This window comes from Flavobacterium sp. (genome assembly GCF_052437795.1).
Lineage (GTDB): Bacteria > Bacteroidota > Bacteroidia > Flavobacteriales > Flavobacteriaceae > Flavobacterium.
On the sequence record NZ_JBQVPA010000002.1, the window covers coordinates 57,672 to 173,014 of the forward strand.

General features: G+C 46.5%; 94 protein-coding genes, 4 tRNA genes, 1 pseudogene and 1 riboswitch (1 of these 100 only partly in view). Of the genes and pseudogenes, 53 read left to right on the forward strand and 46 right to left on the reverse strand.

Going from position 1 to position 115,343, the window contains the following annotated elements:
• The 3 genes from ACT6R0_RS06945 to ACT6R0_RS06955 all read right to left on the reverse strand — a co-directional run.
• On the reverse strand, window positions 1–2,804 hold the 5' portion of the coding sequence (locus ACT6R0_RS06945; RefSeq protein ID WP_444653092.1) for a glycosyltransferase family 117 protein. It extends 478 nt beyond the left edge of the window; only the first 2,804 of its 3,282 coding nucleotides appear in the window; the start codon lies at window positions 2,802–2,804; its stop codon lies beyond the left edge, outside the window.
• Window positions 2,805–2,993: 189 nt separating this feature from the next.
• The gene (locus tag ACT6R0_RS06950; protein WP_444653091.1) at window positions 2,994–4,787 is read right to left on the reverse strand and encodes a serine hydrolase; all 1,794 of its coding nucleotides are present in this window, start codon (window positions 4,785–4,787) and stop codon (window positions 2,994–2,996) included.
• Window positions 4,788–4,942: 155 nt separating this feature from the next.
• Window positions 4,943–8,230, reverse strand: coding sequence for a protein O-mannosyl-transferase family (locus tag ACT6R0_RS06955; RefSeq protein ID WP_444653090.1), 3,288 nt, complete (start codon window positions 8,228–8,230; stop codon window positions 4,943–4,945).
• A gap of 193 nt (window positions 8,231–8,423) precedes the next feature.
• Between ACT6R0_RS06955 and ACT6R0_RS06960 the strand changes: the two genes are divergently transcribed.
• Window positions 8,424–8,494 (forward strand) — tRNA-Gln (locus ACT6R0_RS06960).
• 110 nt (window positions 8,495–8,604) lie between these two features.
• Here ACT6R0_RS06960 and ACT6R0_RS06965 read toward each other — a convergent pair.
• Window positions 8,605–9,450, reverse strand: a complete 846-nt coding sequence (locus ACT6R0_RS06965) for a universal stress protein (protein WP_444653089.1) — start codon at window positions 9,448–9,450, stop codon at window positions 8,605–8,607.
• 200 nt (window positions 9,451–9,650) lie between these two features.
• Between ACT6R0_RS06965 and rimP the strand changes: the two genes are divergently transcribed.
• The 3 genes from rimP to infB all read left to right on the forward strand — a co-directional run bounded on the left by rimP (window position 9,651) and on the right by infB (window position 14,284).
• Window positions 9,651–10,115 (forward strand): ribosome assembly cofactor RimP, encoded by a 465-nt coding sequence (gene rimP, locus ACT6R0_RS06970; RefSeq protein WP_444653088.1) that lies wholly within the window; start codon window positions 9,651–9,653, stop codon window positions 10,113–10,115.
• 17 nt (window positions 10,116–10,132) lie between these two features.
• Window positions 10,133–11,374 carry a transcription termination factor NusA gene (gene nusA / locus ACT6R0_RS06975; protein ID WP_444653086.1) on the forward strand — a complete coding sequence of 414 codons (1,242 nt, stop codon included), beginning with the start codon at window positions 10,133–10,135 and terminating at the stop codon, window positions 11,372–11,374.
• A 63-nt stretch (window positions 11,375–11,437) separates the two neighbouring features.
• Window positions 11,438–14,284, forward strand: coding sequence for a translation initiation factor IF-2 (gene infB / locus ACT6R0_RS06980; protein WP_444653084.1), 2,847 nt, complete (start codon window positions 11,438–11,440; stop codon window positions 14,282–14,284).
• A 244-nt stretch (window positions 14,285–14,528) separates the two neighbouring features.
• On the opposite strand, the gene metK is transcribed toward infB, so the two are convergent.
• The gene (gene metK / locus ACT6R0_RS06985) at window positions 14,529–15,779 is read right to left on the reverse strand and encodes a methionine adenosyltransferase (protein WP_444653083.1); all 1,251 of its coding nucleotides are present in this window, start codon (window positions 15,777–15,779) and stop codon (window positions 14,529–14,531) included.
• A gap of 705 nt (window positions 15,780–16,484) precedes the next feature.
• Between metK and ACT6R0_RS06990 the strand changes: the two genes are divergently transcribed.
• Window positions 16,485–16,916, forward strand: a complete 432-nt coding sequence (locus tag ACT6R0_RS06990) for an OsmC family protein (protein WP_444653081.1) — start codon at window positions 16,485–16,487, stop codon at window positions 16,914–16,916.
• Window positions 16,917–17,055: 139 nt separating this feature from the next.
• Window positions 17,056–17,577, forward strand: a complete 522-nt coding sequence (locus ACT6R0_RS06995; RefSeq protein WP_444653080.1) for a hypothetical protein — start codon at window positions 17,056–17,058, stop codon at window positions 17,575–17,577.
• A 61-nt stretch (window positions 17,578–17,638) separates the two neighbouring features.
• Here ACT6R0_RS06995 and ACT6R0_RS07000 read toward each other — a convergent pair whose 3' ends face one another.
• Window positions 17,639–18,517, reverse strand: coding sequence for a hypothetical protein (locus ACT6R0_RS07000; protein WP_444653079.1), 879 nt, complete (start codon window positions 18,515–18,517; stop codon window positions 17,639–17,641).
• Between the two features lie 51 nt (window positions 18,518–18,568).
• Complete coding sequence (locus tag ACT6R0_RS07005; protein WP_444653077.1) at window positions 18,569–19,021, reverse strand: DUF6367 family protein; 453 nt, start codon at window positions 19,019–19,021, stop codon at window positions 18,569–18,571.
• 134 nt (window positions 19,022–19,155) lie between these two features.
• Window positions 19,156–19,262, forward strand: a riboswitch (SAM riboswitch).
• Window positions 19,263–19,455: 193 nt separating this feature from the next.
• On the opposite strand from ACT6R0_RS07005, the gene ACT6R0_RS07010 reads away from it, so the two are divergent.
• The 7 genes from ACT6R0_RS07010 (at window position 19,456) to ACT6R0_RS07040 (ending at window position 28,801) form a co-directional block, all read left to right on the forward strand.
• Window positions 19,456–20,445 (forward strand): homocysteine S-methyltransferase family protein, encoded by a 990-nt coding sequence (locus tag ACT6R0_RS07010; RefSeq protein ID WP_444653076.1) that lies wholly within the window; start codon window positions 19,456–19,458, stop codon window positions 20,443–20,445.
• Window positions 20,445–23,090 (forward strand): methionine synthase, encoded by a 2,646-nt coding sequence (gene metH, locus ACT6R0_RS07015; RefSeq protein WP_444653075.1) that lies wholly within the window; start codon window positions 20,445–20,447, stop codon window positions 23,088–23,090. The genes ACT6R0_RS07010 and metH overlap by 1 nt, the downstream gene beginning before the upstream one ends.
• A 128-nt stretch (window positions 23,091–23,218) precedes the next feature.
• Window positions 23,219–24,175 carry a methylenetetrahydrofolate reductase [NAD(P)H] gene (metF, locus tag ACT6R0_RS07020; RefSeq protein WP_444653074.1) on the forward strand — a complete coding sequence of 319 codons (957 nt, stop codon included), beginning with the start codon at window positions 23,219–23,221 and terminating at the stop codon, window positions 24,173–24,175.
• Window positions 24,176–24,300: 125 nt separating this feature from the next.
• Window positions 24,301–25,158, forward strand: a complete 858-nt coding sequence (locus tag ACT6R0_RS07025; RefSeq protein ID WP_444653072.1) for a peroxiredoxin family protein — start codon at window positions 24,301–24,303, stop codon at window positions 25,156–25,158.
• 72 nt (window positions 25,159–25,230) lie between these two features.
• The gene (locus ACT6R0_RS07030; protein ID WP_444653071.1) at window positions 25,231–26,943 is read left to right on the forward strand and encodes an RDD family protein; all 1,713 of its coding nucleotides are present in this window, start codon (window positions 25,231–25,233) and stop codon (window positions 26,941–26,943) included.
• 29 nt (window positions 26,944–26,972) lie between these two features.
• Window positions 26,973–28,043: an acyloxyacyl hydrolase gene (locus ACT6R0_RS07035; protein ID WP_444653070.1), complete on the forward strand. Its 1,071-nt coding sequence runs from the start codon at window positions 26,973–26,975 to the stop codon at window positions 28,041–28,043.
• Between the two features lie 5 nt (window positions 28,044–28,048).
• On the forward strand, window positions 28,049–28,801 hold the full coding sequence (locus ACT6R0_RS07040) for a head GIN domain-containing protein (RefSeq protein ID WP_444653068.1): 753 nt from the start codon (window positions 28,049–28,051) through the stop codon (window positions 28,799–28,801).
• 249 nt (window positions 28,802–29,050) lie between these two features.
• On the opposite strand, the gene ACT6R0_RS07045 is transcribed toward ACT6R0_RS07040, so the two are convergent.
• Both ACT6R0_RS07045 and sppA read right to left on the reverse strand, forming a co-directional pair.
• On the reverse strand, window positions 29,051–31,723 hold the full coding sequence (locus tag ACT6R0_RS07045) for an AsmA family protein (RefSeq protein WP_444653067.1): 2,673 nt from the start codon (window positions 31,721–31,723) through the stop codon (window positions 29,051–29,053).
• Between the two features lie 235 nt (window positions 31,724–31,958).
• Complete coding sequence (gene sppA / locus ACT6R0_RS07050; protein WP_444653065.1) at window positions 31,959–33,731, reverse strand: signal peptide peptidase SppA; 1,773 nt, start codon at window positions 33,729–33,731, stop codon at window positions 31,959–31,961.
• A 246-nt stretch (window positions 33,732–33,977) separates the two neighbouring features.
• Between sppA and folK the strand changes: the two genes are divergently transcribed.
• The 3 genes from folK (at window position 33,978) to ACT6R0_RS07065 (ending at window position 36,830) form a co-directional block, all read left to right on the forward strand.
• Complete coding sequence (folK, locus tag ACT6R0_RS07055) at window positions 33,978–35,114, forward strand: 2-amino-4-hydroxy-6-hydroxymethyldihydropteridine diphosphokinase (RefSeq protein ID WP_444653064.1); 1,137 nt, start codon at window positions 33,978–33,980, stop codon at window positions 35,112–35,114.
• A gap of 283 nt (window positions 35,115–35,397) precedes the next feature.
• The gene (locus tag ACT6R0_RS07060; protein WP_444653063.1) at window positions 35,398–36,132 is read left to right on the forward strand and encodes a suppressor of fused domain protein; all 735 of its coding nucleotides are present in this window, start codon (window positions 35,398–35,400) and stop codon (window positions 36,130–36,132) included.
• A gap of 68 nt (window positions 36,133–36,200) precedes the next feature.
• Window positions 36,201–36,830: an HAD-IA family hydrolase gene (locus tag ACT6R0_RS07065; RefSeq protein ID WP_444653062.1), complete on the forward strand. Its 630-nt coding sequence runs from the start codon at window positions 36,201–36,203 to the stop codon at window positions 36,828–36,830.
• Window positions 36,831–36,876: 46 nt separating this feature from the next.
• Here the strand turns inward: ACT6R0_RS07065 and ACT6R0_RS07070 are convergent, their stop codons facing one another.
• The 9 genes from ACT6R0_RS07070 to ACT6R0_RS07110 all read right to left on the reverse strand — a co-directional run bounded on the left by ACT6R0_RS07070 (window position 36,877) and on the right by ACT6R0_RS07110 (window position 46,750).
• The gene (locus tag ACT6R0_RS07070) at window positions 36,877–40,467 is read right to left on the reverse strand and encodes an Ig-like domain-containing protein (RefSeq protein ID WP_444653061.1); all 3,591 of its coding nucleotides are present in this window, start codon (window positions 40,465–40,467) and stop codon (window positions 36,877–36,879) included.
• A 22-nt stretch (window positions 40,468–40,489) separates the two neighbouring features.
• Window positions 40,490–41,032, reverse strand: a complete 543-nt coding sequence (locus ACT6R0_RS07075) for an RNA methyltransferase (protein ID WP_444653060.1) — start codon at window positions 41,030–41,032, stop codon at window positions 40,490–40,492.
• Between the two features lie 112 nt (window positions 41,033–41,144).
• Complete coding sequence (locus tag ACT6R0_RS07080) at window positions 41,145–41,633, reverse strand: hypothetical protein (protein ID WP_444653059.1); 489 nt, start codon at window positions 41,631–41,633, stop codon at window positions 41,145–41,147.
• Window positions 41,634–41,718: 85 nt separating this feature from the next.
• The gene (locus ACT6R0_RS07085; protein ID WP_444653057.1) at window positions 41,719–42,153 is read right to left on the reverse strand and encodes a carboxymuconolactone decarboxylase family protein; all 435 of its coding nucleotides are present in this window, start codon (window positions 42,151–42,153) and stop codon (window positions 41,719–41,721) included.
• A gap of 94 nt (window positions 42,154–42,247) precedes the next feature.
• On the reverse strand, window positions 42,248–42,817 hold the full coding sequence (locus tag ACT6R0_RS07090; RefSeq protein ID WP_444653055.1) for a Crp/Fnr family transcriptional regulator: 570 nt from the start codon (window positions 42,815–42,817) through the stop codon (window positions 42,248–42,250).
• Window positions 42,818–42,910: 93 nt separating this feature from the next.
• On the reverse strand, window positions 42,911–43,831 hold the full coding sequence (locus tag ACT6R0_RS07095; protein ID WP_444656201.1) for a bestrophin family protein: 921 nt from the start codon (window positions 43,829–43,831) through the stop codon (window positions 42,911–42,913).
• A 51-nt stretch (window positions 43,832–43,882) separates the two neighbouring features.
• The gene (locus ACT6R0_RS07100; RefSeq protein WP_444653053.1) at window positions 43,883–44,602 is read right to left on the reverse strand and encodes a hypothetical protein; all 720 of its coding nucleotides are present in this window, start codon (window positions 44,600–44,602) and stop codon (window positions 43,883–43,885) included.
• 77 nt (window positions 44,603–44,679) lie between these two features.
• Window positions 44,680–46,074, reverse strand: coding sequence for a sensor histidine kinase (locus ACT6R0_RS07105; protein ID WP_444653051.1), 1,395 nt, complete (start codon window positions 46,072–46,074; stop codon window positions 44,680–44,682).
• A gap of 1 nt (window position 46,075) precedes the next feature.
• Window positions 46,076–46,750 (reverse strand): response regulator transcription factor, encoded by a 675-nt coding sequence (locus ACT6R0_RS07110; protein ID WP_444653050.1) that lies wholly within the window; start codon window positions 46,748–46,750, stop codon window positions 46,076–46,078.
• A gap of 194 nt (window positions 46,751–46,944) precedes the next feature.
• Between ACT6R0_RS07110 and ACT6R0_RS07115 the strand changes: the two genes are divergently transcribed.
• From ACT6R0_RS07115 to ACT6R0_RS07130, 4 genes and pseudogenes are all read left to right on the forward strand, one after another.
• Window positions 46,945–49,089 (forward strand): S46 family peptidase, encoded by a 2,145-nt coding sequence (locus tag ACT6R0_RS07115; RefSeq protein WP_444653048.1) that lies wholly within the window; start codon window positions 46,945–46,947, stop codon window positions 49,087–49,089.
• 230 nt (window positions 49,090–49,319) lie between these two features.
• Entirely contained in the window at window positions 49,320–49,535 is a 216-nt protein-coding gene (locus tag ACT6R0_RS07120) for a hypothetical protein (RefSeq protein WP_444653047.1), read from the forward strand.
• Between the two features lie 86 nt (window positions 49,536–49,621).
• Window positions 49,622–49,816, forward strand: a pseudogene (locus ACT6R0_RS07125) (RHS repeat domain-containing protein); the annotation flags it as partial.
• Between the two features lie 749 nt (window positions 49,817–50,565).
• Window positions 50,566–51,375, forward strand: a complete 810-nt coding sequence (locus ACT6R0_RS07130) for a hypothetical protein (protein ID WP_444653046.1) — start codon at window positions 50,566–50,568, stop codon at window positions 51,373–51,375.
• Between the two features lie 320 nt (window positions 51,376–51,695).
• Here the strand turns inward: ACT6R0_RS07130 and ACT6R0_RS07135 are convergent.
• From ACT6R0_RS07135 to ACT6R0_RS07155, 5 genes are all read right to left on the reverse strand, one after another.
• Window positions 51,696–51,781 (reverse strand) — tRNA-Leu (locus tag ACT6R0_RS07135).
• Window positions 51,782–51,792: 11 nt separating this feature from the next.
• Window positions 51,793–51,865: transfer RNA gene (locus tag ACT6R0_RS07140), tRNA-Gly, on the reverse strand.
• Between the two features lie 221 nt (window positions 51,866–52,086).
• Window positions 52,087–54,654: a DNA mismatch repair protein MutS gene (mutS, locus tag ACT6R0_RS07145; RefSeq protein WP_444653192.1), complete on the reverse strand. Its 2,568-nt coding sequence runs from the start codon at window positions 54,652–54,654 to the stop codon at window positions 52,087–52,089.
• Between the two features lie 215 nt (window positions 54,655–54,869).
• The gene (locus ACT6R0_RS07150; protein WP_444653044.1) at window positions 54,870–55,316 is read right to left on the reverse strand and encodes a GNAT family N-acetyltransferase; all 447 of its coding nucleotides are present in this window, start codon (window positions 55,314–55,316) and stop codon (window positions 54,870–54,872) included.
• Window positions 55,300–56,535 carry a 3-deoxy-D-manno-octulosonic acid transferase gene (locus ACT6R0_RS07155; protein WP_444653043.1) on the reverse strand — a complete coding sequence of 412 codons (1,236 nt, stop codon included), beginning with the start codon at window positions 56,533–56,535 and terminating at the stop codon, window positions 55,300–55,302. The genes ACT6R0_RS07150 and ACT6R0_RS07155 overlap by 17 nt, the downstream gene beginning before the upstream one ends.
• A 91-nt stretch (window positions 56,536–56,626) precedes the next feature.
• On the opposite strand from ACT6R0_RS07155, the gene ACT6R0_RS07160 reads away from it, so the two are divergent.
• Both ACT6R0_RS07160 and galE read left to right on the forward strand, forming a co-directional pair.
• Complete coding sequence (locus ACT6R0_RS07160; RefSeq protein WP_444653042.1) at window positions 56,627–57,757, forward strand: DegT/DnrJ/EryC1/StrS family aminotransferase; 1,131 nt, start codon at window positions 56,627–56,629, stop codon at window positions 57,755–57,757.
• A gap of 72 nt (window positions 57,758–57,829) precedes the next feature.
• Window positions 57,830–58,846 (forward strand): UDP-glucose 4-epimerase GalE, encoded by a 1,017-nt coding sequence (gene galE, locus ACT6R0_RS07165; RefSeq protein ID WP_444653040.1) that lies wholly within the window; start codon window positions 57,830–57,832, stop codon window positions 58,844–58,846.
• A 139-nt stretch (window positions 58,847–58,985) separates the two neighbouring features.
• Here the strand turns inward: galE and ACT6R0_RS07170 are convergent, their stop codons facing one another.
• Window positions 58,986–59,960 carry a hypothetical protein gene (locus tag ACT6R0_RS07170; protein ID WP_444653039.1) on the reverse strand — a complete coding sequence of 325 codons (975 nt, stop codon included), beginning with the start codon at window positions 59,958–59,960 and terminating at the stop codon, window positions 58,986–58,988.
• A gap of 123 nt (window positions 59,961–60,083) precedes the next feature.
• Window positions 60,084–60,959 carry an ACP S-malonyltransferase gene (gene fabD, locus ACT6R0_RS07175; RefSeq protein WP_444653037.1) on the reverse strand — a complete coding sequence of 292 codons (876 nt, stop codon included), beginning with the start codon at window positions 60,957–60,959 and terminating at the stop codon, window positions 60,084–60,086.
• A 93-nt stretch (window positions 60,960–61,052) separates the two neighbouring features.
• Here fabD and ACT6R0_RS07180 point away from each other — a divergent pair, with 93 nt between their 5' ends.
• Window positions 61,053–62,678 carry a hypothetical protein gene (locus ACT6R0_RS07180; protein ID WP_444653035.1) on the forward strand — a complete coding sequence of 542 codons (1,626 nt, stop codon included), beginning with the start codon at window positions 61,053–61,055 and terminating at the stop codon, window positions 62,676–62,678.
• A 52-nt stretch (window positions 62,679–62,730) separates the two neighbouring features.
• Here ACT6R0_RS07180 and ACT6R0_RS07185 read toward each other — a convergent pair whose 3' ends face one another.
• The 5 genes from ACT6R0_RS07185 to ACT6R0_RS07205 all read right to left on the reverse strand — a co-directional run bounded on the left by ACT6R0_RS07185 (window position 62,731) and on the right by ACT6R0_RS07205 (window position 67,420).
• A complete protein-coding gene (locus tag ACT6R0_RS07185; RefSeq protein ID WP_444653034.1) occupies window positions 62,731–63,402 on the reverse strand; it encodes a YiiX/YebB-like N1pC/P60 family cysteine hydrolase in 672 nt (223 codons plus the stop codon).
• A 47-nt stretch (window positions 63,403–63,449) separates the two neighbouring features.
• Window positions 63,450–63,833, reverse strand: a complete 384-nt coding sequence (locus tag ACT6R0_RS07190) for a DUF4878 domain-containing protein (RefSeq protein WP_444653033.1) — start codon at window positions 63,831–63,833, stop codon at window positions 63,450–63,452.
• 64 nt (window positions 63,834–63,897) lie between these two features.
• Entirely contained in the window at window positions 63,898–65,064 is a 1,167-nt protein-coding gene (gene purT, locus ACT6R0_RS07195; RefSeq protein WP_444653031.1) for a formate-dependent phosphoribosylglycinamide formyltransferase, read from the reverse strand.
• 51 nt (window positions 65,065–65,115) lie between these two features.
• Window positions 65,116–66,300 carry a pyridoxal phosphate-dependent aminotransferase gene (locus ACT6R0_RS07200; protein ID WP_444653030.1) on the reverse strand — a complete coding sequence of 395 codons (1,185 nt, stop codon included), beginning with the start codon at window positions 66,298–66,300 and terminating at the stop codon, window positions 65,116–65,118.
• Between the two features lie 25 nt (window positions 66,301–66,325).
• Window positions 66,326–67,420 carry a fatty acid desaturase family protein gene (locus ACT6R0_RS07205; RefSeq protein ID WP_444653029.1) on the reverse strand — a complete coding sequence of 365 codons (1,095 nt, stop codon included), beginning with the start codon at window positions 67,418–67,420 and terminating at the stop codon, window positions 66,326–66,328.
• A gap of 107 nt (window positions 67,421–67,527) precedes the next feature.
• On the opposite strand from ACT6R0_RS07205, the gene rsmG reads away from it, so the two are divergent.
• Complete coding sequence (rsmG, locus tag ACT6R0_RS07210; protein ID WP_444653027.1) at window positions 67,528–68,157, forward strand: 16S rRNA (guanine(527)-N(7))-methyltransferase RsmG; 630 nt, start codon at window positions 67,528–67,530, stop codon at window positions 68,155–68,157.
• 50 nt (window positions 68,158–68,207) lie between these two features.
• Here rsmG and ACT6R0_RS07215 read toward each other — a convergent pair whose 3' ends face one another.
• The 3 genes from ACT6R0_RS07215 to ACT6R0_RS07225 form a co-directional block, all read right to left on the reverse strand.
• Window positions 68,208–69,254, reverse strand: coding sequence for an Omp28-related outer membrane protein (locus ACT6R0_RS07215; RefSeq protein ID WP_444653026.1), 1,047 nt, complete (start codon window positions 69,252–69,254; stop codon window positions 68,208–68,210).
• A gap of 44 nt (window positions 69,255–69,298) precedes the next feature.
• A complete protein-coding gene (locus ACT6R0_RS07220) occupies window positions 69,299–70,039 on the reverse strand; it encodes a T9SS type A sorting domain-containing protein (protein WP_444653025.1) in 741 nt (246 codons plus the stop codon).
• Between the two features lie 98 nt (window positions 70,040–70,137).
• Window positions 70,138–71,583, reverse strand: a complete 1,446-nt coding sequence (locus tag ACT6R0_RS07225) for a T9SS type A sorting domain-containing protein (protein ID WP_444653024.1) — start codon at window positions 71,581–71,583, stop codon at window positions 70,138–70,140.
• Between the two features lie 284 nt (window positions 71,584–71,867).
• Here ACT6R0_RS07225 and ACT6R0_RS07230 point away from each other — a divergent pair, with 284 nt between their 5' ends.
• Together ACT6R0_RS07230 and ACT6R0_RS07235 are read left to right on the forward strand one after the other, a co-directional pair.
• A complete protein-coding gene (locus tag ACT6R0_RS07230) occupies window positions 71,868–72,344 on the forward strand; it encodes a TlpA family protein disulfide reductase (protein WP_444653022.1) in 477 nt (158 codons plus the stop codon).
• 4 nt (window positions 72,345–72,348) lie between these two features.
• Complete coding sequence (locus ACT6R0_RS07235; protein WP_444653021.1) at window positions 72,349–74,046, forward strand: DUF6029 family protein; 1,698 nt, start codon at window positions 72,349–72,351, stop codon at window positions 74,044–74,046.
• 92 nt (window positions 74,047–74,138) lie between these two features.
• Here the strand turns inward: ACT6R0_RS07235 and pruA are convergent, their stop codons facing one another.
• The 3 genes from pruA to ACT6R0_RS07250 form a co-directional block, all read right to left on the reverse strand.
• Complete coding sequence (pruA, locus tag ACT6R0_RS07240) at window positions 74,139–75,764, reverse strand: L-glutamate gamma-semialdehyde dehydrogenase (RefSeq protein WP_444653019.1); 1,626 nt, start codon at window positions 75,762–75,764, stop codon at window positions 74,139–74,141.
• A gap of 110 nt (window positions 75,765–75,874) precedes the next feature.
• Entirely contained in the window at window positions 75,875–76,261 is a 387-nt protein-coding gene (gene apaG, locus ACT6R0_RS07245) for a Co2+/Mg2+ efflux protein ApaG (protein ID WP_444653018.1), read from the reverse strand.
• Between the two features lie 104 nt (window positions 76,262–76,365).
• On the reverse strand, window positions 76,366–77,628 hold the full coding sequence (locus tag ACT6R0_RS07250) for a type IX secretion system plug protein (RefSeq protein WP_444653017.1): 1,263 nt from the start codon (window positions 77,626–77,628) through the stop codon (window positions 76,366–76,368).
• Between the two features lie 173 nt (window positions 77,629–77,801).
• Between ACT6R0_RS07250 and ACT6R0_RS07255 the strand changes: the two genes are divergently transcribed.
• The 3 genes from ACT6R0_RS07255 (at window position 77,802) to ACT6R0_RS07265 (ending at window position 82,484) form a co-directional block, all read left to right on the forward strand.
• Window positions 77,802–80,603: a M16 family metallopeptidase gene (locus ACT6R0_RS07255; protein ID WP_444653015.1), complete on the forward strand. Its 2,802-nt coding sequence runs from the start codon at window positions 77,802–77,804 to the stop codon at window positions 80,601–80,603.
• A gap of 145 nt (window positions 80,604–80,748) precedes the next feature.
• Window positions 80,749–81,567 (forward strand): type I methionyl aminopeptidase, encoded by an 819-nt coding sequence (map, locus tag ACT6R0_RS07260; RefSeq protein ID WP_444653014.1) that lies wholly within the window; start codon window positions 80,749–80,751, stop codon window positions 81,565–81,567.
• 149 nt (window positions 81,568–81,716) lie between these two features.
• Window positions 81,717–82,484, forward strand: coding sequence for a class I SAM-dependent methyltransferase (locus ACT6R0_RS07265; protein WP_444653013.1), 768 nt, complete (start codon window positions 81,717–81,719; stop codon window positions 82,482–82,484).
• Window positions 82,485–82,577: 93 nt separating this feature from the next.
• Here the strand turns inward: ACT6R0_RS07265 and gpmI are convergent, their stop codons facing one another.
• Complete coding sequence (gene gpmI, locus ACT6R0_RS07270; RefSeq protein ID WP_444653011.1) at window positions 82,578–84,098, reverse strand: 2,3-bisphosphoglycerate-independent phosphoglycerate mutase; 1,521 nt, start codon at window positions 84,096–84,098, stop codon at window positions 82,578–82,580.
• Window positions 84,099–84,432: 334 nt separating this feature from the next.
• On the opposite strand from gpmI, the gene ACT6R0_RS07275 reads away from it, so the two are divergent.
• Window positions 84,433–85,134 (forward strand): murein L,D-transpeptidase catalytic domain family protein, encoded by a 702-nt coding sequence (locus tag ACT6R0_RS07275; protein ID WP_444653010.1) that lies wholly within the window; start codon window positions 84,433–84,435, stop codon window positions 85,132–85,134.
• On the opposite strand, the gene ACT6R0_RS07280 is transcribed toward ACT6R0_RS07275, so the two are convergent.
• Window positions 85,123–86,694, reverse strand: coding sequence for a L,D-transpeptidase family protein (locus tag ACT6R0_RS07280; protein WP_444653009.1), 1,572 nt, complete (start codon window positions 86,692–86,694; stop codon window positions 85,123–85,125). The genes ACT6R0_RS07275 and ACT6R0_RS07280 overlap by 12 nt on opposite strands.
• Before the next feature lie 270 nt (window positions 86,695–86,964).
• Between ACT6R0_RS07280 and ACT6R0_RS07285 the strand changes: the two genes are divergently transcribed.
• Window positions 86,965–87,037 (forward strand) — tRNA-Gly (locus ACT6R0_RS07285).
• A 109-nt stretch (window positions 87,038–87,146) separates the two neighbouring features.
• On the opposite strand, the gene pepE is transcribed toward ACT6R0_RS07285, so the two are convergent.
• The gene (gene pepE, locus ACT6R0_RS07290; protein WP_444653007.1) at window positions 87,147–87,854 is read right to left on the reverse strand and encodes a dipeptidase PepE; all 708 of its coding nucleotides are present in this window, start codon (window positions 87,852–87,854) and stop codon (window positions 87,147–87,149) included.
• Window positions 87,855–87,959: 105 nt separating this feature from the next.
• Here pepE and ACT6R0_RS07295 point away from each other — a divergent pair, with 105 nt between their 5' ends.
• From ACT6R0_RS07295 to ACT6R0_RS07340, 10 genes are all read left to right on the forward strand, one after another.
• Complete coding sequence (locus ACT6R0_RS07295) at window positions 87,960–88,688, forward strand: hypothetical protein (RefSeq protein ID WP_444653005.1); 729 nt, start codon at window positions 87,960–87,962, stop codon at window positions 88,686–88,688.
• Complete coding sequence (locus ACT6R0_RS07300) at window positions 88,678–89,385, forward strand: hypothetical protein (RefSeq protein ID WP_444653004.1); 708 nt, start codon at window positions 88,678–88,680, stop codon at window positions 89,383–89,385. Before ACT6R0_RS07295 ends, ACT6R0_RS07300 begins: the two co-directional genes overlap by 11 nt.
• Window positions 89,375–90,118 (forward strand): hypothetical protein, encoded by a 744-nt coding sequence (locus tag ACT6R0_RS07305; RefSeq protein ID WP_444653003.1) that lies wholly within the window; start codon window positions 89,375–89,377, stop codon window positions 90,116–90,118. The genes ACT6R0_RS07300 and ACT6R0_RS07305 overlap by 11 nt, the downstream gene beginning before the upstream one ends.
• Entirely contained in the window at window positions 90,115–90,861 is a 747-nt protein-coding gene (locus ACT6R0_RS07310; protein ID WP_444653001.1) for a hypothetical protein, read from the forward strand. Before ACT6R0_RS07305 ends, ACT6R0_RS07310 begins: the two co-directional genes overlap by 4 nt.
• The gene (locus ACT6R0_RS07315) at window positions 90,858–91,607 is read left to right on the forward strand and encodes a hypothetical protein (RefSeq protein WP_444653000.1); all 750 of its coding nucleotides are present in this window, start codon (window positions 90,858–90,860) and stop codon (window positions 91,605–91,607) included. The genes ACT6R0_RS07310 and ACT6R0_RS07315 overlap by 4 nt, the downstream gene beginning before the upstream one ends.
• 47 nt (window positions 91,608–91,654) lie before the next feature.
• Window positions 91,655–92,158, forward strand: a complete 504-nt coding sequence (locus ACT6R0_RS07320) for a DUF6702 family protein (RefSeq protein WP_444652999.1) — start codon at window positions 91,655–91,657, stop codon at window positions 92,156–92,158.
• Between the two features lie 9 nt (window positions 92,159–92,167).
• The gene (locus ACT6R0_RS07325; RefSeq protein ID WP_444652997.1) at window positions 92,168–94,426 is read left to right on the forward strand and encodes a M1 family metallopeptidase; all 2,259 of its coding nucleotides are present in this window, start codon (window positions 92,168–92,170) and stop codon (window positions 94,424–94,426) included.
• 42 nt (window positions 94,427–94,468) lie between these two features.
• Window positions 94,469–95,482: a T9SS type A sorting domain-containing protein gene (locus tag ACT6R0_RS07330; RefSeq protein ID WP_444652995.1), complete on the forward strand. Its 1,014-nt coding sequence runs from the start codon at window positions 94,469–94,471 to the stop codon at window positions 95,480–95,482.
• Between the two features lie 80 nt (window positions 95,483–95,562).
• A complete protein-coding gene (locus ACT6R0_RS07335) occupies window positions 95,563–95,880 on the forward strand; it encodes a Sec-independent protein translocase subunit TatA/TatB (protein WP_444652994.1) in 318 nt (105 codons plus the stop codon).
• A complete protein-coding gene (locus tag ACT6R0_RS07340; protein WP_444652993.1) occupies window positions 95,880–96,491 on the forward strand; it encodes a phosphatase PAP2 family protein in 612 nt (203 codons plus the stop codon). Before ACT6R0_RS07335 ends, ACT6R0_RS07340 begins: the two co-directional genes overlap by 1 nt.
• Here ACT6R0_RS07340 and ACT6R0_RS07345 read toward each other — a convergent pair.
• Window positions 96,450–97,091 (reverse strand): O-methyltransferase, encoded by a 642-nt coding sequence (locus ACT6R0_RS07345; protein WP_444652991.1) that lies wholly within the window; start codon window positions 97,089–97,091, stop codon window positions 96,450–96,452. The genes ACT6R0_RS07340 and ACT6R0_RS07345 overlap by 42 nt on opposite strands.
• Window positions 97,092–97,202: 111 nt before the next feature.
• Between ACT6R0_RS07345 and ACT6R0_RS07350 the strand changes: the two genes are divergently transcribed.
• The 10 genes from ACT6R0_RS07350 to dnaG all read left to right on the forward strand — a co-directional run bounded on the left by ACT6R0_RS07350 (window position 97,203) and on the right by dnaG (window position 109,730).
• Window positions 97,203–99,461 carry a T9SS type A sorting domain-containing protein gene (locus tag ACT6R0_RS07350; RefSeq protein ID WP_444652990.1) on the forward strand — a complete coding sequence of 753 codons (2,259 nt, stop codon included), beginning with the start codon at window positions 97,203–97,205 and terminating at the stop codon, window positions 99,459–99,461.
• Between the two features lie 139 nt (window positions 99,462–99,600).
• Complete coding sequence (gene rlmN, locus ACT6R0_RS07355; RefSeq protein WP_444652988.1) at window positions 99,601–100,656, forward strand: 23S rRNA (adenine(2503)-C(2))-methyltransferase RlmN; 1,056 nt, start codon at window positions 99,601–99,603, stop codon at window positions 100,654–100,656.
• Window positions 100,657–100,708: 52 nt separating this feature from the next.
• Window positions 100,709–101,686: a polyprenyl synthetase family protein gene (locus ACT6R0_RS07360; protein ID WP_444652987.1), complete on the forward strand. Its 978-nt coding sequence runs from the start codon at window positions 100,709–100,711 to the stop codon at window positions 101,684–101,686.
• Between the two features lie 290 nt (window positions 101,687–101,976).
• The gene (locus tag ACT6R0_RS07365; RefSeq protein WP_444652986.1) at window positions 101,977–102,819 is read left to right on the forward strand and encodes a T9SS type A sorting domain-containing protein; all 843 of its coding nucleotides are present in this window, start codon (window positions 101,977–101,979) and stop codon (window positions 102,817–102,819) included.
• 108 nt (window positions 102,820–102,927) lie between these two features.
• A complete protein-coding gene (locus tag ACT6R0_RS07370; protein ID WP_444652985.1) occupies window positions 102,928–104,133 on the forward strand; it encodes an aspartyl protease family protein in 1,206 nt (401 codons plus the stop codon).
• 206 nt (window positions 104,134–104,339) lie between these two features.
• Window positions 104,340–104,900, forward strand: a complete 561-nt coding sequence (locus ACT6R0_RS07375) for an RNA polymerase sigma factor (protein ID WP_444652984.1) — start codon at window positions 104,340–104,342, stop codon at window positions 104,898–104,900.
• Window positions 104,887–105,615, forward strand: coding sequence for a hypothetical protein (locus ACT6R0_RS07380; RefSeq protein ID WP_444652982.1), 729 nt, complete (start codon window positions 104,887–104,889; stop codon window positions 105,613–105,615). The genes ACT6R0_RS07375 and ACT6R0_RS07380 overlap by 14 nt, the downstream gene beginning before the upstream one ends.
• Before the next feature lie 35 nt (window positions 105,616–105,650).
• Window positions 105,651–106,670, forward strand: coding sequence for a hypothetical protein (locus tag ACT6R0_RS07385; protein ID WP_444652981.1), 1,020 nt, complete (start codon window positions 105,651–105,653; stop codon window positions 106,668–106,670).
• A 119-nt stretch (window positions 106,671–106,789) separates the two neighbouring features.
• Window positions 106,790–107,698 (forward strand): cation diffusion facilitator family transporter, encoded by a 909-nt coding sequence (locus ACT6R0_RS07390; RefSeq protein WP_444652979.1) that lies wholly within the window; start codon window positions 106,790–106,792, stop codon window positions 107,696–107,698.
• Window positions 107,699–107,747: 49 nt separating this feature from the next.
• Window positions 107,748–109,730 carry a DNA primase gene (gene dnaG / locus ACT6R0_RS07395; RefSeq protein ID WP_444652978.1) on the forward strand — a complete coding sequence of 661 codons (1,983 nt, stop codon included), beginning with the start codon at window positions 107,748–107,750 and terminating at the stop codon, window positions 109,728–109,730.
• Between the two features lie 160 nt (window positions 109,731–109,890).
• On the opposite strand, the gene ACT6R0_RS07400 is transcribed toward dnaG, so the two are convergent.
• A complete protein-coding gene (locus ACT6R0_RS07400) occupies window positions 109,891–110,520 on the reverse strand; it encodes a LuxR C-terminal-related transcriptional regulator (RefSeq protein WP_444652976.1) in 630 nt (209 codons plus the stop codon).
• A gap of 143 nt (window positions 110,521–110,663) precedes the next feature.
• On the reverse strand, window positions 110,664–111,470 hold the full coding sequence (nadE, locus tag ACT6R0_RS07405; RefSeq protein WP_444652974.1) for an NAD(+) synthase: 807 nt from the start codon (window positions 111,468–111,470) through the stop codon (window positions 110,664–110,666).
• A gap of 86 nt (window positions 111,471–111,556) precedes the next feature.
• Between nadE and gldB the strand changes: the two genes are divergently transcribed.
• Window positions 111,557–112,528, forward strand: coding sequence for a gliding motility lipoprotein GldB (gene gldB / locus ACT6R0_RS07410; protein WP_444652973.1), 972 nt, complete (start codon window positions 111,557–111,559; stop codon window positions 112,526–112,528).
• On the forward strand, window positions 112,518–112,856 hold the full coding sequence (gene gldC / locus ACT6R0_RS07415; protein WP_444652972.1) for a gliding motility protein GldC: 339 nt from the start codon (window positions 112,518–112,520) through the stop codon (window positions 112,854–112,856). Before gldB ends, gldC begins: the two co-directional genes overlap by 11 nt.
• 9 nt (window positions 112,857–112,865) lie before the next feature.
• On the opposite strand, the gene yihA is transcribed toward gldC, so the two are convergent.
• From yihA to ACT6R0_RS07435, 4 genes are all read right to left on the reverse strand, one after another.
• The gene (gene yihA, locus ACT6R0_RS07420; protein ID WP_444652970.1) at window positions 112,866–113,486 is read right to left on the reverse strand and encodes a ribosome biogenesis GTP-binding protein YihA/YsxC; all 621 of its coding nucleotides are present in this window, start codon (window positions 113,484–113,486) and stop codon (window positions 112,866–112,868) included.
• A 63-nt stretch (window positions 113,487–113,549) separates the two neighbouring features.
• Window positions 113,550–113,771 (reverse strand): hypothetical protein, encoded by a 222-nt coding sequence (locus ACT6R0_RS07425; RefSeq protein ID WP_444652969.1) that lies wholly within the window; start codon window positions 113,769–113,771, stop codon window positions 113,550–113,552.
• A gap of 84 nt (window positions 113,772–113,855) precedes the next feature.
• A complete protein-coding gene (locus tag ACT6R0_RS07430) occupies window positions 113,856–114,221 on the reverse strand; it encodes a hypothetical protein (RefSeq protein WP_444652968.1) in 366 nt (121 codons plus the stop codon).
• 51 nt (window positions 114,222–114,272) lie between these two features.
• Window positions 114,273–115,061, reverse strand: a complete 789-nt coding sequence (locus tag ACT6R0_RS07435) for an alpha/beta fold hydrolase (protein ID WP_444652967.1) — start codon at window positions 115,059–115,061, stop codon at window positions 114,273–114,275.
• Between the last annotated feature and the right edge of the window lie 282 nt (window positions 115,062–115,343).

Below are 115,343 nucleotides of genomic sequence, written 5' to 3' on the forward strand. Positions count from 1 at the left end.
TCCCACGACATTACGATGTTGTACATCTTATCGGCATCAATATGCCCCATATCCAGCGGGCTGCCGTCTTTAGGTATCGGTGTTTTTACAGGTACGAGCTTGTACACCATGCCGTCAAGTTGCAGGTAGTCCTTCATCCACAGGTAATCATCATCGCCAAAGCTGCCCCCGGTAAAGTACATTGGCCTTTTCCAGTTGTTCTTATGGAAAATATCGAGCATGATCATGCGGTTCTTGTACAGTGCTTCGCCCTTAATGTCAATGTCGATGTACGGCACTATCGAGTCGAATAGTTTTGGAGAAACCACTTTGTTCTTAATGATCTCTTCTTTGTTTATGTTCAGGCGGATCTTGTTGGTAGGGTAGTAGTTAACCATGTGGCCGTTGCTCATTTCCCTTTGCGCGCGCGGGTCGTCCATGGCGAGCCATTTTAGGAAGTCACCCAGCTGCCAGCGTGCATCGGTACCTTTGTCAAAGAACATGTAGTCGCGTGTTCCCGGCTTGTACTGTTCGTTGGTAAACGATATTGGCATCGGATCAGACTCGTATGCCTTAGCCTTCATCTGATCAATGTACCAGTCGGTCATCAGGAGGCTGGTGTTCACAATGCGCACATCGGTACGGTAACCTTCGATCTCCTGTGCATACCAAAGCGGGAAGGTGTCGTTATCGCCAATGGTAAAGAGTATCGCATCCTTATCGCATGACGAAAGGTAAGCCTTCGCCATGGCCAGTGCTGTATAACGGCCGGAACGGTCGTGATCATCCCAGTTTTGGGCTGCCATGAGCACCGGCGCGGCAAGCATAGTTACGGCCAGCACTACAGGTCCGGCCACTTTTGGCTGCAGGTATTTTTTAATGCCGTCGTATATGGCATACACGCCAAGTCCTATCCACATGGCAAATACGTAGAATGAGCCTACCAGTGCATAGTCGCGCTCACGCGGTTCGAAAGGCCTTTCGTTAAGGTATATCTTCAGCGCAAGCCCTGTGAAGAGGAACAGCGCCAACAGTACGTAAAAGCTCTTGGCATCTTTCCTGGCGTGGAAAATAAAGCCTATCACACCAAGTATGAACGGCAGCAGGAAGTACACATTGCGGGCCTTGTTATTCGCCTGGTCAGACGGCAGGTTGTCCTGCGGGCCATACATCATGGCATCGATAGGTCTTATGCCGCTTATCCAGTTGCCGTCTATCCTGTCCCATCGGCCCTGGATGTCATTCTGCCTTCCGGCGAAATTCCACATCAGGTAGCGCCAGTACATGTAGCCGAACTGGTATTGGAACATATACTGCATGTTCGCCCCAAAAGAAGGTTTGTCTACCAGCAGGTACCTGCTGTATCTTTTCAGGAATTTATCGTAATCTTCCAGGTCGGCATTGCCTTTTTTAAACTCGGCCCTGAATTCAGAGATCGCTCCTTCTACCTGTGCGCGCGCTTCGGCCATGGCCATGCCCAGGTCTTCGTCGGTCATCTGGTCTACAGGCAGCCCGTAGCGCATCAGGTCTTCAGTAAAATCGTATGATGGGTCTATCCTGAACTCAAGGGGTTCGGTAAACCTCATGTAGTTGGCAGCATGCTCGGTGCTCCACATCCGCGGCATGAAGCCTTTGTGGTTGTCGTCGGTATTTTGTTTGGCGTTCTTGTAATCGTTTACAATTACATACTTGCCGGTTTTGTGATCCCTTTGATAGTTGGGTTTTTCATCTTCATACGGGTTAACTTTGTCAAGGCCGGCGTAGGTGTCCGAGAACATAGGGCCGTAAAACAGCTTCTGTTCGCCATACTGCTCCCTGTTATAGTAGGCGAGTACCTCGGCAGCATCCGATGGCCTGTTCTCATTAATTACAACGTTGGCATTGGCACGTATCGGCAGCATCATCCAGGTAGAAAAGCCTATCAGTATGAACAATACGCAAAGCAGCAACGTGTTGTACAGCGCATAGCCTTTTTTGCGGGTATAGCTAAGCCCGAAGTAAAACCCGGCAATGATAAGCAGTGTAATGAATATGGTGCCCGAGTTGAACGGCATGCCCAACGAATTGACCATGAATATTTCGGTCTTCCCGAAAAGGGCCATGGTGTAGGGCAATAGCAATTTGAAGATGAATAGGAGTATCGCTATGATCACCACATTGGCAATGATGAAGCTTTTAACGGTAACTGTCTTGTAATTTTTAAAGAAGTAAATGAAGCCGATCGACGGAATGGTTAGCAGCGCCATGAAGTGCACGCCGAACGAAAGCCCGATAACCAGCGATATGATGAGCAGCCACTTGTGTCCCCGCGGGGTGTGCATTTCTTCTTCCCAACGCAGTCCCAGCCACAGCAGTAATGCGATGAATAATGATGCCATGGCGTATACCTCGGCTTCTACGGCGTTGAACCAAAAACTGTCAGAGAAAGTGTAAGCCAGCGACCCTACAGCCGATGCGCCCAGCACCATAATGGCATTACTACTATTGAATTCAGAGAATTTGGATACCAGGTTGCGCATTACGATGGTAAGGGACCAAAACATGAACAATATGGTGAACGCGCTCGAAAATACAGACATCATGTTCACCATCAGTGCTACTTTGTCATCGGCTGTGGCAAACATCGCGAAGAACGCCCCCATCATCTGGAAAAGCGGTGCTCCGGGCGGGTGGCCTACTTCGAGCTTGGCAGCGGTGGCAATGTACTCGCCGCAGTCCCAAAAACTCAATGTTGGCTCTACGGTAAGTGAATAGGTGATCAGTGCAATGGCAAAAACGGCCCACCCGAGGATGGTATTCCATTTTTTGAAATTGAATGTTATCATGAAGGGTTCGGTTATTCCGGATTAATCTATCTGCAAAGAAACTATTTTTTTGCGTAAGGTTAAGCGGTTTTTTGACCGATGTTAAGAATTTAAGGTTTTACCACAGGGTACCCAAAGGTTTTTGTACAAAGGCCACAAAGCTATAGTAGCAGTGTGGCCTTGATAGTAATTGTATTTTATGTTATGGTGCTATTTTTTCACTGCAGTGAATTTTCCATTAGGCTGGTGCATTACCATCTCCCTGACCTTGCCGTCCTTGCTGATGAATTCGGCTTTATAGCCATCCAGTGTGGTAACTACGTACATGGTTTTGGATGTTGGGCTAAGCTCATATTCCGGCTGGCCCGGTACGAACATGTACAGCTTGCCATTTTTAACCGAAACTTTTACGGTCATTCCGGCGATCTCGTAGTTACCTGCATATTCGTTCAGTATATCGCCGTCAACCGCTACGGCTTTTGGCTTGCGCGTAAATTCAAGCGGATGGTCCAGCGATTGCTCTACCTTTAGTTTTACGCCCGATATATCGCCACCGTCATTGGTAGCGAAATTAAAGAAAAGGCCATTGCTGTCTTCAGAGGTATCAATGCCGTCTTTAGCGTCATACGGCGCGAATATGTCGTAATGCTTGTGCTTCAGGTAAAAGCGCGTTTGTTGGAATTCGGCAAAAAGGGAATCACCTTTCCTTACGATCTCAAAAGTTCCATATCCCGGATTTGTGAACAGCCCCGTATAATCGTTCAGTTCGTGTGAAGGTGCTTTAGTTACCGGATCGTCCTGTTTTTTAACTTTTTTAGCCTCAGCCTCCGCTTCTTTTGCCTTTTTCAGCTCATCTTTCAATTGTGCGTTCCAGTCGGTCTTTTTAGTGCCAAGCATCCTGTCGGCAATGGTGTTGCGCACAAGTGATGGAATTGACGACCCATTTTGGTTGGTAAGCACCACGATGCCTATTTCTTCAGCCGGGAAGAATGCTACACTGGCCGAAAATCCGTCTATATTCCCACCGTGCTCTACCCTGTAGTGGCCTTTATACGAAGCCATCATCCATCCGTAGCCGTAATTGGCCATGAAGGTAGTCGGGTATTCTTTTGACGGAAGGCCGCCACGCACTACGGCATGCGAGCTCATAGCTTCATTAATGTAGGCTTCCGGCAGTATTTCCCTGCCTTTGAACTTTCCTTTGTTTATCCAAACCATCATCCAGTTTGCAATATCATTCGCGCTACTGTTGATTGCTCCGGCGGGTGCCATCGCAGCGATGTCATAGTAGTCCGTTCTCGTGATAACGTCGTTTTTTAGATCATAGCCCAATGCCGCGTTCGATGCTGCTTTCATTTCCGCTATCGAAACATTGGTACGGTTCATCCCAAGCGGAACAAGGAACCGCTCGCGTATGTTGTCTTCCCAGCTTTTGCCGGTTATCTTTTCGGCAATGACACCCTGCACGGTAAACATAAAGTTGTTGTAATGCCATTGTTTCCTCAGTCCAGTAAAGGGCTCCTGGTACTTTATCCTTTGTATGATACTGTCCCTACTGTGGGTAGGGAACAGGTACCATGAATAGTCATGGCGCGGGATCCCCGTGCGGTGGCTCATCAGGTCCTCAATGTTCACATTGCCGTTCAGGTCGTTATTGTAGAATTGAAGTTCAGGAACGTATTTCAGCGGACTGTCGTCAAAGTCCAGCTTGCCGTCGGCCCTCAGCGATCCAAGTATTGCCGAGGTAAATGCCTTTGTGCTTGAACCGATCGCAAATAGTGTGTTGGCATCGGCAGGGAGTTTTTTCTCGTGATCCCTGTAGCCAAACCCGGCCGAGTAGATCACTTTGTCCTTCTCTACCACCGCTACTGAGAATCCGGCGGCCTTTGCGGTCTGCAGCAACGCGTTCAGGTCTTTGTCAATTCCTTTCAGGCGCTTGTCGGTCTGGGCATTCGCCGAAAGACCTATTAAAAATAGCAGAGTAAGTGTAATGTGTTTATTCATAAAGGTGTGTGTTTTATTGGTTTTGTCTGACCTCACCCATCCCCTCTCCAAAGGAGAGGGGAGCGAGTAAGTGCTCTATGCTGTAATTATAAATTCGTGAAGCTATTCGAGTGAAGCTTCTCTATCTCTTTTGGAGAGGGTTGGGGAGAGGCTACCTACTCATTCGGCCTCTTAAACCTTGCGAACATTCCATTGGCCTTATTAAAGGCTACTTTCGATGCCTCAAAGAACTCCATGTCATTGTTCTCCTCCATGATGATGAGCAGCGTCCTGTAGGCTTCTATCGACCCCATGATATCGGGCGCACCCGCATTCTGTTCGGCTACCGGCAGCGATTTGTAATAGTTCAGCGTTTCGTTGTATTTGCCTATCAGTTTGGTCAGGAACTCACGTGCCTGCTTCTTTTGGCCTGTTTGGTAATATAGTCCTGCAAAAGGTTCGCTGATGAAGTAGTACCCGAACTGGTCGAGCGGCATGTTCTTAATTGCAACGTCTATTACGTTACGCGCCTTGTCGATATTACCTTCCTTAACCAGCGCATCTCCCAGCCTTGCCAGGTTCTTCCGGAAGCTAATGCTGTTCTTCTGCGTTTGAGGGTCGTGGTATATGCCGGTGTCGCCGCCATTGCCCCAGTCCCATTTCATCACGATGTTGTACATGTCATCGGTATCAATGTAACCCATGTCCAGCGGACTGCCGTTTTCGGGTATCGCGGTTTTTACAGGCACGAGCTTGTATATCATGCCTTCAAGCTGCAGGTAATCCTTCATCCAGGCATAATCCTCATCATCAAACCTTCCACCTGCAAAGTATATCGGCCGTTTCCAGTTATTGGTCCGGATGATGTCGAGCATCACAAGGTTATGCTTGTAGATCGCTTCCTCCGGCAGGGTAATTTCAATGAATGGTACGATAGAATCATAACGCTGCGGCGAAACCACCTTGTTGCGGATTATCGTTTCCTTATCTATCGGGAAGCGTATTTTGTTGATAGGGTAGTAATTTACCAAATGGTCGTTGCTCAACGGCACCTTGGCCCTGTCGTCCTCAAGTGTTACAAAGGTCATGAAATCGTTTATGGTCATGGTCGAATCCTTTTTCTGTCCCCTTGGGTTGTAGAAAAGAAAATCGCGCGTACCGTCAACATACTGGTCGTGTTTAAGAGAGATCGGCACAGGGTCCGACTTATACGCCTTGCGCTTCATCTGGTCAATGTACCAGTCGGTAGGCAGCAGGGTAGAGCATACAATGCGCACATCGGTACGGAAGCCTTCTATCTCCTGTGCATACCATAGCGGGAAGGTGTCGTTGTCGCCTACGGTAAAGAGTATGGCGTTCGGCTCGCACGAATCCAGGTAGGCTTTCGCCATAGATAGTGCGGTATAGCGGCCGGAGCGGTCATGGTCGTCCCAGTTTTGAGATGCCATCAGCACCGGTGCGGCAAGAAGGGTAACACCAAGTACTACAGGGACAGAGATTTTTGGTGCTAAGTATTGTTTGATGCCGTCATAAATGGCGTACACCCCAAAGGCGATCCACATGGCAAATACATAGTAGGATCCTACGAGCACATAATCGCGTTCGCGTACTTCGAAAGGCCTTTCGTTAAGGAATATCTTCAGCGCAATGCCCATGAACAGGAATAGCGCCAACAGTACGTAAAAGCTTTTCAGGTCTTTCCTCGCATGGTAGACCGCACCGATGATCCCAAGGATGAACGGCAGGAAAAAGTATACGTTCCGGCCTTTATTATTCTTCATGTCAGAGGTAAGCGCTTGCTGCGGGCCAAGCCTCATCTCGTCGATAAAGGTAATGCCGCTCAGCCAGTTGCCGTTGTTGTCCATTTCGCCCTGCACGTCGTTCTGCCGGCCGGTAAAGTTCCACATCAGGTAGCGCCAGTACATATAGCCGAACTGGTAGTCGAACATATAGGACATGTTATCGCCAAACGAAGGCTTCTCTACGATCAGGTAATTTTTGTAATGCTTCAGGAACTTGTCATATTCCTTAAACCCAACATCGCCTTTGGCATATGCCGATCGGAACTCGTTGATCACCGCCTCAAGCTCACCTTGTATTTGTGCTATGGCTGCCGCGGCTTCCTGTGGCTCTAAAGTTTCTACATCAATGCCATAGCGGAGCAATTCGCCTGCGTAATCATAATTAGGGTCGATCCTGAAATTCGGCGGTCCTGAAAATGACATATAGTTCGCGGCATGGTCCGTGCTGGTCATCCTCGGCAGGATGGCGCTGTGGGTCTCGTCGGGATTTTGTTTGGCGTTCTTGTAATTGTTCACGATCTTATAGGTGCCGCTGGCATAGTCGCGCTGGTAGTTGGGCTTGGCATCTTTGTACGGATGCTCCTTGTCGAGCCCGCTGTAGATCTCGGTATATAAAGGCCCAAAGAATGTTTTCTGCTCACCATATTGCTCACGGTTATAGTAAGCCAAAAGCTCGGCAGCATCAGATGGTTTGTTCTCATTGATGACCACTTCGGCATTGGCGCGTATCGGCAGCATCATCCATGTGGAGAAGCCTATGAATAGGAACAGCACGCAAAGCAATATGGTATTAAGGAAGGGTTTGTTGTTCTTTTTGGTATAGCGCAGCCCAAAGTAAAATAGGGAGGCCAGGAGCACGAACATGAAAATGGTGCCCGAGTTGAACGGCAGGCCGAAGCTGTTGACCATGAATATCTCTGTACGCCCGAAAAGCGCCATAGTATAGGGTAGGAGGAATTTGAATACAAAGAAGAGTATAGCAATGGTAACGGCATTGGCAATGATAAAATTTTTGACCGTTACGGTTTTGTAATTCTTAAAGAAATAGATAAGCCCTATCGAAGGGATAGTAAGCAAAGCCAGGAAGTGTACCCCGAACGAAAGGCCCAGTAATAGCGATATGAGCAGCAGCCAGCGGTTGGCGCGCGGTGTGCCTATTTCCTCACCCCATCGGAGCCCGGCCCAAAAAAGCAATGCGATAAACAGTGATGCCATGGCATATACTTCGGCTTCGGTGGCGTTGAACCAAAAACTGTCCGAGAACAGGAATGCAAGTGTGCCTATGGCCGAACTGCCCAGTACCATTATGGCATTGTTCTTATTGAATTCGGCAAATGACGAAACCAGGTTTTTAAGCAAAATAGTAAGCGACCAGAACATGAACAATATGGTAAATGCACTGGACATTACCGAAACCATATTGACCATGAGCGCGATCTTGTCATCGGCGGTAGCGAACATCGAAAAGAAGGCGCCTATGATCTGGAATAGTGGCGCACCGGGAGGGTGGCCTACCTCCAGTTTGGCGGCAGTGGCAATATATTCACCGCAATCCCAAAAGCTGAGGGTACGTTCTACAGTTAAGCAATATACAATTAGGGCTGTGGCGAACAGGCACCAGCCTGCTATCATGTTCCACTTCCGGAAGTCCTGGTTTGTCATGTAAATTGGTTCGGAAAGGTTTAATTATACTACAAAGAAAAGCTATTTTACTGCTTACCAAACGGCAAAGCTATTTTTTTAATATTTTTCCGGTAAAAATTTGCAATAAATAAATTATGTGCTACATTTGCACCCGCAATAAGGCACTACAGCGGTTGTGAAAGCTAAATGCGGTAGTGGTGAAAAGCAAAATTGACCTATGGTGTAATGGTAACACAGCTGATTTTGGTTCAGTCGTTCTAGGTTCGAGTCCTAGTAGGTCAACAAAAAAACCTCTCAATTATTCGAGAGGTTTTTTTGGTTTTATGCTCAAAGGAAAACCCCAAAGATTTTTGAAATCTTTGGGGTTTTGCAGGGATTATTTTATTAAATAATTATATCCTGAACGTTACCACCGGCCTTACCGAATGGTTTACCAGGTCTTCGCTGATGCTTCCGTTAAAGAAGTGGGCAAGCCCCTGCCTTCCGTGCGTGCACATGCCTATCAGGTCGGCGTTAACGCTGTTTGCGAAATGAAGGATGCCTTTTTCTACGTTCACATCGTTATATACGTGTGTGGTATATCCGTTGGCTACCTGGAAGCCCGAAATGAAATCGTGCATTTTTTTCTCGGCAGCATGGGTCGACTTAAAGTCATTCGGTGTGTTGATGAACGTCAGGTGGATGTGTATGCCGAACATATTGGCAAAATCAACCACTTTAGCAAATGGTTTTTTGATCTCGTCACTAAAGTTGGAAGCGAAAACGAATTTTTGCGGGTTGAAAGTGCCTTCTTCTTTTTTGATGACAAGTACAGGAACGTCAGATGTCCTTACCACTTTTTCGGTATTGGAGCCAATGAACATTTCCTGGAAGCCGCTGGCGCCGTGTGAGCCCATTACTACAAGGTCGATGCCGTGTTTTTTGCTGTGTGATATGATACCGTCAAAAGCCCTTTCGAACTGTATGGCCTCAACGACCGGAATGCCTTCAAGATACGGCTGCTCAAGGATGTCCTGGAAGCGCTCGCGTGTTTTTTGCATGAAGAACATTACCTCGGGAAGGTCGCTGCTGCTGCCCACCGCGTTGCTTTCGCCTATGCCGTCGCTGGCAAGTGCGGGCAGTTCCAGCATGTGCAGCAGGAAGATCTCGCCGTCATTTTCGCGTGCTATTTGCGCCGCTACTTTAAGGGCATATTCTGCGTGGTCTGAAAAGTCGGTGGGTACTAGGATTTTTTTCATGATAAAGGATTATAATAATTTAACAGGATTTTGGTTAGAAATTAATTACAATAAAGGTAGTGATATTTTTTGCATTAACCAATGGTTTTCAAGATTTATGCGATGATTTTCAAGATATAAAAAAAAGTCTTATATTTGCACGGTTATTTAAATAAGCACTAAATAATGAGGGGACAGGAGTCCCCTCTTTTTATACAATTATGACATTCAAAGAAAAAGTGGTATCGCTGTTGGAAAAAGGGCTCGAAGAGAACCCTTCGCTGTTCCTGATAGACCTTTCCATAACAGGTGCCAACAAGATAGAAGTTACGCTGGATGGCGATAACGGGGTGACCCTGCAGGACTGCATTGACATTAGCCGCGCCATAGAGCACAACCTTGACAGGGAAGAGGAAGACTTTTCGCTGGAGGTGGCTTCGGCAGGGGCGACAAGCCCTATGACAAACCCGAGGCAATACAAAAAAAACATAGGAAGGACAATATTGGTAAAGACCGCCGATCAGCAGATAGAGGCGGAAATTACCGACGCAAATGAAGAGCATATTGTTTTGGAGTGGGAAGCCCGTGAGCCAAAGCAGATAGGTAAAGGAAAAGAGACGGTCCAAAAAAAGGCTGAGATACCTTATTCGGACATTAAAGAAGCAGTTGTTGTAATAAAATTTTAAAAAAATAAAAAGTTGGCATGGAAAATCTCGCATTAATCGATTCGTTTTCAGAGTTTAAAGATGATAAGCTTATAGATCGCGTTACGCTCATGGCGATACTGGAAGATGTATTCAGGAATGCTCTGAAAAAGAAATATGGTTCTGATGATAACTTCGACATTATCATCAACCCTGATAAAGGGGATATGGAGATATGGAGGAACCGCGTGGTGGTCGCCGATGGTGAAGTAGAGGACCCTAACCAGGAGATCTCGCTAACCGAAGCCCGCAGGATCGAGCCCGACTTTGAAGTAGGTGAAGACGTTTCTGAAGAGGTAAAGCTGATCCAGTTGGGCCGCAGGGCGATACTGGCGCTGCGCCAAAACCTGATATCGAAGATACATGAACACGATAATACCAACCTGTATAAGCAGTTTAAAGACCTTATTGGTGATATTTATACTGCTGAAGTACACCACGTAAGGCCAAAAGCTGTAATTTTGGTGGATGATGAAGGCAATGAGATCGTATTGTTGAAAGAAAAGCAAATACCGTCTGACTTTTTCAGGAAAGGCGACAACGTGCGCGGCATCATTGAAAGTGTGGAACTGAAAGGCAATAAGCCTCAGATAATGATGTCAAGGACATCGGAACTTTTCCTTGAAAAACTGTTCGAACAGGAGATACCTGAAGTGGCTGACGGTCTTATCACCGTGAAAAAAGTAGTAAGGATCCCGGGCGAAAAAGCGAAAGTAGCCGTAGATTCTTACGATGACAGGATCGATCCTGTAGGGGCCTGTGTGGGTATGAAAGGCTCGCGCATCCACGGTATCGTTCGTGAACTGGGCAACGAGAATATCGACGTGATCAACTATACGACCAATACGCAGCTATTCATATCAAGGGCGCTTAGCCCTGCAAAAGTGTCATCTATCAAATTAGACGATGCGAACTCAAGGGCCGAGGTGTTCCTTAAGCTTGAAGAAGTTTCCAAAGCTATTGGCCGCGGAGGGCACAACATCAAACTGGCAGGATTGCTTACAGGCTATGAGCTTGATGTTATCCGTGAAGGCAACGCTGCTGAAGATGAGGATGTGGAATTGACAGAGTTCTCAGATGAGATCGAAGCATGGGTGATCGAGGAATTTGGCAAGATAGGACTTGATACCGCAAGGAGCGTACTGAAGCAGGATGTGGCCGACCTTGTAAGGAGGACCGATCTGGAAGAGGAGACTATTCTTGAAGTGATGAGGATACTGAAGGAGGAATTTGAAGACTAATAATATCCGGTTTAACGCCGTAACCAGCACAACACAACAAAGAAGATAATTTAATAAGATTGTATGTCTGAAGAAAGAGCAATAAGAATAAACAAAGTATTAAGGGAATTAAATATTTCGCTTGACAGGGCTGTCGAGTTCCTTAAGGAAAAAGGCCACGCTATCGAGGCCAGCCCTAACGCCAAGATATCAGGCGAGGAATATAATGCCCTTTTCAACCAATTTTCTGCCGACAAAAAGAATAAGGCCACTTCCCTCGAAGTAAGCGAGGAGAAGAGGAAAGAGAAGGAAGCGCTTCGTGTGGAGCGTGAACGCGAGATCGAAGAAAAAAGGAAGCAGGATGAGGACAGGCAGCGCCAGGAGGTGATAAAGGCAAGGGCCACACTTTCAGGGCCGGTTGCTGTGGGCAAGATCGACCTTAATGCCAAAAAATCTGAGCCCGCTTCAGACACTCCTGCCAAACCTGAGCCACAGGTACAGGCGGCAGCGCCGGAAAAAGTACAGGAGGCTGCAAAGCCTGCTGATGAACCGGTACAGGAAAAACCGGCAGCTGAACAGCCAAAAGCAGCACCGGCGATACAGCCAAAAATAACGCCTGCGAAACCCGCTGAGCAGCAGGAGAAACCTGCGGCAGCCGAGGCACAGGCGCCTGCAGATGAGAAGATAACCACGCAATACCAAAAGCTTACCGGTGCTACCTTTACCGGGCAAACTATTGACCTTTCGCAGTTCAATAAGCCTAAAAAGAAGAAGGAAGATTTCAGGAAAGACGGGCCGAAACCGGGAGGCGCAGCCACACCGGGTGCTACTAACCAGGCAGGTGCCAACCAGCAGGGTGGTGCGGGAGCAGACAAGAAAAAAAGGAACAGGATCACACCGAACAGGCCTCCCGGACAGGGAGGACCGGGCCAGGGTGGCGGCCAGAACAGGCCGGCTGGCCAGGGCGGCAATAAATTTGGCCCTAATACAGGCAAGCGTCCTGCTATTGTGTCTAAAGTAGAGCCTACCGAAGAAGAAGTTAAGAACCAGATCCGCGAGACCCTTGAAAAACTTCAGGGTAAAGGAGGAAAATCCAAAGCGGCTAAATACAGGAGGGATAAGCGCGACAGCCACCGCCAGAAGTCGGACGACGAGCAAAGGATGCTCGACGAAGGCAGCAAAACGCTTAAGGTTACAGAATTTGTGACCGTAGGCGAGGTTGCTACCATGATGGATGTGCCTATCACCAAAGTAATATCGGTATGTATGTCGTTGGGTATCATGGTAACCATGAACCAAAGGCTCGATGCCGAAACGCTTACCATTGTTGCTGACGAATTTGGCTATGAGGTGGAATTCATCACTACCGATATCGAAGAAGCGATGGAAGTTGTGGCAGATAAGGAAGAAGACCTTGTATTCAGGGCTCCTATAGTAACTGTAATGGGCCACGTTGACCACGGTAAAACATCACTTCTTGACTACATTCGTAAAGAGAATGTAATTGCGGGTGAGTCGGGTGGTATAACCCAGCACATTGGTGCGTATGGTGTAACCCTTGATAACGGGCAAAAGATAGCATTCCTCGATACACCGGGCCACGAAGCGTTTACCGCGATGAGGGCCAGGGGTGCGCAGGTGACGGATATCGCGATCGTTGTGATCGCGGCAGACGACGACATCATGCCACAAACGAAGGAAGCCATCAACCACGCGCAGGCGGCAGGTGTTCCTATCATTTTTGCAATAAACAAAGTGGATAAGCCGGCGGCAAATCCGGAAAAGATAAAAGAAAGGCTTGCGGGCATGAACCTCCTGGTTGAAGACTGGGGCGGTAAGATACAGTCGCACGACATATCGGCCAAAACAGGCCTTGGTGTGAAAGACCTTCTTGAAAAAGTATTGCTTGAGGCCGAAATACTTGACCTTAAGGCCAATCCTGAAAAAGCGGCTGTTGGTACTGTGGTAGAAGCGTTCCTTGACAAAGGGCGTGGCTATGTATCGACCGTTCTTGTACAGGGCGGTACGCTTAAGGTGGGCGACTATGTTCTTGCAGGGAAGCACCACGGTAAGGTCAAGGCAATGCACGATGAGCGTGGGCACAATGTAAAAGAGGCAGGGCCATCAACACCAATATCAATATTGGGACTTGACGGCGCGCCAACAGCGGGCGACAAGTTCAGTGTATTTGAGGATGAAAGGGAAGCGAAGCAGATCGCGGCCAAACGTACCCAATTGATGCGTGAGCAGTCAGTACGTACGCAAAGGCACATTACCCTTGCGGAGATCGGAAGGCGTATCGCACTTGGGCAGTTCAAGGAACTTAATATTATCCTTAAAGGTGACGTGGACGGCTCGGTGGAAGCGCTATCAGACTCATTCTCGAAACTTTCGACCGAAGAGATCCAGATCAATATCATCCACAAAGGTGTGGGCGCGATCACGGAATCGGACGTATTGCTTGCCTCAGCTTCAGATGCGATCATCATCGGGTTCAACGTTCGTCCATCGGCAAGTGCCAGGACTTTGGCCGACAAGGAAGAGATCGACATCAGGAACTACTCGATCATTTACGATGCTATCGACGACCTGAAAGATGCGATGGAAGGCATGCTTTCTCCGGAAATGAAGGAAGAAGTTACCGGTACTGCTGAGATACGCGAAACGTTCAAGATTTCTAAGGTGGGTACCATTGCAGGATGTATGGTTACCGATGGTAAGATATTCAGGACGTCGAAGATCAGGCTGATCAGGGATGGTGTGGTTATCTACACCGGCGAACTTACCGCGCTGAAACGTTTCAAGGACGATGTGAAGGAAGTTTCAAAAGGTTACGACTGTGGTATGCAGGTTAAGAACTATAACGACATACAGCAGCTGGATATCATCGAGGCTTACCAAACTGTAGAAGTGAAGAAAAAGCTGAAGTAATCGTTTAGCTTTAGATATAATAAAACCCATGCGAGAGCATGGGTTTTTTGTTTATTGACGAAACCATTTCACGTGCATCATTGAGAGCATAGTTTGCAAAGCGTTGCGATCTTTATTCCATTGCTCACCTGACAGACTGGTTCGTGCCTCGCAGTAACACTGCCTGTGAATTGTACTGCTATGCAAATAAAAAAACGCCCTCCTTTTACAGAGAGCGGTTTTCCAATATAAAGGTTAGTAACAATTATAAGTTAAAGGCAGCTTTTACCTTGTCCACATAGTCCAGTTTTTCCCACGTGAACAGTTCTACCGTAACCTCTTTGGTCTCGCCGCTTGGCGACCTGAAGGTTTTGGTAACGGTCTCAGGCGTGCGGCCCATGTGCCCATAGGCAGCTGTTTCGCTGTAGATAGGGTTCCTCAGTTTCAGGCGCTGCTCAATGAAGTAAGGGCGCATATCGAACAGCTCCTCTACTTTTTTGGCAACTTCACCATCAGTAAGGCCTACTTTGCCTGTTCCGTAGGTATTGATGTAAATACCCATTGGCTTAGCCACACCAATAGCATACGATACCTGTACCAGGATCTCGTCGGCTACACCGGCAGCAACAAGGTTCTTGGCAATGTGGCGCGTAGCATAGGCAGCGCTGCGGTCTACCTTGCTTGGGTCTTTGCCCGAAAAGGCACCACCACCGTGGGCTCCTTTACCACCATACGTATCTACGATGATCTTCCTTCCGGTAAGGCCGGTGTCGCCGTGTGGCCCACCTATAACGAACTTGCCCGTAGGATTGATATGGTATTCGATCTTGTCGTTGAAGAGGTGTGCGTACTGCGGGTATTTCTTTACGATCCTCGGCACCAGTATTTCTACGATGTCCTTTTTGATCTTCGCAAGCATAGCAGGCTCCTCATCAAAATCGTCATGTTGTGTGGATACTACAATAGCATCTATGCGTACCGGCTTATTGTTATCGTCATATTCAAGCGTCACCTGGCTTTTTGCATCCGGGCGGAGGTATTTTATTTCATTGTCCTCACGGCGAAGCTCCGCAAGTTCGCGAAGGAGGTTGTGTGAAAGGTTCAGTGCAAGGGGCATGTAGTCGGATGTTTCGTTGGTCGCGTAACCAAACATCATGCCCTGGTCGCCCGCTCCCTGGTCTTCTTTGTTCTGGCGGTCCACACCCTGGTTGATGTCCTGGGATTGTTCATGTATCGCTGAAAGCACACCGCATGAATTGGCTTCGAACATATATTCGCTCTTAGTATAGCCGATCTTTTTGATCACGTCGCGGGCGATCTGCTGTACATCAAGATATGTTTTGGACCTTACTTCACCTGCAAGGATCACCTGGCCAGTTGTAACAAGGGTTTCGCATGCTACCTTCGACTCCGGGTCGAAAGCAAGGAAATTATCGATCAGCGCATCAGAGATCTGGTCAGCAACTTTGTCAGGATGCCCTTCACTCACGGACTCCGACGTAAATAGATATGCCATTTGTGTATAGTTTTACGGGAGGTAAGAGATGCAGCCGCTAAAGGGGAAGGAGTTCCTGCTTTAGCATTTTTTTATGAGGTTGCAATCAGACAAATTTTTCCTCCGGGATTAAATCAGGGCAAAGGTATAAAACAGGAACGGAATAAAAAATCTCAACGTATAAATAATTTAAACTTTTGCTTACTAAGGGTTAACCAGGTGGTGTCAAAATTAGTTTCCATTTTAGGATCTGAAGTTCCATGTTCTTGCTTTCCGAAAACGATTTATGTTAAAATTAAAAATTATGCTTGCATATATTAAAAATAGTGTCGAAGTTTGTTAAAGTCAAAATCGAGAAAAAATGAGCTTTATTACATGTCAATACCGTTGCTTTATGTGGAACCACTCCACAGGGGCCGTTATTGCATGATCATAGTCTTAAACCGACATAATCTGTAAAGGCCCCCGCAATTAAGAGCAGGGGCCTTTTGTTTTTACACAATACTATATTAGTATAAAAATAATAAATATGAATACCGTTATCCGCACATCATCACACCGCCAGCACATCTGCTTTACATGGATGTACTGTATGCGCGCGCCGTTGCCAAAAAGGATAACCCCATCTTAGTTTTTTAGAATTCAAATTCAGATAAGGTCCTTTGGCAACAGCGCTAAAGGGCCTTTTTTGTTACCGTTCAATCATTAATCATCAAAATCGCAGTTATGAAAACCAAGATCAACGTACTCGGATACACCGGCAACAACAGCCAATTCGTAGTGAAGACCCTCAATGCCAACCTAAGGATGGACCAGAATGAAAAATACCCGGAACTCGAAGGCCCCAACCCTTACGAATACATCCTTGCCGGATTTGCAGGATGCATTAATGCTCTTGGCCAGGAAGTGGCGGCAGAGCAGGGTATCGCCTTACGTTCATTGCAGATCGAGATCACCGGCAGCCTTGAAAAAGACGGACGTAAAGCACGCCCCGGCTTCAGGAATATCGAGATCACGCTCAAGCCATCATCTGCCGCGCCGCTCGATGTGCTGCAAAACTGGATGAAGGAAGTACAGCAACGCAGCCCTGTATATGACACGTTGGTGAGCAATACTCCCGTACACCTAAGCCTGTACAAAGAGTACACCTATAACTAAGGTTACTAACCCGGAAACACCTGCTTAGCCGGAATATGCGGCAGGTGTTTTATAAAGATATGTTTTAAGTTGTTTTGTTTGTTTGTGAAAGAACTGCCTTCGGGCAACCGGGGCAGTTTCTTTTTTAAAATTGTAAATTATGACCAAAAGAATAAATATAGTGCTGTTTGGTATAGGGAATACCGGCAGCGCGCTCATTAATAAAGTATTGAAAGAACGCAAGGAACTAATGCTGGATCGCAAGCTCGACCTGAGGTTTCCCGTTATCACTAACTCCACCGTAGCTTTTTTCGAGAAAGAAGGCGCCAATTACTCGTGGGAGGCCAACTTCATACAGTTTGCCATCCCTTTTAAACTGGAAGATGTGCTGTACTACCTGATGGAAAACAATATAGAAAACCTGATTGCCGTGGATGCCACCGCCAGCGCTGCCCTCGCGGTCGAGTATCATGATCTTATAAAGAGCGGCTTCAGCATTGTGACTATAAACGAAAGCCTTAATGGCCTGCCCGGTGTCGGGAAAGGCCTGCAGTTCCTCGCTGAAAGCAGAGGACTGGAGTTTCGCCAGGTCGCGGGTGCTATAAAAGGAAAAGATGCCGCCGCCGATGCTCTTTTCGATGCCATATTGGATGTGGCAGAGAAAAAGAGCAAAGCGGCATAAAAAATAAGTTTGTTTGGTTTGTTTGTTACTTGGAAGATCCCGGGTTGTGAGGCCCGTGATCTTATTTGATGTGTACCTTGTCTGTAATGATTTCGGAAATATCGTCATTCCATTTTTGCCCCATCAGGTAATAATGGCCATTTTCCATCTTTACACGATCCCTAAAATCGTTGTCATCCCAGGTTATAAATGCTTTGGAAGTCGCAATAATATTCCACGTACCAGATCTATAACTATACAGGTCAAGGGTTGTCCAACAGCATTCATACCACCAACGGTATACCAAAACCTCATTTGCCCCATCTTTATTTACATCTATGGTTTGTGCCAAAACAACACTCATGCCCTCAAAAACAATAGGTTCAATTTTTCTGCCAAAGCTAATCCTTACATTGCATACTCCTTTTCCGCAATCATTTTGGGGAGAGCCATCTGCGGCAATTGCTTTTTCATATTCTACTATAGCAGTATCGGGCTTTTTATCACCATCCACATCCCCAACAGGATATTCATCTATAAAGGTTTCTATCCTTTCACCTTCGGCCAGGAAAGTAAAAGCCGGGTCCACAGTGATTTTATATGGGACATTTTTAGGATCGTCAATAACCGCCTCCAGCTTATAATATTTGCTGTTGCCATCGCAGATTTTCGAATTATTGACGGTTATGATGATCGAATCGTTCTTTACTTTGGCAGATGCCGTATAGTTCCCGCAGTCCAATAAATGAAAATAGGTAGTTGCCGTGATTTTGCCTTTCTCCCTTTTAATGTCCAGCGTTTCATCCTTCTCCATTTTTTTGACGGCATCAGTTACAAATGTATCGGTGAGTTGGGATATGGTAATCGCAATTTGGTCGTTTGCGGTCAGGGTTTGCGCATTGATGCAGCCGGGCAGGCTGACAACCGAAAGCAGCAGCAGCAATAGTTGCAGGTTTTTCATAATAGGATAGCTGTTTTTGTGGTATCTGATCGCAACAACCTAAAATACTCCTTACTTATTTTCTACGACCTTAAAAACAAATATCTTACACTTGTTGGGCAGGTAGTCCACATTCGACAAAAGTGTGGCGGCATTTTCGTTGGGTGTAGTTTCGAGTACCTTACTGGCAGGGAGTTTTAAAACCGCATTAGCTATTGTACGGGCGCTTTCTACACCGTTCATGTTGTTGTTCACTGCATTCTTATCATTTTTAAAGCCGTTCACGTGCCATGAAATTTTCCTCATTTTGGTATTCACGTGCTTCTTTCGGGCGAGGTGGAGGTTTATGGGGCCATTATCGCCATCCGGCTTCTCGGCTCTTTTCCAGTAGTCCATTATGCCGCTCTCAGTCCAAATGCCTTCTTCGGCAGCTTCGATATCGGCTGCATCTCCGATCACGATGATGTGGAACTGGTTACGGTCTTCGGCAACCGAAGCATTTAAATAGGACTTGAATGTTTTCATATTTATAAATAGGATTAGTATGTTCAAAACCCTATAGGGTATCTTTGGTAAATGTATAATTTTTTGAAGGTAAAAAGATATTTGCGAAATAGTATTTTATTCCCTTACTTTGCATTGTTCTTTTACACACTGATACGTTATCACGAAAGGCAGAGGGAATAGACCCTATGAAGCCTTAGCAACCCTTTATCTTTAAAGAAGGTGCTAAATTCTACCAAGCTTACGCGCGGATAGATAACATACGAAATACTTCACGGTATTTCCCACTCCATTTTTGATGACATATAAGCAGTAAAGTAATGCGAAGCGCATTTTGTCCGGGCACAGGATTCATAACCCTGAGGTCATTGGTTCAACTCCCGTCTTCGCTCCAGAAAATTTTATGGTTTACGGTGCTAAACTGAAACCTGAAACTTTAAACCTGAAACAAAACTATGTCTAATATACAACAAGCGATACGCGAAAGGATCCTCGTACTCGACGGCGCTATGGGTACCATGCTGCAGCGCCATAACTTTTCCGAAGAGGATTTCCGTGGGGAGCGCTTTAAGGATTTCCCGCATCCGCTAAAGGGCAACAATGACCTGCTTTCCCTCACCCAGCCCGAAGCCGTGAAGGATGTGCACCGCCAGTACTTTGCCGCAGGCGCCGACATCGTGGAGACCAATACTTTTTCCGGTACCACCATCGGGATGGCCGACTACCACATGGAAGATCTGGTATACGAACTGAATTATGAGTCGGCTAAATTAGCCCGCGAGGCAGCTGATGAATTTATCGACAGGCCGAGGTTCGTCGCCGGTTCAATAGGGCCTACCAACCGTACCGCGAGCATGAGCCCGGATGTGAACGATTCCGGTTTTAGGGCAGTAACGTTCGATGATCTGCGCATCGCCTACAAAGAACAGGTAAAAGCCCTCATCGATGGCGGTGTGGACGTGCTTTTGGTAGAGACCATATTCGACACACTGAATGCAAAGGCTGCTTTATTTGCAATTGAAGAAATAAAGGACGAGCTGGGTATCGACATTCCTGTAATGGTAAGCGGAACTATTACCGATGCTTCAGGGAGAACATTATCAGGACAGACGGTGGAGGCTTTCCTTATTTCCATATCACACCTGCCGCTATTGAGCGTGGGCTTTAATTGTGCCCTTGGTGCCGACCAGCTCAAGCCGTACCTGAAACGCCTGGCGCACAATACGTCGTTCAGCATATCGGCGCATCCTAATGCAGGATTGCCCAATGCCTTTGGCGAATACGACCAGACACCCGCAGAAATGCAGCAGTTGATAAAAGAATATTTAGACGACGATCTGATAAATATTATAGGCGGCTGTTGCGGAACGACACCAGAGCACATAAAATTAATAGCTGAAGTGGCTAAGAATTACAAACCAAGAAAAGCGGAGGCTGAAGTATAATGGCAGAGAATAGATATTTAAAACTATCCGGACTTGAGCCACTAATAGTGACTCCGGAAAGTAACTTTATTAACGTGGGTGAGCGTACGAACGTTACGGGATCTCGTAAGTTTTTAAGGTTGATAAAGGAGGAAAAATATGAAGAAGCACTGGATGTTGCCCGTGCACAGGTAGAGGGCGGCGCGCAGATCATTGACATCAATATGGACGAGGGGATGCTCGACGGCGTGTATGCCATGACAAAGTTCCTTAACCTGATCGCTGCCGAGCCGGACATTGCGCGAGTGCCTGTAATGATCGACAGTTCCAAATGGGATATCATCGAGGCTGGGCTGAAGGTAACGCAGGGCAAAAGTGTGGTGAACTCCATCAGCCTGAAAGAAGGCGAGGCTGCATTTATCGACCATGCCAAAAAAGTGAAGCGTTATGGCGCTGCCGTGATCGTTATGGCTTTTGATGAAGATGGCCAGGCGGACACGTATCAAAGGCGCATTGAGATATGCAAACGCTCGTATGATATATTGGTGGAAAAAGTTGGATTTCCGCCCGAGGACATCATATTTGACCCAAATATATTTCCCGTAGCAACCGGAATGGAAGAGCACCGCACGAACGCGCTCGACTTTTTCCGGGCTACCAAATGGATACGCACCAACCTGCCGCATGCCCACGTGAGTGGTGGGGTGAGCAACGTGTCATTCTCCTTTCGTGGTAATGACAGGGTGCGTGAAGCCATGCACTCGGCATTTCTGTACCACGCCATTCAGCACGGCATGGACATGGGCATTGTGAACCCTGAAATGCTGGAGGTGTACGACGAGATCGACAAACAACTGCTCGAACGCGTTGAGGATGTGCTTCTCGATCGCCGTGATGACGCTACGGAAAGGCTTTTGGCATTCGCCGAAAACGTAAAAGGAGATGTAAAAGCCAACGAGAAACAGGCTCAGGAGTGGAGGTTGCTCCCGGTACAGGAGCGCATTACCCACGCCCTTGTAAAAGGTATCGACGAGTTTATAGAGACCGATGCGGAAGAGGCACGGCAACTTGCAGCTAAACCCATTGAAGTAATAGAGATCAACCTGATGGCCGGTATGAACGTGGTTGGCGACCTTTTTGGAAGTGGCAAGATGTTCCTGCCCCAGGTAGTGAAGTCGGCCAGGGTGATGAAAAAAGCGGTGGCGTATCTGCTTCCGTATATCGAAGCTCAAAAGGATGGGCGCTCTTCGAGCGCCGGACGCGTGCTCATGGCTACAGTTAAGGGCGATGTGCACGACATTGGTAAAAATATCGTTGCGGTGGTTTTGGGCTGCAATAATTTCGAGATAATCGACCTTGGTGTGATGGTGCCGCCTGAAAAGATTATAGAGGTCGCTGTCAGGGAACAGGTGGACATCATTGGCCTTAGCGGGCTTATCACGCCATCATTGGATGAAATGGTGTATCTCGCTAAAGAGATGGACAAGCTCAATATCAGCATCCCGATCATGATAGGCGGGGCAACCACATCGCGCGCGCATACTGCCGTAAAGATAGCACCGCAATACCGTGAGACCGTAGTACATGTAAACGATGCTTCCCGTGCGGTAACCGTGGCGGGCAATCTTTTGAATGCAAACACAAAAACCGAATATGCGAAAGGTTTGCGCGAAGAGTACGACAAGCTGCGGGAAGGCTATCTGAACCGTTCGCGCGACAAGGATTTCCTTACCATTGAGGAAGCCCGCAAGAACAAGCTGCAACTGGGATTTGACCCTGTAAAGCCGAACTTTATCGGGACACAAACCATTTACCCTAAGCTTGAAGAACTTGTACCCTATATCGACTGGACACCGTTTTTCCAGACGTGGGACCTGCATGGCAAATACCCCCGCATCCTTGAAGATGAGGTAGTGGGAGAGCAGGCCAAAGCACTTTTCGCAGATGCGCAGGAAATGCTGAAGCAGATAGTGGATGAGAACTGGTTTGAGGCAAAAGGGATGTACGGCATTTTCCCGGCAAACAGTGTGAATGATGATGATATTGAACTGGACGGATTTAAATTTCTGACATTACGCCAACAATCAAAAAAAACAGCAGGCGCACCGAATATCGCTTTAGCCGATTTTATAGCACCCAAAGATTCCGGCAAGCAGGATCACATTGGCGCATTTGCAGTGACCACCGGTTTTGGCGTCGATGAAAAAGCGGCTGAATTCGAAAAGAGCCACGACGACTATAATTCCATTATGGCAAAAGCTTTGGGGGATCGCCTTGCTGAGGCCTTTGCCGAATATTTGCATGAAAAGGTGCGTAAGGAGATATGGGGTTATGCATCGGGTGAAATATTATCCAACGACGACTTGATAAAAGAAGAGTACCAGGGTATACGTCCGGCGCCGGGCTATCCTGCCTGCCCCGACCATTTAGAGAAGGCAACCATTTGGCAGCTGCTGGATGTAGAAAACCAAATTGGGATAAAACTGACCGAAAGCCTTGCCATGTGGCCGGCATCATCAGTCTCGGGATACTATTTTGCACATCCGCAGAGCAGGTATTTCGGCTTGGGAAAAATAAAAGAAGACCAGGTAGTCGATTACGCAAAAAGACGGAACATAAGCACTGAAGAAGCCACAAAATGGCTCAATCCAAACATAGCAGATTAAGCCCCTAATCCCCGAAGGTGGGAATTTAAAGGGAAGTGGCTATTTAGCACTTGATCGAAGATGATAAGATACGAAAATACGAATATTAACGATAACAATTCCCCCGTTGGGGGGTAGGGGGCTGAACCATGAAAGTAACCGAACATATAGAGAACGCCAACGGCAAATGCCTTTTTTCCTTTGAGATACTGCCTCCGCTAAAGGGGCAGAACATCCAGTCAATATTCGACAGCATCGACCCGCTGATGGAGTTCAACCCTCCGTTCATCGACGTCACCTACCACCGCGAGGAGTATGAATACCGTGAGTTGCCAAGCGGCCTGCTGGAAAAGCGCATCGTAAAGAAACGTCCGGGTACGGTGGGCATCTGCTCAGCGATACAGAACAAATATAACCTTGATGCCATTCCGCATATCCTTTGCGGCGGATTTACCAAAGAGGACACCGAGAACTTCCTGATCGACCTTGATTTTCTTGGCATACAGAATGTAGTGGCACTGCGCGGCGATGCTGTAAAAAGCGAGATCTATTTTAAACCGGAAAGGGAAGGCAACCATTACGCGACCGAACTGGTGTCGCAGATCGATAATCTGAATAAAGGTATTTATTTGGACGACCACCTGCTGAATACCTCAGCTACGAACTTCTGCATCGGAGTGGCAGGTTATCCCGAAAAGCACATGGAAGCGCCCAGCCTGGATAGTGACATTTATTTTTTAAAGCAAAAGATAAAGAACGGTGCCGCCTATATCGTGACGCAGATGTTCTTCGATAATAAGAAATTCTTTGATTTTGTAGATAAGTGCAGGAGGGAAGGCATTACGGTACCCATTATTCCGGGACTCAAGCCCATCTCCACAAAAAAGCAGCTCAACCAGATCCCGCACCGCTTCAAGGTCGATCTGCCGGACGACCTGATAATGGCAGTGGTTAAGGCTAAGGATAACGATGCCGTGCGCCAGATAGGCATTGAGTGGTGTACACAACAGAGCAGGGAACTGGTAGCCGCAGGCATCCCGGTGCTGCATTATTATTCAATGGGCAAGCCGGATAACATTAAGGCAATAGCGAAGGATGTATTTTAAATCGTACTGAAAGGGTAATAATAGCTTGGTATAATGCTCGGGATAATTGCATTGAAGGACATGCCATAACGATGCAATAAAACAATGCAAAATTTAGTTGTATAGTACGACCAAACCCAACCAACATGCGCCAAACATTACTTTGGGCATTGCTAATCATTAGCACTGCCGCCATTGCCCAGGATTATCCGTTCCTTTCTGCTTCCAGTAAAAGGACTTCCATGACTGAGTATGCAGATCACCTTAATGCGCTCCCAAAGCATGTCAGGGACAGCCTTATCAATAATACAATGTCTTTTAAGGAGAACGGCAAGCGGTACAATAAGGCCTATTCCGACTCGATCTTCAAAGCAAAGGATTTTTACCGATACACTACCCGGGTCTATAAAGATACCGTAACCAATACTTTCGCCTACGTACTGCACTGGCGCACTGATGAGGAATTTGAAGCCGATGGCAAGGCGTTCCAAAAAAGCAGTGAGGAAGATGAGGAGAACCGTAAGAAGCTAATGGGGTTGAAGCTTGACGAGCTGACGCTTACTGATATGGATAGCAATATCCATACCCTGGAATCTCTTGCGGGCAAAGTGATCGTCATCGATTTTTGGTTTATCAACTGCTCAGCCTGCATTCAGGAGATGCCGGAGCTTAATAAAATGCGTGAAAAGTTTGGTACGGACAATGTCGCCTGGTTTGGCATAACGTTCGATAAAAAAGAAAAGGTAACGAAGTTCCTGGAAAAGGTAAAGTTCGATTTTACGCTGATTCCTGAAAGCCAGCATTTAGTAGACCGTTTCGGGATAAAATTCTTCCCCACAACACTTATAATCGATCCTGATCACGAAATTGTTTATACCGGCAAACTTGGCGGGATGTCGGGCCGGGCGGATGAGATCAGCAAGGCCCTGAAAAAAGTGATAAAGAAGGAAAAGAAACGAAAAAAAGTAAGCGTTACGGCAGGCCCGGTGGAAAGGGTAGAATAGCTTTTTATCGTAATTCACTATATTGTCATCAAAGCATAATAATTTTCCTATTTTTGGGCAAACCAATGGATCATGCCTAAAAAAATAGCCCTTGCTGCCATTGTTGCAGCGCTGATGGGCCTATATACTGAATTGATGCTCACATCGCTGGGCCTGCCAGGATGGAAATATTACATTAAGGATCTTTTCACTTCGCTCAACCTTGGCTATTTGGGTGTTGAGAACAGGTTTGATGAAATAAACTACATCAACCTGTTTTTCTATGCGCTGCTGCTTACCGGAGGATCCCTCTATCTCTTAAGCAGTAAGGAAACCCGCCTCGTGCGTTATGTCATTTCAATGATATTCCTCTCAAAATGCATAAGGGTTTTCTTTATGGTCATCTACATGCCCTTCAGCGTCAAATGGATGATCCAGGGCTGGAACTCCGCCATCATGCTAATATACCTGGCGTGGCACCTATTGTGGGTATGGTTGTGCTGGAAAGCGCTCAAATATTTCAGGGATACCAAAGAAATAGCGGTGATCAAGAAACAGTATGGTGATCTGGAGCAGGATATTATTTCCGAATCGTCACGCTGGCAGCGCCTTTTTAACCTTATTGCCGACAGCGTTACGTTTGTCGTTATACTGTTCCCCATACTGGAATCGTTCGCCCATGTCGATGCCGTAAGCGAATTCCTCGCGCCGATGGGAGATACATTAGGGGCACGCCTGGTGTTGTATTTTATAGGTGTAATTATCCAGATCATTTATTATATGTTCTTTGAAGGCTTGTTGCAGGCAACGCCCGGCAAGATGCTTACCGAAACAAGGGTTGTGACCGATACCGGCGAAAAACCTGCTTTAAGCAAAATGTTTTTGCGTACGGTTTCAAGGTTCGTGCCCTTCGAGTCACTGTCGGTGCTTTTTTCAAGAGGCTGGCATGATGACTGGTCGGAGACTTATGTGGTGCGTGAAAAGCGCGAGGGTGTGAACGGGGGCTGGTATTTTTTCATTTTCCCGGCATTTTTGTTCATCGGGCTGTTTGGGTATCTGGGCATGGAATCGTATAAGAAGCACAAGATCGGGCAGCGGGAAGAAGAACGCTTTGAAGAGAGGAAGGAGCGGATAGAAGGAACTTTGGGCAAACTCACGACCGACCACGTGATCACGATCAGCAAAGGCCATGGCGACCAGATCTTCATGAAGCCTGAAAAGATAGGTAAAGATGCGATCACTTTTATATATACGAGTGGAGGCTATGCCTCTGGCCCCGTTGATGCGCAGCGCGAAGTCGAGGCTGTCTTTGTTGAGGAGGCAGAGCTGTTGGAACGTGTAACCCTCACAAGAAAGGAACTTTCGGAAGGCATCCTGAAAGAATATAATCCTAACGTAAGCAACGAGTACAGCTACAGTGGTACTGCCGACCTGCTGAAAGACGGCACCAGTTACTATATCATTGACATTGTGCAATGGTTCGCTCCGAACATAACGATAGATAACTCCTATATGTCCCGTTCTGACGGAAGCGAAATATCCATAAACCTTAAAAATTTCGGCTGGGGTGCCGAGCTGATAAAGGTAGAGAACAAAGGTGATGAGATTGATTGGGGACAACTGCCTGTAAACCTTCGCAATGACTCTGAATATACTAACAATACACAAATAACCGGTAAGGGAGATGGCATCGACGTTATTGATGCCTACCTTTATGTGAGGGATACTCTGGGAAGGATACAAGTCTACAATATTAAAGGTGAGGCCGATGAGATGGGGGAGCTTAAAATGACAAGGATAAAGTAATGCGTGAACTCATAAAATATCTTTGTATAATGCTTGTTGCTGTAGCTGCTTTTGCCCAGGAAACGCCTAACGGCAAGTTCAGTGTGGATGCAAATTACTTTTATGGCAATATCATCCCGCACCGGAAGTCGATACAACACCTGATCACCCAACATCCTGTTGGGATAATGATAGGCTTCAACCGCAAGACCTTTGGCGATGAGCGCTGGCAGTCGGGATACAATTACCCGGACTATGGTTTTTCTTTCCATTACCAGGACATGCGCAACGAAACGCTGGGCGAGATGTTCGGGCTGTATGGGCATTATAACTTTTATTTCCTAAAGAGGCGGCTGATGTTCCGCGTAGGGCAGGGTGTCGCCTACAATACCAACCCGTACGACCGCGATACTAACTTCCGGAATTATGCCTATGGAATGCACCTGATGCCATCGACCTACTTTATGCTGAACTATACTAAACCGGATCTTTGGAAAAATGTTGGCGTTCAGGCAGGGCTTACGTTCATCCATCATTCAAATGCCAGCATGAAAGCGCCCAATACCAGTACCAATACCCTTGCGGTAAATGTTGGCCTTAACTATACCTTCGGGCGGAGTGAGGAATACCGATATATTTCGGAAAACGATACCATAAAATATAGCGAACCCATCAAATTCAACTTTGCTTTCAAAGGCGGGGTTAATGAGAGCGACATCATTGGCAGCGGACAATATCCGTATTACGCGCTCTCTGTATATGCCGATAAGCGGTGGAGCCGAAAGAGCGCGTTCCAGTTTGGGGCTGAGGTCTTTTGGCCGGAATACCTGCGGGAACACATACGGTTCAAGTCCATCGCCTACCCCGAAGAAAATGTGGATGGCGATACGGATTACCGCAAAGTGGGTGTATTCATCGGGCACGAACTTTTCATCAACAGCCTTTCTATAGAGGCGCAGGCGGGGTATTATGTATACGCGCCATTTGATACCACTGGAATGCTATACCAGCGCATTGGGGCCAAGTATTATATCAGTGATAAGATTTTCAGTACGATAGGATTAAAGACACACGGCGCCAAGGCTGAAGTTATGGAAATGGGGGTAGGGATACGATTATGAGAATTATGAATTATAAATTACGGATCACGATCTTTACTATGTTGCTGTGCATGTTCTCTTCCTGCAACAACGACCTTGCACCCGAATGCTTTACGGCCAGGGGCGATGACATTATCTATGCTGCAGATGTAGGGACCTTCAGCAGCATCCATATTTCACCGGGTATCGAACTGGTAATTAAACAGGGGCCGGAGCAAAAAGTGACCATCGCCACGGGGGAGAACATTAAGCAATACCTTTCGGCAGAAGTGAAGAATGGTGAATTGTGGCTGGAAAATGCCAACAATTGTAACTGGGTGCATACCTATAAGACCACGACCGTTTATGTGACCACTCCCAACCTGGAGCGCATCTATTCGGCATCACAGTTAGCGGTTAAGTCAGATGGCGTACTGGCATTCCCAAACCTCTCCCTGCAGTCAGGTATTTTTAGCGAAACCGCTTCGGGTACTTTTGAACTGAATGTGGATTGTACCAACCTTACCGTTGAGGACAACCAATCGGCATATTACGTTATCAAAGGTTCGGTAGAAAACCTGGCAGTGCAATTCTACTCCGGCGATGCCCGATTTGATGGACGTAACCTGGAAGTGCAAAACCTGCAGGTCTTCCACCGCAGTTCCAATGACATTATCGCTAAAGTTCAGCAGCAGGTTACGGGCACGCTTTATTCCACGGGTGATCTGGTATTGAAAAATCATCCACCGATCGTAGAGGTGGAACGGCTGTACAGCGGCAGGGTGGTTTATGATCAATAGTTTTAGCAGTATTGCTTCAAGCTTATAATGCTGTTGAGTCATTGCGAGCGGAGGAAAGGAGCGCGGCGATCTTTCGTGCTAACTAATAGAAAGATCGCTAGTCGAAGGTTCCCGTAAACCTAACGGAGTGGATTCGATTAGATTAATGCCGAAAACATATAACTATAGAGCCGTTGCATTGCAAAGGCTCTATAGTATTTATCCATGTTCCGGAGCAGGCTGTCAACTGACAACCATCAACCGGCAACTCTATTTCTGGTCTTTCTTCTCTTTCTTTTTAAACAGGTCCTTCACGGCATTCTTCACGCCTTCCTTGGCTTTTTCTTCTACCTGTTGCTTCACTTCCTGGTTGGTAGGAGTTTTGGTAGTACCGGTTGAGTCCTTTTTTGTATTCAGTGGGTTCTTGTTGCCGGCCAAAATGTTGCCCAAAACTTCTTTGCCCTTGTCCTGCGCCTGATTCACATATTTATCTTTTTGCTGCTGTACAAGCTGCGTAGTAAGGCTGGTAACCGATTTGCTAAGGTCGGTACTCACTTTAGGGTTTTTGAAGTTGCCTGTGATCACTGCATTTACAGGGATGCTAATCTTACTTCCATCGGTTTTTAAGGTAGCCAGCAGCTTATTCACTTCGGTGCCAAGGTATTTGGCCGGAACGTCAAACCCTACTTTATAGTTCATTGTCTGGTCAAAACCGTGCTGCCCACTGATATTGATGGCAATGTCCTGGTACTTGAGGGTGAATGGCTTGATGTTCACTTTACCGTTCTCAAAAGTAAGACCGATCTTTTGGTTCAGGTTCAGCTTGCTCAGGTCAAGGAACTTCAGGTTGCTTGTCAGCGCTGTCAGTACTTTCGACTTTTCCGGATTGACCGATGTCGAAAGCAGCTGCCCCATCAGGTCGCCGGTCATAGATGTAAGGTTTGGCGTCATTTCTTTAGGATCGAGGTTCCCCGAGAACTTAACGGTCGTGTTCAGCTTGCCGTTAATGATGTCAGCGATCGGCGCTATGGACTTCAGCATCTCCAGTTGCGTGAACGACTGCGTAATGTCCACACTGTTCAGCGAAAGGTCCATGGCAAAGGTAGGTGTAGCGCCTTTGGTAGATACATTACCGCTGGCCGAGATGAGCCCTCCAAAGATATTGGTCTTTAGGTTCTCGATCTTTACCGCTTCATCCTTTATGATCATTTTTCCCGAAACATCTTTCAGGTTCAGGTTGTCGTACACCACCGTATTGGCTTTGGCAGTTATGGTACAGTCCAGGAACGCGGGGATCTTTACGGCATCGGCCGTGGTCGTTGTTTTCTTTACCGTTTCACCATCCTCTTTTTTAGTGGTGGTCGTTTTCGTCTCCGGAGCCATGAAGTCGGCGACCTGCAGCTTGTTGGAATTCATGTTGAAATTGCCCTTCAGCACCTGGTCTTTAAAGATAAATCCGTAAAAGTTTTCCAGCGTACCGGTTACAGAAATATCCGATCCGCCAGTTTTGGCATCAAAGCGGCTCAGGGTAATGCGGCTTGGGTTAAAGGCTACATCTGCCTGGTTGATAACGATAGGCTTTGCCAGCCCGTCACCCGAATAATTGAACCCGCTTAGGCTGATAGTACCATTGTTCTGTATTTTTTCATACTCGCTTTTCTCTACCGCCTGCATATCAAATTTTGTTTCCACATCGGCCTTTAGCATCCCTGATAGCGGCATGTCCAGCTTCACAGGATAGGCCTTCCCGAAGTTCGTCAGGTTTACGGTGCCTTTCAGTTTGGCATCCACCAATGGATTTTCTACAATATTCTTAATGCTCGCGCTGGCATCGAAAACATCCTGGTCAATGCGGAACGACAACTTGTCAAGGTTTACATACGTGTCGTTCAGCGAGCCGGTCTCGTTAATGATCTTGGTGTCGATCACTATATTCTCTACCGATTTGGGCAGGTCCGGGTATTTGAACGATGCATTGTTCGAAGCGATAGCAATGTTGAATTTCGGTACGCTGTTATCGCCGTTAAGGCCGTTCACTTTTCCGTTGATGGTAAAGTCGCCTTCGGTTTTTACATTGGCAAGGTTGCCCGAATAGGCTTCCGGTATCAGCCCCAAAAAGTTCTTGAATGATGAGGTTGGCGTTTTGAAGGTCAGGTCAAATTGCTGGCCGGTATCCAAAAGGCCCACGCTTCCGTCAAACTCCAATGGCAGCTGGTTGATGAGCGCCTTGTTATTTTTGAACGTGTAAATACTTTTGTCAAGGTCAAGGCCCAATACCGCATCAAGTTTCAGTGCCACGTTGCGCATGTAGTTGGTCTTGTCCATGTCGAGCGAAAGTTTCGCTGTAGTTTTGGTATCAAGGTCGAGTTTGCTTGCCGCGAAGTTGCCTTTGCCTTCGTGGTTCAGGCTGTCGATCACCATTTTTATTTTGGAGCGCTCGTCATAATATTTAAAACGCAGGTTCTCAATTTTATAATCCTGTACGCTTAGCGCGAAAGGTTTACTCTCTTTATCGTCTTTCGGTTTTTCCTTATCATCTTTTATGGCGATGTCAAAATTGCCAACACCGTCCTTATTGAAAAGGATATTGATAACACCGTCCTTTGTGCTAAGCGACTCTACGTTCATAGGTTCGCCTTCGCCCTTAAAAAGTTCCTTGATGGACATGTCTAGGTTCAGCTGGCCCATGTATACCAGCGTATCGCCGGCGAATGGTGCCTTGTTGATGATGCTCAGCTTATCTACGGTCACGCTCGCTTTTGGAAAACTGCTGAACAGGCTCAGGCTAACGTCCTCGAATGCCACGGTGGCATCCACCTGCTCGTTGATGGCTTTGGCGACCATCTCTTTTATCTTATTCTTAAAAAGGAAAGGCGCTGCAGCCAGTGCGATTATTAGAACAAGGAGGATAATTCCCGTCCATTTGAGGATCTTCTTAACCATAATTCAATTTTGTAATATTTGCCTTAAAGGTAGTAGTAACAGCTTAATTTTTCAAGTATAAAATATAAAAACCACATAGTCACATAGTTTATTGTTGCCTCACACATTTTCATTAGGTTTTAAAGGGCTACATAGTTGAAGCAATGCCTCAAAACTAAGTGTTCTGTCTCTTCCTGAATGTCTAAAGCTATTAAACCTATGTTCCTATGTGGTTAAATTTATTCCCGTTAAGACCTTACCTGATAGTTATCTCATACGGCATGATGGCTTGTACGCCCCTCAGCTGGCTTACCCTCCTTATGCGCTCGATCATTTGGTAATTTTGTTCGCCCACCTCTTCCTTAATGAAGTCTTCTTTGGTTTTGGCAAAAGGCATCCCGGTAAGGTTGGCCAGTATCTTTTCGAAGTTTATCTCATATTCCGGGAAGTCAACCGTCCTGTAGGTCTTAATCTTAGCAAGTTTGGCGGCATATTTCACGGCATCGTCAAGCCCGCCCAGTTCGTCTACCAGTCCTTTTTCCAGAGCCTCGGCACCGGTCCATACACGGCCCTGTGCAATGGCATCTACCTGTTCAAAGCTCATTTTCCTGCCTGCTGCAACGCGGTTTACAAAGGTGGAGTATATTTTTTCTACACTCTGCTGTATGATCTCGCGGGTTGCTGGCTGCAGCGGCGTGAACACGCTATACCCCGAAGCATTGCTGTGCGTTCTTACCTGCTCGGTGTGTATGCCCACCCTGCCCGAAAGCTCATTAAGGTTGGGCAGTACGCCAAATACGCCTATCGATCCGGTGATGGTGCCCGGCTCGGCAAAAATGCGGTTGGCGCCGCACGAAATGTAGTATCCGCCCGATGCGGCATAGTTGCCCATAGAGACCACTACAGGTTTTTTCTTTTTGGCAAGTTCTACTTCCCTCCATATCAGTTCCGATGTCAGCGCGCTTCCTCCCGGTGAGTTTACGCGGAGCACAATGGCTTTCACTCTGTCATCCTCAAGTGCGGCTTTGAACGATTCGCGCATCGGGTCTTCGCCAATGCTGGTCAGGCTGCCTTCGCCGCCGGTAATTTCGCCCTGGGCATAAATGATGGCAATGTCATCTTTGGCATCCGGGAATACATCGTTAAGAGATGTAGCGGTCACGTAGTCAAGGATGTCTACTGAGTTGTAATCTTCGTCTTTTTTAACCTTGAGCGCCTTTTTGATGCCGCTCTTATATTCATCTTCATATCCTATCTTATCGACAAGGTTATGCTGCTTAGCCAGTTCGGGCGTGCGGCCGTTAAGGTTTTCGGCAATGCTGTTCAGGCTGTCCAGCGATATCTTACGGCTTTTGGAAATGTCTTTCGCTATAGATCCCCAGATGCTGTTGAGCATTGAGGTGATCTGCTCGCGGTTCTCAGGGCTCATCTCATTGGCAAGGAACGGCTCTACGGCACTTTTGTATTTGCCATGGCGTATCACTTCCATCTTTATGCCCGTCTTTTCCTGAAGGTCTTTAAAGAACATCACTTCCGATGAAAGCCCTTTAAAGTCAACCTCGCCGATCGGGTTCAGGTAAAGTGTGTCGGCTACCGAGTTGAGGTAGTAATCGCTTTGCGAATAATTATCGGCATAAGCCACCACGAATTTCTTCGAGGTCTTGAAGTCTTCCAACTGGTCGCGAAGGGATTTCATTTGCGCAATGCCCAGCATGCTCATGTTGTTGGTTATCGAAATGCCCTTGATGCGCTTATCATCCTTAGCTGCCTTTATGGCTTTCAGTACATCTGTCAGCCCTTCTTTCGGCTCAGAGTTTAGGAAGCTGTATTTATCGTTGTAGAATGACCCGGAGTAATCCTCGGTCACTTTGCTCAGGTCGAGCTCTATTACCGAATTGTCCTTTACCTGTACGGTATCCTTATCACTGCCACCCGCTGCAACGCCTATCAGCACAATGATAATGAAGAACAAAAAGCAAAACAGGAACAGGCCTACGAGCGTAGCCAGTACATTTTTTAAAAACTGCATATGTATTTACTATTTAGATATGTAATAAGTAGCAAAACTAATCAATATGTTACAATGCCATGGAGTTTTTAAATTGTGTGCCACGAATTATATAATTATCCAAATATGAGTATCCTAAATGGTTCGTGTTTTAAGCATAAAAAGTAGAAATTAGTGGGATTTGTGTAATTCGTGCTGAACTTTCTCATTCTTCAAACTTATCAACAACCCACCATGGCACCCGAATGTTTACTTACTTTGCATCCTATGAAATTCCAGAACACCGCCATTTTATCCCTCGGCAGCAACATGGGCGACAGGCTTGCCAACCTGCAATGGGCCATCAATGCCATTCATGCTAAGATCGCCACGGTTACAGCTGTTTCAGGCATTTATGAGAATCCCGCATTTGGGTTCGAGGGCGATGATTTTTACAACTGTGCCATTACGGTGCACACCTCCAAAAGCGCCCGCGAACTGCTCAATGCGCTCCTTACAGCCGAGCTTGAGGGCGGAAGGGTGCGCAGCGCTACCGAAAGGCACACCTCGCGCACCATCGACATTGACATCATTTCCTTTAACAATGAGGTGATAGAAGAGGAGCATCTGCACATCCCGCATCCGCGAATGCAGCAGCGTAACTTTGTATTGCTGCCCATGCGCGATATCGCCCACGACTGGATACACCCGGTTTTGAACAAAGATGTAAATGCCCTGATAGCCCAAAGCGGCGACACCAACCGTTGCGATCTCGTGATGCAGCTGCCCGCGCCATTTGCCGGCATGCAGCCGCACACCTTCAATTACATTGCCATAGAGGGGAATATTGGAGCAGGCAAGACAACCCTGGCCGGAAAAATATCCGAAGACTTTAACGCCAAGCTGATATTGGAACGCTTTGCCGATAACGCATTCCTTCCCAAATTTTACAAGGACCAGGCACGGTATGCGTTCTCTCTCGAAATGTCCTTTCTGGCCGACCGCTACCAGCAGCTAAGCGACGACCTCGCGCAGTTCGACCTGTTCCGCGATTTTGTGGTAGCCGATTACCATATCTTCAAGTCTCTTATTTTCTCGAAAGTGACTTTAGGCGAGGATGAGTATCGCCTGTACCGCAAGCTGTTCGATATCATGTATAAAGAGATGCGCAAGCCGGGATTGTACGTATACCTGTACCAAAGCACTGACCGCCTGTTGCACCACATAAGGATGCGCGGACGAAGCTATGAGCAGGACATTAAGGGCGATTACCTCGAAAGCATCAACCAGGGTTATCTGGATTACATCAAGTCGCAAACAGGCCTTAATGTATTGATCATCGATGTGACCGACCGTGATTTCGTGAATAGCCAGGAGGATTACATTTGGCTATTGGAACAGATCAATGCTAAAGTGACAAGGTGATCTTAACAGCACATTTTCACAAGATGGATCAAAGCTTTAGTGACTGCCTTAATTTTAACGGATTAAAATTTAATCATATAGATACATAAGCTCTTAGCTGACGCGCATAAAATGTAATTGAGCGGCACAGAGCCTGAAGCTTCGCTTAACTATGTTTCACTATAACCACTTTATGCTAATGAAGAACTATAAAACTATGTGCCTATGTGGTTAAATTTAATTAGCGAAGGCCATGTAAATTAGGATTTCCGTATATTTACAAAACATCATTCAATACCAACCAATGGAAGAACTAAAACCGGAAGGCTACTCCGAATCGGGAACCCCAATTTATAAGTACGAAGCCCTTGACCGCGACATTGAGCCTGTTATGGGCGATGCCGATACCGTGTCCCATATTGATGAGCACCTGGAGCGTTTTTTTGACGATGAGGATATTACAGTGTTCCACGAGATCATTTCTGACAAGGTACATATCGACATCTATATGATAAAGGCTAATGAAGAGCGTGACTTCCACATTTTGCTTACCTCAGGCCTTAGCAGCCTGCCGATGAATGTGCCGGAGGGTGCAGAGGATCTCGCTTATGCCGAAATATATGCCCTGTTGCCGGCGGACTGGAAGCTGTCACAGGAGGACTTTGAAAATGAAGATAATTACTGGCCCATCCGCCAGCTGAAAACTCTAGCCCGTTTCCCGCACCTTTATGGCACGTGGATAGGCGAGGGGCATACCATAGCCAACGGTAACCCTCCGCAGCCGATGTCTGATAATTGTAACTTTGAAGGCGTGATCCTGCTGGCAGGTTATACTATGAGTGAGGAATTTACCTTTATCGATACCGGCGACAAGGTGATCAGCGTGCTATCCATGGTCCCGCTGTATGCCGAAGAAATGGACTATAAGCTGAAAAAAGGCAGGGATGCACTGATGGAGAAGTTCGATAAATACAACATCGGCGAGATCATAGATATCCACAGGAAGAATACCTGTAAGAAGAAATTCGGGTTATTTTAGTAACAATAGCATTCCTTGACCGACTTACACCATGCAGGGTCCCCTGTGTGGTTTTTTATTTTGATAAAATGTATAAGTATATTGTTTTTGATTTTGACGGAACGCTGGTCGATTCCCGTGCCGCTTTCCTCTCTCTGTATAATGAAATAGCGCAGGAACGGGGCTACCTCCTCATGACACCCGAAAACATAGGGCAGCTGCGTGGCATGAGCATCCCCGAAAGGTGCAGGTACTTAAATGTACCAATTTACAAGCTGCCCTTTTTGGTGGCTGAAGCGTTACGTAAATATAAAGCCATCATCCCTACACTTCAGTTCAACACAGGAATAATAGAGATGCTTGGGGAGCTTTCTGATAAGGGAATGCCATTCGCATTGCTTTCCTCTAATTCCAAAGCCAACATTGAGGAATTCTTTGCGCTGCACCAAATTACTGTGGACGATATTTATACTTCAGGCAAGATCTTTGGGAAAGATAAAATGCTGAAGCGTTTCCTTAAAGATAAAAAACTCAAAGCCTCAGAAATAGTCTATGTTGGCGATGAATCGCGCGATGTTATTGCCTGCAAAAAGGCCGGTGTGCAGATCGCCTGGGTCAGCTGGGGATACGATACCGAAGCTGCCGTTACACAACACTCCCCTGATCACATTATCCATCACCCTTCAGGATTATTGGAAATTATAAAAGGTGCGGAATGACGCACCTTTTGTAACTGTATGATCAGTGAAATTCCCGGCTTTCGCTTTATCGCATCAGCGAAAAGTGGCCCTTTATTTCCGGCGTTGCATCATCAATTTTTACCACATACCAGTAATCGGTCGCGGGTAGTGGTGCGCCATTATGGGTGCCATCCCAGCTGCGGTTCCTGCGGCTCAGTTGCGTGATGAGCTTGCCGTATCGGTCAAAAATGTCAACGGTAGCCTCAGGGAATGTCTGCATTCCCGCCAGGGTGAATACGTCGTTTATGTTATCGCCGTTCGGCGTGAAAAATTTCGGTATCAGGTAGACGATGAAGTTATAAAAATCTTCCCCACAGTCTGTACGTGACTTTGCCGATGCCGTGTGGTAGCCGCTCGTCATTCCGTTAAACTGGTTGGAATCCTGCATTGGACCTCCATCCATCGAGAATTCATAATTCTCAGGATCATTGTTCTCCATTAGTATTATGGCAACATCCGTATTTACGGCAACGATCCTTATATTAGCCGCATCAATTGTTGTCGCGGTAAAAGTCCTTTCGGCGGTACAGCCAAAAGGGTTGGTCACTGTTACAGTATACACTCCGGCTTCATCGATCGTAATGATCTGCGAAGTTTCTCCTGTAGACCACAGGTATGTTACTCCCGTTACGCCGGCATCCAGGTCGGTATCGCCATTTTCACAGAACATTACATCTTCATCCGGTCCGATCACAGGGAGGTCGCGATAAAAAACAGTTACGGGTTCGCGCGATGTTGAAGCGCACCCATTATTCACAGCCTGTGCGTAAAAAGTAACATCGGCAGTAATGACAGGGCTTTGAATGCTGTTGCCTGTTCCTATCAGGTTGCCGCCTGTTGGCGCGTCATACCATTCTATCGTCCCAGCCGATGGCGTGCCTTCCAGTGTTACCGTTACAGGGCCACACGAGTCGGCAGTTGCTACTATGGTAAGGGTAGGCAACGGCAACACCAAAGCTTCTACGGCAGTACGGCCAGATGAAGCACACCCTTCAGGATTTATGGCTTCGGCATAGTAATTTGTCGTAGCGGTCAATACCGGTGTGGTAAATGTATCGCCTGTTGCCAGTATCGCCCCGCCCGTTGCAGTGGCATACCAGTTGATAATCCCCGTGTCAGCAACAGCGCTTAATGTAGCCGTACCCTGTGCGCAGATCACACCGTTCGTAGTCGATGTGATGGCAGGCAGCGGCTGTACCGTAACCGTTACGGGCTGCCTCGCTGCAGAGCTGCATCCTGCGTTGGCCGCTTCGGCATAAAATACAGTGGTCGTATTTACAAGCGGGCTCGTAATGCTGTTCCCTGTGCCGATGGATGTTCCTCCGGTCGCATCAGTGTACCAGTTTACCACACCTCCCGATGGGGTTGCCTGCAATATGGCTGTTCCGCCGCCGCAGAGGGCAGGCGGGTTCGTAACCGTAAGGGTAGGCAATGTGCTTACATTGATAAGTACCGCTGTTCGTGTTGCTGAAACGCAGGTTCCGCTAACAGCTTCGGCATAATAGGTCGTATTTGCAGTAATTGCGGGTGTTGTAAAGGTATCGCCTGTGCCCACCGATGTACCACCTGTCGCTGTGGTATACCAGCTTACTGTCGCACCTGCAGCAGGTGTTGCCTGCAATGTGGCCGGGCTTCCGTTACAGGTCGTTACGGGCGTTATTGCTGTAAGCGTTGGAAGCGGGGTAACGGTAATTTCTACCGCTGTACGCCCGTTAGAGAGGCATCCGCCTACATATCCTACAGCCTCGGCATAAAGAGTTGTAGTAGCATTTATTGGTGCCGTGGTAAAGGGAAAGCCTGTTCCTAATAAGTTGCCTCCCGTGGCGGCATCGTACCAATTGATCATTGCCCCGGTCGCTATATTGACCGTAAGGGTAGCAGGCTGCCCTGCACATACTGTAGCCGGTTGTATCATGTTGATCACCGGTATCGGGTTCACCGTAACCGTTACTTCCTGTCTTGCCGCGGAAATGCACGCATTGTCATTGGCTTCGGCATAATAGGTCGTAGTGGCAGTGAGGGTTGGGGTGGTATAGCTGTTGCCTGTCGCTATCGCCGTTCCGCCTGTTGCTGTGGTATACCAGCTTACAGTTCCCGCGGACGGTGTAGCCTGCAGCGTTACACTTCCCTGTCCGCACAAAGCGGTGGGTGTGGGTATCGCAACCGTAGGCTGTGGACTGGTATTGATCGTTATTTCTATTCGTGTAGCTGAAGGGCAGCCTTGGGCCGACAGGGCTTCGGCAAAGTAGGAGGTAGTCGCCGGAATGATGGGTGTGGTAAAGCTGGTGCCGGTCCCAACGGGTGTGCCGCCGGTAGCCGTTGTGTACCATGTTACCGATCCAGAAGATGGTGTGGCCTGCAATGTAGCCGTGCTGTTCTGGCAGATGTTGATAACAGGTGATGTTGTAGTAACGGTTGGCAGCGGGTTTACGGTAGCCACTACCGCGGTGCGTGGAGCGGTCGTACAGCTGCTGTCAAAAGCAGATGCGTAGTAGGTCGTTGTAGTTGTTAGTACAGGTGTGGTAAATGTAGCGCCTGTGCCTGTTTCTGTTGCTCCTGTTGCGCTGGTGTACCAATGCACATCAGCATTGTAGCTTGCTACTGCCGATAGGTTAACGGTGCCGTCGCCACAGCGTGATCCCGGGGTGCTGGCAATTATCTTTGGCATATTGATCACCGTGCTGCCTGATATGTTAAGGACCGGGTCTCCCGGCATGCCGCCATATTCGGCTATGTAGCCCATTGGCGCATATTGGCCTGTACTCCCCGCATTAGGCAGGTCGTTCCATGAGCCGGGTATGCCTACGCCCGGAGCAGTTATGTGTGCATAGTCTTCTTCGCCGGAATTATTAGGCTCACCATTGTTCCAAAAGGCAAAGTTGGGGGTAGAGCCGTTAACGCCGCCGTTCCAAAAAACGGTTCCTGCCTCGGGGCCGGTCATCCAGCGCCAAACACCCTCGGTCTGCATGTCGCTGCCGCCTATCCATCCTGTGCCGGTCGCCTGTTCGCCGCATAACTGTGCTTCTTCGGCCGAAAGCAATGTGGCAAGATAGCCTTGAAGGCCGTAATAGTTGCTGCTTTGTGCCGCGGTCCTCGCTGCTGTCCAGCTGATCCCCGGCTGTGATATAAAGCGATAGTAATGTCCTGTTGATGGCAGGTAGTTGGCTTCTCCTACGGTGATCGAAAAGGAACGCGATCCCGCAGGGTTGGCCGAAGTGCTGCTGTACTTTACATTTTGCACCGCCTGTATGAACGTGGAATAGGGAAGCTCCATGCCGCCAACACCGCGTATGATCAGCTTGGCCGATGTGGCGTTCCAGGTGGTGGTCACATTGGGTATCGCCGGTGTCATGACAAGCATGTCCTGCCCGTTCACATAGCCAGATGATATCTGTATGTAAATGGCATCGGTCATGCTATCATCGGGATCAACAATGTTGAATGAGGTAACTATAGGCAACTGCGAACCGGGGCAGTATATCTGATCGCCAGATGCCGTTACCACCGGTGGCTGGTCCTGGGCGGCGGCGAACGTTGTTGCAAGGATAAGCAGCAGGAATGAAAACGATTTCGAAAAGAGAGTGTTTGTATTCAGTATTGGTAATGGTATCTTCATCTTGTAAAAATAGGTAAATATGCTACCGTGCGTGGTTTGTATAGTTTTTTTGAAATATATCCCATACTACAACACCCGCGCTTACCGAAATGTTGAGGGAATGTTTAGTTCCGAGTTGCGGTATCTCTATTGATCCGGTACATTGTTGTATGGCTTCCTGCGACACGCCTTTTACCTCATTGCCAAAAACCAGGGCATATTTACGGCCTTCTTCGGGTTCAAAATCGTTGAGGTACACAGCGCCTTCCACCTGCTCTACGGCCCAGGCCTCCACACCTTCAGACTGTAGTGAAGTAATTACATCCAGCACGTTCTTTTGGTATTCCCAGGCTACGGTATCGGTAGCGCCAAGGGCTGTTTTGTGTATCTCTTTGTTTGGGGGAGTGGCCGTAATGCCGCACAGGTAGATCTTCTCCACAAGGAAGGCATCGGCCGTGCGGAACACCGACCCGATGTTGTGCAGGCTGCGGATATCGTCCAGCACAAGTATGAGGGGCGTTTTTTCGGCAGCCTTAAAATCGGCAATGCTCATGCGCCCCAGCTCATTATTGGCCAGTTTTCTCATGTTATTTTAGAATAGATAAAAGCAAAAGTAACATAAATATAGGATTTAGGTAAACTTTAACTTTTAAAGATTCTGTCGACCCCGGCATTGGCGGAGCATAGATGTAAAAATACTACTGCTGGCTCAAAGGGTCGTCATATACAACGCTAATGATACCGTCCGTAACGGTCATTTCTTCGCCACCGGCCATGAATGTGCCGGAAAATGTAGCATAAAAACACGTGTGCCGGTTGATCTTTACATGGGTATCAATGTTTTCATTGATAAGGTTGTATTCGCCTGTATGGTTTTCGTCAAAATGGTCAAAGGACAGCGCATCTATTACATTATGCCCCGTTTTCTTATACCGCATGGTTAGTATCATATTTTCATTGGGCATTCCGTCACGGTCAAACCACAAGGTCAATTCGTGGCCGTTAGTCCCCCAGATCATGTCAATCCCGTATCCGGAATTTATGTAGGTATGCAGCTCGCCGTTAATTTTCATCGATACTTCGGCAGTACGGCAGGATAACGTGCCGCCATCATCTTCAGAACATGACAGGGATAGCGACCCAATGATGCACACTAATAAAGTGCGCAGAATAAATTTCAGTTTCATGGCAGTTGGTTTTGGTTTAGCCAAATATAAAAAATATCCCGACATGCATGCCGGGATATTATAATTCTAAAAACTAAAAAACCAATTACTTAGGCTGCATTCCGGTTGTTATGGCGATCCTGTTCCATCCGTTGATGACTACCACAGCCATGATCACTTCGGCCACATATTTTTCGCCCAGAGCAGTTACGGCGCGGTTGTATGTACTGTCCGAAACGTGGTTCGAAATTTGGGTCACTTCTTCTGTAAGGGAAAGCAGGGCCTGCTCCTCTTCGGTGAAGAAGGGTGTGTCCCTCCAGGCGCTCACAGTATAGATGCGCTGCTCGGTCTCACCATACTTGCGGGCATCTTTGGTATGCATGTCGAGGCAAAAGGCACAGCCGTTTATCTGCGATGCGCGTATTTTTATCAATTCTTTGTGGGTTTTTGTAAGCGATGTGCCTGCGATGTATCTTTCGAGTTCCATCATCATTTTATAGCCATCGGGTACTACGGTAAAAAGGTTCATTCTTGTGTCCATGATCATATTGATTTATAATTACAGGACAAAGTTCCGCCTTAGCCGCCGCAAAAAACTTAAGGTAGTTTAAGAAAGTTAGCAAGCTGAAAAAAAATCATTTCTTAGCCCGCAGCATGCTCAGGAATTCCGGCGTGATCCCTAAGAACGATGCCAGCATGTATTGTGGTATGCGCTGTACGAATGCGGGATATTTTTCTACCATCATGCGGTACTGCTCTTCGCCGGTAAGGTTGAAGATGTAGTGGATGCGCATCAGCTGTGCGGCGTAGGCTTTTTCCAGCACAAAGCGAAAGTACCTTTCCAGTTGCGGTAGTTTCCCGAAAAGCTCCTCCTGGGTATTCCTGTTGATCGCGATCACTGTAGCGTTTTCAACGGCCTGAAGGTAAAAACCCGATGGCATCCCACTCTTGTAGCTGTGGTATTCGGTTATCCACCAGCCTTCTATGCCAAACTGTATTACCTGTTCCGCACCTTTTGAAGTGATCAGGTACAGCCTGAAAAGGCCTTTGATGATAAAATAATTCTCCTGGCAAATTTCTCCGGCCCGCAGCAGTTGCTCTTTTTTCTTAACTTCTTTTACGGTCAGGTAGGATATAAGCAGTTCTTCTTCGGCCTCAGTAAGGCTGATGAACTTCTTCATGTGGGCAATGATGTCTTTAAACATTGGCGGCAAAATTACTCCGTGAAGATAGTGATTCTACTAAAAAGAAGAGCCCTGCTGAAACAGCAGGACCCTATCGGAGTAAATAAAACAAAGCTACAAAACAAAATAGGCGTTCTTCACAGGCTCTATGTGTCGCGATACCTGTGGCATTGCCTCGTCATCAAACTCATCGCGGTATTCGTATACCATCTGCATGAGGTTATTTTCAATATTTGTCGATATGGTTATCATCGGCGTATCGGTCGGCCTGCTTTCAAACGGGTCCTGCAGGTGTATGGCCATCTTCTCGATAAGGAAGCACGCCGCGCCTATGGTCGCGATCACCGGTATCTGCATCCAGCCCAGGTAATCGGTAAGCCCGAACGGCAGCAGCAGGATGAACAGGCACAAAGTAAAGCGGATGTACATACTGTAGGTTGTTGGGAAAATGGTGTTTTTTATTCGTTCGCATTTACCCATGTGGTCGCACAGCCTGGTCAGGGTGTTATCGATCTCCACCTGTTGATAGGTGTTTATCTTACCTTCTTCTTTGGCTTTCTTAAGCTCCTTTGCATGCAGCATCAGGAGGGCATTGGGCACGTGCCTGTGGTTCTTTACAAAGCGCATTTCCTTTTCGTTAAGCAGCCCTGTCAATGGTTTGTAGGGGTCTTTTCCGCGAAGTGCCTGTGCCAATGCATAACACCATGCCGCCTGCCTCTTGGCAAAGCGCTCTTTATAGTCGTGGGCCTCGGTAGAAAAATCCGGGTCTTTATAAAATGCGATCACCTGTCGCAGTAACGTACGCGAGTCGTTCACAATGCCACCCCATACAATGCGCGCCTCCCACCAGCGGTCATACGCCTGGTTGGACTTGAATGCCAGCAACAACGATATGATCGTACCTATGATCGTTGGCACCGCTATGGGTATGTTGATGGAAATGGCATGGTAAAAATGGTGGATGACCTCGAACAGTACCGTATAGGCGATCACCAGCACAAGCTCGACACGTATTTTACCGAGCACGTATTTCATGGGTATTTTCTTATTCAGCAGCATAGTCTTTTCGTTTATTAGGAATTAATATTATACCCTCGCCGCCTCTTCATGTATGGAGAGCAGGGGGAGCCCGTAGGTATCGGTCACCTCGATCCTGCGGGTGACCGCCTTAGGCTTGCGGGTCTCGATCAGCAGGTCGATGCCGTTCTTTTCTATGGCTTCGTTCACAAAAGGTGCGAAGCCACCCGGGTTGTGCTCTTCGGCAACGCTGGCACGGGTCACGATCCTGAAATCAAATTGCTTGTTAACCAGCTGCTGCAGCTCCCGGATGTCAATTTGGGCATTGTTACGCTCAATATACAGTGCCTTATTGAACTCAGGCTGTTCGCTGCCGTTGCCGAGATGGAGGATCGGTTTTTTGCAGCCGGCCACAAGCTTGCAGAAGTAAGTGTGGATCTTTCTTTTTTCTGCTTTATAGGATGGGGATAATATGATCATTTCGGTACCCAGGTACTCCAGCAGGTTGCGAAGCAAAGCCGATGTAAGGCCGTACTGGTGGCGTATCTCAAGGGTGCAATTGGCCGATGCCGCGACCCTGCGTCCGCACTCCTCTAACAGTTCCGATTGCGCAGCGGTAAGCGGCCTTCGGGTTTTCCTTAAATATTCGGCGGCCGAACACGCGTCGGGCGTATCGGTCAGGGTAAGCAACACAATGTTGCTGCTTTTTCCTTTGGCATGTTTGATAGCCGTATCGATGGCATGAAGCGTGTCATTTTCAAGGACTGAGGGTATAAGGATGCTTTTCATGGTATAGGCGTTTTAAGTTTATACCACAAAACAACGACCCGCAGTTTAGAGCGGGTTTAAAATAACATTAGAAGATCCTAAGATCTCACATTAGCGTTTTTAATGTTGGCCCGGCTAAAGGTTATGGTAACTACGGTGCCTTTGTCTGGCTCTGACTGTACCTGCAGCTCGCCGCTGTGCATACGGATGATCTTCATGGCCAATGGCAGCCCCAGCCCGTAACCTGTATACTTAGATGCTTTTTTGCCGCGGAAAAAAGGTTCGTATAAATAAGGGATGTCTTCCGGAGGGATGCCAATGCCGATGTCGGAGATCACTATCTTTATCGCGCTGCGTTCTACCATAAGGTTTACGAATACCTCATTATTGTCAGAATATTTTACGCCATTGGCAATGATGTTCCCTATCGCCAGTTCAAGTAAAGGCTTGTTGCACGGGAGTATCAGCAAAGAGTCGTCGTCCGGCATTATACCCAGTATAATGCTTATGCGGTTGCCGGGATACAGCCTGTCAAGGTCGCATTTCACATCCATCAGCAGCTCATCGATGCGGGTCACGTCCTGTACCTGTTTTTGCCCGTCGTAGCCGGTCTGGGTAAGCTTCAGCAGGCTCTCGGTAAGATTGGAAAGGCGTGTTGCCTGGCGGCCAATGCTTTCGAGTGACGCGCTATATTCTTCTGTAGTACGTTCCTTCAGGAGGGCAATCTCGCTTTCGGCCATTATGGTGGCTATGGGCGTTTTCAGCTCGTGCGACGCGTTATTAATAAAGTTGGCCTGTATCTCGAACGACGTTTCCAGCCTGTCGAGCATATCGTTAAAGGTGCGTGTAAGGTCGGCCATCTCGTCCGAATCTTCCGTGCCTGCCAGTGGAAGCCTGTTGTGCAGGTTGGAAGCGCTTATGCGGTTGGCTTCTTTAGTGATCCTCGCCACGGGGGCTATAACCCTGCGTGCCAGGAAGCGTCCAAGGAAATATGCCAATATCACAAATGCCAACCCACCAAAGATCATAATGCGTGTAAGGTACAGGCTCGATGTGTTGCCCCGCCTGTCGCGCGCGGTAACAATGACCATGTACTGGTTGCGCCCTTCGTTGAATATCTGGGCATAATAATATTGGTGGCCTTCCTGCTCCCATCCGGAGCCGTTGCGCATTACCGCCTGGTAAAAGTCGGGGGAGAGGTGGAGGTCGGTGTTATACTCAAAAGAGTTGGTGCCGTTAACACGCAGCACATAGTCTTTCTCGTTGATCATTTCCTCCAGCCCGTTAGCTTTGAATTCCCTGAAGTATTCTGCCTTTACCGGATCATGCTGGTAATGTATCGAAGCCACGATCTTGGCACGGTCCTGCAGCCTTTTCAGGAAATAATAGCTGTTGTTCTGCCGGAAAAGGAAAAACACGATAATGCAGAGCAGCAGCGTGCTGAAGACCGAAAGGGCAACATAGGTAATGGTGATCTTCTTGCGTATCTGCATATTATGGGTTTATCACGTAGCCCAACCCTTTTATGGTATGGATGAGCTTGTGCTCGTAAGGCTTGTCTATTTTTTTGCGAAGGTAGTTAATGTACACATCAACCACATTGGTATTCATGTCAAAATTAATGTTCCAAACGTTGTCGAGTATCTTTTCGCGCGAAAGGATGATGCCTGAATTTTTTGCGAGGTAGTACAGCAGCAGGAATTCCTTTGCGGTAAGCTGTATCGCGTCGCCGGCGCGGGTAACCTTTTTAGAGTTCATGTCCATTTCAAGGTCGTCTACCACGATCATCTCGGCAGGCTTTTGGCTTTGCCCTGCCCTGCGTGCCAATGCATTGATGCGTGCTTCGAGCTCGGTGAACTTAAAGGGCTTGGCCATGTAGTCATCTGCCCCCGAGTTAAGGCCGGAGACAATGTTCTCGCTGCTGTCGAGCGCTGTGAGCATTAATATTGGTACATAATTCCCGGCAGCTCTCAGGCGGCGGCATATCTCGATACCGTTGATGTCCGGCAGCATAACATCGAGCACCACCACATCAAAATTGCTGCTTTCCAGCATTTGCAATGCGGTCGTACCGTCGAGTGCGGCGCTCACGTCATGGTTGCGCTCAGCCAGTCCTTTACGGATCAGCGAAAGCAATTGTGGCTCGTCTTCTACTATCAGCAGCTTCATGGGGCGTAAAAAAGTGTTAACAACAAAAATAGGAATTCAAATGTTAAAGGCTTCTAAATTTAATAATGATCCTGCATAATTTTGTAATTCAGAAAAAGGAAAACACGCTAAGATAACGTGTTCCTGTTTTTAACCTCCCGGCTAAAAGGTTTTCGCCAATTATCATTAACTTGCGGCACAAAACGAAACAGACTATGAAACTATTACGCTTACTGGTACTATTGCTTGTTCTTCCTGCCTACGCGCAGCAGGGCGGCATGTGGGTACCTTCCCTGCTGAAAGGGATGAACGAAAAGGAAATGAAAAGCCTGGGTATGAAAATGACCGCAGAGGACATTTACTCTGTAAACCATTCCAGCCTTAAGGATGCCGTACCACACTTCAACGGTGGGTGTACATCTGAGGTGATCTCGCCGAAAGGCCTGCTGCTGACCAACCACCACTGCGGTTTTGGCGAGATACAGGCACATTCTACCATCGACCATGACTACCTGACCGATGGCTTTTGGGCAATGACGATGGAAGAGGAATTGCCGAACCCCGACATGGAGGCGACCTTTATAATCCGCATTGAGGATGTGACGACCAAGGTGCTGGAGGGTACACATTCTATCACTTCCGAAAAAGACAGGCAAAAGAAGATACAGGAAAACATTGCTTCGCTTACGAGATCATTGCCGAAAGAAACATATCAGGAAAACAGCATCCGTACCTTTTACGAAGGCAACCAGTACATGCTCTTCGTGACCGAGACCTATAAAGATGTACGCCTTGTGGGCGCGCCGCCGTCATCGATCGGTAAGTTCGGTTCGGATACCGACAACTGGGTATGGCCAAGACATACGGGCGATTTCTCGCTGTTCCGGATCTATGCGAACAAGGACAATAAGCCTGCGGAATATTCTAAAGATAACGTACCGTATACCCCGAAGCACTTCTTCCCGGTATCGATAGGCGGCGTCAGGGAGAACGACTTTACCATGGTGTTCGGCTACCCGGGCCGTACTACCGAATACCTGCCTGCGGTGGCTGTGGAGCAGATCGTAAATGTGCTGAACCCTGCGAAGATAGAAGTAAGGGATGCAGCCCTGAAGGTTGCCGATGGCTTCATGCGTAAGGACAACGCCATTAAAATACAATATGCTGCAAAGTATGCCAGCATTGCCAACTACTGGAAAAAGTGGATAGGGGAGTCGCAGGGGCTTAAAAAGTCGAACGCGGTGGCCATCAAAAAGAAATTCGAAAAAGATTTCCTGGCGAAAGTAGCTAAAGCCGGAAAGCAGGCCGAATACGGTAACCTGTTCACCGAATTTGAAAAAAACTACAGGGAGATCGAACCGTACGCACTGGCACGTGACTATTTTATGGAAGTAGCGCTGCGCAACACGGAGCTACTGACCACAGGATACCGCCTTTACCAACTGGATCAGGTGTACAATGCCCGCGGCGAGCAATCGTTTACCGACAGGAAAGCCAATACCATTGCCGCGCTGGAAGGTGTGTTCAAAGACTTTAATAAGCAGGTGGACGAGAAGGTGTTCGAGCAGCTGATCGCTTTATATGCTACCAAGTCGCCGAAACAGTTCCTTCCGCAGGAGGTTATAGGAGCCGACTATAAGGCACTTACAACTTCGGTTTACGGAACTTCGAAGCTAACCTCGTTCAATGGCGTGAAGGAATTGCTTGAAGGCGATGCCAAAACGGTTATTGCCAGGCTTAATGCCGACAAAGGTTACCAGCTTATAAAGGCCATGGCCGATGCCTACTCGAATAAAGTAGCGCCCAAATATGACGAGATCAACCTGAAGATAGCTTCGTTGCAGCGCACTTATATGAAAGGCATACTGGAGCTGAGCCCCAAGGATGCACGGATATTCCCCGATGCCAACAGCACCCTGCGTGTGACCTACGGCAAAGTGGATGGCTACGCCCCGAAAGATGCTACATACTACGAGCCGGTGACCTACCTGGATGGTGTGATCGAGAAATACATTCCGGGTGACTATGAGTTTGACGTACCGGCCAAGCTCATCGACCTGTACAATAAAAAAGATTACGGACCTTATGGCGAGAACGGTAAGATGCCGGTATGCTTCATTGGTACCAACCACACGACCGGAGGCAATTCGGGCAGTCCTGCTATCGACGCGAAAGGCAACCTCATTGGGCTTAATTTCGACCGCGTGTGGGAAGGGACGATGAGCGATATCCACTACGACCCGTCGATATGCCGTAACATTATGGTAGACATGCGCTATGTGCTGTTCATTGTCGATAAATATGCAGGCTGTAAGCGCCTGATCGATGAAATGAAGATCGTGAACGGTAAGAAAAAATAATACAAAAGGCAATACTCGTCGAAAGATTTGATCATCAAAGATCCCCCTGTCAGGAATTTCCGGACGGGGGGATCTTTTTAAAAGGGGTTTTCTAAATCAAACAGGTGTATTTAACTATCTGAATTTCAGTTTTTGACATCTTTTTAATTTTTTTTATTGAAATATATTGCGGTATCGAAAAATTCATATCTTTGCTCCGAATTAATAATTAACCTTTTATAATTAGTAAGATGAAAAAAATCGTATTGAGCGTTGCTCTTGTAGCTATGATGTCTCTGGTTTCTTGCAAAGAAACAGCTAAAGAAGAAACTACTGTAACTGAAACTGAAACTGTTGAAGCTCCTGCTGAAACTCCAGCTACTGAAACTCCAGCTGCTGACTCAACTACAGTTAAAACTGATTCAACTACAGTTAAAACTGAAACTACAACTCCTGCTGCTCACTAAGATCTGCAAGATAATAGTATTAAGAAGCCTTCGCATTGCGGAGGCTTTTTTTATGGCTGATCATGCAGTATATTGGCGCGTTGTAGAAGTATAAGTACAACGGCAAGGAATTGCAGGACGAGCTGGGGCTTAATATGTACGACTATGGCGCAAGGAATTATGACCCTGCGTTAGGAAGGTGGATGAATATTGACCCGCTGGCGGAGAAGCGTTACAACAATAATCCATACATGTATGCCAACAATAATCCTGTCATATTCATTGACCCTGATGGTATGGATTTTAGTCTTTCTGGTGATGCTGCAAAAAGTTTTGTTGCAGGTCTACAGCGAGACTTAGCCCAAGCAGATGTAAATGGAGATGAAGTACGTTTAGATGCAAATACTGGTAAAAGGAGTATAATAGAAAATTGGAAACCGTTGAATAAATCAACATTAACTGATTTTGTTAAGAATAACTTTTGCATAGGGTGTTCAAATGGTACATTGCAACAAATGGCTGGTACAAAATTTGAAAATGCATTTCATTCAAGTATGAAAGGTCAATTAGCGGAAAATAATTATAAGCCTAATTTGTCTAAACAAACAGGTTCATACAAAGGGAAAGATAGAAATGTAGTTCCTGACGGAGTTTTCGACCTTTTAGTTAATGAGAAATATACTTTCCCGACTCGATGGGGACCTGTTAGAACACCTTTTACTACTGGAAATATTTATAGATTCCCAGGATTACAATTTGCAGAAGTAAAAGCAATGGATGGAACACTTTACAGCAGCACAAATCAAGGTCAACTTACTGGAATGATTACAGCTATGGGAGCAAATGCCTCTATAAGGCGATATGGCGGTGAGTTCCTGATAGGCACTACAGCCGACACAGATATATCGCCAAGTCTAACCGCAACAGCGGCATCAAATAACATCAGTATTGTGCATGCAACAGCATATTATAGGATGAATGCAGCAGGACAAATGGTTATAAATTTTCATCAACGAGATACTCCCTCACTCTATTCCTCAACTTTGAAATAATGAAATATATTTTTTCTTCAATGTTATTATTTATTACAATTTCTATCTTAGCACAAACTAACGGTATGAATCAACAATTAATAAAATCTACAGATTTACAATTGGCAGAATATATGCCGATACGCCAGCTTGAATATAATTTAGCAATAATCTACACCAGACCACAAGGAGATTATATAATTGTTCCTCAAAAAGGAGAATATAGTTTTGTTGTTAAATCACAAAAAGAGTTGGAACGTATTGTTCAAAGTAATTCATTTCCTCTACTAGAAGAAAATAAGAGTTTATATCCAAATGAAATAATAGTTGTAAAAAATGGAATTGTAATCAATAGTGATACGCTTCTTAAAAAGAATTATGAATATGCGGAATTTTTTAAAACTGATATAGATGAGAATTTTATTAAGTTACTAAACACAAAATTTTCCGAATTACAAGAGGAACAAAAAGTGGAGTTGTTTCCGAAATTATTAGTTTTTTTTGGAGAATTTTTCAAAAGCAAATGGTCTTTGGATTGGGTAGTAGAGAAAGAATACTTTTTTCATCCAATTTCTATTCCTATATTATATAATAGTGAATTGAACATTTCATTATTTATACTAAATGAAAGGCTTGAAGAGCTAATATCAAAAGATAAAGTGAATTTTCAAAATTCATTGATTGATATTTATTGTTACTATTATGAGAAAAGATTTTTATCTACTGGACAAGCTAATTATTTTGTTTCTAAAGAATATAAAAAATTACTAAAAAATGATTTTAATACATATTGGAAATTTCCATTTGTAAATATTTGGGAGAAAAAATAATTTAATTTGAGGCAGCCCGTCGGCTCCTTTCATTCTTTATAATCTTCTCCAAACCCACCGCAACCCAACAACCAATATAACCACCACCGCAATCACTCCCTCTAAAACCGCACCCACCAGCCCAAAGCTAACCATTGGGTGAGAGGGTGCATTGCGCTTGTGGTGGTTGTGTACGCCAGTCATATACTTGCTGGCAATAATATCGTATTTCAATTGCGTGCTGGGGCTGTTATCGTAGGGAGAGGTAGAAAGCGGCCACTGACTTTGATACTTAATAGATATAAAAAAAGCCCCAACAGATGTTGAGGCTTTGTACTGCGTACTCAAGGTGGGACTTGAACCCACACGGGCATTACTGCCCACTGGATTTTAAGTCCAGCGTGTCTACCGATTCCACCACTCGAGCTTAAAAAGTTGAGCGAAAAACGGGATTCGAACCCGCGACCTCCACCTTGGCAAGGTGGCGCTCTACCAACTGAGCTATTTTCGCATTATTTCAAATCGCTTTGAGTATTTCATCATTGCGGATGCAAAGGTAGCACATAAATCCACTTTTGCAAGCCTTTTGATAAAAAATATTGCAGAAAAAATATAATCTTCTGATAACGTTTGGCTTAAAACTGAAAGTTTTTTGCCAATGTTGATCAGTAAGCATAGGTTCGGCAAGAGTGTAGCTGCCCCTCTCTTTGGGAGAGGGGTTGGGGTGAGGCATTACTTCACCAGCATCCTCTTGATCTCATTCAGCTTCATTAGCGCCTCCACAGGTGTAAGCGTATTGATGTCGATATTCATTATCTCTTCTTTGATCTCTTCAAGCAGGGGGTCGTCCAGGTTGAAGAAGCTCAGCTGCAGTTCGTCTTTGGCTGCCGCCTTTACATTGCCCAGCGCCTCACCCGAATGGTTCTTCTCAAGCTTCTTAAGCATCTTTTGGGCCTTCTGTATCACCGTTTGCGGCATCCCGGCCATCCTGGCAACGTGTATCCCAAAACTGTGTGCAGAGCCCCCTTTTACGAGCTTACGGATAAACAGCACCGTGTCTTTCAGTTCCTTTACCGATACGTTATAATTCTGTATCCTGCCATATATATCCTGCATTTCGTTAAGCTCATGGTAATGCGTGGCAAAAAGCGTTTTGGGTTGTGCCGGGTGCTCGTGCAGGAATTCGGCTATGGCCCACGCAATGGAAATACCATCGTACGTACTGGTGCCACGCCCTATCTCATCAAGCAGGATCAGGCTGCGGTCGGAAATATTGTTCAGGATGCTTGCCGTCTCATTCATTTCTACCATGAACGTCGATTCGCCCATGGAGATATTGTCCGATGCGCCAACACGGGTAAATATCTTGTCCACCACGCCCATGCGCACGCTCTCGGCAGGGACAAAGCTTCCCATCTGCGCCAACAGGACAATTAGGGCGGTCTGACGTAGTATGGCCGACTTACCCGACATGTTAGGCCCCGTGATCATGATGATCTGTTGCTGTGTACGGTCAAGGAATACATCGTTGGTTATGTAGGGAGTGCCTACAGGCAATTGCTTTTCGATGACAGGGTGGCGGCCTTCTTTGATGTCGAGCTCAAAGCTGTCATCAATTTCGGGGCAAACGTATTTATTGTCGATGGCCAGTTGCGCGAACGACGCCAGGCAGTCCACCTGCGCGATAAGGCTGGCATTGAGCTGTACGGGTTTGATGTATGTAGCTATCCATACTACCAACTGCTCGAATAATTGCGACTCAAGCAGATGGATCTTTTCCTCGGCGCCGAGTATCTTGGTTTCATATTCCTTTAATTCTTCGGTGATGTAGCGTTCTGCATTCACCAGTGTCTGTTTGCGGATCCACTCCGTTGGCACTTTGTCCTTGTGCGTATTGCGCACCTCGATATAATACCCGAAAACATTATTAAAAGATATTTTCAATGACGATATCCCAGTCAGTTCCGATTCCCGTTTTTCTATCCCTTCCAGGTATTCCTTGCCCGAATAGGCAATGGCGCGCAAGTCATCCAGTTCCGGATGAACGCCTTTTGCTATAGCGTTGCCCTTATTTATAGAAACCGGGGCTTCGGGGTTTAGCGTGGTTTTTATCTTTTCACGCAGCAGTTCGCAGGCATGCAGGCTGTCGCCAATAGCTTTCAGGGCATCATTGTTGCTTTCCAGCGCCAGGTTTTTTACCGGCACAATGGCATCGAGCGATTCCTTCAGGTAGACCACCTCACGCGGCGATACTTTCCCGGTAGCTATTTTCGAGATAAGCCTCTCAAGGTCGGATATCTGTTTGACCTGCTGCTGTATCTTTTGCAGCGTACTTTTATTTTCTTTAAGGTAGGCCACGACTTCATGGCGCGCCCGTATCTTGTTGGCATCTTTTAGCGGAAGCGCCAGCCAGCGTTTCAGCAGGCGGCTTCCCATGGGCGAAAGTGTTTTGTCTATCACGTCGAGCAGGGTCACGGCATTCACATTCGGGCTTTGGTACAGCTCGAGGTTGCGTATAGTAAAGCGGTCCATCCAAACGTAAGCATCTTCGGCAATGCGCTGTATGTTGGTAATGTGCTGCACCCTGTTGTGCTGCGTTTCCGATAGGTAATACAGTACCGCGCCCGATGCGATGATGCCCTCCTGTAATTCCTCTACGCCAAAACCTTTCAGCGAGTTCGTGGCAAAATGTGTAGTCAGGCTGTCAAAGGCATAATCTTCTTTATATACCCAGTCCTCAAGATAAAAAGTATGGTGATCGTCGCCAAAGGTATCGCGGAAGTTGGTCTTCTCATTCTTTGGTACCAGCACCTCGCTGGGGCTGAAATTCTGTAGCAGCTTGTCGATGTATTCCTCGCTGCCCTGCGCGGTAAGGAATTCGCCTGTAGACACATCCAGAAATGAAACCCCAATGTTCTTGCGTCCAAAATATACCGACGCCAAAAAGTTGTTCGACTTGGAATGCAATACCTCGTCATTCATCGAGACGCCAGGAGTTACCAATTCGGTTACACCACGCTTCACGATGGTCTTGGTCATTTTCGGGTCTTCGAGCTGGTCGCATATCGCTACGCGCAATCCGGCCTTTACTAATTTAGGCAGGTAGGTGTTCAGCGAGTGGTGCGGGAACCCGGCCAGTGCCGTTTCGGTTTCGCTGCCATTGCCGCGCTTGGTGAGCGTGATGCCCAAAATACCCGCTGCCCTTATAGCATCCTCGCCAAAGGTCTCATAAAAATCACCCACGCGGAAAAGCAGACAGGCATCTGGGTACTTGGCCTTAATGGTGTTGTACTGCTTCATTAACGGGGTCTCCTTAGCGGTCTTTTCTTTCGTGGCTGCCAATATAATGGGTGTGATTTGATTAAGAGGCGAATTTACTCAAATTCCGAAAAAGGAGGGCAGTGTGTTTGTAAATGGTGGATAACTTATGATTTTGTTTCAGGTTTAAAGTTTCAAATTGCTGACTCAAACCAAAATGTTGAATTTCATTAAGTATTATAGTACACAATATAAGATCACAACACCCGCTTCATCAATCCCCTATTATGGATCTCATATCCTTTGGATAAATACAATTTTTGCGCGACACTGTTATGCCCCTCAATTTCCAGGTAAATTATTTTAACCGACAGTTTTTTGGCCTGTTCGTTTATGTGATCGAGGGTCAGCTTGCCTAATCCTAAACCCCTCGCATCGGGCGAAAGGAACAATTCATCCAAAAATGCGATGCGCCCTTTGTATTCAAATGAAAATACGAATGTGAGGATGACATATCCGACGGGTTTATTGTCGTTTAAAATTATCCATCCGCGGCCGAGGGCTTCGTTCTCTAAAAATTCCAGAAATAATCCGCGTGACACTGCTGTATCGATCGGATAATTGTCGATGGCATAGAATTGCTCCATCATGGCGATCACCGCATGGACATCTGCCGGTTCGAAAGGCTTAAATAAGAGCATCATTGGTAATATGGTTTAGGATGATATTTATGGCGCCGCGGTTCATCGAAACGAATGTCCCGGCGACATGTCCCTTTTCCCAACGATAGTCGTCATTGATTACCAATGCTGAAAGCGCGTCTTCCGTTTCCTGTTTGTTGGCAACGGCAACAACACCGCCCATTTGTACCAGCGCCATAGCTTCGGGGAATCTTTGGTGGTTGGGGCCGATCACGATCGGCACGCCAAAAGCAGCGGGTTCCAGTATGTTGTGCAGCCCCGATGTTCCGAAACCACCCCCCACATAAGCCACATCTGCATAGCTGTAAATTTTGCTGAGCAGCCCGATGGTATTGATGATGATCACATCATATTCAGCCAGGTTCATGCCCTCCTTTTCGGTAAACAAAACAGTTTTTTTAGTGATGCTTTCCTTTAAGGCCGGCACATGTCCAAAAGTATGCGGCGCTATGATGAATTTAATATCAATGGAAGAGTTTATAAAATCTACGAACATGGCTTCATCCTTTGGCCACGAACTCCCAAAAACCACAGTAGTTTTCCCATTGATGAATTCTTCAATGAACGGCAGGCTGTTGTCACGTTCCAAGATCTCACTTACGCGGTCATAACGGGTATCGCCGCTAATGGTCACATTGCTAAACCCGATATTGTGCAGTATCTTTTTGGAACTTTCATATTGCACGAAGAAGTGGCTGAACGCCTTTAGTGCTTGCCTGTAAAAGCCGCCGTACCACTTAAAGAATACCTGTTTCTCCCTGAACAAACCGGAAATGAGATAGGCAGGGATTCCCGCCTTCCTGACTTCATTAAGGTAATTGGGCCAAAATTCGTATTTGATGAAGAAAACCATCTCCGGCTTTACGGCCTGCATGAATCTTTTCGCATTTGCCAAAGTGTCCATCGGCAGGTATACCACCACATCGGCCGCTTTGGTGTTTTTCCGTATTTCATAGCCTGAAGGCGAAAAGAACGTCAGTACGATCTTGTGGCTCGGGTACAGTTCACGCACTTTTTCCATCACCGGAAGCCCTTGCTCATATTCGCCCAATGAAGCCGAGTGGAACCATATCGTCTTGTCGCCCGGCTGAATTTTCTGCGAAAGCGTACTGAAAACCGTTTTTCGGCCCTCAACAAAAAGTTCCATCTTCGGGCTGAAAAGGGCAGCGATCTTTACGATGCCTGAGGCGATTAGGGTAAGCAGGTTGTATATAAAAAGCATGGCTGTACTATTGATGCGCTAAATTACATATTTTCATTGGCAGGCAGTCATTTAATTAGTAGTTTTGCGTGACTTAATACTTCATTACGACATGAAAAAAATACAAATGGTCGACCTGAAAAGCCAGTACGACCGTATAAAAGATACTGTGAACGCTTCCATCCAGGAAGTGCTTGATACGACCTCTTACATCAACGGCCCGCAGGTGCACAGCTTCCAGAAAAACCTGGAAGATCACCTTGGCGCCAAGCACGTTATCCCGTGTGCCAATGGTACCGATGCCTTGCAGATCGCCATGATGGGCCTTGGCCTGCAACCGGGCGATGAGGTGATCACGGCCGACTTTACCTTTGCCGCAACGGTAGAGGTTATAGCGCTTCTGCAGCTTACCCCCGTATTGGTAGATGTTGACGCAGACACTTTCAATATTTCCATCGAATCGATAAAAAAAGCAATAACGCCGAAAACAAAAGCTATTGTTCCGGTGCACCTTTTCGGCCAAGCCGCCGACATGGAGGCGATCATGGCACTTGCCAAAGAACATAACCTGTATGTGATCGAGGACAATGCACAGGCCATTGGGGCCAATTATACATATGCCGACGGGTCAAAAGTAAAAGTGGGTGTGATCGGCCATGCGGCCTCCACATCGTTCTTTCCCTCTAAAAACCTGGGCTGCTACGGCGACGGCGGAGCGATATTTACTAACGATGATGCCCTTGCCCACACACTTCGGGGCATCGTGAACCATGGTATGTACGTGCGTTATCATCATGATGTGGTAGGTGTGAACTCAAGGCTCGACAGCGTACAGGCGGCAGTGCTTAACGCTAAACTGCCATTGCTCGACAGCTACAATGATGCCAGGCAAACTACTGCCGAAAAATACAGCGCGGCCTTTGCCAACCACCCGAACATCATTACGCCGATCGTGAAAGGCGACAGGGACAGCCACGTGTTCCACCAGTATACGCTGAGGATCATTGATGCCGACCGCGATGCGCTGATGCAGCACCTGCTTGATAAAGGTATTCCGTGCGCCATCTACTACCCTATAGCCCTGCACAAGCAAAAGGCGTATGCCGATGAGCGCTACAATGAAGCTGATTTCCCTGTTACCAACCAACTGGTTAAGGAAGTGCTTTCCCTGCCGATGCATACCGAGCTTGACGATGAGCAAATACAATTCATTACCGATAGCGTACTTGAATTTTTAAAATAGTTATTAGTTGCCGGTTGTCTGATGATGGCAGCTTCCGACAACCAGCGACTGACAACCAACAACAATTAAATAATGAAAATACTCGTAACAGGAGGCCTGGGTTTCATAGGTTCTCACACCGTGGTCGAATTGCAAAATGAAGGATTTGACGTCGTGGTGATCGATGACCTTTCTAACGCCGAAGCCGGCGTGGTGGATGGTATCGCCGCAATAACCGGCAAAAAACCGGAATTTGAAAAGATCGACCTGCGCGATAAGGCTGCTGTACAGAATTTTTTCCAAAAACATAGCGATGTGTCCGGCGTGATCCATTTTGCAGCCTCCAAAGCTGTAGGCGAAAGTGTTGAAAACCCGCTATTATATTATGAAAATAATGTAGGCGCGCTGGTATACCTTTTACAGGAACTGCAAAAGAAAGATGCCGCGCATTTTATTTTCAGTTCGTCATGCACCGTATATGGCCAGGCAGAGAAAATGCCGATCGCGGAGGATGCTCCTGTGCAACCGGCGATGTCGCCCTACGGGAACACCAAGCAGATCGGTGAGGAGATAATTAGGGATGTTGCCAACATCAGTGGCATATCGGCAGTTTTGCTGCGCTATTTCAACCCGGTTGGAGCGCACCCATCTGGCAATATTGGCGAACTGCCGCTTGGCATACCCCAAAACCTTGTGCCTTTCATAACTCAGACGGCGATCGGGCTACGGGAACAGCTATCGGTATTTGGAGATGATTACAGCACACACGATGGTACCTGCGTTCGCGATTACATCCATGTGGTGGATCTTGCCATTGCCCACGTTACCGCCCTGAAACGCCTCATCAACAAAGCGAATGCAGAAAAGGTTGAGGTATTCAACCTGGGCACAGGAAAGGGCAGCAGTGTGCTGGAAGTGATCGGTGCATTCGAGAATGCGACAGGCCAGAAGCTAAATTATAAGATAGTACCCAAAAGGCCGGGCGACGTGACAGAGGCATACGCCGATACGACCAAAGCGAACGATGTGCTGGGCTGGAAGGCAGAGCTTACCCTTGAAGATGCCCTTGCTTCCGCATGGAAGTGGGAGCAGAAGGTGAGAGGGAAATAGTTTTCAGTCGCAGTAACAGTTTTCAATACTGTCGGAAAATATAATTTTAACGATTGAGCCGTTGCATTGCAACCGCTCACTTATTTTATTACGTCCGTGAAAATCCGCCTTATCGGTTTCATCCGTGATCCTCCTCAAATCAAAACCCAAACGGCAGCCTGTACTGAAAGTCAAGGCTGATGACGTGCTGGTACGAAAAACCGTTCCTGGGAAAAGTGTTGTAAAAGGTTGGGCTGTACACCAGTCCCACCGACCAATGATCCGAAAACTGCAGGTATGCGTTGGCCGTCAACCCAAACGAATGGCTTTGCTTTTTACGCGGCTCCTCATCGTTAGAGGGAAACTCCCAGTCGCTATTTACGAGATACCAATTGTGTATGGTGTAATTAAGGCCATAGCCAAACGACAGGCGATTGAACTTGTGGTTGTCCGTCAGCGAAAAGTTATATGCGTCCATTGACTCATACGAATCAAATTTGTCAAGGGGAGCAGGAAAAGGCAGGTCGAAATCTATGGGTGCGGCAGCACTGACCTTTACATACCGATCGTCTTTATAGTAATATTCAAGCCCAGCGGCAATGCCAAAAAAGCCAACCCTGTCTTTTTTTCCTTCATTCCGCGGTTGCTGGTAAAACTGGTTGGCATATGGTATCGAAGCTGTAAATGTCCAAGTGCCTTTTGGGATCGTATATCTTTTTCTGAAGAAATCGTTCCAGGACCTTAGGATCGGCGGTTCGATGATGCTATCGGTGGCATTTTTGTCAAGTCTTATTTTTTTGCCATACGTAAAACGTTTCTGGGTGGTCATGTCAATAGCAAAAGCCCCGGGATAACCTATCGAGAATAGGAAATTACCATAGATCAATTCCGCATTGGGCGATGCCTTTACTGTAAAATCTTTCCGTATCGAATCGGAGATCAGGGTAACCTTAAGGTCTTTTTTGGAACGCTTTACCTTTACATAAGCCGGCAGGTCATAAATGCTGTCGTTTATCTCGGCCTTCATGTTGGCATCATACGAAAACACCTTCATCTTATATTCCCTCCGGTTAAAAATGGTGGCGCAGGAGGTAAGGCACAGCGTAGCGGCCAGCACGAATAATTTCTTCAACATGGCAATGGTTGGTTTTCTTACAAGATAAGAAAATTCGTAAATGGTTGCTTAGAGCATGTTATATTAATGAAAGATCCCCATATTTCTTTAAAATACGGGGATCCATATTGCTTTGAAAAGGGCCTATGCCCCAGCTGTATCTATATCCTTATTGATCTTTTTTACCAATCCCTGCAGTACATTGCCAGGACCCACTTCGGTAAACAAAGTAGCGCCGTCGGCGATCATGTTCTGTACACTTTGCGTCCATTTTACGGGAGCCGTAAGCTGTATGATGAGGTTGGCCTTAATCTCTTCCGGGTCGGTCACTGCTGTGGCAGGCACATTCTGGTATATCGGGCAAACCGGTTTTGAGAAGGTTGTCTTTTCAATGGCAGCTGCAAGCTCTTCCCTGGCAGGCTCCATCATTGGGGAGTGGAAAGCACCACCTACAGGCAGTATAAGCGCCCTTTTGGCACCGGCTTCCTTCATCGCTTCGCATGCCCTTTCTACGGCTGAGGTTTCTCCCGAAATTACCAGCTGGCCCGGGCAGTTATAGTTGGCAGGAACCACGATGCCGTCAACACCGGCGCATACATCCTCTACCACTTTATCTTCAAGGCCCAGTACGGCTGCCATGGTCGATGGGGTGATCTCACAGGCTTTCTGCATGGCAATAGCACGCTGCGATACCAGCTTCAGGCCGTCCTCAAATGTCATGGCGCCCGCGGAAACAAGCGCAGAGAATTCACCGAGTGAGTGACCTGCAACCATTTCCGGCTTAAAGTCGGCACCAAGTGTTTTCGCCTTAATTACCGAATGCAGGAATACCGCGGGCTGTGTTACCTTGGTTTCTTTGAGTTCGTCGGCCGTGCCTTCAAACATGATATCGGTTATGCGGAAGCCAAGTATCTCGTTGGCTTTGTCAAAAAGTTCTTTTGCTTCGGCAGAGCTTTCATAAAGGTCTTTGCCCATTCCGGTAAACTGGGCACCCTGGCCCGGGAATACGTATGCTTTCATATTGTTTCCGTTAGTTTGTTTTGGCAAAAATAACACTATTATCGTAACTTTATCGGCGTCCACACGACTAATCCCCTAAACACAAAAAACACCATGAATAAAATTGCTGCGGTCATTATTATCGCGATCATCGGCTTCCTGTTCTTTTACATCGGGCTGCCGGTCATCAGTTACGGGTTTACGGGCTTTGCCTTGCTCCTGATCTTTCTCATTATCCTGTACATCCTTTTTACCGGTTTTGCTGCAACAGGTAAAAAGCTGGTAACCAATTTTAACGGCCTTCACAAAGCCCTGTTCGCCATAGGCGGTGTGTTACTCTTCTATGTTACCCTGCTGCCGCTTATAGTAAGCGCGCCAATGTTCCACACGCAGGCTTACAGGGAGCTTATCGGCAAGGTGCATACAGGCAAGGAGATCGCCAACCACATTGCGCCCATATCCATCAATAAGGTAAGGGTGGTAGATGAAGAGCTGGCACACCTGCTGGGCGAAAAGATCCTGGGTTCCGATCCCGCACTGGGAAGCAAATCGGAATTGGGAGAGTTCTTTATTCAAAAAGTGGGCAACGACCTGTATTGGGTAGCGCCGCTATTGCACTCGGGTTTCTTTAAATGGCTAAATAGCCCTGAAGGAACGGAAGGTTATGTAATGGTATCGGCTACCAATGAGCGCGATGTGAAGCTGGTGCAGAGCCTTAACGGCAAAGACCTCAAGATAAAATACCAGCCGGGCGCTTTCTTCGGGAGTTATACCGAGCGTAAAGTATATTTTAATGGATATGCGTCTACACCCCTTGCTGATTACAGCTTTGAGATCGACGATGAGGGTAAGCCGTATTGGGTTGCCACAAAATATGATAAAGAAGTTGGCTTTGGCGGAAATAATGCCACAGGCGTAGTGCTTCTCGATGCGCAAACCGGCGACATCAAAGAATATTCCATTGCCGATGCCCCAAAGTGGGTAGAGCGCATCCAGCCGATATCGTTCGTTATTGACCAGCTTTCTGACTGGGGTGAGTACGTGCACGGATATTGGAACTTCTCGAATGAGAATAAGCTGATGATCACCGAAGACCTTACCCTGGTGTATGGCGATGACGGCAGGTCATACTGGTACACGGGCGTATCTTCGGTAGGTAAGGAAGAATCGGCTGTCGGATTTGTATTGGTCGATACCCGTACCAAAGAAGCCACGATGTATAATCAGAGCGGTGCCACCGAGTATGCGGCACAGCGCTCGGCAGAAGGTAAGGTACAGGAAAAGGGGTACAGGGCATCATTGCCTGTCCCGTATAACATCAATGGAATCCCTACGTATGTAATGACCCTGAAAGATGGGGGAGGCCTGGTGAAGATGTATGCCATGGTAGCCATTGGCGACTATACGATCGTGGGCGTGGGCAACACCATGCGCGAAACGCTGATGTCCTACAAAAACGTGTTCAACATGGCCGGGAACAGGATCAATCCTGATGCCGCCGACAACCGCAAGACGCTAAGCACGGTAGTAAAACGCATCCAAAGCGATATCAAAAATGGCAATAGCTTCTACTATTTTACAGTGGATGGGTATCCCAAGATATTCATCGGTTCGTCGCAATTGTCGAATGAATTGCCGGTAACTTCAGTGGGTGACAGCATCCGTATCTCTTTCGATACCGATAACGAAGAGGTGATCGACATATCTACGTTTGATAATCTTGCGATAGGGAAGAAGTAAATGATGAAATAAATAAGATGAAAGTCCTTTCGCAGCAATGCGGAAGGATCTTTTATTTTACGGGGCGGAACTGGTTTATTTTGATGTCAAAATAATCGGTGCTGTACATTGGTACCATGGAGTAAAAGAAACTCTTCCGTGCTTCGGGCTCTGTAGGGATATTAATGCAATGCAGGTCTTTTTCCAGTATCTGCCATACGAGTTCGGTACAGAAAAGTTCATTGCAATCGTCAAATTTTCCGTTATGGTCAAAGGGTATGTGCCTTCCAAGGTAGCTTTCGGCCAGTTTAGCGATCTTAATACCTTTAGCGGTATCCGTATTCTTGGCGCGGGTCACTATGATCTTATCGGGAGTCGAATATTCCAGGAACGTCTCCAGCGGCTGGATCTGCATCCCGTCTATTTTAGTAACATCCGAAGATAGGGAATGTATGACGTGGAAGCTGCCGTTACGACGAACGAGGATGCCGGCATGGGTTACATCGATCGTACCGCCATCATTAAGGTTCTCCGAGATGTAATCGCTGAAAAAGCCAAATCCCCTGCGTAGTATGATGTCTCCTTCCTGCAATTGTGCCATTTCATCAGCAGTAAGCCGGGTTACATCTTTGTTGAGGGCAATTCCACGTTGTTCCGACTGACTGTCAAAGTAAAAAAAAGCTTTGTATGCAATTATAAGAATGCAAAAAAGCACCGCGATGCCAAAGAAGATCTTTTTTATCATACGGTGCTTTTTCATAATCAACAGCCGTTATTCACGGCGAAGGTATTTTATTTCATGCCCTCTTTGTTGATGGTAACTTTCCATTCGCCATCAACTTTCTTAAGGTCCATTTTTTGCTCAGGTGAGGTTTCGCCTTTAGCAGTCATCTTGTATTTTACTACAGCTGTATCTTCTTTAATGTCTGTAGAGATAACGTCCATCTTTACTTCCATTTTCTTAGCTTCTTCTTTGTCTTTTTCGCTCATGGCGCCTGCCATCATACCGATCATAGACGCTGTATTCTCGTCACAGTATTTTTTTGCTTCTTCAAACTCGCCTTTTGAAGTTGCCATGATGAATTTTTCGGCAACGCTCTCAGGAGTATCTCCACCGCTACATGATACGAAAAGTGTTAGCGAAAATAGCGCTAATACTGCAAATAATTTTTTCATAATTAAAGGTTGTTAATTTTTGTAAAAATATACTTTTTAACGGAAAAATTTCACGCGCCGCATATTATTTATTAACATTAACCAAGGCCGCGGCCCTACTGGCTTTTTCAACTATCTGTTTAATGTCTGTACCCAATTTATCGCTTACCAGCGCTACCCCCATTCGCCTGTAGGGCCTCGATGTAGGCTTGCCAAAAAGCCTGAAGTCGGTTCGTGGCAGGGCGGCTATATTTTCTATCCCTGTAAATGTAGGGTTGTCGCTATTTTCCGACGCCAGTATCACTGCACTTGCCCCGGCCTTCTCCAGAGTAATTTCTGTGATCGGCAGGCTTAGTATCGCACGCAGGTGCAGTTCGAACTCATTGAAATTTTGCGTACCTGCAAGCGTTACCATACCGGTATCATGGGGACGTGGTGACAATTCCGAGAAATATACTCCTTCATCGGCAAGGAAAAATTCTACACCAAATAATCCGGCGCCGCCAAGCGCTTCAGTTACTTTGCGGGCCATGTCCTGTGCCTCTGTAATGTCTTTGTCCGGAACATTGGCGGGCTGCCAGCTCTCCTGGTAATCGCCGCGTTCCTGCCTATGCCCGATCGGTGCGCAAAATAGGGTAGGGCCATTGTTTTGTGTTACGGTAAGCAGTGTTATCTCCGAATTGAACGCTACGAATGCCTCGACTATCACTTCTACAACATCGCCGCGTGAGCCTTCAACAGCATAACTCCATGCCTTTTGGATGTCGGCTTCCGCCTTAATAGTACTTTGGCCTTTGCCGGATGAGGACATAAGGGGTTTTACTACACAGGGAATGCCTACTTCGGCAACAGCCTTTTGCAGCTCTTCGGCAGATGTGGCATAGCGGTAGTTGGCCGTGCGCAAGCCAAGGTCTTTGGCTGCAAGGTCGCGTATCGCTTTCCGGTTCATGGTATAGTTGGCCGCCTTTGCCGATGGCACTACGTTGATTCCCTGCTTTTCATAATCGTAAAAACGTTCGGTGCGTATGGCTTCTATCTCGGGAACAATGAAGTCAGGCTGGTGCCTGGCAACAATAGTATCCAGCGCATCGCCATCGAGCATGTTGATCACTTCATAGCCGTGGGCTACCTGCATGGCGGGTGCACCTTCATAGCTGTCAACGGCAATTACTTTCTGCCCCATACGCTGTGCGGCGATCACAAATTCCTTTCCGAGTTCCCCACTACCGAGGAGTAAGATCTTTTTTTGCATTATGTATTATTTGATAATATAAAAAAAGCCCCAAAATTTGGGGCAGTATGGTTAAGCTAACGCTTCTTTTATCCTTTTCAGTGCTTCGGTGAGCACATCTTCGCTGGTGGCGTAGGAGAAACGGATGCAGTCAGGGTTCCCGAACGCATCTCCTGTTACGGTCGCGACATTGGCATGCTCCAACAGGTACATGCTCAGGTCGTCGGCATTATTTATGGTTACGCCATTAAGTGTCTTTCCGAAAAAGGAGGATACATCAGGGAATACATAAAATGCCCCTTCGGGTACATTGATCTTTACGCCCGGTATCTCTTTCAGTAGGCCTACTACGAGGTCCCTCCTGCTATGGAACGCTTTTACCATATCATTAAGTACGGATGGGTCGGCATCCACTGCGGTGATGGTAGCACGCTGCGCAATGCTGTTCGCGCCGCTGGTCACCTGCCCCTGCATTTTGGTACAGGCTTTGGCAATGAATTCAGGCGCGCCAATGTAACCTATCCTCCACCCGGTCATGGCAAAAGCTTTTGCTACGCCATTTACGGTAATAGTCCTTTCAAAAAGCCCGGGAATTGACCCGATGCTGCAAAACGTACCTGAGAAATTGATATGTTCATATATCTCGTCGGATACGATATAAATGTTGGGATGCTTGTCCAATACTTTGCCCAATGCGGTAAGCTCCTCTCGGCTGTATACCGAGCCGCTTGGGTTGCAGGGCGAGCTGAACCACATCATTTTTGTTTTTGGTGTAATGGCTGCTTCAAGTTGTTCCGGGGTTATCTTGAAATCAGTATCTACAGATGTAGGCACTTCTACCGGTATACCACCTGAAAGCTTAATAATCTCAAAGTAGCTTACCCAATAGGGTGCGGGCAGGATCACTTCATCGCCGTCGTTCAGCATTACCTGGGCAATGTTGTACAGGGACTGCTTGGCGCCCGTAGACACAACGATCTGCGACGGCTTGTAGTCAAGGTTATTGTCGCGCTTGAATTTTCGGCAAATAGCCTCCTTCAACTCTGCATAGCCATCAACGGGCGAGTAGGTGCTGTAATTATCATGGATGGCCTGTATGGCGGCCTCTTTAATGAAGTCCGGTGTATTGAAGTCCGGTTCGCCAAGGCTAAGGCTTATGATGTCTTTACCCTGTGCTTTAAGTTCCCTGGCTTTAGCGGCCATAGCAAGGGTTTGCGAAGTGGAAAGGTTGTTGATCCTGTCTGAAAGCGCGTTCATGTGTGTCGTTTAATGGTCGTTAGTATTAATTCATGGCGGGTTTCATCCCCAGCTCTTTTAAATGCCTGAAGTGTGCGGCTACTGCTTCGCGCATAGTCCTGAACTCGTGGTACGGCAGGTTGTGCTCTCTTGCCGTAGCCTTTACGATCTCGGCGATCTTTCCGTAATGGATGTGGCTTATGTTCGGGAAAATGTGGTGCTCTATCTGGTGGTTCAGGCCACCGGTAAACCAGTTAATTATCCTGTTCTTTGGTGCAAAGTTGGCAGTGGTGTACAGCTGGTGAATGGCCCAGGTATTCTCCATCTCACCATTCTCGTCCGGTACCGGGTTGGCTGTCTCCTCAACAACGTGTGCCAATTGGAAAACCACACTAAGTATAAGTCCGGCTACATAATGCATTACAAAAAAACCGATGAGTACTTTCCACCATAATATGCCGAGCAGCATAGGGACTACAAGCCATACTGTGATATAAATAAGTTTGGTGATCACCAAAACGGTCCATTGCTGTATCGGGCTCTGGAATTTCCCGTAAGACAATCCTCTCTTAATGTAACGCCTCATTTGCTTGATATCAGTTGTGATCGCCCAGTTGAACGTTAGGAGGCCGTATAGGAAAATGGAATAATAATGCTGGAATTTGTGGAACCAGCTCCATTTGGCAGATTCTGTAAAACGTATCACCCGGCCCGCATCAAGGTCTTCATCGTGACCGTGGATGTTGGTGTAGGTATGGTGTAGCACATTGTGCTGTACCTGCCAGTTATTAACGTTGCCTGCAAGGATATAAAGGCTTCCGCCCATGATCTTGTTGAGCCATGACCTGGAAGAGTACGATCCGTGATTGCCATCGTGCATTACGTTCATGCCTATTCCGGCCATGCCGATACCCATTACTATCGTAAGCAGTAGTTGTGCCCACACAGGGATATCAAGCGTAAGGATGATGAAGTAGGGCGCAAAGAAAAGTGTGAACATTATAACGGCTTTCAGGTGCAGCTGCCAGTTGCCGGTCTTCTTGATGTTGTTGTCCTTAAAGTAATCGTTCACGCGTTTATTGAGCGTACGAAAAAATTTTATCGAGTCGTTTTTTGAAAAAACAGGAGGGCTGATATTCATAAAAAAATTATATAACTTGGTTTCCAAAGGTAATCATTATCAAAGCTGAAAACAAACTAAGTGACAAATATCACGCCAATTGACTACTTTTGCGAAAAGTAAAAATAATGGAGGAGATAATCAAACATTTTCCAAACCTTACTGAGGTACAGCTGCACCAGTTTGAAAAATTAGCATCTTTATATGAGGAGTGGAATGCGAAGATCAATGTGATCTCAAGGAAGGATATTGACGAACTGTATACGAGGCACGTTTTGCATTCGCTGGGTATTGCAAAGGTTATGGAATTCAAACACGGTGCGAGTGTGCTCGATGTGGGTACAGGCGGAGGATTCCCGGGCATACCATTGGCTATTCTATTCCCCGGGACCAATTTTTACCTTATTGATGTCATTGCCAAAAAAATAAAGGTGGTTCAGGAAGTCGCTGATGCACTGGGGCTGCAGAACGTAAAGGCTGAGCAGATGCGTGCCGAAAATGTTAAGGAGGAGTTCGATTTCATTGTGAGCCGTGCCGTGACCAATATGCCCGATTTTGTACAATGGGTAAAAGACAGGATAAAAAAGGAACAGGTACACGAACTGCCAAATGGCATATTATACCTTAAAGGCGGCGACCTGGCCGAAGAGCTGCAGGATTTCCCTAAAGCAACACTATATGAACTCTCCGGTCATTTTGAAGACGAATTTTTCGAAACCAAAAAAGTGGTGCACCTGCCGCTCAAATATCAAGGATAAAAGAGAAGCCCCGATTTTTTAGCGGGGCTTCTCTTTTATGGAAAATATTTTTACATCTCCTCAAACTCCTGGCTGGCATTAAGCCCGGCATGCCTTACGTTGATGGCTTTACCCTGCGCGTCTACCACGAACGCAACAAACTCTAAGTTCGCTGCATTGGCAACATTTGCAGGTACAGGTACGCTGAATGATCTTGTGTATACATTGTTAAGTACGGTTTCGGTACTGGCGATAGCCTCACCCAAAAGAGGGGTAAGTACTCCCCTAAGCACGTGGTTGTGCTGGTAGTTCACCAGGATGTCTACGCCGCCGTAATAGGTGGTGTAGTTGTGCTGGTCATAAATAAGCCCATTCTCAAGTACATATACCACCAGCTTCAGGTTGCTGAAATCCTGGCTGAACTTTACGTTCACATCTACATTCATCGTCCCGCCCGAAACAGTTGTTTCCAGTGCAAGGTCCATTTTACTGCCACCCTGGGTCAGCCCTATGGCCTGTGCAATGTTGTCAGGCTCAGGAAAGTTCCATTGGGTCATGCGGTTAAGCATACCTTTTGGATATCCCGGAATGTTGATGATCTCCTCAAGTTCACCGGTGTTGTAATTATAGGGGTCGTAGCTTGGACTGGCAGGGTTACTGCTTGGCCTGTGTATGGCTACAGGAACCACATTGTGGCTTTGTTCCTTTGCCAGTTCAATGCCGTAAGCCACCCTTGGGCAGTATCCGCACCATGTCCCGGTATAATCCTCGATAAGCACACGCCTCACGAAGTTGGTCTCCGAGCCGTCATGGAACCTTACAGGCAGCGCCGCAGAACTTACACCCAAATACTTTGCCGTTACTTCAAAAGTGCCAACGGTGGCCGAGGTCAGCATATTGCCTTCGATCTCCTCGCCATTTACATATAGGGTCGCTTCACCGGTAAGGTCGGCCCCGGTGTTGTCTTTTACGGTAAAGGTAATTGTCTGGTCAACAGCTTTTATCGAACTATCGGCTGTCAGGATCACTGCCTCTACCGATTTGAGTATCTCATATTCGGAAGAACAGGCCGAAAGCATCAGCGAAGTCAGGAAAAGCAGGATAATATTCTTTTTCATTGTATTCTTTCTACAGTCATCCCAATACAGGGCTGTACATTATATTAGTTTTTTACGATCCTTATTTGGGACGTTTTGTTCTCCTCGTTGGTAAACCTTGCAATGTAAACACCTGCCGCAAGTACCGATGCGTCTACCGACTGTGAGCCCGAAGTGATGGCAGCCGTTTTAACCGCCTGGCCATTGATGTTGAAGAGTTCCAATTTAGCATTTTGCGTAGCAGTGATATCCAAAGCATTGGTCACGATATTGCTGCCAAGGCTGATACCCATTTTTTGCAGTGAAGCAAGATCAGCTGTTGATGCTGTAGACGAGTACCTGTACGAGAACGCTACAACTTCGTTTAGTATTGCCTGGTTGGCATCTACCTGCACCACCCTGAAGTTGTACACCACATCGCCTGTTGCATCGCCTGTGTAAGCATTAAGGAAATGGTCAGCCTCATCATTGTGTCCTCCGTTCGCAGTAAGTTCCACAGCATAATTAGGATAATAATTTCCGCCGCCTATGTCAGTATAGCAAAGGGCTCCAAAACAAAGCTGGATATCTCCTGCTTTTCCGGCAATGCCGCTTGTGTTATTGGTTACAGATACAAGCTGTAGTCTGTAGTACACTGTTTCAGGTGTATTGTTTGTTACCAATATCTGCATTTTGGCATTATTGCCAAGGGTATTGAACACCAGTTCCTCGCCGTTCGTTATGGTATTTGAGCCGGAGGTAACTGTTATCTGCGCCTGCGTCAGGGTGCTTAGCAACAATCCTGCGATAAGTAGAAGTTTTTTCATGATGGTATTAAAATTAAGCAATTATTTTTTATGAAAAAGGCTATCGGGGTTAGTTGCCTGCTCCCGATAGCATTTTCAAAATTTATGTTTTAAAGCAATTATTGTATTATAAGTTTCTCAACTTTTTCAGATGCCGCGCCGTTTATCTTAGCTATGTACATACCTTTTTGAAGTCCGCCCAGGTTCAGGGTGCTGCCATCCGAAAGGCCTTTTGCAGTTTGTACCACCTTGCCTGTAATGTCAAGTACGGTCACATCTACAGCCTCCTGTGTAGTAAGGTTGAATACTCCTGTAGACGGGTTAGGGTAGATCGCAAATCCTTTCAGCGCTGTATTTGGCGTAGCCATAACTCCGTTGGTTACAAAAGCAGCCTCTAATACAAGGCTTGTGCCAAAGTTACCCGGGTTCATTTTAGAAGCTACAAGCGTACCGCCTGCAAAAACTTCAATACCCTGGCCGCTGCCAGACATCCATCCGTCGCCATAAGTGTCCTGAAGTTCTACTGAGTAGCAGTCAGTACCTTCCGGCAGTGTGAATGTGTGTATCTTTGTTGTATTCGCATCAGCGCCACCACCGTTAGGATTACCTGCATAAGGGCCTGCCTGTGCTACTACGGTACCGTTGCTTCCTTTTATGTTCCATTTCATTTCTGTAGGATAGTTGCCTGTATGCACCCTTACTTCGATAACGTTCGGGCTTTGTGGGGCTACATTGATATGAAGGTCATGTGTTGAAATGTTTTCATTCGTTTGTGCTGCACCGTTAATGTCCTGTATAACTACCTCATATTCTGCAGCAGGGTTAAGCGCAACATTGGTAAAGCTAAGGTTGGTACTTGTACCAAAGCCCAGGTTCCCGGTATAGTTTTTTGTACTCACTACCGTTCCGTTCTCTTTAAGAACAACTGTTGCGGCGGTTATCTGGTTGTTGCCAAGGTTCCTCATCCTCGCCTGCATTGTAAGGCTTTCAGGTGCAGCACATAGTGACTGGTCTGCAGGAGCTATCGAGGCATGGCTTGCGATCCCTACAAGCGGTCCGCCGCATCCCATGATGCTTGACTTCAGGTCGGCAAGGCCAAGTGCGCCGATCTCGGTCATTATGCCGTCAGGGCAAATCCTTACAACTGTAGGAAAATACTCAAGATTAAAGATGGTTGATATCGAGCCATTATCGATCACAGGATACGGAGAGTGCTCCAGCCAGTTGCCTTGTGTATTTGGTCCGCTTCCCTGTAGGTCTGCACTGGTAGTCTGCGGATCACCTTCTACAAAAAGGACCACAACCTCATTAGAACCTCCCGGCCCGTAAGAATTATGCAGGTTAGCAAGTGCATTGGAGCCATGGTAGTTCCAGCACGGGCCGCACCACGTTGCCGAAATGTCCAATATAACTGTTTTTCCCTGGTTCAGGTAATCGTAAAGATTATGCGTCACTCCGTTAACGTCAGTAGCCGTAAAATCCGGTGCTGCAGTACCGTTCGCGATTTGTGCGCTGGCGGTGTAGCTGCCCAAAGCAAGCAATCCTAAAAGTAGAGTTTTTTTCATGTGATCAAGTTTAATAGTTTAGTTATCCCGTTGTAATAGAGGCGAAAATTATGTAAAAAAATCGTTATCCAAAAAAAAATCAAAGAAAATATTTAAAAAAGAAGCAAATGTTAAAAAATGAGTGCGGAAAATGTTATAAAAAGTAGGTTTTTGGGTATAATGTTGTGATTTTTATAATTCTATCAGTCCTATAGGGTTATAATTTTCCTTAAAAATAGCTTTTTCCAGTTAAAATTTTTTTAATATTGCCCCGCAACTATTTATGTCTATTTAACTAAACAAAAATGAAAAAGTTACTAGTACTCTTTTTATTCCTTTCTGCTTCAGCATTTGCACAAAAGGAAATGCCAAACGTAACCCTTAAATCGGAGAAGAATAAGAGTTACAATGTGAAGACCGACTTTGCCGAAAAAGACAAGCTTTATGTCTTTACGTTCTGGGCTACCTGGTGCGTTCCATGCATCAATGAGCTTGATGCCATTAATGAGCATTATGCGCAATGGTCAAAAGAACTTAATATGGAGGTTATTGCCGTATCTATCGACGACGCACGGACACAAAAACGCGTGAAGCCACTGCTTAACGGGAAAAAGTGGCCTTATAATGTATTGCTGGACACCAACCAGGACCTGAAGAGGGCTTTGGCGATCGCCAATGTTCCTTATACTGTTGTGGTGAAGAACAAAAAAGTGGTATATGTACACAATGGATACAGCCAGGGTGCCGAAAAGGAGCTGTATAATAAACTGAAGCAGCTCTAGATCGATGAGAAAATTATCCTTACTGCTCCTTTCGCTTTCCGTAGGCAGCCTTTGTGCGCAGGAAAATGATTCCATACCAAAAAAGGATCACGGCAAAGTATTCGGTGGATTTGAGTCCAACTCGCAATGGTACCTTAATGATAAGGAACGTGGTCTGTCACATCCTGAAGACCCTATCCGTTCCAACAATTACCTTTTGGTCAACTACCAGATCGGTAAGTTTACAGCAGGTGTTCAGGTAGAGTCCTATGAGCCCAATGCATTGCTTAACTACAATCCCGGTTTTAAAGGTACCGACCTTGCGACCTATTATGCCAGCTATAAATCTGATAAATTCGAAGCTACCGCCGGCTATTTTTACGAGCAGTTCGGCAGCGGCCTGCTATTGCGTGCCTGGGAAGACAGGGCGCTGGGGATCAACACCGCGCTTCGCGGCGGAAGGATACTGTTTCGCCCGTCGGATAACATAAGGCTTACTGCTTTATATGGCCGCCAGCGTACAGGTTTTGACGTGGCGCATGGCGATGTGTATGGCTTCGATTCTGATCTTAACCTTAGCCAGCTCTTTAAGTTCGAGACCTCCGACCTTTCGGTGGGTGCAAGCTATGTGGGGCGTTACGAAAAAATAGACATGCCTAACCCACCTGTAGATGAGCTTACGAACGCTTTTGCAGGAAGGTTCAACTTCATACACAATTCGTTCTACATTTCGGGCGAGTACAACTACAAGCAGAAGGATATTTTGCTGAATGCGCTCAATACGCTCAACTATAATTTTGTGAAGCCGGGTAATGCCGTGCTGCTCAATTTCGGTTATTCTAAAGAAGGGTTGGGTATCGATGCTACGCTGCGGCGTTTGGAAAATATGGGCTTCCTTTCGGAGAGGACACCTACCAGCGCGGGCGATGGCCTTTCTACAAGTCTTAACTTTAACGACAAAGTCCTTAATTACACACCGGCGCTCACCAAGCAGCACCACTCTAACCTTGCCAACATTTATGTATTTCAGGCACAGAGCCGCGTAAGCTTTGTAGATCCTACCATTATGATGTCAGGCGAAACGGGTGGGCAGATCGATATCTTTTACGATTTTGCGAAAGAGACGACGCTTGGAGGTAAGTATGGCACAAAAGTCGCACTGAACCTTTCAAGCTGGTACAACCTGCCCGGCTCGTATAGGTTCAATCCCGCGCAGTATGAGACGAACTTCTTTGGCGTAGGCCAGAAATATTTTTCCGACTACAACATTGAAGTGAAGAAGCAGCTGTCCGAAAGCTGGCATACTGCTTTTAGCTACATCAACCAGTATTATAACAAAGAATGGCTTCAGGGCGGCGAAGAGGTAAATACCAATATCGTGATCGCCGAAGCGACCTATAATTTTTCCCCTTCGAAATCAATACGCGTTGAGGCCGAGCACATGTGGGCCGATGCCGATTTTAAGAACTGGGCAGGCGGTACTGTTGAGCTTAACATCAATGACAAATATTCCCTCTATGTATGGGATATCATGAACTACGGTAATGATGATGAGAAGAAACAGGTGCATTACTACAACGTAGGAGGCGCCTACAGGATCGGTGCTACCCGTATCGCTCTTAATTACGGCAGGCAGCGCGGCGGACTCGTATGCGTAGGCGGTGTATGCCGTTTTGTACCGGAGAGTACAGGTTTGTCAATGCAGATCAGTACGGCGTTCTAAAACACAAATTATCTCAAAGGAAATATCCTTACATGTCAAGAATAAAAAAAGTTCCCGTTGTAGCGGGAACTTTTTGTTTATATAGTCTTAAGCTATCCTAAGAAAGGATACCTGTAGTCTGTTGGCGGAACAAAAGTTTCCTTGATCGTTCTCGGGGATACCCAGCGTAATAGATTGAGCACTGATCCGGCTTTATCGTTCGTGCCCGATGCCCTGGCGCCGCCAAATGGCTGCTGCCCTACAACGGCACCTGTAGGCTTGTCGTTGATATAGAAGTTACCTGCACTGTTCTCAAGCGCTTTTGTGGCTTCCTCAATTGCGTAGCGGTCCTGGCTGAATATTGCCCCTGTAAGTGCATACGGTGAGGTTTCATCTACCAGTTTTAGTGTTTCTTCCCACTGGCTGTCTTCGTAAACATATATGGTGAGTACAGGCCCGAAAAGTTCTGTGCACAGTGTTTCATATTTTTTGTTGGTGGTTACGATAACCGTTGGCTCTATGAAATAGCCAACCGATCTATCATACCCGCCGCCAGCGATAACCTCGGCATCCGGAGCATTTTTGGCTTCATCGATGTATTTCGCAAGCTTGTTGAACGATGTCTCGTGTATTACAGCCGACACAAAATTGGATGGATCTTCCGGAGACCCCATTTTGAACGAAGCCATATCTTTAAGCAAATGCTCTTTAACTGCCGGCCACAGCGACTGTGGTATATATGCCCTTGATGCTGCCGAACATTTTTGGCCCTGGTATTCGAAAGCGCCACGCGAAAGTGCGGTAGCTACTTCGGCAGGGATAGATGATGGGTGCGCCACAACAAAGTCTTTGCCGCCTGTCTCTCCCACGATCCTTGGATACGTTTTATATTTGCTTATGTTCTTGCCAATACTTGTCCAGATGTCGTTGAAAACGCCTGTAGACCCGGTAAAGTGTACTCCGGCAAAATCAGGGCTCGAGATCAGCACATCGCTTATCATCGATGCGCTGCCATGTACCATGTTGATAACACCGTCCGGCAATCCGGCAAGCTTGAACACCTCCATGATCACGTTGGCGCTATATACCTGTGCGGCGCTTGGTTTCCAAACCACCACGTTACCCATTAGGGCAGGGGAGGCCGGGAGGTTACCGGCAATGGCCGTAAAGTTGAAAGGCGTAACCGCATATACAAAACCTTCAAGGGGGCGGTGCTCCATACGGTTCCAGATACCTTCTGACGATACAGGCTGCTCGGCATAGATCTGTGTCATGAACTCCACATTGTAACGAAGGAAGTCGATGAACTCGCAAGCCGCATCGATCTCGGCCTGATGCATTGTCTTAGCCTGCGCTATCATGGTCGCGGCGTTGATCTTGGCACGGTAAGGCCCTGCAAGCAGCTCGGCAGCCTTGAGGAATATCGATGCCCTGTGTTCCCAAGCCATAGCGGCCCATTTTTTCTTTGCGGCAAGCGCGGCAGTAATAGCTTTTTCAATATGCTCCCTTTCCGCCTCATGGTATTGGCCCACGGTTTTCTTGTGGTCGAACGGCGGGTTTATAGTTTTGGTTTTCCCGGTGCGGATCTCTTCGCTGCCGATGTATAGCGGCACATCCACAGTGGTATTGTACATTTCTTTAAAAGTGGCAAGTACCTGCTCGCGCTCTTTTGTCCCCGGAGCATAGGTCTTAACAGGTTCGTTAATGGCCCTAGGCACATTGTATATTCCTTTTGGCATAATGGTATGTAGTTTAAAGGATTAAATTTTGGTATTGCAAATATACGGGAAATTATTCATCGCCAATTTGCAAAAAAGGCAACAAAAAATATGAATTCCTGAAAAAGTTGTTAGTTTAAAGCAAACGGCGCGCTCAATCTAAAAGTAGGCACAATGACCTTAAATGTACGTGTGGAAGTAAAGTTGACCATGCTGAAGTAACCCCTCATGGCACCGAATGGCGATGCCAGCAGGCAGCCTGAACTGTAGGTATGCTTTTCACCCGGCTTGAGTACCGGCTTTTTGCCAATAACGCCTTCGCCGTCAACTATTTCAATGTCATTCAGGGAATCGAATATTTCCCAGTGGCGGGTATTGAGCTGTACGGAATCCTTACTGTGGTTCTCGATGGTGATCTCGTAGGAAAAAGCGAACTGTATGCGGTAGTTTTTGAAGTAAGTGCCTTCAAAACTGGTTGATACTGATATTTTTATGCCACGCGTGATTTGTGAAACCATCCCTTTAATTTGCTGCTTGTGCTGTAAAATTACAAAAATTATTAACCTGCCCGGTATAGTTATGCTGTTAAATTATGGTTGCCGGACATTTAACTCTTAGGTATTTAATTGATAATATTTTCGGAGTTTGCCGATCCGCGGCCAATAACCCTGTCATAACGTTCATTGTTCTCGCGGTAGTATACAAATATGTTATAATCGTTCTCGGTTTGGTAAAAGTTACCGTCAACGGCGTCCTTTCCATTCACTTTACCGCTCTTGTCGGCTATGATGTACTGGAAGTTATTAAAGCCCTGCTTCATCATGATGGCTTTTTCATATAATTTTGTCTTCTCATTATACTCCATCTTGTACTCATCGGTCTTGGCATAATTATTAAACATGCCGCCGATGTAAATGTCATTTTTACCAAAATAAGCAGGAGCGCTAAGCGAAAAGAACACCCAAGTATAATCCGACTCTAAAAAAGGGTTTGTGGCGCTCAGGTTGGCGTTGCGGGTAACAAAGTTGCCGTTCACGTCGGGGTAGTAGGTGTAGGGCTTGTTGCCCCGTGCATCATTAGTATACAAAATGGTGTTGTACACTTCGCCTGCCGTAATGCGAAGCACGTTGTTCACGGCATTGCGTACATCCTTGTTCTCGAAGTACAGGTATTCGTTACCGGCCCAAAACTGTGTTTCCCTGTCATATTTGTAAATAAGGTCGTTGGCAATGGTGTATTGTGGCTTTACGTTATAGATCGCATTGTCGAACCGCCCGTTCTGGAACAGCGCGACCTTTACATTCTGTAACGGGCTTTGGAATATGAACGCACTGGTCTTAACAGAGAAGTCAAGGTTTTGCTTTTCCTGGATCTCGTCCATCCCGCGGGCCCTTTTTACCTGCACGGGAACGGCGACCTGATCTTCGTAAACAATGATCTTGCGCGAAAAGACAACCTCCCGGTCTTCGTTAAGGATCTTTATCATGTAATTGCCGCTCAGCTTTATGCGTGTAAATTTATTGGGGAAAGAAAGGGAATATCGCGAATAGAGCTGCAGGGTGTTGAAAGAGTTCTCGTAAAGCTGTATGCGTTGCGTGTCGAAACCTTCCAGATAATCATTCACCATAAGCTGCGACGATGGTGTCCAGTCATAATTGCAATGCTGTATGGAGTAGTAGTAGTTGGCCTCATTCCCAAAAAGGTCGTCAAATACCAAAGTAAAGCCTTCTCCTAGACGGAAGTAAGGATAAACGTTCTCGGAACTCCGCATGAGCGAAACGGTCTTTATGTTGTAAGGCGGCGCAATTTCCTGCTGTACCTGGCCGAAAGCTGTAGTTGAAAAAAGTAATGCAGCCCCCAGGAACCGCACGAAAGCATTTGCCATTGCTGAAATTTGTTTTATTGGTGAACGTAAATATACTAAATATATTATAAAAGGTCCGTTAGGGTGATCTTATCGGTAGAAAAAGCAGTGTATCGGAAAATGTGTTAAAAATCATACAATAAATATTGCTTTTAGTAGTTTTAAGCCTTACCAATTTATAAACCACAATAAACATGAAGAATCTCAAACTATGGATGTTCCTCGTTGCAGTGCCGCTTTCGGGCTTTGCGCAGGACCTTAAGGGAGACTCACCCATTCCGTTTGACCCTGCCGTAAAAACGGGTAAACTTAAGAACGGCCTTACCTATTACATCAGGAAAAATGCCAAACCGGAGAATAAGGTCGACCTCAGGCTGGTGATTAACGCCGGTTCCATTCTTGAGGAAGACGACCAGCAGGGACTTGCCCACTTTATGGAGCACATGTGCTTTAACGGCACCAAGCGCTTCCCTAAAAATGCATTGGTAGACTACCTGCAAAGCATAGGTGTAAAATTCGGGCAGCACCTTAACGCCTATACCAGCTTTGATGAGACCGTATACTTTCTTCCTATTCCGAGCGACAGCCCCGAAAAAGTAGAAAAGGGCTTCCAGATTATTGAGGACTGGGCTTTTAACGCGGTGCTTACACCGGAAGAGATTGACAAAGAGCGCGGTGTGGTGCTTGAGGAGTACCGCCTGGGCCTTGGCGCCGACGACAGGATGACCAAGCGCTTCATGCCTAAGATGATGTACCAGTCGCATTATGCTAACCGCCTCCCTATTGGGCAGAAGGAGATATTGGAGAATTTTAAGTACGAAAAGCTTGTTAAGTTCTATAAAGATTGGTACCGTCCGGACCTGATGGCGGTTATCGTAGTAGGTGATATCGATGTTGCCGAAATGGAAAAGAAGATCAAAGACCATTTTGGTTCATATGAAAATCCTAAAAAAGAAAAGCCGCGCAAAGTGTATGACGTTCCGAACCACAAAGAAACTTTTGTATCGGTAGAAAGTGATAAGGAAGCATCGTATGCACAGGTGCAGCTGCTTTATAAGGATTACAACATGCCGAAGACGCTGGTAACCATCAACGACTTTAAGCAATATATTGCCAAAGGCCTTTTCTCGACAATGCTCAACAACAGGCTTCAGGAGCTTACGCACTCGGCCAACCCACCCTTTACATTTGGGTACACCTACCACGGCGGGACATGGGCCAGGACTAAAGAAGCTTATCAATCGTTTGCCATGACACAGGAGAACAAGCAGCTTGATGCACTTAAGGTTTTGGTTGAAGAAAATGAGCGCGTTAAAAAATTCGGCTTTACGCAAGGCGAGCTTGAAAGGGCAAAGACCGAGTGGCTTGCCGGTATGGAGAGCTCGTATAAGGACCGTGACAAAACGGAGTCGGAGCGCTTTGTTAGCGAATACCAGGGCCACTTCCTTACCAAGGAACCAACTCCGGGAATTGAGTGGACATTCAACGCCATGCAGAAAATGCTTCCGCAGGTATCACTTGCCGATGTGAACGGTCTCGTGAAGGATTATATTAAGAACGATAACAGGGTGGTGATCTTTACCGGGCCTGAAAAGGAAGGCCTGAAAAAACCAACTGAGGCCGAAGTGCTTGCCGTGCTGAACAAAGGCGGTGAGAACATAACCGCATATGAAGATGCAGCAGTTGCCGGCAGCCTGTTGAGGAAAGACGTAAAGGCAGGCACCATCACTAAAAAAGAAAAGAACGACAAGCTGGGCACTACGACCCTTACACTAAGCAACGGCGTTAAGGTGACCTACAAAAAAACCGACTTCAAGAATGACGAAGTGATCATGGAGGGTATCAGCTTTGGCGGCAGCAACCTGTTTAGCAACGATGACCAGAAAAAAGTGCAGTATGCGCAGGGCGCGCTTACAGAGGCCGGTTTCTCAGGGCTGAAGCTGAACGACATCAATAAGTTCATGACGGGCAAGCTCGCAAGTGCAAGGCCATATATTGGCGGTATCACTGAGGGCTTCCGCGGAAGCGCCACGCCAAAAGACATGGAATACATGTTCCAGATGGTGCATGCCTACTTTACCGACCTCAACCTTGACAAAGAGGCTTACGAAGGCTACAAGCAAAAGCAGTCGGCGTTCTATGCTAATATGGCTTCGGAACCATCAGCCTACTTCCAACAGGAGTTCTACGGCTTTTTGTATAAAGACAACCCACGTTTTATGGGTGTTATCCCTAACGAGAAGACGTGGGAGAATACCGATTATGAGCTGGCCTACAATAAATATAAAGAGCGTTTTGCCAATGCGGGCGACTTCGAGTTCTACTTTGTAGGGAATATCGATGACAAGGCTATAGAGGAGTATTCGGCAAAATACCTGGCGTCATTGCCAACTACCGGTGTTAAAGAAAAGATCACCGACCTGGGATATCGCATGATAAAAGGCGATCATAAAAAGGTGGTGAACAAAGGGACCGATCCTAAAAGCAATGTGACCATTATGTACTATGGCGATGCCACATATTCGCCTAAAGAAGCCCTTGCCATGCAGGCGCTGGGAGAGATACTTACCATAAAGCTTGTAGAAGAGCTAAGGGAAAATGAAAGCGGCGTGTATGGCGTGAACGCGAGGGGCTCGATGAGCAAGGTGCCTTATGGTTCGTACAGCTTCAATATCTCGTTCCCATGCGGGCCGGACAATGCCGAAAAGCTTACTGCCTCAGCCCTTAAAGAACTGCAGAAGATCATTGACAACGGGCCGGAAGCCAAGGACCTTACCAAATTCAAGGAGGGTGAGCTGCTTGACCACAAAAAGGACATCAAGGAGAATAACTACTGGCTGAGCTACTTCACGAGGTCATACACCAATGGCACAAACGCTGAAGAGATCTTTAAAGTAGAAGAGAAAATAAATGCTCTTACTGCCAAAGAGGTACAGGATGTGGCCAAAAAATACCTGGCCAAAGACAAAGTTATCGGTATACTGATGCCGGAATAAAAATAATTTTTGGATTTAAATTGGAAAGGCCCCCGCGATCTCGTGGGGGCTTTTTATATGATGGCAGGCTCTGTCCGGGCGTGCTTTTTGCATTGATAGGTAATCTGTATAAAAATCGTACTTTTGTAGCCGTAAATTTTTGACAATGATTATCCAAAAGACAAGGGAAGAGATCGAACTGATGCGCCAGAGCGCGCTTATGGTATCGAAAACACTGGGCATGATCGCCTCTGAAATAAAGCCGGGCATAACGACATTGCAGCTTGATACCCTGGCGGAACAGTTCATCCGTGATAATGGTGCCATACCGGGCTTCAAAGGTTTGTACGGATGCCCGTCGACGTTGCTTACCAGTGTGAACGAGCAGGTCGTGCACGGCCTTCCGGACAACCGCCCGATACAGGAAGGCGATGTGGTGTCAGTTGACTGTGGTGCCATCATGAACGAGTTCTATGGCGACCATGCTTATACTTTCGAGATAGGTGAGGTGGCGGAAGATACCCGTAAGCTTCTCAGGATAACTAAAGAGTCATTATATGTTGGTATTCGCGAGTTAAAGGTTGGCAACCGTGTCGAGGATGTAGGCAGCGCCATACAACGCTATACCGAAGCCCAAGGCTATGGTGTAGTGCGCGAACTGGTGGGCCATGGCCTGGGCCGCAAAATGCACGAAGCGCCCGAAATGCCGAATTTCGGCAAGCGTGGCCGCGGCAAACTATTTGTTGAGGGCATGGTAGTAGCTATTGAACCGATGATCAACATGGGCACTAAAAATGTACGCACCCTTAAAGATGGCTGGACCATTGTGACCCGCGACGGTAAGCCGAGCGCCCACTTTGAACATAACGTAGCCATTGTGGACGGTAAGCCTGAATTGTTATCTACCTATGCCTATATCTATAAGGCATTGGGTATAGATAGTAATGAGGAGGAGGAGTTCAGGAGGGCACCTCTTGTAATTTAAGAATATCTGACACGTTCGTCATTGCGAGGAGGTACGACGAAGCAATCTTTCCGGAGAGTCCTTGCAGTGTGACTGAAAGATTGCGCGCACCGTTCTTCCGCTCGCAATGGCCGGACGAATCTCTGTGTAACTCTGCGAAACCATAAAAAATGAAGAAACTTTTTAAATTCATACTCAATACCATTCCCCGCCCGTTGCTCATACGCCTTAGTTATGTCATCAGGCCGGTATTGGCATTTGCCCTGAAAGGCAGCAGGTACACTGATCCTATTGACGGGAAGAGCTTTAAGAACTTCCTGCCTTACGGTTACGGCCACCAGCGCAACAATGTGCTGTCACCGAGTACGCTTTCGCTGGAAAGGCACCGCCTGCTGTGGCTGTACCTGAATAACGAGACTGATTTTTTTACAGCACCAAAAAAAGTACTCCATTTTGCCCCCGAGCAGGCTTTTCACAAGCTGTTCCGTGGTCAAAAGAACCTGGACTACACTACAACCGACCTCTATTCGCCATTGGCCGATGTAAAGGCCGACATCTGCGACCTGCCGTTCGAGGACAATTCCTACGACCTGATACTGTGTAATCACGTATTGGAGCATATCCCCGACGATACCAAAGCCATGCAGGAACTCTACCGCGTGATGAAGCCCGGCGGCATGGGTATCTTCCAGATACCGCAGGACTTGGATAGGGAAACCACTTTTGAGGACGACTCGATCACCGACCCGAAAGAACGTGCAAGGATTTTCGGGCAATACGACCATGTAAGGGTGTATGGACGCGATTATTTTGATAAGCTCCGCACAATAGGCTTCACAGTAGTTGAGGAAGATTACACAAAAAAATTATCTCTTGAAGATGTACAGCTCTACTGCCTTGCCAAAGGAGAGATCATTCCGGTTTGCTATAAGAACTGATCATTTATTAAATTATATAAGAAAGCCTGAAGGATGTTCCCTCAGGCTTTCTTTGTATTAAGTTCCTTATAATTTCAGCAACTAAACACCTTCTCAGGAAACCAGCGAATGTCTTGACATCACTTCCGGCTGCTGTAGTCCCATCAGGTCGAGGATGGTAGGGGCAATGTCGCCCAGTACGCCATCCTTCACGTGCTTCAGTTCTTTATCTACCAGAATGATCGGTACCGGATTGGTGGTGTGTGCCGTGTTCGGGCTGCCGTCTGGGTTGATCATGGTCTCACAGTTGCCATGGTCGGCGATCACTATGGTAGTGTAGCCATTTTCAAGGGCTGTTTCAATTACTTCTTTAGCGCAGGTATCTACCGCTTCACAGGCTTTTATGGCCGCTTCCATTACGCCGGTGTGGCCCACCATGTCGCCGTTGGCAAAGTTGAGGCACACAAAGTCCACTTCGCCTTTTTTTAGTTCCGGAATAAGTGCATCCTTTAGATCGAAGGCGCTCATTTCGGGCTGCAGGTCGTAGGTAGCTACTTTTGGCGATGGGCAAAGCAGGCGTTTCTCGCCCTCAAAAGGCTCTTCGCGTCCACCTGAAAAGAAGAATGTAACGTGCGGGTATTTCTCGGTCTCGGCAATGCGGATCTGCTTTTTGCCATTGCGTGATACTATTTCACCCAGGGTTTCGGTCAGGTTGTCCTTATCATAAACCACGTGGATATCCTTATAGTTATCATCATAATTGGTCATTGTTACATAGTACAGCTTTAACTTGTGCATGTTCTGCTCGTGGATGTCATATTGAGATAGTACCTCTGTAAGCTGCCTTCCACGATCGGTACGGAAGTTAAAGAAGATCACCACATCATCCTCCTGTATCGTTGCCAGTGGATTTCCGTTATCATCGGTCATCACGATAGGCTTGATGAACTCATCGGTAATACCTTCATTGTAGCTGTCATGGATGCTGTTTATCGCATTGGTCGACGGGTGCCCTATGCCATTCACCAGCAGGTCGTAGGCCAGCTTAACACGTTCCCATCGCTTGTCGCGGTCCATTGCATAATACCGGCCTACTATCGAAGCCAGTTTTGCTTTCGTATTTTTAAGATGGTTCTCAAGGTCGGAAATAAAGAATACACCCGACTTTGGATCAACGTCGCGCCCATCGGTAAAGGCGTGAATGAACACATCTTCAACACCTGCCTGCTGCGTGGCATCCACCAGTCCTTTCAGGTGGTCGATATGTGAATGTACCCCGCCATTGGACACAAGGCCCAGCAGGTGTACTTTCTTGTTATTTTGTTTTGCATAATTAAACGCATCTACAAGTGGTTGTTCCTGAGCGAGAGTATTGTTTTGCACTGCCAGGTTGATCTTTACAAGGTCCTGGTATACGATCCGGCCTGCGCCAAGGTTCATGTGGCCCACCTCGCTGTTGCCCATCTGGCCTTCGGGTAATCCTACATTAAGGCCGTCGGTACGAAGGGATGCATTAGGATAATTTTTGTAAAGGCTGTCAATGAATGGGGTATTGGCATTGTCGATGGCTGATACTTTGGGGTCGGGCGATGTTCCCCAGCCATCCAGTATCATAAGGATAACTTTTTTGTTCATTTTCAAACGATTAGATGTTTTTGGCACGGTTTTGGAATAATAGATGTCCGTAAACGCGGTATAAATTTACTACATATTTAGCCATGTTTGACAATGATGGTTCAGCTTTATACAGGTTGCGGAAAAAATTATATTTTTTTTTGTAGTCAGGCAATATCGATGAGAACTAACCGTTATAGTGTAGGATTATCCATGAAAGTGAAAGGCACAGCGCAGGGAGCGCCTGCCAAATGAAAATGTTAAATAATTGATTTTAACACGGTTGCTTTTTTTTATTTAGATCTCTTTAACTTATTTTAGCGCCCTGTTAAAAACACACAACTACTAAATTACAATGGCTTACAACTTTTTTACGTCGGTTTTCTTTTTGTTCTTTTCAATTACATCAACAACACCAAAACACGAAAAAGCTCCGGCTACGCTGGCTTCTAACGAAGCGGTTTCAGGAGCGGAAATGTTGTATAACAGCATCAAGTCACACTCTGTAACCATGCCTGCGTATGAGTGCTTCTCTAAAGCATTTAATGGCTTTAACAAGCTTAAGGCACAGGGCAAGATCAAGAAAGACCTTCTTACGGTTATCGATTTCAGTCTTTCATCTACTGCCAAAAGGCTTTGGATCATCGATATGGCTACGCAAACCGTAGTATACAATACCCTTGTAGCGCATGGTAGGAATAGTGGGGATGAATTTGCCACTACGTTCTCTAATGCGGCCAGCTCTAACTGTAGCAGTCTTGGGTTTTATGCTACTGGCGAATTGTACATGGGCAAGCACGGAGAGTCGATGAGGCTTGACGGACTTGAGCAGGGCATCAACAATAATGCCCGCAACAGGGCCGTGGTAATGCACGCCGCCGACTACGTGAACGAGGATTTTGCAAAGCAGCACCACAGGATAGGCAGGAGCCAGGGCTGCCCTGCACTTCCTAACGAAGTAAATAAAGAAGTTATCAAATTGATACAAGGCAGATCATGCCTGTTCATCTACCACCCATCACAAAGCTATGCTACAGCATCGAGGTTACTTTCGTAACTTGTCGTAAAGCGTTTTGTCGAGGTTATAAATATCATTGCGGAATTGCAATCCATCCCTATCCATCCAGGCGGTCCAGTACAGCTGGTGGATAGGGGTGGTTTTTTTTAGGGCTACATATTTCGTTTCGCCCTCTTCCACCATCTCGTCAAGTTTCTTACGGTCAACATTTTTATCATCTGCTAAAACATACTCTGCGAGCCTGAAGGGATCTTCGACACGTACACAGCCGGAGCTTAGTGCCCTATAGCTTTTTTTAAAGTATTCCCTGTGGTTGGTATCGTGCAGGTAAACATAAAATCCATTATTGAAATTGAACTTGATCTGTCCCAACGAATTATGCTTGCCCGGGCTTTGAACATATACGTAATGGTCAGCTTTCAGCGAATCCCATTGTGATACAGGTATCTCCTCATTTTTATACATGATCTTCATGTTGAGGTGCGAAAAATGAGCTGTATCCTTGATGGCAGCAGGCGTAAGGTCTTTTTTCAGGTATGTGGGCGGTACCGTCCATGTTGGATTGATGGTAAGCTGGTTAATAGCTGAATATAAGACCGGCGACCTTCTGTCGGGTTTGCCCACCACTACGTTATAAGTATCTATAGTATCCCTGTTATTCTCTACGACCGCAAGCTGGTAGGTAGGTATGTTCACAATGATGGCACGTTTGCCAAAATCGTAAGGGAACCACCGCCACCGCTCAAGATTGGCTATTATCTGGTTCCTTCGGTCGCTGCGGGTAATGTTGAGCGCATCGGCAGTCTTGGGGTCAATAATTCCGGTTGCGGCTAGGCCATGGCGCTCCTGGAACCTTTTCACGGCTTTAGCGGTCGTCTTGTCGTAAAGACCATTGTTGGCATCTTTAAGGTCGCCCCAGTAGGCCAGGCGTTGTTTTACCGATGTTACCACTGCACTTGAATCATTCAGCTTTAATGCCTTTTCTACTTTTATTTCTGCTATGCTTTTATCATCCGGCAATCCGTTGAGATAGGCAAGGCTTTTGCGCAGGCCGTCATACACGGCATGTTTCGGGCGGCATCGGCCAATGACCTCGGCAAGGTTCTCCTTTTCCAAAACCTCAGCGAGCAGCTTATTGGTGTCAACGTTTTTGGGTGCCAAAGCCCAATCGTGGTATACAGTGCGTGGCAGCAATTTACCTTTGAATAAATGAGTTGCCAGCTTAGTGAACGACTCTGTAAGCAATATATCATAGCGCATGCATTCCTCCTCACTGATGGTGGTGAGTGCCTCGAACTGCTCAAGGGTATTAAGGTTGTAATCTTTAGGCTGCAATCCGTCGCTGCCTGCGTCCTTTACCGCAGCTATGAGCGCTTTACGGTTTTCAGGGGTGGTCCATATGGTTTTTAGCTCATGGGAGGCGTAGAATGCTTTTATTTCTTCGGGAGATCTTACAAATAAGTCCGGGTCAATAGAAATAGGCGTATCTTTAAGGTAAGCTGTATTTGCGGCTTTGGCAGGGAAATTTTCCTTCCGTGCGTTTTTACAGGCAGGGAAGAGGAAAATGATAAGGAGCAATATGGTAGCAGCTATTCGCATGGTATTTGCTTTTTTGCTTGTACTAAAAGTACAAAACAAATACTGACGATGAGAAAGTTAGGGGTTAATTATTTTGTTAAATAATTATGCCTGCATAGTTTTTTATAACAAAAGTTTACCGTTATGATAAATGTGTACTTAGATAAAATATTTAGGGGTTAACTGTTTTCTGTCCAAACGGATATGAATTTGATGCTGGGTCAGGTTAAATTTTTTCACCAAAAAACTTGCATTGAAGAAAAGTTATTCTGTATATTTGCACCCACAAAAGCGGAAGTAGCTCAGTTGGTAGAGCTCCAGCCTTCCAAGCTGGTTGTCGCGAGTTCGAGCCTCGTCTTCCGCTCTGCTTAAAGCCTGAATAGAAATGTTCAGGCTTTATTATTTTTATATTGATCATGCAAAATTGTCGGCACGTTGCGGCTCTCTCTCAATAGGAGAGGGTTGGGTTGACATTACCTCAACCCCGACAGATCACTTCCCGCGTCTAATTCTTCCGGCTCTTTACCCTGCCTGAAAAGCCTTGCAGGCAGGTTGCCCTTCAGTAAAACCGTATTATCACTTACCTCAAGCCAGCTGCCCTCGCGCAGGCCCAGCACCGGCTGCGTGTTGAACTGGTGGAACTCCTTTATCCTCGTTTCGCGCGTCTCGCCCATGTGGGTAGATCCCGATTGCGGGTCGAGGTAGTGTGGGTTCAGGTTAAAGTTGACCGCCCCCAGTGTTTTAAAGCTCGGCGGGTAAATAATAGGCATATCGTTGGTGGTTTGCATCGTAAGTCCGCAGATGTTGCTGCCCGCGCTGCTGCCCAGGTAGGGCGTGCCTTTATCTATCGCATCTTTTAGTGCGGTCATTACTCCTGTCTTATATAATTGGGTAACCAAAAGAAATGTATTCCCCCCGCCGGTAAACAGCGCTTCGGCATTGGCCACGGCTTCTGCGGGATCTTCAAATTCGTGTGCGCCTTTCACGGTGATGTCGAGGCCTGCAAAGAAATCGGCAACACGGTTAGTATAATCGTCATGGCTGATGCCACCCGGCCTGGCATATGGGATAAACAGCACCGATGTGCGGTCTTTGAAGTGTTCTGCCAAAGCAGGCTTTAGGTATTCCATGTAATTTCCCCCATGAAGTGTAGAGGTACTTGCAATAATTAGTTTTTTCATCCGTTAGGTTTAGGAAAGGTAAAGTTACAAAGATTTTGATGCCGTGGAGCGTATGTACGGTAGCTTGCCTTAGATCATCGACCAATCACCTATACTTTGAACTTTTTGAAAAATCCTGTTTTAATTGCCTTGATGCTGTTCTCGGCAATATCGGTTGCCCAGGAACGCCACCCGCTAAAGGGCAAGGTCGTATCCGGTTTCGACGACCTCGAAGGCATATATGTCATCAACCGTTCTACCGAAACCAATTTTGCCACTACCCGCGGCGGCTATTTTACCATCAGTGCCCAACCCAACGATACCCTTGTTTTTTCATCCCTTCAGTTTGAAGCCAAAGACGTGGTGGTGACGGAAAGGGATCTTGGAGACAACCTGCTTTTTGTTCCGCTTAAAACCCGGACCCGCGAACTCCAGGAGGTTGTCATCAACGACTACCGGCACCTTAATGCCGAATCGATGGGGCTCGTGTCGAAAGGCCAAATGCGGTATACACCAGCCGAAAAAAAGCTCGCCACGGCATCGAAATGGAAGATGAACCCCTTGGGACTCGACCCGCTCATCAATATGTTCTCAGGGCGCACGGCCATGCTTCAAAAAGCTAAAGAAACCGAAAACAAGGAGGCGTTGATCGAAAAGATGCGCTATCTTTATAGTGAAGAAGATATTGTAACGCTGTTCAAGATACCGCAGGAGTATGTTTCGGGTTTCCTGTTCTACATTGTAGAGAACAAGTATTTTGTAAAAGCAATGAAGGAGGAAAGCGAAGAGCGGATAAAGTTCATGCTGAATGGCCTGGCAGTAAAATATCTTGAATTGACCGACAATGAAAAATAGCATTTTATACTTTTTGTTATGCCTTCCGCTGCTCGCTTTTTCGCAGCGAAAAAACCTCAATGGGCGCGTAGTGACCGATGGCGCGGGCATAGGCGGCATTTACATCATCAATAAAAGCACGGGCGCTGAGAAGAAGTCGGATGCGCTGGGCAATTTTGCCATTGAGGCCAGGGCAGGCGATGTAATTACAGCCTACAGCTCCAAAACTGAGGTGCGTGATTTTGTCATTAATGAAAAGTCGTTCGAGGAAGATCCGTATATCATCAGCATAAATACCCAGACATACGAACTGGACGAAGTGGTGGTGGAAAAAAGGGTAACATCCGAGTCGCTGGGCCTCGTTCCGCCGGGACAAAAGCGGTACACTCCTGCGGAGCGCAAGCTTTTCGCGGCTACGAGTGGCTTTGGTATTGATATTTTGCTGAATGCCCTTAGCGGGCGTACCCAAATGCTGAAGCGCGCCCTGGAGACCGAGAAAAAGGAAATGCTGCTGGAAATGATAGGCAACGTTTGTACCGAAGAGGAACTGAGAACGGAATATAAGATACCGGAAGAATATACCCGTGGGTTTGTGTACTATGTGGTGGAAGACAACGAGTTTGCCAATGCGCTTAGATCAGGGAATGACACCATGGCCCGCTTCCTGATGACCGGCCTTGCAACAAAATACCGAAAAATGTTAGCCGATGAAAAGTAAGATAACCATGATCCTGCTGCTATTTTGCACTGTGGCTTTCGCACAGGGCAGGAAAGCGCTGAGAGGCACCGTTAATGCGGGAGGCGTACCTATCGCCAATGTATTTGTGATCAATAAGCAGACAGGCGACGAAACCAGGACCGACAGCCAGGGTGGCTTTAACATTGCAGCAAAACCGGGTGACCGCATCGCTGTGTACAGCGATAAGACCGAAACCCGCGACTTTACCATTACCGATGACAGCTTCCGCCCGCCATATATCGTGGCGGTAGATTATAAAGTGACCGAGCTTGACGAGGTCGTGGTTGAGGATAAAAAGGATCCGTATGCGCTTGGCGATAAGGGCAGACTTGCAGCCCACACCCCACAGGAACGAAAGGCAGTGGCCGGAGCCAGGATAGGTCCAAGGTTTAACGACCCAACCGTGCAGGGTATGGCGATTAACGGCGATGGCATTATCAATTGGTTTACCGGTAAAAGGAGATCCATAAAGCGTGCGCTGGAAATGGAACGAAAGGAAAAGCTGATCGTGGCTTTTAAAGGGATGTATAATGAGGTGGTGCTGAATGAAGAATTCGGCATACCTAAGGATAATGTTGATGGGTTCATTTATTTTGCGACCGAGGATAAAAAGATGGCTAAGGCCATCGAGGCAAATGATAAGCCAAAAGCTGAAGAATTGATGCCCGACCTGGTGCTGGACTATATTGACAATATCAAAAACAAAAAATGATGGGCAGGCTATCGTGGCTGCTGTTCCTTGTCAGCATATCTTGTTTTGCCCAGCAGCGCCAGCTGCTTAAAGGGAAAGCCTTTATTGGCGATGATGCGGGTGCAGGGCTTTTTGTGATCAATAATAAGACAGGAGAGGAGACAAAGACCGACAGCCAGGGGAACTTCAGCATACATGTAACGGTGGGCGACAGGCTTGCGGTGTATAGCGAAAAGACCGAGATAAGGGAATTTGCCATCAATCAAAATACTTTAAAGGAAAACCCTTACCTGGTTAGCGTGAACTATAAGACTACCGAACTTGAGGGTGTCGAAATTAATAAGTTTAAGAATATCAATTCCGAGTCGCTGGGGCTGGTGCCGAAAGGCCAAAAAAAATACACACCTGCAGAACGGAAACTCAAAACAGCAGGCGACTTTAAGCCCATAATGCTTTTGGGGATCATTGCGGGCGGTATGCCGATAGACCCGATCATCAATGCGATCAATGGCCGGACCAAAATGCTGAAGAAAGCGATTGCCACCGAGCGGAGGGAAGGGCTGATAGACAAGATCTACGGCCTTTATACGGAAGATGAGATCGCGCGTGAATTCTCCATCCCGAAGGAATATGTCAACGGGTTTGTTTTCCATGTTGTGGAAGATGCGGACCTTGCTGCTGCACTGAAAGCGGATAATGCCGACAGGGTGAAATTCTTAATGAAGGGCCTTGCCGTAAAATATCTTGAAATAATTAAAGAATGAGTAAAATCCTTTTATGGCTTTTAATGGTGTTACCCACAGGGATCCTGGCGCAGGAAAGGCATGTACTTAAAGGAAAGGCGATCACTGATATTGGTACAGTTGAAGATGTGTCGGTAACCAATGCGGCTACAGGCATTAGTGTTGTTACACGGAACGACGGTGACTTTTCGCTTAAGGCAAAAAAGGGTGACACACTGCGTTTTTCCGGAGGTGTGTACAAGCCAATGATCGTTATACTAAAGGGAAAGGACCTTGAAGAGGATGTTTTTGTAGTGAGGCTTGATCCTGTGGCAACAATGCTAGATGAGGTGGTGGTGTCAGGATTGACAGGCAACCTCGCTGCTGATAGCAAGAATTTAAAGACGATGCAGGTAAACACATGGTTCGACCCAATAGAGATCAATAAAGATGTGGTGCCGCAAACAAGCATAGGGGCTAACTGGGTAACTGGTTTTTCGCAATTGTTAAAAAAGAAAAAGCAGCCAAAGCGCGCGACTACCTATGCCCCATCAGTGTATTATGTCGAGAAGACCTTATTTTCTGAAGTAGTAAGGGGTGCTTATGCCGATGCGTTTTTTACGGAAACACTAATCATTCCCGCAAAGTTCATTCCCGCTTTTCTGGATCTTTGCGATGAAGATGCCAAACAATACCTGCTAATGAAGCAAAACGAGGATAAACTTTTGGAATATCTTAAAAATAAAGCCCTGGAATTTTTGAAGCTAAACCCTGATGCAAGGCAATAAATGCGCTGTACTGTAAACTTTATGGATAAGTTTACTATTTTTGGGAAATGAAGCATTTTTGCCGCTACCTATTTTTGATCATTATATCCTTTACTCTGGCCGGGGCAGGGATGCATAAATATTATGTGTCGGTATTCCAGATAGAGCACGTGCCAAAAAAGAAAGCGCTGCAAATGACCGCCCGCATTTTTATTGATGACCTTGAACTGGGCCTTCAGAAGAAATACGGCAAGAAATTTTACCTGACGGAAAAGCGGGAGTTGCCGGATACGGAGGAATTTCTCAGTAAATACTTTTCCGAAAAAGTAAAAGTAAAGGTCAATGGCAAGGCAAAACCCATAAAGTATCTGGCCAAAGACACTGAAAACGATGTGCTGGTATGTTATTTTACAATTGAGGCCGGAACTAAAGTAACTTCGGTAGAAATGAACAATGCCACTCTTCTCGATGTATATCCAGAACAGCAAAATATTATCAATGTAAAAATAAACAGTAACAAAAAGAGCCTGTTGCTGACCAATGATGAACCGGAAGGTATATTGGAGTTTTAAACTATAGTTATGAGAAAAGTATTTTACGTACTATCGATGGCGGCGTCAATAACGGTTTCCGCACAGGAAAAACCGGCACAAAAGCGCGAGCCCGGCCATAAGGACAGCAACAGGATGAGCCAGATGTACGACCTGATGGCAACGCCTAATATGTTCCGCACCGCATCGGGTGCGCCAGGGCCTGCCTACTACCAGCAACAGGCCGACTATAAAATGGACATCGAGCTCGATGATAAGAATACGAAGCTTTTTGGTAAGGAGACCATTACCTATCATAATAATTCGCCTGAAAGCCTGGAATACCTGTGGGTACAGCTGGATCAGAACATCAACACAAAAGATTCCCGATCAAAGCTTGTAGAAAGCCAGAAAATGGATCCGGCCTACAAGCCCGATGCGTTTTCGCGCCGCTACATGGAAGATGCTTTTGATGGCGGTTTTAAGATAGACTATGTGCAGGATGCCAATGGCAAGCCGATGAAGTATACCATCAACCAGACCATGATGCGCATCGACCTGCCTACGCGTTTAAAGAACGGCGAAAAAATATCTTTTTCAATTAAATGGTGGTACAATATCAACAATTACAGGGTAATTGGCGGTCGTTCGGGTTACGAGCATTTTGATAAGGATAATAACAACCTGTATGTTATCGCGCAGTTCTTTCCGCGGATGGCTGTTTACAATGATGTAGAGGGCTGGCAGAACATGCAGTTTTGGGGTGCGGGGGAATTTGCCCTGACCTTTGGTAACTACGAAGTGAACATTACCGTGCCTGCCGACCATATCATTGATGGCACAGGAGACCTGACCAACCGCCCCGAAGTACTTACTGCCGAACAGCTGAAACGCTACGAACAGGCGACAAGATCATTCGATAAGCCGGTAGTGATCGTCACGCAGGATGAGGCCGAAAGAGCTGAAAAAGGCTTCAGTACCAAAAAGAAGACCTGGAAATTTAACGCGAAGAACGTGAGGGACTTTGGGTTCTCTTCGTCGCGTAAGTTCATATACGACGGTATGGCAGTGCAGTTGGGCGGCAAGATGGTGATGGCACACTCGCTTTATCCTAAAGAGGCCAACCCTATGTGGGGAGAAACCTCTACCCGTGTGGTGGCGCATACGCTAAAAACCTATTCGAAATATACATTTGATTATCCCTACCCAAAGGCAATATCGGTCTCTGCCGAAGACCAGGGGATGGAGTACCCTATGATCTGCTGGAACTATGGCCGCCCCGATGAGAAAGGCTATGTATCTGACAGGATAAAATACGGCAACATGAGCGTGATCATCCATGAGGTGGGACATAACTTTTTCCCGATGATCGTGAACTCTGACGAAAGGCAGTGGACGTGGATGGATGAGGGCCTCAATACCTTTTTGCAGTACCTAACCGAAAAGGAATGGGATGCGTATTATCCTTCGAATCGTGGGCCTGCGGCTAATATCGTGCCTTACATGAGCGGTGACCAGAAATTCCTGGAGCCGATAATGACCAATTCGGAAGCGATACACCAGTTTGGCTCCAACGCGTATGGCAAGCCTGCAACGGGATTGAATATGCTGCGCGAGGTGGTCATGGGCCATGAGCTTTTTGACCACGCCTTTAAGACCTATGCCAACCGCTGGAAATTCAGGCACCCAACGCCCAAGGACTTTTTCAGGACGATGGAGGATGCCTCGGCAGTGGACCTGGATTGGTTTTGGAGGGGATGGTTCTACACTACCGACTATGTGGACATGGGCATTATGGAGGTAAAGCAGTTTTACGTTACCGAAACCCAACCGGAATCGATGAAAGATCATAAGATAAAAAGAGGCCGCTTTAATGAAGATACCGGGCCATTTGTATACATGGTTGCGGATGGGCCGGATGCCGTAAAGCAAAACAAAAAAGCCCTGGATGCAAAGGATGTAAAATTGCTCAATGATTACCTGAAGGAGAAATTCACCAATGAGGAAAGAGTAAAACTTAAAGCGCCGAAATATTTTTATGAGGTGACCTTTGACAAGCCGGGCGACATGCTGATGCCAATATTGGTGGAGCTTGCCTTTGAGGATGGCACAAGTGAATATCATACCTTCCCGGTGCAGATATGGCGTAAGAACAACCAAACGGCATCGCGCGTATTTGCCACCGAAAAGGCGGTTAAAAAAATAACGCTCGACCCTAGATTGCTTACCGCCGATATTGATGTCAGCAACAACACCTGGCCCAAAGAAGTGGTAAAGGATAAATTTGACACTCTTGAAAATAAGAAATAACCTCAATAGGAATAAATTCCTACATTTTAAAAAAAACCAAACATGAAAAAAACACTACTTTCTGCAGTATTGCTGCTATCATTGAATGCCTTTGCACAAGCTCCTATCCAGGCATTTTACAGCGCGTCTGTCATTCCTGAAGACGACAATACTACACATTACCTGCTTGTAAACCCATCTGCACCGCTTGATCATGATACAAATGGCAACGGTAATAATTTTGTATGGAATTTTAACAACCTGAATGTGGTAACTACTACAGCTACATCTGTAATGGCCCCTACTGCCGGTGACCTCGCCAATTACCCGGGAACGACCATGGTAGTAGAAACTATTACCCAGGGTGGCAATCCTACACATTACTACCTTTCCGATATTGGGCAGGGCACCAATATCAAAGGCGCACAGACTTCACAACTGATTTTAAAATATACTACCGGCGGTTTAATTGGCAATTTCCCGATGAATTTCGGCGAACAGATGATGGGTGGCGTAACCGGGACATTTCAGGGTAATGGTATTGAGGGTACTTTTACGGGTACATCACTAACTAACGTTGATGCTTTTGGTACACTTACGGTAAATCAGGGTTTTGCCGGCCCTAAGGAGGTAACCCGCCTTACGATCCAGCAATTCCTTACATTATATTATATGGGTGTTGAAGTAGGTACCGTAAACCAAACGATATACAGCTATTACAGTGCCGACCTTGTAGCCGGTCCGGTAATGAGGGATATTACGACACATACTGTAGTTGCTGTTGCAGGCATCGACCAAACACAAAATTCGGTTGAAGTATACGATCAGGCCACTAATGGTGCTAATGATCATATTTCACTTGCGAAAACTTTTATTGCGCCAAACCCGGTACAGGATATAATGCACATTGAGGGAGCTGCCGAAGTTGGCAGTGTAACAATAACCGATGTCATGGGCAGGACAGTAGTGCGGGGGCAGGGCAACGATGTTGCCGTAAGCCAACTTCCGGCAGGCATTTACCATGTTGCTGTTGTTGCAGAAGGCAGAAGCTCTACGCTTAAAATGGTTAAACAATAAACGTTAAGGTTAAAATTGTTAGTTAGGACAATCCCTTTCGCACAACTTTGCGTAACTTTGCTATATAAATACGTTTAGTTATGTTTGGAATTGGCGGAGGGGAATTTTTCCTTATCATAGTGGTGGTACTGATGCTTTTCGGGTCGGATAAGATACCTGAGATCGCCCGTACGCTTGGGAGGGGAATGCAGCAGCTGAAAGATGCCACCAACGACATTAAGAGCGAGATCCACAAAAGCGCCGAGATAGATGATATAAAGAAAACTTTTACCGACATTGGCAATGATGTTACCGGCAACCTGAACGCCAATAATACCGCGGCCGATATTACGAACGAGATCAATAAGGTAAAAGAAGACATTGAGGATATTCAGGGGCCAATAAAACGTATCAGGTAATGCTTGAAAAAATACTGCAGCTCGACAGGGAAGCATTTATATACTTAAATTCTTTCGGGTCGGATACATGGGATTCGTTCTGGCTTATCATTACCCAGATGTACAGCTGGATCCCTATTTTTGCGATCATACTTTATCTTACCTTCAAAAGGCTGGGCTGGCGCCATGCCCTACTCATCATTGGCATGATAACCGTGCTTTTGTTACTTACCGACCAAACGACCAATCTTATAAAGAATTATTTCCAGCGCCTGCGCCCCGGCAGCGATCCCGGGTTGGAAGGGCTAATGCGTGCGGTAAAGAAACGCCAATCGTTCAGCTTCATATCAGGCCATGCCTCCAACTCAATGGCGGTGGCATTTTTTTTGTATAGGGTGCTTCACCCTTACCTGAAATATATGGGCTTCTTTTTCCTTTGGCCGCTTATATTCGCTTACAGCCGCATCTACCTTGGGTTGCATTATCCGGGCGATATACTGGTAGGCTATCTTTACGGGATATTTACCGGTTGGCTGGTACTCAAACTTTATATTTACCTGCGTGACCGCTATTTCCCGCAACACGAAAGGTTAGACGACCCGACTAACAGTGAGCCCGTCTCTAATGGGTAGTAACACCGTTTCTACGCGCGGGTCATGTTTTAGCAGTTTGTTATATTCCAATAATATTTTAGTGCTCTTATCATTGGGTTTTACCGGTTCCAGCACCTTTCCGCTCCACAGTACATTGTCTGACAGTATGACACCGCCTTTGTTCATCATCGGGACGATCATCTCGAAATAATTGATGTAATTCTCCTTGTCGGCATCTATGAAGACAAGGTCGAATTTTTTACCCAGCCCCGGGATGATCTCAAGGGCATTACCCAAATGCTGGTGAATGCTGTCCTTCCATTGCGATCTGTCGAAGTACTTTTTTTGCATATCGTATAGCTCTTCATTATTATCAAGGGTATCTAGTGTACCACCTTCCCTCATGCCTTCAGCAAGGCAAAGTGTGGCATAGCCGGTATAAGTACCTATCTCTAATACGTGCGTTGGGTTAATAAGCTTTGATATCATACTCAGGACACGCCCCTGGAAATGCCCGCTGAGCATACGTGGCTGTAGTACTTTCTGGTGCGTTTCCCTGTTAAGGGCGGCCAATAGTTCAGGCTCGTTCTCACTATGGTTCGCCGCGTAATCCTCAAGTTCTTCTGATATGAAATGCATCTGTTTTTTTTTGCGAAGTTACAAAACCATCGTTAAATGTTTGGAATAGTCATAAATAGTAATAAAATTTATTACAAAAAGATTTATTTTTACCCCGCTAAACCTAAACGAATGAAACTGAGATCTACTTTTTTGCTGATGCTTATTGCAGCCATGGGCTACAGCCAGGTAACCAACGAAGGAAAACCTGCCAGCTGGAAGACCCAAAACCTTGAGCAGGTAGCACCTGTTATAATGCCGAAATTCGATCTTGCAGCACTACAGGCTGAAGATGTGGTGAATAAGGGCAGGAAGGATATACCCTGGCGTTTTGGTACCGATCTCACGGTAGACCATAACCTGCAAAACAGCGGAAGCTGGCATACCCTGCCTAATGGTGACAGGATCTGGAGGATAAGGTACCACTCGAAAGGCGCAAAAACGCTCAATTTTGTATTTAGCGACTTTTACATGCCAAAAGGCGGTAAAGTGTACCTGTATAACAATGACCATTCCGACCTTGTAGGGGCCTATGATGAGTCGCAGAATAATGAGCAGAGGCAGCTTGGCACTTGGCTGGTAAATGGAGAGGATGTATGGATCGAATATTACGAGCCGCATACCGTGGCCGGACAGGGAAAACTGGAGGTTTTTAAAGTGGTTCACGGCTACAGGACCTCGGATGGGATGAAAGATGTAGATGATGACATAGACGGCTCTGGCGCCTGTAACTACGATGTTGATTGTTATATGGGCAACATAGACGGCCTTAAGGACCATAACAAAAAGGCGATCGCATTGCTGATAACCGGTGGGGACAGCTTTTGCTCGGGTTCGCTTGTAAATAATACGACGAATGACGGTACGCCTTACCTGCTTACGGCAAACCATTGTTACGATAACAATCCGGCACAATGGGCGTTCCGCTTCAACTGGATAAGCCCTAACCCCATATGTGCTGGCACCGAGCCAAGTGTGCCGAATACGAACTATTACCAGACTGCCAGCGGTGCCCAGCTTAGGGCAAGGAATGCGGGCAGCGATTTTTGCCTTGTACAGATAACCGCCAATATGCCAACTGCATGGGATCTGGTTTGGGCAGGATGGGACCGCAGCGATGCAGTACCATCCTCTACTTTTGGCATCCACCACCCGGCAGGGGATATTATGAAAGCCTGTGTTGACCTTGATGAGCCAACATTTGCTTCAGGCCAGGGAGCACAGCTTTGGAGAATAGGCAGCTGGGACCTGGGTGTTACCGAAGGAGGTTCTTCCGGTTCACCGCTTTTTGATAATAACGGACGCATCATCGGGCAGCTTTATTTTGGATGGGCAGCCTGCGACGGTACTGAGAACAACGGTGAGTTTGATGCTTATGGCCGTTTTGCGGTATCGTGGGATTCCGGGGCTACATCTTCCACACGGCTTAAAGAATGGCTTGACCCTGCCAATACGGGTGCTATGACGGTTAACGCTTACCCGGCACAGGAAATGCTTGCTCTTAATGCTAAGGTGGCCATCCCTGAAGTGGGTGTGGAAACGTGTGGCACTGCCGTTTCGCCTGTGATCAGGCTTATCAATAAAGGAACGCAGCCACTGGTATCGGCACTAATAAATTATACACTTAACGATGGCACCCCGATGGTGTATAGCTGGACCGGCAACCTGGCAACGAGCCAGTCGGCCGAAATAACGTTGCCGGTCATGACCGGTTTGTACGGGCAAAATGTATTCAGCGCCAGCCTTAGTATGCCTAACGGTGGCACAGACGGCGATACCTCTGATGATGCTGCATCATCTACATTTGTGGTACGGGTAATGGAGATCGCAAATGTTACACTGGACCTGTCTACCGATTACTATGGCGAAGAGACATCATGGGAACTTCGCGATGAGAACGGCGCACTGCTGTACAGCGGTGGTGATTACGGTTCTTTTGAAGATGAAAGCGTAACCTTTGACCTTACGGAAGAAGGCTGTTATACATTTACCATTTTTGACAGTTATAATGACGGGATGTGTTGTTCGGCAGGACAGGGAAGCTATACCCTCACAGGTGCTAATGGAACGGTATTAGCGCAGGGCGGCGCATTTGGCACTTCTGAATCTGCAAGCTTCAGGCTGGTTGATACCGCAGGTATCGGTGAAAATTCGTTACAGACTGCGGTTAAAGTATTCCCTAACCCATCTACAGGGGTATTTACTGTCAATGGCAACGGAATATCACTTAAATATGAAATGTACAATGTACTTGGCCAACAGGTAAGGTCAGGTGACCTGGCTAACGGCACAGGTACTATAGACATATCTTCGGCTGCCAATGGCGTATACATCCTTAAACTGACTGATACAACAGGGAGAACAGCTAACTTCAAGCTTTCTAAAAAGTAATAGTTACATGATCGCATATCAGGCCTGCGGAAATGTCCGCAGGCTTTTGCATTAAACTTGGTCTGTGTGCTTTTAACCCGCCTATTGGTGTTGCTTTCCCATAATTTCAATATTCGCAAATAGTTAGTACCTTTGCGCCATGCAAACGGAAAAGAAAGACATAAGGGCGCTAACGAAAGAACAGCTTCGCGATTTTTTTGTGGCAAATGGGGATAAGGCATTCCGGGGCAACCAGGTATACGAATGGTTGTGGAGCAAGCGTGCGCATAGTTTTGACGATATGACCAACGTTGCCAAACCTACACGCCAGATGCTGGAGGATAATTTTGTCATCAACCACATCCACGTAGATGAGATGCAGCAAAGCAGTGACGGCACGGTAAAGAACGCCGTGCGCCTGCATGATGGACTAGTAGTGGAATCGGTACTTATACCTACCGAAACCCGCACCACTGCCTGCGTATCGAGCCAGGTGGGCTGCAGCCTTGACTGTAATTTTTGCGCTACGGCACGCCTCAAACGCATGCGTAACCTTAATCCTGATGAGATATACGATCAGGTTGCTGCTATAGACAGTGAAAGCCGCCTGTACCACAACCGCCCGCTATCCAATATCGTGTTCATGGGGATGGGTGAGCCGCTTATGAACTATAACAACGTACTGAAAGCCATCGAAAAGATCACTTCGCCGGAGGGCTTAGGGATGTCGGCAAAGCGGATCACCGTTTCCACTTCGGGTATACCGAAAATGATAAAGAAAATGGCGGATGACGGGGTAAAGTTCAAGCTTGCCGTATCATTGCACTCGGCGATCGATGAGGTACGCTCCCAGATCATGCCCTTTAGCAAGAACTTTCCGCTGAAAGAACTGCGGGAGTCATTGGAATATTGGTATAAAATGACCAAAAGCCGCGTTACCTACGAGTATGTGGTTTGGAAAGGCATTAACGACAGGAAACAGGACATTGATGCGCTCGTAAGATTTTGCCGCCATGTGCCCTGCAAGGTCAACCTTATCGAATACAACCCTATCGATGACGGCGAATTCCAGCAGGCTGACCCGGAATCCATTGATGCTTACATAAGGGCTTTGGAAAATGATGGCGTTGTAGCAAAAGTCCGCCGAAGCCGCGGCAAAGACATTGATGCTGCCTGCGGGCAGCTGGCCAACAAGAATGAGTCGGCCAATGCTTAAACTTTTATAAAACGCCTTACCTTTCGAAGGCTTTTCCCTATCTTTGAGGGCGATGAAAATCACAGAACAAATTAAGCAGCCCATAGCACAGGAAATGGAACTTTTTGAAGAAAAGTTCCGTGATTCCATGTCATCCAAGGTTTCGCTGCTTAACCGCATTACCTACTACATTGTAAACCGCAAGGGCAAGCAAATGCGCCCAATGTTCGTATTCCTTACTGCTAAAATGATAAGTGGCGGTGCGGTAAATGAGCGTACATATCGCGGTGCGGCTGTCATCGAGCTAATCCATACCGCGACACTGGTACATGATGATGTGGTGGACGACAGCAACCGTCGCCGTGGCTTTTTCTCCATTAATGCACTTTGGAAAAATAAGATCGCCGTTTTGGTTGGGGACTACCTTTTATCTAAAGGACTGCTGCTATCTATAGATAATGGCGATTTTGACCTGTTGCGCATCATCTCTGTTGCTGTACGCGAAATGAGCGAAGGTGAACTGCTCCAGATAGAAAAGGCCCGAAGGCTTGATATTACCGAAGACATATATTATGAGATCATACGCCAAAAAACGGCTACGCTAATTGCTGCCTGCTGTTCTCTGGGCGCGTGCTCTGTATCACCCGAGAGTGATGACACCGAAAAGATGCGAAAATTCGGCGAGCTGATAGGTATGGCCTTCCAGATCAAGGATGACCTTTTTGACTACACCGAAGATGCTATAGGCAAGCCCACCGGGATCGATATAAAGGAGCAGAAAATGACACTACCGCTCATTTACACCCTAAACAACTGCAGCAAGGACGAAAAGAAGTGGCTCATCAATTCTGTCAAAAATCATAATAAGGATAAAAAGCGCGTAAAAGAGGTCATTGCTTTCGTGAAACAAAAGGGAGGGTTGGAATATGCCGAAAAACGTATGGCGCAATTCCGTGAGGAGGCATTGCTGCTACTGGCCGACTATCCGTCTTCTGTTTACAAGGATGCTCTTGTGCTGATGGTAAATTATGTTATCGAAAGGAAGATATAGCTAAGAGACCTTTTTATACTGCTTTTTTGCAAACATTATTGCCTGCACACTTTCCACTAAAACGTAATAGTTACCTATACATTACCACAACAACATCGTTATATATTGGCGTTACTGGGGTTGCACAGATCTTCATAACTGCCGTGTTTTTATTGTAGTGTGTGTGCTTTTGATCGAATTAGGTTGTGATCTTTCAAGCGTATAGTATTTATATGGGAAGATATATCCATTCGCCTCAAAATTCTTATTAAGTTTATCTTAACAAAAATGATGGAACCAAAACAACTTTAATGATGAAAAAATTTTACTTCAGCTTACTTTCCTTAGCTGCCGTTACAGTAAGTAATGCGCAGAACGATATGAGCTTTGAACCTAATGGCTATGGGGCGAACTATGCCTGGAACGTGTTCGAAAATGATGATAACCCGCCATTGGCATTTGTTGCAAATCCCAGCGCGTCGGGCATCAACCTGTCACCCACCGTTGCGCAATTTGATGTAAGGGCTACCGGCAACCCATGGGCAGGATGCGAAACCCAGCAGCCGGGTACAAATCCGTGGGAAGGTGGTCCCGGTATGGGCAACTGGACGCTTAATGCCGACAATGCCATTATCAAGATCATGGTATATAAAAAGGTGATAAGCGATGTGGGCATTAAGCTCGTTATGCCAAACGATGACGCAAGGCCGGAAAAGAAAATACCTAATACGGTGACCAACCAGTGGGAAGAGCTTACTTTTGACTTTACCGATATCATCGACCACCCGCTAATGCCGCCGGGGAATGTATACAACCAGATCGTGATATTCCCCGACTTCGGACCAAGGGAGAACGGATTGCCGCTGTACTTTGACAATATCGTGTTCGGTACATCTGAGATCGCAGGCGTAAAAGACCGCGTAGCCATAAAGGTAAACCTGTTCCCTAATCCGGTAAAGGATTTCCTGACTTTTAATTGCAGCGGTACTATTGAAACGATCAATGTATATAACATGATAGGCCAGGAAGTTGCAACGTCTAAGCCTCAGTCAGGTACTGCCAGGGTAAATGTATCCGGACTTCAAAATGGTGTATATATGGTAAATGTTGTCGTAAACGGTGCTGCCACTTCGCATAAATTCATAAAAGAATAGTTTTTTATTTGTTTAGTTATTTGAGGCTGCCCCCTGATAGGCAGCCTTTTTTTGTTTTTTATATACTGATGTGCCGGATAATGCGTTGATACTTATAACCACCATACTATGAAATTCGCACCTTATATCCTGCTGATATGCTGCCTTGCTTTTTTGCAGGGTAACGCACAATTGCAAAATGCCGACGATATAAGGAAACTGGTCAACGATGTGAAAGGCGATGGGTCAGACTTTTATATTGAAATACCCTTTGAATATAACGGACAGATCATCATCAAGGCGATAGTAGGGGGAGAACCCTATGACTTTCTTTTCGATACTGGAGGTTATACGATGATCGATGCGGCCCTACAGCAAAAGAACGATTTCACGGTTTTGGGCAGGCAGATCCTCAATAGCACCAACGGACTCTCAAAAGAAACCGACATTTTATTTGCCGGCACTTTTGATATTGGAGGGTTGTTATTCCATAATGTAAAGGCCTACTGTGTCGATCTTGACAATTCGCCAAGACTGCAATGCATGGCGAATGGCGGCATTATTGGGTCGGCCATCATACAAAACTACATTTGGCAGATCGATCACCCGAATCGTAAGATCATCATAACCGATTCGCTCGATAAGCTTCCCGATATGGACGGCGCAGTAAAGATCCCGGTTTTCCTCAACCCAAATCTGCAGCCCTACTTCATGTCGAAGATAAATGGACGATCACAATGGCTGATGTTCGATACCGGCTGTGCGTCGCTGTTGTGGGTAGGCGATAAGGATGCCCCGAAGCTCGTTAACGCGACTACGTCAAAAAGAAGTATCATTGGCGGATCGATAGAGACCCACCATGGGACGATCTCAGGGACCATAAATATATTTAAGGCAGATTGCGAATTCGAGGGACTAAAATTCGAAGGCATCCCCGCGCGATACAGGGATGGTTCAGGACTTACGCTCTTTGGCAACCCTGTTATTGAAGATCACATTGTGACGCTAAATTTTTCACAGGGCGAAATGTATCTTAAGCCAATTGCCGACAAGCCTGTGACAAAAGGGCGGGACAGCTTTGGGTTTACATTAGAATATAGTGGTGGTGCTCATAAGATCGCAACTGTTATATCGGGCACTGCTGCTGATAAGCTGGGCTTGCGACCGGGCGACAAAGTAACAGCCATTAATGGGAAGAAGATCATCTGTGCCGATCTTTGTGATTGCTGGGAGGATCTTTCGCAGTTACTGAAAAATTCAAGTGAAATTACGTTGACATTATTTAAAGATAATAAGCCGAAAGAGATAAAAGTTAAAAAAGAAAAGGTGTTTTAAGCCTTCTGCCAAAATAAACTACTGTGGTCTGTAAAATTATTTCAATTTTATTTAATTGATAATTAATGTTTTAAATATTTTTGTAAAAATATTTTTTGTGTCCGTGCAACCATTTTACAACGCTATCCGTCTATGCTAATAGAAGTCGGTTAGTAATTGAGAAATGAAAAACGGCATCCGCAAAGACCAACCAATAAAACGAGATTTTGAAAGTAATCGCCTTACATCAGGAAGAGAGAGACCTCATCAGCCAGGCTGCGGAGAACAACCGTCATGCCCAGCAGAAGATCTACTCGAAGCATTCGCCCAAGATGCTTAGCATCTGCAGGCAGTATATAAAGGACGTTCACCAGGCCGAAGACATAATGATAACCGCTTTTATGAAGGTTTTTACCAACCTGAAGAACTTTGAGCACAAAGGCAGCTTTGAAGGATGGATACGGCGGATCATGGTAAACGAATGCATATCGTACCTGCGGGTCCAGAAAAAAGTAGGGTTTTTAGAGGATGAGTTTTATGTAGAGGATACGTTCAATAACATAGAGAGCCATTTTTCGGTAGAGGATATACAAGCGCTGATAGACAGCCTGCCGGATGGTTACAAAATGGTGTTCAACCTTTATGCGATAGAGGGCTTTAAGCACCAGGAAATAGGAAAGATGCTGGGGATAAGCGAAGGGACGTCGAAATCGCAACTGTCGCATGCCAGGAAGATGCTTCAGGAACAAATTAACAAGCAAAAGAATTACGTAAATGGAACCGAATAGATTAGAAGAGCAATTTAGGGATAAGCTGGAGCAGCGCACCATACAGCCATCAAAAATGGCATGGGACAGGCTCGATGCCATGCTTTCGGTAAATGAAGAGAAGGAGGAGAAAAAGGTGATAGCCATCAAAAAGCCCAACAGGAACTGGATGTACATGGCGGGAAGCTTTGTACTTTTCGCTACCATCGGCGCTTTCTTCCTTACCCGCGGATCAGGAAGCAACAACAGCACGCAAGGCACAGGTACTTCGGTAGTAAATACAGAAAAAACAGTGCAGCCGGAAGGAACAAGTGATATGGTACAGCCATCGGGTGCAGGAGCAATGGAGAACCTTTCTGCCCCGGCGATGAAGGATGGAGCGGTGGCAAGTAACGGGAAAGCAGGCTCAAAGCAGAACTACGGGAGAGTAACTGTTACAATGCCTTCTCAGCCGATTTGCGGTCTTCCTATTCCACAGCCCTCTGATCCCGGTATCGCTGAAGCTACTCCGGAGAATGTACAAACAGATGCGCAAAAAAACTTTGAAGCCGAGAAGCTACTGGCAGCCAATCATCCGGCTCCGAAAAAGAAATCAGCCTTAAAAGTCGATGCCGGTTCGCTGCTTTCATCAGTAGAAGGCGAGCTTGACGAAAGTTTCCGCGACAAGGCGCTCAATGGAGTGATCAAGAATTTTAATACAGTAAGATCTTCTGTAGCCAACAGGAACTATCAGTAATAATCATCAATAACAGAACAGTAAATAACAAGAACATGAAAACAATTATTTTTTATGTAGCGGGATTGCTATGCCTTATCGCTACCAGCGCAAAAGCACAAACATTTGAAGAAAGGGCGGGTATCATCGCCAAGAACATCGAAAGGATCACCAAGCAGGAGAAGGATTCCCTTAAAGCGGAAGTAGAGCAGGTGAACATTCAGTTGGAGAACAAAGCCATTACTAAGGAGGAGGCCGATGCCAAAAAACAGCAGCTTGCCGAAGTACGTGCAAAAAACATCGAAACAAAGGTAGCTTTGGAAGAAGAAAAACTATCCCAGCTGGTTAAAGATAAAGTGGATGGCAAGGTTAAGAGAGAAAAGTTCCGCATTGTTTTCAATGAATCGGATAATGATACCACCGTAACCAAAGAGCTTAGCTACAAAAGGACTACATCGCAATTTGTATTCGCCCTGGGTGTGAACCGCCTGGTGACCGACGACAAGATCGATAATGACAACTTCAAGTGGCGTTCCGATTTTTATGAGTGGGGTGTGGCTTTCAATACAAGGGTATTCAAGAACAACAACCTGCTGCATGCCAAGTACGGACTGTCATTGCAATATAACAACCTGCGCCCGGACAACGATATGATGTTCGCGACAGAAGGTGGTAAGACGGTGTTGGTCGACTCAGGCCTTGACCTTGATGTAGCGCGCCTTAGGTACGTGAACCTGGTACTGCCGCTGCACCTCGAATTCGACTTTACCAAAAAACAGGTAAATGGCGACAAGACCTATTTTCCTACACACAAAAGCTTCCGTTTGGGAGTGGGTGGATACACAGGGTTTAACGTAAAAGAAAAACAAATTCTGAAGTACAGCCAGGATGGCCACGATGTAAAGACGAAGCAGAAAGGCGATTTTAATGTAAGCGACTTTGTATACGGCCTGAGCGCCTATGTAGGATATGGTGAGGTGAGCCTTTATGCCAAATACGACCTGCAGCCGGTATTTGCAAATAATGATGTTGACTCCAATAATTTGTCTCTTGGCATAAGATTTGATTTCAATTAAGAGTTAAGGGTTAGTTTTGTACTTTGAAAAGGGCGTTTCCGATGAGGGAGCGCCTTTTTTGATTTTATTGGCTTTTAAGTAGATGTATATTTCTTATTTTTAAATATAAATATACACTGATGCCCCACGACCATTCCCATCACGGCCATTCCCACCACCATTCGGCTAAGAATATAAAAGTTGCCTTTTTCCTTAATCTCGGGTTTACGGTACTCGAGATCATAGGCGGATTTTTTGTGAATAGTGTTTCCATACTGTCCGATGCGCTTCACGACCTGGGCGACAGCCTGTCTCTGGGCATCTCCTGGTACCTGCACAACCGTTCGAAAAAGGAGGCCGACAGCAAGTTCACCTTTGGCTACAGCAGGTTTTCAATTTTGGGAGCGCTGGTCAATAGTGTTATCCTTTTGCTGGGTTCCGGTTTTGTTATTTACGAAGCAGTTAACCGTCTCATACATCCGGAACCCGCAGATGCCAAAGGAATGCTGATCTTTGCCATCATAGGTGTTGCGGTCAATGGTTATGCGGCCTTCAGGCTAAGCCATGGCAAGTCGCTTAACGAACGTGTGGTAAGCTGGCATTTGGTGGAGGATGTATTGGGTTGGGCGGCCGTACTGGTGGTATCAATAGTAATGATGTTTACCGATGCCCCGTGGCTCGACCCGGCGCTATCGTTAGGGATCACCATTTTCATAGTGTATAATGTGGTAAAAAGGCTGAGGGAAACATTGGTCATATTATTACAAGGCACACCCGAGGGCATTGACCCGGAGAAGATAAAACAGGAAATACTCCTGGTACCGCATGTTGTCTCTCTGCATCATATGAACATCTGGTCGCTGGAGGGTGAACATCATGTGTTTACTACGCACATAAAGCTCGATGCCATAGCAGGATTTCCCGAAATGCTCGATGTAAAACGGAACGTAAAAGAAGTTTTGACAAAATACCCTTTCTCGCATTATACCATTGAGGTAGAGGTGCATAATGAAACCTGTGAACTTGCAGAGGGTAAAGGATTGCAATAGCATGAAAACTTTGTAACTTTGACCTTTGTAATTTTACTTTTCCTAATCCTTGATCTCCAAAAGCACCATAGATACCGTATATGAAACCGCCCGTGTTGAGGAGGTGATCGGTGATTTTGTAGTACTGAAGAGGTCGGGGACCAATCTTAAAGGGTTGAGCCCGTTCAGTAATGAAAAGTCACCATCGTTCATGGTGTCGCCCGTAAAGCAGATATGGAAGGATTTCAGTTCGGGCAAGGGTGGCAACGCTGTGGCATTCCTCATGGAGCACGAGCATTTTACCTATCCGGAAGCCATCCGCTATTTAGCCAAAAAGTACAATATAGAGATCGAGGAAACTGAGCAGACCGATGAGGACAGGGAGCAGGCCAACGAAAAGGAGAGCATGTACCTGGTATCCGAGTTCGCGCAGAAGTATTTCCACAATATCATGATGAACACCGACGAAGGCCAGGCCATAGGGTATTCGTATTTTAAAGAGCGTGGGTTTACAGGCAATACCATAAAGAAGTTCGGGTTGGGTTATTCACCCGAAGAATGGGATGCGTTTAGCAAGGAAGCGTTGGGTAAGGGCTATAAGTTGGAGTACCTCGATAAAACAGGATTTACGATAGTACGTGAAGATGGCCGCATGGCAGACCGTTTCCGCGGGCGTGTGATGTTCCCGATACAAAGCATGTCGGGGCGTGTGCTGGGCTTTGGTGGCCGTATTTTAGGCAATGACAAAAAGGTGGCCAAATACCTCAACTCTCCTGAAAGCGACATTTACCATAAGAGTAAGGTGCTGTACGGCATTTTTCATGCCAAGCAGGCCATTGCCAAGCAGGATAATTGTTATCTGGTGGAAGGCTACACCGATGTGATCCAAATGCACCAGGCGGGTATTGAGAACGTGGTGGCATCGTCAGGTACGGCGCTGACACCCGATCAGATCCGACTGATAAGCCGTCTTACTAAAAATATTACTGTATTGTTCGATGGCGATGCGGCCGGGCTTCGGGCTTCAGTTCGCGGTATCGACCTGATACTGGAGGAGGGTATGAACGTAAAGGTATGCACATTCCCTGATGGCGATGACCCCGACAGCTTTGCTAAGAGAACGCCGCACGACGAGCTGATGGCTTACCTTAATGACAATGCTAAAGACTTCATACAATTCAAGGCAGGGTTATTAATGGATGAGGCCAAGAACGACCCGGTGAAAAAAGCCGGGCTGATACGGGACATGGTCACGAGCATTGGCAAGATACCCGACCGCATACAGCGCGAAATATACGTACAGGAAGTATCGCGCATCATGGATATTTCAGAACAGGTGCTGGTGAGTACCCTTTCACAGATCGTTTCCAAGGAAATTGCGGATGCCGGAAAGCAAATGAAGGAGCAGCAAAAGGCTAATGCTATGAAGCCTGTTCCCGATGATCTCATGCCCCAGCAGGAGCGTATTGATATACTTGAGGGACTGGAGCGCAGGATCATTGAGATATTGCTGTTATATGGAAGTACCGAGCAGGACTTTGAGGATGTGTATATAAAATATGATGAATTTGGTAAGGAATATGAAGATACTGAGCGTAAGACCTATAAGGTATACGAGCGCATTTACCTAAACCTGCAGGAAGACGAGATACAATTTACAGATCCGGTGTTCAGGGATCTTTACAAGGCTATAATCGACCATTACCTGGCACATCAGGAACTGAATATTGAAACATTCCTCAATACACTACATCCCGAATTGCAATATGTAGCGACAGATATTTTCATGCAGGATGAAAAATATGTGCTCCACGAATGGGAGGAAAAAAAGCAGATCCCGGTAAAGGATAAGTCATTATCAGTTTCGGCATATGCCAATGAACATATCATCGACTTAAGGTGGCTGCTGCTCGGTAAACTTATTCAGGACCTAAAAATGCAGGTAAGCCCGGAAGCCGATAATATGGAAATCCTCATGGCGGTAAACGATTACAATACTTTGGTCAATTACCTCTCCCGTAAGATCAGCAGGCTTCGGAGCCAATTCTTTTAATACTAAGGACCTCGACCATTTGCCAGATCTGCAGCTAGCGAGTTCAGGATCAAAGTCCCCAGTAAACAAAAACGCCTCCCGAAGGAAGCGCTTGTATTTTTTAAGTAAAGGCGAAATGCCGCACGCGTAGTTTTTTTTCCGTTCGGTTGGTATTTGGGGTTTAAACGATGTCGAGCGTCTTGGCTTTGTTCACAAGGTCTACAAGGTTGGTAACATGTAGTTTTGTAAGCAGCCTTAGCTTGTAGGTACTGATGGTTTTTTCGTTCAGGTCCAGCAGCTTGGCAATCTCCTTGTTCTTTTTGCCTTCGCTAAGGTAGCGCAGTACTTCGATCTCGCGTGAAGAAAGCTTCCTGTACAGCCTTTCCGACTTTTTGCCTTTGTTAAGCAGTGCGAGGTTTTTCTTCACTGCATCGCTGAATACTACTTCGCCCTCATTTACCTTTTTAATGGCATTTTCAAGTTCTTCCATCTTGGCGCTCTTGTGTACATAGGCCGATAAGCCGGCTTTCAGGGCATTGGGTGCATAGATCTGCTCGGCGAGGTTGGTAAAGATGATGATCTTTGTTTCAGGAAATTCCTTCACCAGTGATTTTACCGAACTGATGCTGGTCAGGCCGTCAAGTTCCAGATCGATCACTGCTGCATCTACAGTCTTTTTCCCCAATATATCGAGCAGGCTATCGAGATTGTTTACCACGCCCACAAAACTAATTTGCGGATTATCGCTAAAGTACGACTTCATCCCATTATGTACAACCGGGTGGTTATCCGCGAGACATAGTTTTATCATAATTGCTTTGTTTTTGGGTTTTACACTAAAGTAAAGTTATATATTAATATCTTAAAGTATTGTGAATGAAAGAATTTTATTTCAAATTTTAAGGGTAATTTAGGATATAACAATGAAGATCCTACATTAGGTAAAACAGTTTTTTACTTCAAAACTGCAGGTATTTCACACACCGGTATCGGTACCATTTTGTGCCTGTTCGCTGTGTTCAGCCTGCGGTATATCTCAAAAACTTCTTTTTCACGACCTTCAAGATCATCGGCGGTTTTTCCATCTGCTACCTGACCCATAGCACGCTCCAGTTCTTCATAGCTTGCGCCAAGCTGGTCTTCGTCGCTGCGGTCGTCATGGAAAAGGCCATCGGCAGGCTTGGCGACCAATATGCTTTCAGTAACATTCAGGTGTCTTGCCAGCATTCGTACTTCGGTCTTGGTCAGGTCGGCGATCGGGCTGACGTCTACACCGCCATCGCCGTACTTGGTAAAAAAGCCTACGCCAAAATCCTCCACCTTATTACCTGTCCCTGCTACGAGCGCGCTGTTGATCCCCGCGAAATAATACAATGTGGTCATCCTGAGCCTGGCACGGGTATTGGCCAATGATAGGTGCAATGCGTGTTCATTATCCGTTCCGGTAACCTGCTGCTTAAAAGTTTCAAATACCGGGGTAAGGTCAGCCAGGGCAGAAGATACGTTAGTGAAGTTTTCCTTCAGGTATTTGATATGTTCCTGCGCACGGCTTACATGGGCGGGCGGTTGGTGTATGGGCATTTCAACGCAAAGTGTCGGCAGGCCGGTCTGTGCACACAGGGTTGAGGTTAGCGCCGAGTCGATGCCCCCGGATATCCCTACAACAAAACCCTTTACTTTTGCGTTAGTGGCATAGTTCCGCAGCCATTTTACGATGTGGTCATTGATGGCCTGCGCCTGAAAAGTAGCATTCGTCGGCATTGTTTTTTCTATTAGTGGGTGAGTGCGTATATTTGCGGAGTAAAATTACATAATCCAATAGGGAATTTTCCTAACAAAAATACAAAATGAAGAAATACATCCTTTTAATGGCTTCGCTGCTACTGTTCTTTTCCTGCAAGGAGGAGAACGAAACCGAGGAAAAAGTGGCTGAAGTGAAGGTGGAAAAAGTAACCATTGAGCGCTTTGACAAGCTTTTTTTTGAAAGCAAACCCGAAGACCTGCCGAAATTAAAACAGCAATTCCCATTCTTTTTCCCAGAAGGCAACGGCGATGAGGTATGGCAAAAGCGCATGAACGACCCGTTCCTGCGTAAACTGTATATTGAGGTGCAGAAGAAATTCCCAGATCTGCAGTCACTCGATTCCGGCTTTGAAGATCTTTTCAGGCATATTAAATATTATTATCCCGAATTTAAGTCGCCCAGAGTGATCACCCTGATAGAAGATAATAACGACATTACAGCCATCTTTCAAAAGGAATTGGTTATCGTACCGCTGAGCCTTTACCTTGGCAAGGACAGCTATCTGTACGAAGGCCTGCCAAAATACCAGGTACAGGAGTATGAGCCTTCGCAGATATTGCCGAATATGGTCACGGCATTCTCAATGGGACGCATACCTGTGCCAAAAGACAATACGCTGCTTAGCGAAATGATCTACTCAGGCAAAGAGCTTTACTTAAAGGATATGCTCATACCTGATATTGCCGATGAGCACAAAATGGGCTACACTAAGGAACAGCTGGCATGGTCTAAAGCGAATGAAGGCGAGATATGGCGCTATTTTGTAGACAGGAAACTGCTATACTCTACCGACCACAAGCTGATGGACCGTTTCATCAAGCCGGCGCCGTTCTCAAAATTTTACCTTGAGCTTGATAATGAGTCACCTGGAAGGCTGGGGCAGTGGATAGGCTGGCAGATCGTGAGGTCGTATGCAGAAAATAATAAAAATGTACCTTTGCAACAAATTTTGGCAATGGACGCCAAAGCACTTTTTGATAAATCCAAATACAAACCCAAAAGCGATGCCGAATAATCTGAGATCTGAAATAAACATACTTGTTGAACTTGACGAGAACCGTGTTCCCGAGAAGCTGAGCTGGACTGCCAAAGACGGCGGCGTTACCAATGAGCCCGCAAAGGCCGTTATGCTTTCGGTGTGGGACAGCAGGGCGCAGGAAAGCATGCGCATTGACCTGTGGACAAAAGATATGCCGGTCGATGAAATGAAAACATTCTTCCACCAAACGCTGGTTTCTATGTCAGACACCTTTGAACGTGCTACGAACGACCAGAAAATGGCTGATACGATGAAGGACTTCTGTGATTACTTTGCAGAAAAGCTGGAGCTGAAAAAGCAGTGATCGCACCTTTTATATGAATCCCTGGTTCTTGAAGATCCCGCCGTTGACGCCATCGATGAATTCCAGTACTTTATCACGACCTGTACCTTCGGTAGATGAGGTAACGAAATATTGGGGCATTTCCTCCCAATTGTTAGCTAAAAGCTGTTTGCGGTAAGCCGCTACATGCTGGTCTACCTTACCACGGCTGATTTTGTCGGCCTTGGTAAAAATGATGCAGAATGGCACGCCCGACTCTCCTAAATAGTTGATGAACTCAAGATCGATCTTTTGTGCCTCGAGGCGTATGTCTATCAGTACGAACGCACAAACCAGCTGCTCGCGACGTTCAAAATAATCGGTAATGAATTTCTGGAAGGTTTCCTTGGTCGATTTTGATACCCGTGCGTATCCATAACCCGGGAGATCGACAAGGTACCAGTTGCCATTGATCTTAAAATGGTTTATGAGTTGTGTCTTACCAGGCTTTCCTGAGGTCTTTGCAAGGCTGTTGCGCCCCGTAAGCATATTGATGAGAGATGACTTCCCTACATTACTCCTGCCAATGAAGGCATATTCCGGAAGCGGCTCGTTGGGGCATTTGCTAACATCGGAATTGCTGATTATGAACTCGGCGGTATTGATCTTCATAGCACTGGATTTTGTGCAAAGGTATGATTATATAAGGCGAATGCCAAATGGGTAGGGCAATGGTTACTGCGCCGCGCCAACTATAGCAAATACGGACAGCATGAATAACGCTATGAAAAGGATAAATAAGAGGAATGGCCTTATGTCTTTAGCGGTGCGGCCTTCTTTCAGGACAAGTCCCGCAAAAGCAGGCGATACAAGCAGGAGTATAGCTGTAAGGGCTAAAAAGCCAATTGCCGGATACGGTGCATAGACCAATAGCTTTTCTGATGTAGTACTTTGCATGTTTAAAAGTAGTCCCCCGATCAAAAGTACGTTCCATACTATTACGAAGGCTATGGCATAAGGCTTTTTTACCGGAAAGCCACCTTAAGCCTGCAGTTGGCGGACCTCCTTTTCCTTTTGTGTTATGTTGAGGTTTTTTGTTACGTCTTTATCAATAAAACCTGCTGACCTTATTGTTCTTATTAACTCGTTAGCCGATATTTTCAACGACTGGAAAATAATTTTTTCGGGGTAGCCCTTAACATTGTGGTAGATCCTAATGCCTTCTTTTCCAAAACCGGTCATGCTGTAAGTCCCTATAGAAGTTATATCTCCCGAAAGGAATACGAACTTACCCAGGAGGCCTGCATTGAGTTCCAGTATACCGTCCTGCAACGTCAGCGTGACAAACGGCCAGGATGCCCTGCTTCGGTCTATGTAGGCACCTCCCCTTATTTTTAGTTCGTTCATTGGCTGGTGTTTTGAAATAAAAAACCACAGAAAATATCTGTGGCCATGGTATTATAGGTCCTCTGTAAGCAGACTGTGTGCTGTGTCCAGTTTTTTGAGCCATTCGTGCATCAGGCGGTTAAATTCATCGGGATGTTCCATCATGGCAGCGTGCCCGCATTTGTCTATCCATGACAATGTAGAGTTGGGCAGTAGCTTATGGAAGTCCTCCGCTACATTTGGCGGTGTAACGTTATCATTCCTTCCCCAAATGATGCAGGTAGGCACGTGCATTTTCGGCAGGTCCTTTGCCATGTTGTGGCGTATGGCGCTTTTGGCTATAGTAAGCGTCTTAATAAGTTTGATGCGGTCATTCGCCATCGCGTATACCTCCTCGATGATCTCATCGGTAGCTACTGCAGGGTCATAGAACACATCCTGTGCCTTCTTTTTGATGTAGTCGCGGTCGCCGCGGCGTGGGTAGCTGTCACCCATGGCGCTTTCATATAGTCCTGAGCTTCCGGTAATGATGAGCCCCAGCATTTTCTCAGGGTACATCTTGGTATGGTAAAGCGCGATGTGGCCTCCAAGGGAGTTGCCCAGCAGGATCACACGGTCAAAACCTTTATACGTAATGAAGTCCTTTACCCATTTGGCAAAAGCCTTTACGTTGGTTTTCAGTATACTTTGCGTGTAAATAGGTAATTCGGGAATTACTACTTTGTAGCCTTGTTTCGGGAAGTAATCAGCCACCCCGCCAAAATTGCTCAGGCCGCCCATAAGGCCATGAAGAATGATTATAGGAGTACCTTCGCCGGCTTCGAAGTAAGTGTATTTGCCGTCTTTTTTTTTGTCTTGCATGTGGTAGAGTACAAATTCCAAATATCAAACAAATATATGACTTTCTATATTATAAAGAAATCCGCTCACATTTATTTAGTATAGTATTATGCATGCATTGCATTGTTCCGGTCAATATTTTCAGCTTCGATCGCTTTCAAATTCCGTTAAAGTATTATTAAACTCCCACCATCTCCCACCGCGTTCAAATTTTTTGGAATTTATAATTTCATTGTTAAGGATCCTTAAAAAATTATAAACTCTTTACGGTATTGTTTTATACGGTGAAATTTCTGCATCCGT

Coding starts and splice junctions, on each gene's coding strand:
- ACT6R0_RS06995 (WP_444653080.1), top strand. CDS start 17,056: ATGACCAAAAGAATAAATATAGTGCTGTTTGGTATAGGGAATACCGGC.
- ACT6R0_RS07030 (WP_444653071.1), top strand. CDS start 25,231: ATGCCTAAAAAAATAGCCCTTGCTGCCATTGTTGCAGCGCTGATGGGC.
- ACT6R0_RS07350 (WP_444652990.1), top strand. CDS start 97,203: ATGAAACTGAGATCTACTTTTTTGCTGATGCTTATTGCAGCCATGGGC.
- ACT6R0_RS07090 (WP_444653055.1), bottom strand. CDS start 42,817: ATGTTTAAAGACATCATTGCCCACATGAAGAAGTTCATCAGCCTTACT.
- metH (WP_444653075.1), top strand. CDS start 20,445: ATGGCAGAGAATAGATATTTAAAACTATCCGGACTTGAGCCACTAATA.
- nadE (WP_444652974.1), bottom strand. CDS start 111,470: ATGCCGACGAATGCTACTTTTCAGGCGCAGGCCATCAATGACCACATC.
- metK (WP_444653083.1), bottom strand. CDS start 15,779: ATGGCATATCTATTTACGTCGGAGTCCGTGAGTGAAGGGCATCCTGAC.
- ACT6R0_RS07155 (WP_444653043.1), bottom strand. CDS start 56,535: ATGCTTTTTATATACAACCTGCTTACCCTAATCGCCTCAGGCATCGTA.
- rimP (WP_444653088.1), top strand. CDS start 9,651: ATGACATTCAAAGAAAAAGTGGTATCGCTGTTGGAAAAAGGGCTCGAA.
- gldC (WP_444652972.1), top strand. CDS start 112,518: ATGCCGAATAATCTGAGATCTGAAATAAACATACTTGTTGAACTTGAC.
- gldB (WP_444652973.1), top strand. CDS start 111,557: ATGAAGAAATACATCCTTTTAATGGCTTCGCTGCTACTGTTCTTTTCC.
- ACT6R0_RS07005 (WP_444653077.1), bottom strand. CDS start 19,021: ATGAAAACATTCAAGTCCTATTTAAATGCTTCGGTTGCCGAAGACCGT.
- ACT6R0_RS07120 (WP_444653047.1), top strand. CDS start 49,320: ATGAAAAAAATCGTATTGAGCGTTGCTCTTGTAGCTATGATGTCTCTG.
- ACT6R0_RS07080 (WP_444653059.1), bottom strand. CDS start 41,633: ATGAAACTGAAATTTATTCTGCGCACTTTATTAGTGTGCATCATTGGG.
- ACT6R0_RS07390 (WP_444652979.1), top strand. CDS start 106,790: ATGCCCCACGACCATTCCCATCACGGCCATTCCCACCACCATTCGGCT.
- rsmG (WP_444653027.1), top strand. CDS start 67,528: ATGGAGGAGATAATCAAACATTTTCCAAACCTTACTGAGGTACAGCTG.
- rlmN (WP_444652988.1), top strand. CDS start 99,601: ATGCAAACGGAAAAGAAAGACATAAGGGCGCTAACGAAAGAACAGCTT.
- ACT6R0_RS07045 (WP_444653067.1), bottom strand. CDS start 31,723: ATGGTTAAGAAGATCCTCAAATGGACGGGAATTATCCTCCTTGTTCTA.
- ACT6R0_RS07190 (WP_444653033.1), bottom strand. CDS start 63,833: ATGAAAAAATTATTTGCAGTATTAGCGCTATTTTCGCTAACACTTTTC.
- ACT6R0_RS07070 (WP_444653061.1), bottom strand. CDS start 40,467: ATGAAGATACCATTACCAATACTGAATACAAACACTCTCTTTTCGAAA.
- ACT6R0_RS07040 (WP_444653068.1), top strand. CDS start 28,049: ATGAATTATAAATTACGGATCACGATCTTTACTATGTTGCTGTGCATG.
- apaG (WP_444653018.1), bottom strand. CDS start 76,261: ATGGTTTCACAAATCACGCGTGGCATAAAAATATCAGTATCAACCAGT.
- ACT6R0_RS07075 (WP_444653060.1), bottom strand. CDS start 41,032: ATGAGAAAACTGGCCAATAATGAGCTGGGGCGCATGAGCATTGCCGAT.
- gpmI (WP_444653011.1), bottom strand. CDS start 84,098: ATGAACAAAAAAGTTATCCTTATGATACTGGATGGCTGGGGAACATCG.
- ACT6R0_RS07150 (WP_444653044.1), bottom strand. CDS start 55,316: ATGATGCTCTTATTTAAGCCTTTCGAACCGGCAGATGTCCATGCGGTG.
- ACT6R0_RS07425 (WP_444652969.1), bottom strand. CDS start 113,771: ATGCAAAGTACTACATCAGAAAAGCTATTGGTCTATGCACCGTATCCG.
- ACT6R0_RS07300 (WP_444653004.1), top strand. CDS start 88,678: ATGAAAAATAGCATTTTATACTTTTTGTTATGCCTTCCGCTGCTCGCT.
- ACT6R0_RS07250 (WP_444653017.1), bottom strand. CDS start 77,628: ATGGCAAATGCTTTCGTGCGGTTCCTGGGGGCTGCATTACTTTTTTCA.
- ACT6R0_RS07130 (WP_444653046.1), top strand. CDS start 50,566: ATGAAATATATTTTTTCTTCAATGTTATTATTTATTACAATTTCTATC.
- ACT6R0_RS07345 (WP_444652991.1), bottom strand. CDS start 97,091: ATGCATTTCATATCAGAAGAACTTGAGGATTACGCGGCGAACCATAGT.
- sppA (WP_444653065.1), bottom strand. CDS start 33,731: ATGCAGTTTTTAAAAAATGTACTGGCTACGCTCGTAGGCCTGTTCCTG.
- ACT6R0_RS07085 (WP_444653057.1), bottom strand. CDS start 42,153: ATGGACACAAGAATGAACCTTTTTACCGTAGTACCCGATGGCTATAAA.
- ACT6R0_RS07025 (WP_444653072.1), top strand. CDS start 24,301: ATGCGCCAAACATTACTTTGGGCATTGCTAATCATTAGCACTGCCGCC.
- ACT6R0_RS07065 (WP_444653062.1), top strand. CDS start 36,201: ATGTATAAGTATATTGTTTTTGATTTTGACGGAACGCTGGTCGATTCC.
- ACT6R0_RS07035 (WP_444653070.1), top strand. CDS start 26,973: ATGCTTGTTGCTGTAGCTGCTTTTGCCCAGGAAACGCCTAACGGCAAG.
- ACT6R0_RS07330 (WP_444652995.1), top strand. CDS start 94,469: ATGAAAAAAACACTACTTTCTGCAGTATTGCTGCTATCATTGAATGCC.
- mutS (WP_444653192.1), bottom strand. CDS start 54,654: ATGAAGCAGTACAACACCATTAAGGCCAAGTACCCAGATGCCTGTCTG.
- ACT6R0_RS07110 (WP_444653050.1), bottom strand. CDS start 46,750: ATGAAGCTGCTGATAGTAGAAGACGAGCCACAATTGCTTTCGCTGATC.
- ACT6R0_RS07185 (WP_444653034.1), bottom strand. CDS start 63,402: ATGATAAAAAAGATCTTCTTTGGCATCGCGGTGCTTTTTTGCATTCTT.
- ACT6R0_RS07115 (WP_444653048.1), top strand. CDS start 46,945: ATGAAACTATTACGCTTACTGGTACTATTGCTTGTTCTTCCTGCCTAC.
- ACT6R0_RS07335 (WP_444652994.1), top strand. CDS start 95,563: ATGTTTGGAATTGGCGGAGGGGAATTTTTCCTTATCATAGTGGTGGTA.
- infB (WP_444653084.1), top strand. CDS start 11,438: ATGTCTGAAGAAAGAGCAATAAGAATAAACAAAGTATTAAGGGAATTA.
- ACT6R0_RS07200 (WP_444653030.1), bottom strand. CDS start 66,300: ATGAACGCGCTTTCAGACAGGATCAACAACCTTTCCACTTCGCAAACC.
- ACT6R0_RS06990 (WP_444653081.1), top strand. CDS start 16,485: ATGAAAACCAAGATCAACGTACTCGGATACACCGGCAACAACAGCCAA.
- ACT6R0_RS07220 (WP_444653025.1), bottom strand. CDS start 70,039: ATGAAAAAACTTCTACTTATCGCAGGATTGTTGCTAAGCACCCTGACG.
- pruA (WP_444653019.1), bottom strand. CDS start 75,764: ATGCCAAAAGGAATATACAATGTGCCTAGGGCCATTAACGAACCTGTT.
- ACT6R0_RS07280 (WP_444653009.1), bottom strand. CDS start 86,694: ATGCGAATAGCTGCTACCATATTGCTCCTTATCATTTTCCTCTTCCCT.
- ACT6R0_RS07275 (WP_444653010.1), top strand. CDS start 84,433: ATGGCTTACAACTTTTTTACGTCGGTTTTCTTTTTGTTCTTTTCAATT.
- ACT6R0_RS07265 (WP_444653013.1), top strand. CDS start 81,717: ATGAAGAAACTTTTTAAATTCATACTCAATACCATTCCCCGCCCGTTG.
- ACT6R0_RS07170 (WP_444653039.1), bottom strand. CDS start 59,960: ATGTTGAAGAAATTATTCGTGCTGGCCGCTACGCTGTGCCTTACCTCC.
- ACT6R0_RS07370 (WP_444652985.1), top strand. CDS start 102,928: ATGAAATTCGCACCTTATATCCTGCTGATATGCTGCCTTGCTTTTTTG.
- galE (WP_444653040.1), top strand. CDS start 57,830: ATGAAAATACTCGTAACAGGAGGCCTGGGTTTCATAGGTTCTCACACC.
- yihA (WP_444652970.1), bottom strand. CDS start 113,486: ATGAAGATCAATACCGCCGAGTTCATAATCAGCAATTCCGATGTTAGC.
- ACT6R0_RS07060 (WP_444653063.1), top strand. CDS start 35,398: ATGGAAGAACTAAAACCGGAAGGCTACTCCGAATCGGGAACCCCAATT.
- ACT6R0_RS07385 (WP_444652981.1), top strand. CDS start 105,651: ATGAAAACAATTATTTTTTATGTAGCGGGATTGCTATGCCTTATCGCT.
- ACT6R0_RS07430 (WP_444652968.1), bottom strand. CDS start 114,221: ATGAACGAACTAAAAATAAGGGGAGGTGCCTACATAGACCGAAGCAGG.
- ACT6R0_RS07325 (WP_444652997.1), top strand. CDS start 92,168: ATGAGAAAAGTATTTTACGTACTATCGATGGCGGCGTCAATAACGGTT.
- ACT6R0_RS07305 (WP_444653003.1), top strand. CDS start 89,375: ATGAAAAGTAAGATAACCATGATCCTGCTGCTATTTTGCACTGTGGCT.
- ACT6R0_RS07400 (WP_444652976.1), bottom strand. CDS start 110,520: ATGATAAAACTATGTCTCGCGGATAACCACCCGGTTGTACATAATGGG.
- ACT6R0_RS06950 (WP_444653091.1), bottom strand. CDS start 4,787: ATGAATAAACACATTACACTTACTCTGCTATTTTTAATAGGTCTTTCG.
- ACT6R0_RS06965 (WP_444653089.1), bottom strand. CDS start 9,450: ATGAAAAAAATCCTAGTACCCACCGACTTTTCAGACCACGCAGAATAT.
- ACT6R0_RS07360 (WP_444652987.1), top strand. CDS start 100,709: ATGAAAATCACAGAACAAATTAAGCAGCCCATAGCACAGGAAATGGAA.
- ACT6R0_RS07435 (WP_444652967.1), bottom strand. CDS start 115,061: ATGCAAGACAAAAAAAAAGACGGCAAATACACTTACTTCGAAGCCGGC.
- ACT6R0_RS07105 (WP_444653051.1), bottom strand. CDS start 46,074: ATGCAGATACGCAAGAAGATCACCATTACCTATGTTGCCCTTTCGGTC.
- ACT6R0_RS07215 (WP_444653026.1), bottom strand. CDS start 69,254: ATGAAAAAGAATATTATCCTGCTTTTCCTGACTTCGCTGATGCTTTCG.
- ACT6R0_RS07310 (WP_444653001.1), top strand. CDS start 90,115: ATGATGGGCAGGCTATCGTGGCTGCTGTTCCTTGTCAGCATATCTTGT.
- map (WP_444653014.1), top strand. CDS start 80,749: ATGATTATCCAAAAGACAAGGGAAGAGATCGAACTGATGCGCCAGAGC.
- nusA (WP_444653086.1), top strand. CDS start 10,133: ATGGAAAATCTCGCATTAATCGATTCGTTTTCAGAGTTTAAAGATGAT.
- ACT6R0_RS07365 (WP_444652986.1), top strand. CDS start 101,977: ATGATGAAAAAATTTTACTTCAGCTTACTTTCCTTAGCTGCCGTTACA.
- ACT6R0_RS07235 (WP_444653021.1), top strand. CDS start 72,349: ATGAGAAAATTATCCTTACTGCTCCTTTCGCTTTCCGTAGGCAGCCTT.
- ACT6R0_RS07225 (WP_444653024.1), bottom strand. CDS start 71,583: ATGAAAAAAACTCTACTTTTAGGATTGCTTGCTTTGGGCAGCTACACC.
- fabD (WP_444653037.1), bottom strand. CDS start 60,959: ATGAAAGCATACGTATTCCCGGGCCAGGGTGCCCAGTTTACCGGAATG.
- folK (WP_444653064.1), top strand. CDS start 33,978: ATGAAATTCCAGAACACCGCCATTTTATCCCTCGGCAGCAACATGGGC.
- ACT6R0_RS07205 (WP_444653029.1), bottom strand. CDS start 67,420: ATGAATATCAGCCCTCCTGTTTTTTCAAAAAACGACTCGATAAAATTT.
- ACT6R0_RS07100 (WP_444653053.1), bottom strand. CDS start 44,602: ATGAAAAGCATCCTTATACCCTCAGTCCTTGAAAATGACACGCTTCAT.
- ACT6R0_RS07180 (WP_444653035.1), top strand. CDS start 61,053: ATGAATAAAATTGCTGCGGTCATTATTATCGCGATCATCGGCTTCCTG.
- ACT6R0_RS07160 (WP_444653042.1), top strand. CDS start 56,627: ATGAAAAAAATACAAATGGTCGACCTGAAAAGCCAGTACGACCGTATA.
- ACT6R0_RS07380 (WP_444652982.1), top strand. CDS start 104,887: ATGGAACCGAATAGATTAGAAGAGCAATTTAGGGATAAGCTGGAGCAG.
- ACT6R0_RS07340 (WP_444652993.1), top strand. CDS start 95,880: ATGCTTGAAAAAATACTGCAGCTCGACAGGGAAGCATTTATATACTTA.
- purT (WP_444653031.1), bottom strand. CDS start 65,064: ATGCAAAAAAAGATCTTACTCCTCGGTAGTGGGGAACTCGGAAAGGAA.
- ACT6R0_RS07320 (WP_444652999.1), top strand. CDS start 91,655: ATGAAGCATTTTTGCCGCTACCTATTTTTGATCATTATATCCTTTACT.
- pepE (WP_444653007.1), bottom strand. CDS start 87,854: ATGAAAAAACTAATTATTGCAAGTACCTCTACACTTCATGGGGGAAAT.
- ACT6R0_RS07010 (WP_444653076.1), top strand. CDS start 19,456: ATGTCTAATATACAACAAGCGATACGCGAAAGGATCCTCGTACTCGAC.
- ACT6R0_RS07095 (WP_444656201.1), bottom strand. CDS start 43,831: ATGAAATACGTGCTCGGTAAAATACGTGTCGAGCTTGTGCTGGTGATC.
- ACT6R0_RS07000 (WP_444653079.1), bottom strand. CDS start 18,517: ATGAAAAACCTGCAACTATTGCTGCTGCTGCTTTCGGTTGTCAGCCTG.
- ACT6R0_RS06955 (WP_444653090.1), bottom strand. CDS start 8,230: ATGACAAACCAGGACTTCCGGAAGTGGAACATGATAGCAGGCTGGTGC.
- metF (WP_444653074.1), top strand. CDS start 23,219: ATGAAAGTAACCGAACATATAGAGAACGCCAACGGCAAATGCCTTTTT.
- ACT6R0_RS07255 (WP_444653015.1), top strand. CDS start 77,802: ATGAAGAATCTCAAACTATGGATGTTCCTCGTTGCAGTGCCGCTTTCG.
- ACT6R0_RS07230 (WP_444653022.1), top strand. CDS start 71,868: ATGAAAAAGTTACTAGTACTCTTTTTATTCCTTTCTGCTTCAGCATTT.
- ACT6R0_RS07315 (WP_444653000.1), top strand. CDS start 90,858: ATGAGTAAAATCCTTTTATGGCTTTTAATGGTGTTACCCACAGGGATC.